The organism is Yoonia sediminilitoris, from assembly GCF_003058085.1.
GTDB lineage: Bacteria > Pseudomonadota > Alphaproteobacteria > Rhodobacterales > Rhodobacteraceae > Yoonia > Yoonia sediminilitoris.
Map to the genome: position 1 here is coordinate 1 of NZ_QBUD01000015.1, position 99,459 is coordinate 99,459.

Consider the following 99,459-nt stretch of genomic DNA (forward strand, 5'->3'; position numbering starts at 1 on the left):
GCCTCTCCAGCGCCCCGCCAGTGCATCTCTGCGCCGCCGGTGAGGGGGGTTCTACGGCTACTAAAGCACACCCGCAACCCCCTTTTTCAAGAAAAACGTATTTTTTGTGACATTCCTGATTTTTCCCTTAATTGCAGTGCGTTAGGAAAGAAATATTGCGCGGACCTCGGGTAGCGGTGCAATTTTATTAGGCGGAATGAAAACGGAACATACCAGATTTGGGGTTACGCACAGACTTACCCACAAGTGCGCGCGAGACTCAGTGCCAAAAACTACATGAGCGCAGGCCCAAATCGCCCTCTCAATAGATTCTTAACCATCTTGGAGCCGACTCGGGGGAGTGAAACGTCCCAATTCACAAGACAATATCCCAAAATCCGGCGTCATCCCATGCCGGGTTCTGGATTCGCGCCTTGGCGCGTAATCAAACCGTTTGAAGATTCAGAAACCAGCCCGGCACGCAAGCGCCCCCCGGACAGGCTGCTTAGTGCATGAACGGGCGCCTATGTTGTGACATGTCTTCGCTGCCACTTCACCCGTGCCACAATCAGCCCGACAATGACACCCATGTAGATGATCGGCTCCAATTGGAAGCCTTTGACCAGCCACAAATAGTGGACCCCGGCCAAAACCGCGGCAGGATACGTCAGCCGGTGAAGCTGCCGCCAGCCCGCCGCACCCAATTTGCGGATCGACAGGTTGTTCGACGTCAGCGCCAAGGGCAGCAGCATCAGGAATGAGGCCATTCCCACTGTGACATAGGGGCGCTTCACGATCTCGGTCCAGACACGTTCAAGCGACTGCACATCCAGAACCACCCAGACCAGTAAATGCGCTACCACAAGAAAGAAGGTATTGACACCAATGGCCCGCCGGAATTTCAGCAGGGTCACACCGGTCCAGTTGCGAAGCGGCGTCACCATCAAACCAGCCACCAACAGCGTCAGCGCAGTCTCTCCGTATTCACGCTCGAGTGCGTTGATCGGTTCAACCAGGTAGCGGCCCGTCTGGGTTGCTGCCAGATAGAATTGCCAGACCACATAGACCGCTACGGCAACATAGATCGGCCAGGCCGGGACCCTGCGGAGCGCACCATTGATCGATTGGGTGAGGGTCATGACGCTTTCCGACAGACAGTAGTATATTGTGTCATCTGTTCAGTAGTTTTCCCGCAGGTCCATGCCTGCGTACAGGCTGGCCACTTCGGGGTAGCCGTTGAACATCGCTGTATCCTGACGGGCTGCGAACAGGCCGCCGCCAATCCGGCGTTCGGTCGCTTGTGACCAGCGCGGGTGGTCCACTTGCGGGTTCACATTGCTGTAGAATCCGTATTCGCGGGCATTCGCCTTGTTCCAGCTCGTTGGCGGTTGCTTGTCGGTCAATGTAATCCGAACGATGGACTTGATTGACTTGAACCCGTACTTCCACGGCACCACCAACCGGATTGGCGCGCCATTCTGGTTTGCGATCGGCTGGCCATAAATGCCCGTCGCCATGATTGTCAGCGGATGCATCGCCTCATCCAGACGCAGCCCCTCGACATAGGGGAAATCCAGCACACGGCGCCGCACACCGACCATATTCTCCGGCTGCACAACCGTTTCAAAGGCGACATATCTGGCGCCCGACTGCACGCCTACCTTGGCCAGAATATCGGCCAGTTCGATACCGTTCCAAGGAATGACCATCGACCATGCTTCGACGCAGCGAAAGCGATAGATGCGATCCTCGACCGTGAGCCCGCCGAGCAAATCAGCCAAGGCATAATCGCCGGGATTATCCACCATGCCGTCAACCTTGATGGACCAGGGCGATGTCACCAGCGCCCCTGCGTTGCGGGCCGGGTCCTCTTTGCCGGTGCCGAACTCGTAATAGTTGTTGTAGCTGGTGATTTCTTCCAGCGTATTCGGTTCCATATTTGCAGCAGCGGCAGGGCCGGCCAGACCAATTGCACCCAACCCGACAGTGCCGGCCAATATCTGGCGTCTGTTCAGATAGGCCGCCTTGGGTGTCACGTCTGCGGCGGTCAGGGTATTTTTCCAGCGATGTGCCATCAGGGCCTCCAGTCAAAGCGTTCTTCATTCGTCATATAGTGCAGATTGACTGAAAAATGTCTCACGTTCCCGCCAGCACACTGAAATGTTGCAAATCAGAGCGGATTTCACAGCTGCGATGACAGGCAATAACAGTTCTGTGACTGGAAAAACAAAAACACGCTGGCTTAGTTTTTCCAGGTTTTCCGTCAAGCCGGACTAGCGATTTTCCCCGGTGATCCGGCCCCGGATTCCACCGTAAAAGACACGATGCCGAACGAAAGGGCATTCGTTAAATCGGAGAAAAACATGCTACGCAGAACATTTTTCGCACTGACCGCATCCGCAGCTATGGCAACGACCGCCTTTGCGGCCGGTCACAGCAAGGACATCGTGGACACCGCCGCAGAAGCAGGCTCTTTCAGCACATTGCTGGCAGCCGCAACAGCCGCTGGTCTGGTTGACACGCTCAAGAGCGACGGGCCGTTCACAGTCTTTGCCCCCACCGACGACGCTTTCGCAGCTCTGCCCGAAGGCACAGTCGAGGGCCTGCTGGAAGACCCCGAAGCACTGGCCGCGATCCTGACCTACCACGTTGTGTCAGGCAAGGTGATGTCCACAGACCTGACCAATGACATGACCGCAGCAACCGTCAACGGTGCTGACATCAAGATCATGACCGAAGGCGGCGTGATGGTGAATGATGCATCCGTGGTCACAGCCGACGTGGAAGCGTCAAACGGCGTGATCCATGTGATCGACAAGGTGATCCTGCCACCAAGCTAAGGCGAGAAACAAAAAGGGGGCGGCGCGCACAGCGCCGCCCTTTCCTCACCTGAACAATCGGCTCTCTCGCATTGACGCCATCCGGCGGATCGACCAGCAAAACCGTATGCCGCGCAAGGCGTAGAACGCCTGGAACGGCGGGCAGTTTCGGTGATTATTGGCACACAATAGACACTGGCAACAGGCTTTCAAACAATCTGAACGGGGCAAATGGCCTGTCGTTGGTCAGCAATAGGGGCATTTTATGCGGCCCAATACGGTATGATCGGGACTGGACCGTAAACGCGCCGCCAATGTCATCATCAAACAGCGCTGTTTATTATCGTCGGCGGTAAGCACTATTCAGATTAGGAACGCCAACGGCAACACCGAGCCCAGTTTAAACATTCACCCCGTATGGGAAAATGCCTCGGGCTCTGACAAAAAGTACTCCAGTTTAGAGGGCACTGACATAGAAAAGCAGTGGCACAGGCAGTACCGCGATCAAGATCGTCAGAAGAAACGAAACAGGGGTGAACATCCGGCTCAGGCCCGCCATCAATGCTATGCCGCCACCGCCGCCAATCACAATGTTGCCAGGCATATTCACCGCCAAAGCCAATGCAATGTAACGATAGCGCAAGAGTGATTTGAGAAACGGCGACGCCGTCATTGTTGCCAGCCTTTGCTGCAAGTCTGCGTCCGTCAAGGTTGCAGCTTCACCAACGAGTGCTGCCATGCGTGCCAATCCGACGGCGGACAGACCACGCTGCAAGACAGAAGCTGGCATCAAGCGACCAACCAAGTAGGCGGTCATCAGACTGACCGCCGTCGCAAGATACACGAGCGGCGCCAACGCGCCACCCAAAGCCGTGAGTAACGTCAGCCCAATCTCTGCACCGGGCACGAAAGGGATCGCCATCAGCACAACATAAACTATGGTGCCCGCGACAATTGAGCGATGCAGCATGTCCTCAGTGTGAGGCATCAGTTTGATTTCCAACCAAGAACTGACGACCGCAATCACTTCATGGCCAAAGAAGATCAAAGCAAGCAACGCCGCGACACGGAGAAGTCCGCGGATTATGGTCGCCAAGCTGCCACTTCCTCTTCCGTCGCCAAGTCGCCTGAAAATTCCAGGACTGTGCCGACAGTCCAATAGAACCGGCGCACGGACCATGTGACGGTCCCTGATACCTTGTCGTCTATGATCTGGCCCCGCCAAACCATTGTCGCATCTTTTGTCGGACACCACGCCTCAACTACAAATTCATGGCCGTCTACGACTTCGCGCGAAAAGTAAGCTGAGGCTGGATAATTACAGCGGTCTTCACACTCCAACGACAAGAACTGACCATTCCGGAAAAACATCGCATCCCGTATCGCACCGGGTTTGCCTTGTGGTGCAAGGTTCGTCGTAAAGGTCAGTCCGTCCAGCGCACCTTGCCCTATCGTAAGTGCGCTATCGCTTGGCGCATTCGCCCCGAAAGAACGGCCAGAGTTGAGCGCAAGAACAGCCCCGCCTATCAAAACAAGGATGGCCAGAATTTGAAGAGATGACTTGAGAATTCGCATAATTGGATATTAGCAGTGGAGAGGCTGACTGTCGCGCAACTTCTGGGGAAATCTTCTTCGCGTGGTTTTCTACCTAATGAACTCTGTGTGAATGCAAGTGGTGGAGCGTCGGGGTTTGGCGCCAGATTTGAGGCAGTGTCGGATGGTGACTTTGGGCAGTTTGCAGATGTTGGCTTATGACTAATGAGCGGCAACTTCGTCCCGGTAGCCGCCCTTGGTAACGCTGAACAAAAACCATCGGGCTTGAGTCTTTGCTCAGAATCGAAAAGGCCCCGCGCATGTGGCGGGGCCTTTCTTTGCAGTATGCTTCGGGCTTAGTGAACGACCGCATCATCCGGGCGTGGCCGGTTTGATGCTGAAACCCGATCACCCACAATCAGACCGTCCGCGCCTGCGCTGACGCTGATCTGATCGCCGTCCATGACATCGCCCGCCAAAATCATCTCGGCAAGCTGGTCTTGCAAGGAACGCTGGATCACCCGCTTGAGTGGCCGCGCACCAAAGACAGGATCATAGCCTTCCTCTGCCAGCCATTTCAGCGCGGCATCGTCCAGATCAACGGTGATGTTGCGCCCGGCAAGCCGTTTCATCAAACGCTGCAACTGGATCTGCACGATCCCTGCCATATCTTCACGGGCAAGCCTGTCAAAGATCACGGTTTCGTCCAGACGGTTCAGGAATTCCGGGCGGAAGTGCGCCCGCACGGCTTCCATCACATCGCGTTTGGCATCAGAGGCGTCGACCCCGTCAGGCAATTGGCTCAGCGCCTGCGCGCCAAGGTTCGACGTCAGAACAATCAGCGTTTGCTTGAAGTCCACCGTCCGGCCCTGCCCGTCAGTCAGAATACCGTCGTCCAGAACCTGCAACAGAACATTGAACACATCCGGGTGCGCCTTTTCGACTTCGTCAAACAGGACAACCTGATAGGGTCTGCGCCGCACGGCCTCGGTCAGCACGCCGCCTTCGTCATAGCCGACATAGCCCGGAGGGGCACCAATCAGCCGCGACACGGCGTGTTTTTCCATGAACTCGGACATGTCGATCCGGACCATCGCGCTGTCATCGTCAAACAGATACTCGGCAACGGCCTTGGTCAGTTCGGTCTTACCCACACCCGTTGGCCCGAGGAACAGGAACGACCCAAGCGGGCGGTTCTCGTCGTTCAGGCCAGCGCGGGCGCGGCGGACCGCATTGGCAACAGCCTTGACGGCGGTCTTTTGACCGATGACCCGCTTGCCCAGTTCTTCTTCCATGCGCAGCAGCTTGTCACGCTCGCCTTCCAGCATCTTGGAGGTCGGAATACCGGTCCAGCGTTCGATCACTTCGGCAATCTGCTCAGGGCGCACGGCTTCCTCGACCATCAGGTCTTCGTTGCCTTCCGCATCAGCCAGCTTGCGTTCGAGATCGGGAATAACGCCGTAAGACAGCTCACCAGCCTTGGCCAGATCGCCTTCGCGCTTGGCGATATCCAGATCGGCGCGGGCACGGTCCAACTGTTCCTTGACGTGGCGTGTGCCTTCCAGCTTGTCACGCTCTGCCTGCCATTTCGCGGTCATTTCCGACCCGCGCTCCTGCAAGTCGGCCAGCTCCTTTTCCAGACGCTCCAGCCTGTCGACAGAGGCGGCGTCATCCTCTTTCTTCAACGCTTCGGCCTCGATCTGCAATTGCAGGATCTGACGGTCGATGGCGTCCAGTTCTTCGGGCTTGCTGTCCACTTCCATGCGCAGTCGGCTGGCGGCCTCGTCCATCAGGTCGATGGCCTTGTCCGGCAGGAAACGGTCGGTGATATAGCGGTGCGACAGGGTCGCAGCAGCCACAAGGGCGCTGTCACTGATCCGCACACCGTGGTGCAGTTCGTATTTTTCCTTGATCCCACGCAGGATACTGACAGTGTCCGTGACTGTCGGCTCTTCGATCATCAATGGCTGGAAACGGCGGGCAAGGGCCGCGTCTTTTTCAACATACTTGCGATATTCGGCCAGCGTCGTGGCACCGATGCAGTGCAATTCGCCACGCGCAAGGGCCGGTTTGATCAGGTTCGCCGCATCCATCGCGCCCTCGGACGCACCAGCACCCACAAGCGTATGCATTTCATCAATGAACATGATGATTTCGCCAGCGGCAGATTCGATCTCTTTCAGGACAGCCTTCAGGCGTTCTTCAAACTCACCGCGATATTTCGCGCCCGCAATCATGGCCCCCATGTCCAGCGACATCAGCTTTTTGTTACGCAGACTTTCGGGCACGTCGCCGTCAATGATGCGCAGGGCAAGACCCTCGGCAATCGCCGTTTTACCAACGCCGGGTTCACCGATCAGAACCGGATTGTTCTTGGTCCGGCGTGACAAGACCTGCATCGCGCGGCGGATTTCTTCGTCGCGGCCAATGATCGGGTCAATCTTGCCCTGACTTGCCGCTTCGGTCAGATCGCGGGCATATTTGGCAAGTGCTTCAAAACTGTCTTCGGCAGTCGCACTGTCAGCGGTGCGGCCCTTGCGGATATCGTTGATGGCGCTGTTCAGTCCCTGCGCGGTCACGCTGCCTGCATCCAATGCGTCCTTGGCCTTGGATTTCACGACAGCCAGAGCCGTCAGCATCCGCTCAACCGGCACAAAACTGTCGCCCGCCTTTTTGGCAAGCTTTTCGGCCTCATCCACGACCTTTGCGGTCTGGTTATCCAGATACACCTGTGCAGCATCACCAGTGACTTGCGGCAGTTTGGCAAGGGACGCGTCAACCGCGACACGCACGGCATCCGGATCACCGCCCGCGCGGGTAATCAGATTGGCGGCAAGCCCTTCTTCATCGTCCATCAATGCCTTGAGAAGGTGCTCGGGCGTGAAACGCTGGTGGTTTTCACGCATAGCGATGGTCTGGGCGGCCTGAATGAATCCGCGCGACCTCTCGGTGAACTTGTCTAAGTTCATGGGTCTCTCCTTTGTTAAGCGCCCGACTGGGTGGATGCCCGACTTGGCGGCACATCCTTTGTTTGGGCCTCATTTTGTAAATGGGGGCCGAGACGTGGTGTCGCAAGGGCCGGCGTTATGGAATCCCATAGGCGGAGTGAACTTTTGCTTTTCTCCGGTTTGATCGAAGCGCTTTGATGTCATGTCTGGGTACAGAAGAAATTGCCACTGTCATTGAGACAGATCAAAACCGGCTGCGCCTTTATCATTTCCACATTGGCTGCTAGGGGACAGTTGTAATCCAAGGGGAGCCGCAAAATGTCCGATGACCGCCTGATTGTTGCAATGGATGTACCCAATGTTCTGGCGGGGCTTGATCTGGCCGAAACGCTCGGAGACAGCGTCAGTTTCTACAAAATCGGTTTGGGGATGCTGACGGGAGGCGGGCTGGCGCTGGCCAATGAGCTCAAACAAGAGCATGGCAAGCGTATTTTTCTGGACATGAAATTCTTTGACATCGGCGCAACGGTCGAAGCCGCCGTGCGGGGCGTAGCACAGTTTGATCTGGATTTCCTGACGGTCCACGGCGACCCGCATGTAGTGCGCGCGGCGCGCGAGGGGGCTGGCGGATCCGACATGAAGATCCTTGCGGTGACGATCCTGACGTCACTTGACCGCGGCGACCTGGACGCGTCTTGCATCAAGGCCGGAGATGTCAGCGATCTGGTGCAGGAACGGGCGGGTATCGCGCTGTCCAGCGGAGCGGACGGTGTGATTGCGTCACCACAGGAAGCCGCATTGATCCGGGCGTTGCCGGAAGCGGAAGGAAAACTGATCGTCACACCGGGCGTCCGTCCGGTGGGCGCTGATCCGGGGGATCAAAAACGTGTCATGACGCCAGCACAGGCAATCGCCAACGGGGCCGATCATGTGGTCGTCGGGCGACCGATCTGGCAGGCTGCAAACCCGCGGCAGGCGGCCCTCGATATTCTGGCAGAACTTACCTCACCGCAGGCGCGTACGCCAAATTGAGGGGGGGGATGGATCAAGATCCATCTTACTCGTTGATATCAGTGTCCCAGATCTTGACCTGCCCTTTGCGCAGCCCAAAGAACTTGCGCATCGCCAGATAGGACAGCAACGACAGGCCCGCAAAAATCACCAGCGTCAGCGGCAGCCCGCTCGCGGAGATGCCGACCAATATCAACAATCCCATGACAGCCGCACCGATTGCGAAACCCAGAAAGATATATCCGGGTATCAGCACCTCCAGCGTGGCCAGTATCAGCGCACCCGACATCCAGACCCACCATTCAGCCCAAAGCAGCATCAGCCACGTCCTTTCAACATCTGAAATGCATCAGCAAAAGCATCCAGCGCGTTTGCGGGCAGAACAACAGTCTGGTTGCCCGCCCCTGCGCCAAGTTTTTGCAGTGCCTCAACCTGTTTCAATGCCACCTGATATTGCGCCGCCTCCAAACCGTTCTCTGCAATGGCGACGGCAACGACCTGCGTCGCGTAAGCCTCTGCATCGGCCAGCACGCGGCGCGCCTCTGCCTCTTGCTTGGCAGCATAAAGATCGGCGTCCGCCTGCAACTCCACCGCCCGCTTTGAACCTTCGGCTTCGGTCACTTGTGCCCGCCGCGCGCGCTCTGCATTCAACTGCTGCAACATCGCCGAACGGGTCGCCGCATCAAGGTTCACATCCAGAATTTCCGCACGCGTCACCTCGATCCCCCAATCATCGACCTGCTGGGCGACCTGATTTCGCACCGCATCAATCAGGTTGGCACGGTTTGCCTGCACTTGATCCAGTTCCATCCGCCCGATCTCTGACCGGACAATGCCCGCCACAGTGGTCGAGATCGCCGCATCCACGTCACGGATACGGTAGACTGTCTTTTCAGGTTCAATGATCCGGTAGAACACGGATGTTTCGACCTGCACCAGGACGTTATCCGACGTGATGGCATCCTGTGTCATGGCAGGCAATTGGCGTTCAAGCACGGACACCTTGTGCCGGACCCGATCCAGAAACGGGACGATGAAATTGATCCCCGGCCCCAACACGGACCGCAGCCGCCCCAGACGTTCGACAACGTATTTTTCAGACTGGGGCACAATCCGGACGCCCGCCATGATGCAGACAATAATGAAAATGGCCAGAACGAGGTAAAACACATTCTGGCCTAAAAATTCAGAGAGCAATTCTTCAGCTGACATTTATCTGTCCCTCATATGATTGAGAAACAGATAGGGGCAACTTACGCCTCTTGCAATCTATGCAAGGGGACGCTGTTACTCTTGAACCGCGCCGCTATTGTTGCACCAATGGCGTCAGCAGTAGCCGGGCTGAGCGTCCAGCCAAGGTGTCCATGGCCTGTGTTGTAAAACACACGCGCGTTCCTGCCCGGTCCGACCCGTGGCATCATGTTGGGCATCATCGGGCGCAAACCCGCCCATGGCACACAGTTTTCCGTGGATACATCGGGAAAATGCTCTTCACACCAGCGGACAAGCGGGCGGACGCGGCGTTCCAGAATGTCGCGATTTTCACCGTTGAATTCAGCAGTGCCCGCAATCCGCAGCCGGTTTTTGCCCAACCGGGAGGACACGATCTTGGCCTTGTCATCCAGCAATGACGTTGTGGGTGCTGCGGCCTGACTGGCCGCGTCATCAAGGTTGACGGTGATCGAATAGCCTTTGACCGGATAGATATTGACCCGGTCACCCAGCATATGCGCAAATTTGCGGCTGGCGACACCCGCCGACACGACAATCCCGTCGAACCGTTCTTCATGGCCGCATTCGACATAAACGCCATCCTCTTTGACGTGCAGATCGGTGACAGGCGCGCCAAGCTTGAACTGGACCCCCTGCTTTTTCAGCCAATCCGCCAAGCCCATGGTGAACTTGTGAATATCACCGGTACTGTCGCTTTCGGTCCAGAACCCGCCAATGATATCGCCGCGCAATGTGGGTTCACGGGCCAGCACCTCATCCACCGACAATTCGTGCCGCTCCAGCCCGCCCTCGGCCAACAGGCCGTTGACCATGCGCGCATGTTTCAGGTCTTTTTCCGTTTTGTAGAAATGCAGGATACCCGCCGGGCTGAAGTCGAAATCAACGCCTGATTTTTCGGCCATCTCGGCCAGACCGGCACGCGCGGCAACGGCCATGCCCGCAGTCTTGATCGTATTGGTCTTGTAGCGGGGAATATTGGCCAGAAACTCGGTCATCCAGCTGACCTTGTGCCAGCCGGGGCGCGGGTTCACAAACAAGGGGGCTTCACCCTCGAACATCCATTTGATGCCCTTCAGGACAGTGGACCACTGATTCCAGACTTCCGCGTTGGACGCGCTGAGCTGGCCACCATTGGCAAAGCTGGTTTCCATCCCCGCATAGCGCTGGCGGTCATAGACGGTCACGTCAAAACCGCGCACAAAAAGGGAATAAGCAGTGGTGACACCGGTGATACCGGCCCCAAGGACAGCAATAGAGGGCATGGCATTTCTCCTACCATTTGCGCTTGCGCGCTGCCCCCGCCGTCATTGGGCCTGAGAGATTCGCCGCATGTCTGCGGTTTGCTCCTTCGGCGGGCCATCGAAGGCCACTCTTCGGCGTGTTGCACCCCAACCGGTCCATTTGCCTGAGAGTGACCGGGGCGGTTGCTCCTTCGGCGACAGACCTAACCGTCTCTCCCGGCTGGTGTGTGTTCTATGGCGCATCTACGCCACAGAAATTGTTCTGGCAAACGAAATTTTGGGGTGAAGCGCATATTGTTTTCGGCCCCCGCAAATGCACCACACAAGGCCGTGTTGTTTCGCGCATACGCAAGGCTTATCATAAGACAATGCAAGCCCTGTGCCGCGATTGCCTGACCACATTTGACAGCGAAACTCGTTGTCCAAACTGCCGCAGTCCACGGGTGACGCGGCACCCGGAACTGTTTGACCTGACCATCGCCCATATGGATTGTGATGCGTTCTATGCATCCGTCGAAAAGCGCGACAATCCCGCACTTTCCGACAAGCCCGTCATCATCGGGGGCGGGCGGCGCGGGGTGGTATCCACCGCCTGTTATGTGGCGCGGATCAAGGGCGTCAAATCCGCGATGCCGATGTTCAAGGCGCTGAAACTTTGCCCCGAAGCGGTCGTGGTGCGGCCCCGGTTCGATGCCTACGTCGCAGCCTCCCGCGCGATCCGCGAAATGATGGACGAACTGACCCCCATCGTCGAACCACTGTCACTGGACGAGGCATTCATGGACCTGACAGGCACCGCCCGTCTGCACGGGGCACCCCCGGCCGTGATGCTGGCCCGGTTGATCAAGCGGATGAAATCCGAAGTGGGTCTGACCGGCTCAATCGGGCTGTCACACAACAAATTTCTGGCCAAGGTGGCCTCTGACCTCGACAAGCCGCGCGGATTTTCGATTATCGGCAAGGCTGAAACGACCGCCTTTCTGCGACCCAAACCGGTGCGGCTGATCTGGGGGATCGGCCCGGCTGCACAGGCCAGCCTGAACGCCGCCGGCATCCGCACCTTTGATGATTTGCTGCGTTGGGACAGACGCGATTTGCATGATCGTTTCGGCGGCATGGGCGAGCGGCTCTATTCCCTGGCCCGGGGTGAGGACGGGCGGCGCATTTCGGCGCACAGTCCTGTCAAAACCCTGTCGAATGAAACGACATTCAACGAGGACACCAACGACCCTGATATCCTTGACGGGCACATCTGGCGCATGGCGGAAAAAGTCAGCGCGCGGGCCAAGGCCAAAGACAAGGCAGGGCGCGTGGTGACGCTGAAACTCAAAACCTCCGATTTCAAGGGTATCACCAGACGGCAAAGCCTGCGGCACCCAACGCAAATTGCCGACACAATCTATCGCACGGCGCGCGCACTATTCGACCAGACAGGCGACAAAGGGCCCTACAGATTGCTGGGGGTCGGCCTGTCTGACATCACATCGGCCGACGGTGCCGACCGTGAAGGCGACCTGCTGGACCCCGACGCAGGCAAACGGGCCAAAGCGGAAAAAGCCGCCGACCTGATCCGCGCGAAATTCGGCGCTGACGCGATCATCAAAGGGCGGGCCTTGCGCTAGCGTCAATCGCTGTCTTGATCAAAATCAATCGCTCTTGCCGCTCCAACTGTAACCTCATCGGAGTTTCGTCAGAAAAGGAGCACCGGATGAGAACCCCCAAATTATTGATTTACACTGCTGCCTGCCTTGCTGCCCTGTCAGGGTCTGCCGGATACGCACAAGACGACCTGGGCGAAAACGTCTACAGTCAGTATTGCGCAACCTGTCATGGGGCCTCCGGCACAGGGGACGGCCCACTGACGGAACTGATGACGACAAAGGTGTCGGATTTGACAGTATTGAAAGAAAACAACGACGGCGTTTTCCCGATGCTCGAGGTGATCCACATCATCGACGGGCGCACAGGCTTGCGCGGACACGGCGGGCCAATGCCGGTCTATGGTGCGGTCTTCAATGCCGAAGCAGGCGATATCGAATACGGGTCGGTCGTCTATACCCGCGCCAAAATCCTGTCGCTGGCCTACTATCTTGAAAGCATCCAAAAATAGTATGCAGCGCGCTTGACCCAAAACCTGCGCGCCCCTACCGTTTGTGCATTGGTCACACATGAACAACAGGAGGGCACAAGCTGAACATGCGTATCATCCGCCGACTTCAGCATGGTCCCCGTTCCGCCCTGTAAATGCGTTTGCAGGGCTGACCCTCTTACGGTCTGCCCATCCTGCCGCTTGCGGCATAAGTTCTATGTGCAGAGACTTTCATGACCATTCTCAACATCCAGTCCCTTGGTGTCACCTTGGGCGACCCGCTTTTCACCGACCTCACATTCACTATTTCCAAAGGCTGTCGCATTGGGCTTGTCGCGGCGAACGGCCGGGGGAAATCAACGCTGATGGGCTGTCTTGCGGGAACGTTCGAACAGACCAGCGGCGACATAACCCGCGCCCGAGGTCTGCGCGTGGGCCATGTCACCCAGAATGTGCCGTCCGGTGATCTGGAAAAAACGATTTACCAGATGGTGCTGGATGCCCTGCCGCAAGAACAAGCAGACTATGAAAGCTGGCGCGTCGATGTGGTTCTGGACGACCTGAAAGTGCCCTATCCATTGCAGCAAAAGCCGCTGCAAGAACTCAGCGGGGGCTGGCAGCGCACAACGAACGCGGGGCCGGCGATATCAAACTGACCAACAGCGGCACCCATGCAAAGGCGTTGATCACGCTGGACGATGCCACCGTCGCAACGCCGGACGGGCGCACGCTTTATCGCACCGACAAGAAATGGATTGCCCAAGGCGACAGGGTCGTCCTGTTGGGCACCAACGGCACCGGCAAAACGCAACTGGTCAAGATGATCCACCGCGCGCTGTCGGGCGAAGAGATGGCCGTCAAATGCGCGCCGACAATCGCCTGTGGATATTCCGACCAACAGTTGAGCCAGCTTGACGACACCGACACACCGATGACCGCTGTCGCAGGCACATTTGATGTGGGCGACCAACGGGCACGCGGACTATTGGCCGGGGCCGGGGTGAATATCCAGATGCAGGACACCAAAATCGGGGCCTTGTCCGGCGGCCAGAAAGCACGGCTGGCCATGCTGATCCTGCGGTTGCAACAGCCCAATTTCTATCTGCTGGACGAACCAACCAACCATCTGGACATCGCGGGACAAGAAGCGCTGGAAGAAGAGTTGATCCATCACGGGGCCTCTTGCCTGCTGGTCAGCCACGACCGCAGCTTTCTGCGCAACGTCGGGAACCGGTTCTGGCAGATCGACCGCAAAAGGTTGGTTGAAGTCGATGATCCGGAAGCGTTTTTGCAAAGCGAAATGGTCCGGCACTAGCGGTTCCTGTGAGAGGCGGCAGACTTGGCCTACCCCCGACCTGCAATCATCTGCCTTCTTTTCGCCATATTCCTGTCATTTCCGCGATATTTGCCCTAAAAAAGCCCAATTTGGCGCCGGATATAGGCAAATCTACCTAGGCAATCACGACAATATCAAAGGCTGCGAATTTAGACGACATTAACTGCACTGTTGGGTGAGTGAGTGATTTGACCAGACAGTGATAGCGGTGGTTAAATAAAAGACAACCCGATTTGTTGATGATGATGCCATGACATTGATGTGGCAGGTAGTAAGTTTTTAAAAGTCCATTTTCAGCTGCTGGGGTGTTTTTTGAGTGGAAACATCCCGGCAGTCCACCGCACGTGACAAATGCCGAATGCTAACGGGTAACCGAATTTGAAGAGATCGTCAGGTCAATCAGTTCAACAATGGATTTGATCTGCAATTTTTCAAGGATACGTGCCCGATGGTGATCCACAGTCCGTGGGCTGATATCAAGGACCCGCGCAATTTCCTTGCTTGTCGTATTGGACGGGTCAGACACGATCAGCGCAACAATTTCCATTTCCCGCGATGTCAGCATGTCCAGCTTGGCCTTGGCTTCCAGCGCTTTTTCACGTTGCGCCGATTTTGATGCGTTGGTCTTGATCGCCTCTTTGATGCGTTCCACCAGCGCTTCTGTCCGGAAAGGTTTTTCAAGAAAGTCGATGGCACCCGCTTTCATGGCCTGTACGGATTCAGGCACGCCGCCGTGCCCTGTGATAAAGATGATCGGCACCGTAAACCCGTCGGCCACCAGCTTGGCCTGCAATTCCAGCCCCGTCATGTCCGGCATACCGTGATCCAGCACAATGCATCCTGTCTGGCTGGCATCAAAGACTTCCAGAAATGCCGTAGCCGATGCAAATGTTTCGACGACAAACCCGCGCTTGCCCAGCGCCCGGGCGAGCGAAAACCTGATTCCTTCATCATCGTCGATCACAAAAACAGTCGAATCGCATTCGGCCATCAGAATATACCTTTACAAATAGAGCCTTATGAATAGCGCAACCAGCCGCAGATAAGAACAGGTAAACTCTTGCTGCCGGCCGCAGTGAGCCCAAAATCGCTTGCATGGCACCGAATGACAGCCGTCAAATGCACAAAAAAGCGCCGGAACGGGCCATTGCAACGCTTCGGCCCTCACCCGAGGCATCAGCCAAAGGCGAAACGCCCATGACATAGGACCGGCGCACCGGGTTGCCCGAAACGCTGTGACTCAGGTTTTTCGCGAGACGCCATGATCGGTCGTCGGAATGGTGAAACAGAAGCGTGCGCCAGCCTCATATGTCGTATCCAGCCAGATGCGACCGCCGCCCTGCTCAACGATGGACTTGCAGATAGACAGCCCCAGGCCCATGCCATCACTTTTTGTCGTTTCAAACTGGGTGAACAGATTAAGCGAAGGATCAACGCCAGGGCCACTGTCTGCGACACAGACTTCAACAAAATTCCCTGCGACCTCGGCAGAGACCATGATTTTCTTCGTCTCGCTCTCACTGTTCGCGATCGCCTCGACAGCATTGCGCAGCAAATTGACAATGACCTGCGCGATCTGAACCCTGATTCCATAAACCTCGGGAAGCGCATCAAACGGGGCAACCTTGATCCTAACCCCGTTTTCTGTCGCTTCGGGGCGCACAAGGCTCAGCGATTGCTCGATCAGATCCCCAAGGTCCAGAGGTGACTTCCACTCTTCGCCCTTTCGCGCAAATCCGCGCAATGCCTTGATGATGTCTGCCGCGCGATGGGCCTGCTGATCCAGATCCTTAAGGATTTGCACAAGCTCGTCGTCAGGTTCTTCCCGTTCCGAAATCGTATGCAGCGCGGCGTCGGCGTCCTGCGTAATCGCGGTCAGCGGCTGGTTAAGCTCATGGGCCAGACCCGCCGCGATCTGCCCCAACAATTCGCCTCTCGCAATATGCGACAGGTCTCTGTTCAGCTTTCTGATCTGGGATTCGGCGGTAACGGTCTTGGTAATGTCATCAATCGTGGCAACCGCATGCAGCAGGTTGCCTGCACTGTCGCGGATCAGGATAGCATTGACCTTGATCCAGATATCCTGCCCGTCCTTGCGGGTACGACGCGCCTGAAACTCGGCCGCGTTGGTATAGCTGCCATCACCCGGCGCCAGTGGAAACCGGAGCCCTTCGTCACCCACGCCAAAGTCAGTCGCTTTCATCTGCATGATCTCATCCACGCTATAGCCGAACATGTCTGCAAATTCTTCATTCACCCGCAAAAAACGCCCATTTTCAGGATCAACCTGCACCATCCCACGCGATGACAATTCAAATGTCTGGCCGTATTCCAGCTCTGAGTTTTTTCGCTGTAATATCTCGGCGTTCAGCGCCTCGTTGGCGCGCTCAAGCTCTTTGTAGGTTTTCGGAGTCGGCGCGGAGGGGTCGATTTCGCCCTGTGAAATCAGGGCAGCGCGCACAGCAAAGGCCTGAACGGGCTTGTTGATGTAGTTCGCCAGAAACAGGCCCACAACACCGGTCACAAGTGCGATGGCCGCGGCCACCCATACATCCTGCCTGCGGCTTTCCAGAATAGCGCCGATAAAATCACTCTTCGGCGCATAGACCGCAATGGTCCAAGGCAGTTCGGCGCTGATAATCGGCATCAGGGTCGATACATAATCCGCACCATCATAGCTTAACTCGGCGTAGGTTTCGGCTGCGACAGAAACAAACTCAAGCTCGGACAGATGCCCAAAAGCCGCGCGCGCAATCGGGTCGCCGAATTCCTCGATCCCTGCGAACCGAAAGGTCCCGTCTGCATTGGCCGCCTTGAGCATCTCTGAGTCCGGGTGCGCAATAACATCGCCATTGCCATTCATGATCAGCGCGGTGCCGTTCTCCCCGATCTGGAGATTGGCAAGAAAGTCCGAAATGGCGCTGATTTCGATATCGACGCCAATGACGCCCTGCACTTCGCCATTTGGTTCAATGACAGGGGCTGCAATCGTGATGCCCGGCGTTTGTGCGCTGAAAAAGATGTAAGGATCGGTCCAGATCGTACCGCGTTCCGCCTGCGCTTTGATGTACCATGGGCGCGCTCTGGGGTCGTATGTGTCCTGCGGGTCCGGACGGCGCTCTACAATTCCAAAGTTTTCATTGCGCCATGTCAGTTCTGTTTCGCGCACGCCCCCATCGTGGGAAATGATCTTGCTGCGGAATGGCCCCGGCCCGTCGGTGCGCATCACATAGACAAAATTGCCATCCTGATCGCCATAAAAAACGCCGGCGAACTGCGGCGCAATTTGCAGCTGCTGGAACAAAAGCTGTTCAAGCAGCCGGGTGTTTTCGCTGGCCACAACACGGTTGCGGGCCAGACGGGCGGCCAGTTCGGCAGCCCCCCGTGCGGGGTCCAGAAACCCTTGGGAATGGGCGATTGTGTTGGTGCCGACGTCACTCAGCAAATTGCGCGCATGGTCCAGCAAGACACGCTCTGAGGTCAGATAAGACGATGACACAACGACGATAATCGCAACGAACTGAAGGCCAGCCAGACAAATCGCCAGAACAAGCCCCAAAGATGTCTTCATGCCGCTTTGCTCCCTCGAACCTGCACAGTGGCGCGGACAAGGCAGGCTCTGCTCTGGTCTGCCCTGCGGTTTTGCATCATTGATGTATCTTTGAGCGTCCAGATCAGGTCTATAGGCAAAACGACCTATGCCCCTGCATGAGTAAACCGGTCATTCGGCAGCTACCTGTACCACATCGGGGCGGCCAATCTCGGCCAGATCAGCGATGACACCGTCCAGAAGATGCACAAACGCATCAAAACCTGCGTGCGGCTCCAGCGTCTTTTCATTCATATAAAGTGCGCGGTCGATTTCCACCTGAATGGCGTGTTGGCCACGGGGGGGACGGCCGTAATGCTGGGTGATAAAGGCACCGGCAAAAGGCATATTGCGCGCAACGCGCAACCCGGCCTTGTCAAATGCCATCTCGACACGCTCAACCACACGGGCAGCGGCGGTGGCACCGAAACGGTCGCCCAAAACGATATCCGGGCGGGGTGATCCGGGCGGGGCCACGTTTTCAAGCGCTTCATGGGGCATGGAATGGCAATCGATCAATATCGCCTCGCCGAACTGGTTGTTGCTTTCATCCAGAAGCGTTTGCAGCTGGTCATGATACGGGCGCCAGTACCGGGCGATGCGCGTATGGGCTTCGACGAGGGACAGTTTGCCCCGATAAATATGACGGCCATTGGCGACCACACGGGGAATCACCCCAAGGCCGCTGGCAATACGGGGGTTATGCGCATGGCGGCGGACCCCTTCGATCAGGGCCGAATCAAGTTCGTCCGGGGCGCGGTTCAAATCCAGATAGGCGCGCGGCGCGCGGGCCGACAGCAGCGGCGCACCATGGTCCGGCGCACCAGCAAAAAGCTGATCGACATAGGCATCCTCTGACGACCGTATTTCATGCGCATTCAGGACCGCACTGTTCAGAAACGTCGCCGGATAGTCGCGCCCGCTATGCGGAGACGCGAAAACAACGCTTGTCGTGCGTTGCGCAGGCCGGACAAGATGATAGGCAGATTCGAACAAGCGGTGCTCCTTTCACCCATAGATAGCCCAATTCGGGAAAATACCAAAAGGCCTTGATCCCTCCCCCGACTCCTTTTATAGACCGCACGACTGACGTGGGCATGGCTCGCGTCCTATTTCGTTATAGGGCGGGCGGCACATCGGCAGACATGGATGATTAGCTCAGCGGTAGAGCACTTCGTTGACATCGAAGGGGTCACTGGTTCGATCCCAGTATCGTCCACCATGAATTCACCGGGCCAAGGCCCGCAATGCAACCTAAGGCGCAATCCGCGCGCCGCGACATGAAGGAACGGACCCATGAAGGTACGTAACTCCCTCCGCTCGCTCAAGCAGCGCCATCGCGATTGCCGCGTCGTGCGCCGTAAGGGCCGCGTCTATGTGATCAACAAGACGCAGCGTCGGTTCAAAGCCCGCCAAGGCTGAACCAAAGCAGCAAATTTGAAAAGGGTCGCGCCAGATGCTGGCGCGGCCCTTTTTCGTTTTGGAACAGATACGCTTGCGTAAGATGCGTTTTAACGCATCCACACTGTGCAAAATGCGATGTAGTTTTATGCCACACAGGCTAGCCAAAGCTGCACGAGAGGCCATAACATGCGGCGACGTCAGCCTCGCATATAAGGACCCACCGCATGACCCTGCGCCAATTTTCATCCAGTGCCATCACCTTGACGCTTCTTGGGCTGGCCTCCCCCGGTTTTGCGCAAGGTAATCTGTGTGGCGGGGCCGGCACGGGCGGCGTGTGGATTGGCGGGGATGCCGCATCGTCAGATATCAGCAATGCAGACAGCTATCTGGAACAGATGGCGCTTGTGCTGGGGGGCAACGAATATGTGGCGCTCTTCTCCGTTGGCACCGGCACCGAAGTCCGGGTCGAGGCGGCAGGGCGTGGCGCAGGCGATCCGGTCATTGACCTGCTGGACGAAAGCGGCGGCATCGTCCTGTCGGATGATGATTCCGGGGGCAATGGCGCCGCCAGAGCGGAAACCTTTCTCAACCCTGGTACCTACTGCATGAATCTGCGCAGCTACGAAGGGGGCCCGATGACCGCCTTTGTCCGGGTCAGCCGCACCGATCAGGAACCGCTGACAGAAGGCATCGGCGAAATTGAAAATGTCGACGCCAGCACGGGTTGCGCGGCAGCAGTCCCCTTGGGCGGTATCGACACCAGCGCCACAGCATCAATCGCAGACACGCCTTTCTGGAGCTTCTCACTGGATGCACCCACCCCCGTCAGCATCACAGCCACAAACGAAGCCGCCGACCCGGTCATGACACTCTACGATAGCAACAACAGCAGCCTCGCCGAAAACGACGACACCGACGGGTTGAACCCCCGCCTTGACATGACAGAGCCGCTGGCTGCGGGCACCTACTGCATCGGCTTGCAGGCGCTTGATGATGCAACCGCGCCGGTGACAGTGACTGTCACAACCTTTGATCCGGCGGCGGCCTTGCAACGGCTCTACGATTCGGGCGAGGCCTCTCCGCCGCTTGACGGCAGCCACCCTGTTACTGCCTTGGGGCTACTCGACACACGCGTCCGGCAGGATGTGCAGGCCAGCGGCACCGTCAGTTGGTTCACCATCGACGTTGACGACAACAGCCTGCTTCTGATCGAGGCGATTGGCGTCGGCGACGGTGATCCCTGGTTGACTGTTTATGATGATCTGGGCCGCCAGATCGCGCAAAATGATGACTACGGCGACAAACGCGACAGTCTTGTCGTGGTCAAGGCCGATCCGGGCACCTATGTCGTTGGCGTCAAACACTATGACGAAGCGACCGGCCTGATCCGTCTGGTGGCCGAGCGTTACGTGCGTGCAAAATAAGCAGCAGAGGACGGACCATTTCAGCAATGGTCCGTCCTCCTCACCAAGGGTCGGGTGTGCCACCCCTTCGCAACCTGTCCCCGGTCAGCACCTCGCTTCCGGCGGGCATTGAATGACACGCGCCCGGCTTTATTCAGCGGTTGCAACGATGGACCCGGCTTCGCGGTATTCCGCTGCGCCAAGCCGATGCCGGATCTGAATAGCCGCGATGACCTCTTCACCCGCGCTTCCGGTCACTAGTCCGATGTGATCCCCCCCGTTTAGTGCTTCACCACCCACGAACTGCCCGCCTTCGGTGCGGCCTCTCCAAAGTCCGTTCTCGAAATCTCCGGGTAGCAGCGTGATTGGCTCCGCCATCGTTCTACCCGTATTTGCGCGGCCTGTAATCTCGCCTTCGACCATGCCTGCTGCAAAATCCACGCGGATGGTGGCATCGCCCAACATATGACCAAAATCGACCGTCACACCGTCGTCGCGCGCATACTGGCCAACATAATCCCCGGTATATTGCACCCTACCAAGGCGCGCGTCGGGCAAAGTGGACTCTTCCAGACTTTCAAGCTGATGCGGAATAGTCTCCGCGCCCGATATCACCCAACCGGCACCAGACGGCGTTTTGCCGACGATAGCATATTGATCACCACCGCCGCTAACGAAAGACGAAAAGTTTGACGGGATCCCGGGGACGTTTGGAACCTCAGCAAAAAGCTCCAGCGTGTCGCCCGTGCTGACCTCTGTCAGGCGCAGGAAACGGGCATCGGTTTGTTCAAACAGGGCGACGCTGTTGAACCTGATCTGCTGCGCCGGATACTGGATCAGTGGCACCGGATTCTGGTCCAGTTGGGCGGGTGCCGTGGCCTCCTGCTGCCCGCCACCACATCCGCTGGCCGCCAAAATCATCAGGACTACAGCCGCATTGCGGCAAACTCTGATAAATTTCATACCTTTGCACCTGACCGGTCGAAGCACAGAAAACACCCCTGACCGGCGTCACCATAGACACATTCCGGCGTTCTGTCGAATGCGCTGGCAGTGATCGGACCAAACCTGCCCCGGCCAGATCCAGCCGGGTCAAAAGGGGCACAATTGCGATCACCGCAAGCTGTCGGCCAGCAAACGGGCCAAGGTTGGTTGATTCAGATATCCAGTCGCCGGAAGGTTGCGGTTGGTCTGATAGCGGGCAATCGCGCCGCGTGTGTCGCGGTCGATGCGGCCATCAACAGTGCCGGGCTCAAACCCCAGTTGTGCTAACCGCGTTTCGATCAGACGACCAAGGATGGGATTGATATTCAACTGCCGTTCAGCCTCGCGCGCCGCCGCATTGTCCTGCGCCGACGGTCTTTGCACCTGTTCTGTGGGGCGCTCTGGCGGGGCCAGCTTGTCCAGTTCCGATTTGGCCTCTTCCGCAAAGGTCCCGTTCGGATAGCGGTCAAGATAGGCGCGATACCCCGCCACATCGCCACGTGCGCCGGTTTCTTCCCAATAGGCGCGGTCCAGACGCAAAGCCTCCTGACGCGCGCGCTCGGCCTCTGCATCAATTTCAGCCTGACGGCGCGCGGCCTGTGCATCAATCCGGCTAATCTGTTCACGGGTCAGGAAGGATGTCTGCTCAAACCCGTTGCGTTGCTGCCAGTTGCGGACAGCCCCACGCGTGCCGGGGCCGAAAATCCCGTCAACGCCGCGTGTGTTATAGTCAAGCAGCGTCAGATTGCGCTGGATCGCACGGCGGTCACTGCGGTTCAGGTTCAGACTGTCCTCGATCAGTTCCGCCTGCCTGATCGGGTCACTCTCGATCGCATCAAGCCTGCGCCGTGCCTCTGCGGCATAGGGGCTTTGCGGGTAGTTCAGCACAAAATCACGATAGCTGTCAGCGCTGTTTGCCTCTTGCGCGTCATTCCAGAACCGCAATGTCGCATCCACTTCAGGGGCCGGCGCGGTCCCTTCTTGCGGCTGCAAGACAAGCGTGCGCGGCTGATAGCCCAACGCACTGACACGGCGGGTGTCACGCACATAAGCCATCACATCGCCACCAGGCCGGGCTGCACGTTCCAGCACATCGTCAACAGCATTTGGGGAGGTCACCACGACCGTGACGCCTTGGGGCACATCCAGATCGCCCAATCCTTCGCGCAGGACCGCGCCGATCTGATCATCATCCCCACTCTCGACACCAACCACAAGCAGCGCCTGACCGGGTGCCTGCCCCATGACGGCCATCAGCATATCCAGCGACACGACCGCATCGCCCATGCCAAAGACCGACGGACGGCGGGCATCAGCAGCCAGCAGCCAGGTCTGGTCCCCATTGGTGTAAAACCGCCCCGCGACACCAGCAATCAACCGATCGCCCGTCGCTGCATCAGCCGCAAAACGGTTCAACATCGGCAACATATCCGCACCATCACTGTTGATTGCGCTTTCAACTGCGTAACCTGCGCTGCGCAATGCATCTTCTGCATTCGCCAGATTGTCAGCCCCCGGCACGCGGCCAAGGTCACTGTAGCGTTCAATCCCCAACAACAGGGCCGTATCCTCGGCCAACGCAGGCGCGGCCATCATGGCCAAAACCGTTGCAAAAATTGTCTGGCGCATCGGGTTGCTCCTTGGTCGATTAGGTCTCGTAGGTGCGCAGGTCTTCGATCACCAGCCCGTCGCGGGGCAAAGACCCTGTTGCCACAACTTCGACCTGCCCTTTGAGTTTCAGCAGGTCCTGCACGGCAGCATTGGCGGCGTCCGGATCGATCGCGGCACCTTCCAGTCGTACGATCATCTTGTCGGCGTCGCCTTCGCGGTCCGCAATCACGCGGGCACGGTCCGCACCGGTTTTCGCAACCAATGCCGCGACCTGTTCAGGGCGCACGAACATGCCCTTGATCTTGGTGGTCTGGTCGGCGCGGCCCATCCACCCCTTGATGCGCATATTGGTGCGCCCGCAGGGGCTTTCGCCATGCATAACCGCGCTCATGTCACCGGTGGCAAAGCGGATCAGCGGATAGTCCGGGTTCAGCGAGGTAATCACCATTTCGCCCACTTCGCCGGGTTCAACAGGATCACCAGTGCCGGGGGTCACGATTTCGATGATGACACCCTCATCAACAATCATGCCTTCGCCCGGGATCGTTTCATAAGCCAGATGGCCAAGATCAGCCGTGGCGTAACATTGCATGCAGCTAATCCCCCGATCCGCATAATATTGGCGCAACTGCGGGAAAAGCGCGCCACCGGAAACGGCGGCCTTGGTGATGTTCAGGGTCACGCCCATTTCATCAGCCTTTTCCAGAATGACCTTCAGATAATCTGGGGTTCCGGCATAGGCGGTGGTGCCAATATCGGCAGCGGCCTGCACCTGTAGTTCGGTCTGTCCGGTACCAGCCGGCAGGATTTTCGCACCCACCGCGCGGGCCCCATTTTCAAACATCGTGCCCGCCGGGGTCAGATGATAGCCAAAGCAGTTCTGCACAATATCATCTGTACCAATCCCGCAGGCATGCAGGAAACGGCCAAACCGCCACCAGTCATGGCCTGACCCGCCCGGTTCGTAAATCGGGCCGGGGGACTGGAACACATGGGTCACGTTCGACACATACATGCCGCCAAAGGGGGGCTTTTCCTTTTGCCACTGGCCAAGGTCCGATTTGCGCAGGACCGGAAATTTTGTCAGATCGGCCATCGACGTAATGACAACGTCAGGCACCACGGTCCCTGCGGCCTCTCGCAAGGTGGCGAGGATGGCGCGCAAATGGTCCAGTTGATCCGCTTCGCGGATCGCCTGCGCACGTGTTTCCAAATCATCGTAATAAACGGTCATAACTGCCCCCAATGTGCAAGAAGGCTAACGCCCCGTGTTCATGTTATTCAATAGCGGGCTATGCCAGCCAGCGTTTGCGGCGGCGATAGCTGCGTACATCGCGAAATGATTTGCGCCCCTCGTCGGACATGCCCAGATAGAATTCCTTTACATCCGGATTTTCGCGCAACTCGGCAGCGGGACCCTCCATCACGACACGGCCGCTTTCCAGAATATAGCCCTGATGCGCAAAGCGCAGAGCGACGTTGGTGTTCTGTTCAGCCAGCAAAAAGGACACGCCTTCCTTTTCGTTCAGGTTCTTGACGATCGTAAAAATCTCTTCGACCAGTTGCGGAGCAAGGCCCATGGATGGCTCATCCAGCAGAATCGTTTCAGGCTTCGACATCAGGGCGCGACCAATGGCGCACATCTGCTGTTCACCGCCCGATGTATACCCCGCCTGACTTTTGCGGCGTTCCTTGAGACGGGGAAAATAGGCATAGACCTTTTCAAGGTCCGCACTGACCGCGCCACCACCATCACGGCGGGTGTAGGCGCCTGTCAGCAGATTTTCCTCAACGGTCAGATGTTCAAAGCAATGGCGACCTTCCATCACCTGAATGACACCCTTCTTGACCAATGCCTCTGGCGATTGATCCTGCACCCGCTCGCCACGGTAGCTGATCGACCCTTTGGTCACTTCGCCACGCTCCGAATGCAGCAGGTTCGAAATCGCCTTGAGCGTCGTTGTCTTTCCCGCGCCGTTGCCGCCCAGCAGGGCTGTAATACCGCCCTTGGGCACGGTCAGCGACACGCCTTTCAGCACAAGGATCACGTGATTGTAGATCACCTCGATATTGTTGACCTCAAGCAGAGTCTCGGTCTTGGCACTGTCCAGCATCGTGGTCCCTCTTGGCGTTGGCATCTTTTGGGTGTGCGGGCGGCCGCAAAGCCGCCCGCATATGTCAGATTACAGGCAACCCGGTGTGATGCCGCTTTCCGCTGCAAAAGCAGCCGAATCTTCGGCGATCAGCGGCGCGATAACAGAAGCATCAGGTGCGATGAAATCGGTCAACGGCTCCCAAACGCCATCGGCTGCATTCCACTGCTGGACAAGTCCCTGACCTGCGCCGCCGTGGTTCTGGCAGGAAACAGAGAACTCAGGCCCGATGCCTTCCATGCCCAATTCCGTCATGCGTGCGTTGGTGATTTCCAGAGCTTCCATACCGTCACGGACCATGGCTGGCGTGACAGCAGCGGTGCCGTGGATGTCCTGCGCCTTGGCGATGGCTTCGGCAGCAAGCATGGCGGCATACATGCCACGGACATAAAGCACCTTGCCGATGTTCGATCCGTCGCCAGCCGCGTTTCCGGCATCATGCACCAGTGTCTTGATCTCCTCCAGAACCGGATAGTCCTGCACACGGTTCATGTTGAGTGACTTATAGCCGTTGGCAGCCGCACCCGCAGGGGTCACGTCATGCTCTGCACCGGCCCACCAGTTGCCGATGAAATTTTCCATCGGAAAGTTGATGTTGGCGGCTTCTTGCACGGCGACCTGGTTCATCACGCCCCAGCCCCACATCAGGACATAGTCAGGACGCTCGCGGCGGATTTGCAGCCACTGCGATTTCTGCTCCTGACCGGGGTGGTCAACAGCCAGTTGCGACAGTTCAAACCCGTGCATGGATGACAGTTCTTCCAGCGTGCGGATCGGCTCCTTACCGTAGGCGGAATTGTGATAGACCAGCGCGATTTTCTTGCCGTTCAGATCACCGCCGTTTTCATCCAGCAGATAGTTGATCGCCACCGATGCGGCATCCCAGTAGTTCGCAGGATAGTTGAACACCCAGTTGAACACCTCGCCATTCGCAGCAGAGGTCCGGCCATATCCCATCGTGTGGATCGGAATCCCGTCAGCCGTCGCCTTGGGGATCAACTGATAGGTGATCCCGGTGGACAGCGGTTGATAGATCAATGCGCCCTCGCCCTTGGTGGATTCATAACATTCCACACCTTTTTCGGTGTTATAACCCGTCTCGCACTCGACGATTCGGATGGATTCGCCGCCGATGCCGCCATCACGGGCATTCAGCAGGTTCAGATAGTCCTGATAGCCATCCGAAAAGGGCGTACCCCCCGCGGCATAAGGGCCAGTGCGATAGCTCAGGTCCGGCATGACCAGTTCAGCCATCGCCGGGCCGGTCGCCAGTGCGCCGGCCAGCGCCATCGCAGCCAGTGTTTTCATCTTCATCAATTTTTCCTCCCAATTGATTGGTTTGATGGTCGGGGTTCGCCCCCGACGCGCTTGTTAATAAGGAAACGGCCAAAGCCGCAGTTTCTCTTTTGTGACACGCCAAAGCTGGGCCAACCCATGCGGTTCCTTGATCAAAAAGAACATGATCAGCGCGCCCACGATGACCAATTGCAGATGGGCAACCAGATCGGTCGGCCAATCCAGCCAGTCCACGCCAATCACTTTCAGCGCGACAGGCAAGACAACCAGAAAGGCCGCTCCGGCAAAACTGCCAAAGATACTGCCAAGACCTCCGATGATGATCATGAACAGCACCAGAAACGACTTCTGAATGCCAAAGGCCTCGCCCACTTCCACCGCACCAAGGTAGACGGCAAAGAACAAGGCGCCCGAAATCCCGATAAAGAATGACGAAACGGCAAAAGCCGTCAACTTCGCCTTCAGCGGGTTCACCCCGATGATTTCAGCCGCAATATCCATGTCACGGATCGCCATCCACGACCGGCCTATTGTACCCCGCGTCAGGTTACGGGCCAACAGGGCACAGACGGTCAGGAACACCAGACAGATCATATATTGCGCCCAGGGTGCCGTGTTCGGGCCCGTTACCGCCACACCCGCGACGAAACGCTCGGGCGCGTTGATCTGGCCTGAGGCCGAATAGTTGTAGAACCACGATACCTTGTTGAAGAGCCACACAAGGAAAAACTGCGCCGCCAGCGTAGCCACCGCCAGATAAAACCCCTTGATACGCAGGCTGGGCAACCCAAAGGCCGCGCCGACAGCCGCCGTAATCCCGCCTGCCAGAATGATATGAATCACGATGGACACATCAGGAAAGCCGGTCATCAGCTTGTAACAGGCATAGGCGCCCACGGCCATGAAACCACCCGTACCAAGGCTCACCTGCCCGCAATAACCCGTCAGGATATTCAACCCGATGGCGGCAATGGCATAAATCAGGAACGGGACAAAGATCGCATTGACCCAATAGTCATTGATCACAAACGGAATGACCAGAAAGGCAATCGCCAGCACCGCCCAATAGCGATAGCGGTCAAAGGCAATCGGAAAAGTCTGGCTGTCGGCCTCGTAAGAGGTCTTGAAATCGCCTGCTTCACGGTAAAACATCAGCGCATGCCCCCGGATTCTTGTGGCCAAAAATATCCCCGCCGGAGGCAACCCCCCCCGGCAAAACCGCCGCTCATATCAAACCCTCTCAATGATCCGCTCCCCGAATAGCCCCTGCGGACGAAACACCAGAAAGATCAGGGCCAGCATGTAGGCAAACCAGTTCTCGGTGGCGCCACCAAGGAAAGGCGCGCCGATCGTATACTCAAACAGCTTTTCACCCACGCCGATAATCAACCCACCAACGATGGCACCGGGGATCGACGTAAAGCCGCCCAGCATCAGCACCGGCAGGGCCTTCAACGCAATCAGCGACAGCGAAAACTGCACGCCCGATTTGGCGCCCCACATGACACCGGCCACAAGGGCAACCAGTCCGGCCAGCGACCAGACCAGCACCCAGATGAAATTGAGCGAAATGCCCACGCTCAACGCGGCCTGGTGGTCATCCGCCACAGCGCGCATCGCCCTGCCCTGCTTGGTATATTGGGCAAAACCGACAAGGCCGGCCACCAGCAGCAGCGCGACAACCGTCGCCACCATGTCAAGCTTGTCGATAAAGAAGCCATAGAAATCATCACCGCCAAGGCCGGCCGTCCATTCCTCAACCGCCATTGATCCGCCCTGCGGCAGGCCAAGTGCCAGGGTCTTGATGTCAGACCCCCACATCAGATCACCCACGCCTTCAAGGAAATAGGCAAGGCCAATGGTCGCCATAAACAGAATGATCGGCTCCTGACCAACCAGATGGCGAAACACGAAATACTGCACAGCCCATGCAAAGGCGATCATGATACATAAGGTCAGAAGGATCGCCAAAAGCGCCGGCACCTCCCAGCCGAAATGATGAATCTCGGTCCCAAAGACGGCGTTGATCAGATGCGAAAACGGCACCTGCCCTTCCATCACGCCCACAAGGGTCAATGCGGCAAACAGGGCCATGACGCCCTGGGCATAGTTGAAGATACCGGATGCCTTGAAAATCAGGACAAAGCCAAGCGCAACAAGGGCATAAAGGACACCCGCCATCAGGCCATTGATAATGACCTCGATGCCATAAAGAAAATCAGCGGACATAGATGCCTCCCCCATTCAAGATCAGGTTCTGCCTAGTCATGCGCCACCCCCAGATATGCATCGATTACCTCCTGATTGCCGCGCACCTCATCGGGGGTGCCATCGCCAATCTTGCGGCCATAATCCATGACAACCACACGGTCAGAGATATCCATCACAACGCCCATATCATGCTCGATCAGGGCAATGGTGGTGCCAAACTCATCATTCACATCCAGAATAAAGCGGCTCATGTCCTCTTTTTCCTCAACGTTCATGCCTGCCATCGGCTCATCCAGCAGCAACAGCTTGGGTTCGGCGGCCAAGGCACGGGCCAATTCGACACGCTTCTTCAAACCGTAGGGCAAGCGGCCAACGGGGGTTTTGCGGATCGCCTGAATCTCGAGGAAATCAATGATCCGTTCAACCACTTCGCGATTTTCGGTTTCTTCACGTTCCGCGCGACCCTTCCACAAGGCCTGCGCAAACATGCCGGTCTTCATGTGGGTCAGACGGCCGGTCATGACATTGTCCAGCACGGTCATACCTTCAAACAGGGCAATATTCTGGAAGGTCCGTGCAATACCCTGACGGGCAACCTGAAAAGGCTTCATCGGCGGACGCTTGGCACCACGAAACCACACCTCGCCGTCCTGGGGGTTATAAAATCCCGAAATGACATTCAGCATAGATGATTTGCCCGCGCCGTTCGGGCCGATAATGGCGCGGATTTCACCCTCGCGAATATCAAAAGAGATATTCTTGATCGCCTCGACACCGCCGAACCGCAAGGTAATCCCACGCATGTCCATCAAGACGTCACCGATGGTGCGGCCGTCCGGCGTTGTGTATGGCACAACTGTATCTTTCATCTCTGTCCCCTGAAAAAAGTCCGGGATGGTGGGCGGGGCGAGGCCGCAGGCGAGCGTCGTACCATCATTCCGCCGCAACCTGTTGATCTATGACAGGCGCATCGCGGATATCCAAAGTGGCTTTGATCTTGCCCTTGCGGCCGTCCTCGTAAGTGACTTCGGTCTCTGTATAAATCTCGGACAACCCGCCATAAAGCGCATCAACAAGATCCGAAAATTTCTCGGCAATCACAGCGCGGCGCACCTTGCGGGTCCGGGTCATTTCACCGTCATCGGCGTCCAGTTCCTTATGCAGGACCAGGAACCGGTGCACCTGACAGCCCGCCAGCATCGGGTCTGCGGCAACAGATGCATTCACTTCGGCAACATGCTGTTCAATGGTATTGAGAACCTGCGGATGCTGCGACAGTTCCTGATAGCTGGAATAGGCAATATTGTTGCGCTCGGCCCAGTTGCCCACAGCCGTCAGATCAATGTTGATAAAGGCCGTGCAATAATCACGACCAGCACCAAACACGACAGCCTCCAGAATGTTGGGATAGAATTTCAACTTGTTTTCAACGTACTTGGGCGCAAACAAGGCCCCAGTCGCCATTTTACCCACATCCTTGGCCCGGTCGATAATCCGCAGATGGCCGGTCTCTTCCTCGATAAATCCGGCATCGCCGGTGGCGACCCAGCCTTCGGTATCTTTGGTCGATGCGGTGCTTTCCGCATTCTTGTAATATTCGACAAAGACACCGGGCGAGCGGTAGAACACCTCGCCATTCTCGGCGATTTTCAACTCTACCCCGGGTGAGGGCACGCCAACAGTGTCCGAACGAACCTCACCATCAGGTTGCTGGGTGATAAACACAGTGGCCTCGGTCTGGCCATAAAGCTGTTTGAGGTTGATCCCCAGAGCACGATAGAAATCGAAAATCTCGGGGCCAATCGCTTCACCTGCGGTATAGCCCACGCGCACACGGCTCAGGCCAAGCGTGTTTTTCAGCGGGCCGATGACCAACAGATTGGCCAGAGCGTAATTGATGCGATCCCACGTGCTGACCGGCTTTCCATCAAGCAACGCAGGCCCAACGCGGCGGCCCACCGCCATGAAGTGATCAAACAGCCATTTCTTGAATCGGCCTGCGTCCTCCATCCGGATCATGACGTTGGTCAGTTGCATTTCAAAAACACGCGGCGGTGCGAAATAGTAGGTCGGGCCAATCTCGCGCAGATCGGTCTGCATCGTGTCGGCACTTTCGGGGCAATTCACGCAGAATCCCGTCCACATCGCCTGCCCGATGGAAAAGATGAAATCACCCACCCATGCCATCGGCAGATAGGCCAGCACCTCGTCGCCTGCACGCAGATCGTCAAACTCCGCCGAGTTGCGCGACGTCTCGATCACATTGCGATTGGACAGCACCACGCCCTTCGGGCGGCCCGTCGTGCCGCTTGTATACAGCATGACGCAGGTATCATCATAGCCGCGCGCGTCCGAACGGGCATTTACTTCGGCAATGTTGCCCGCAGCACGACCAGCCTTTTGCACATCGGCATAGCTGGTCATATGGGTATGGTCATATTTGCGCAGGCCACGCCCATCAAGATAGATGATATGCTCAAGCTGCGTCAGCCCCTCGCGGACATCTGTAATCTTGTCGACCTGCTCCTGGTCACCCGCGACCACGAATCGCGCGCCGCAATGATCCAGCGCATAGGCAATTTCTTCGGCAGCCGCATCGGCATATAGCGGCACAGGCACACACCCAATCCGCTGGGCCGCCACCATCGCCCAATAAAGTGCGGGTCGGTTACGCCCCGTAATTGCGATGTGGTCCCCGACATCTGCACCAAGCGTCAGCAGGCCACAGGCAAGCGCGTCAATCTGCTCGGCGGCTTCGGCCCATGTCCAGCTTTGCCAGATGCCGAATTCCTTCTCGCGATAGGCAGGCTTGCTGCCGTGCTGCGCCACGTTCCGGGCAAGCAACGCCGGAATAGAGCATGGCCCGCTCTGTGCGGATGGAGCCATAGGTTGATCCTCCCTGACTGGGTTGTTCCAGCGATGTGGCAGCCGCCTCCCCGCGACCGTCACTTAAGCTCATAGTGATCGGACACCCACACATCGTCAAATCATTTTTTGAACAAGCGTTCAGTTAACCCTAATTTAACCATAATCAGGGACACCGGAACCTGCTCTTCGCAAGGGTGAATTTTTTGGCCAAGCTTAATTGTGGTAGATTTATGCGTGTTTCGTCATCACCCGCGTGTGTTTTTCTGTTTGGCAGGGTGACAGTTCTTTGTGCGTGTTTCGCCTTGATCGGTGCCTGTGGTGGCGGCGCGGGCGGTTCAACCCTCGTCAACGCCCCGGCGTTGCAGGCAAAAGTCGAGAAATTACAGATAACCACACTCGGCCAAACCGGTTTTCTGACCCCCGATCTGGATGGCTACTTTGCTGACAGCCAGATCACCAGCGCCACTCAATTCAGCTTTGGCCCCAGCGTGCAAAGCGGGATTTCATACGCCTATGTCATGGGCCACGATAATGTTTCATTCCGCGCGTTTTCCGGAATTATCCCTGGCAGCAGCGTCGTAGACCAACCGAACCACGGCACAATCAACTACACCACCAGATATCTGCTCGACGCGATTGTGGGAATCGAAGTCGTTGGTAATGTGCTTCGATCTTACGGAAGTATCGGCAGCGACAATGATATTGTGCTGACCGCCGATTTTGACGCGGGCACTCTGACCGGGCAAAGCCTGAATGACCAGTTCGCGGTCAATGGCCAGCTTGCCCCATCGGGCAATGGGCTGACAGGCACAGTCAGCTGGCTTGGGATCGAAGGGGACCTGACCGGGCTTGTCGGCAGCGATCAGGTTATCGGTGCATTCCACGGATCATCCCCAGACACTGTCTATGTCGGCGGATTTCAGGGCAACGCGGATTAACTGCCAGCCAACCCGCAGCTATTCGGCGGCCACTGTCACGATCTTTTCGACCTTCACGGCGGCAAACTTGAACTCCGGAATTTTCCCGAAAGGGTCAATTGCCGGGTTGGTCAAGACGTTTGCAGCCGCTTCCACATAGGCAAAAGGCACAAAAACCATATCCGGCGCCACCGCGCGGTCTGCGCGCGCCATAATCTCGATACTGCCGCGGCGCGTCGTCAGGCGCACCATGTCCCCCGGTGCCACGTCAAGCGCACGCAAGGTTGACGGGTGCAGCGAACAGTTTGCTTCCGGCTCGACCGCATCAAGCACCTTGGACCGACGGGTCATCGACCCGGTGTGCCAATGTTCCAACTGACGGCCAGTAGTCATGATCATCGGGTAATCATCATTGGGCGCTTCATCCGGTGGGATAACGCTGGCAGGGGTAAAGCGCGCCCGGCCATTTTGGCGCGGGAAGCCGTCGCCAAAGACAATTGGCTGGCCGGGGTCCTCTGGCGACAATGACGGATAGGTCACCGCATTCTGCGCCTCCAGACGGTCCCAAGTGATATTGCTGAGCGATTTCATCAGCTTGGTCATTTCGCCGAACACATCGGAAGGATGGGTGTAAGTCCACGGCAGTCCAAGCCGCTTTGCCAGTTCGACGGTGATCCACCAGTCTTCTTTTGCATCGCCGGGTGGCGGGACGGCGGGGCGGCCCATCTGCACCTGTCGGTTGGTGTTGGTCACTGTGCCGGTCTTTTCGGCAAATGCGCTCGCTGGCAGAATCACATCGGCATAGTTCGCCGTCTCAGTGATAAAGATATCCTGCACGACCAGATGGCGCAGCTTTGCCAAGGCGTCGCGGGCGTGTTCAACATCGGGGTCGGACATGGCCGGGTTTTCGCCAAGGATATACATGCCCTGAATATCGCCCGCATGCACCGCATCCAGAATTTCAGTCACGGTCAGGCCCTTTTCAGGGTTCAACTCCCCCTGATCCCAGATCTCGTGAAAGGCGTTGCGCACACCCTCGTCACCGACAGGCTGATAGTCGGGCAAAAACATCGGGACGAGCCCCGCATCCGACGCGCCCTGCACATTATTTTGCCCGCGCAGTGGGTGCAGGCCCGTGCCGGGGCGACCAACCTGGCCCGTCATCAGCGCCAGACTAATCAGACAGCGCGAATTATCCGTGCCGTGAATATGCTGGGACACACCCATGCCCCAAAAGATCATCGCGGATTTGGCGCCAGCAAATGTGCGGGCGACTTCGCGCAATTCGGCAGCGGGAATGCCGCAAATGCCTTCCATCTTTTCGGGGGTGAAATCCGCAAGATGCGCCTTCTCCGCCTCCCAGTTTTCGGTATAGGCCGCGATATACTGCCGGTCGTACAGCTCTTCCTCGACAATCGTATGCATGATCGCATTCAGCATCGACACATCCGCGCCGGGTCGGAATTGCAGCATATGGGCCGCAAACCGTTTGAGCGCCTGACCGCGCGGGTCCATGACAATCAGTTTGCCACCGCGTTTCGTGAACTGCTTGAAATAGGTCGCGGCAACCGGATGGTTTTCAATCGGATTCGCCCCGATCACGATGGCGACATCGGCATTCTCGATCTCGTTGAATGTCGCCGTAACCGCACCGGACCCCACATTTTCGATCAGCGCCGAAACAGATGACGCATGACACAACCGCGTGCAGTGATCGACGTTGTTATGACCAAAGCCCTGACGGATCAGCTTTTGAAACAGGTACGCCTCTTCGTTGGTGCATTTGGCAGAGCCAAAGCCAGCCACACCTGCCCCGCCAATATCCTTCAGGCCAGAGGCCGCAGCATCAAGCGCCTCTTCCCAAGTCGCTTCGCGGAAATGGGTCTGCCAGTTGGCGGGATCGACATTCAACCCTTTGGCGGGCGCATCGTCACGGCGGATCAGCGGTTTTGTCAGCCGATGCTCATGATGGATATAGTCAAAGCCAAAACGCCCTTTGACGCACAAACGCCCCTGATTTGCCGGGCCGTTGATACCTTCGACAAACTTGACCTTGTTATCCTTGATCTTGAGAGACACCTGACAGCCGACGCCGCAAAACGGACAGACGCTTTCGACTTCGCTGTCGTAATCCTTTGTATCGCCCTGCTGGTTTTCGTCGGTGACAGTCGCGGGCAGTAGCGCGCCGGTCGGGCAAGCCTGCACACATTCGCCGCAAGCCACGCAAGAAGACATGCCCATCGGGTCATCCATATCGAACACCGGATAGGCCTGATGGCCCCGCCCGGCCATGCCGATCACATCGTTGACCTGCACTTCACGGCAGGCACGTACGCACAAACCACATTGGATGCAGGCATCAAGGTTCACCGACATCGCGACGTGGCTGTCATCAAGCAACGGAATATGGTCACTATCCATGGTTGGGAACCGGCTTTCGCTCACTTCCTGACTGGCGGCCATGTCCCACAGATGTGACGACCGGTCATGCGCCGCGGCCTGTTCGGGTTGATCGGCAACCAGAAGCTCCATCACCATCTTTCGCGCCTGTTTCTCGCGCGGCTGGTTGGTGGTGACGACCATGCCTTCGCTGGGTTCGCGGATGCACGAGGCGGCAAGCGTGCGTTCGCCTTCGATTGCAACCATACAGGCCCGGCAATTGCCGTCAGACCGGTAACCCGGTTGCGGCTTGTGGCACAAATGCGGGATCACAAGACCCCGCCCATTGGCCACGTCCCAGATCGACTCACCGGGCTGGGCGGTAACAGATTGACCATCAAGAGTGAACCGAACCAAGTCTGACATGGGGAAACCTCCGCAAATTTAGCGCCAACATAGCGTCGCTTCATTCTTGCGGAAGGGCTACCACGACTTAAGTCCCTTCATTTGCGCCACGCGGGATTTCCGATGGGCAACTCTTGCGTCCGATAAAAGAAAAACCCCGCGACCAGAGGCGACGGGGTTTTTTCATTTCAAAAGTCTGTCCGAGATCAGTCAGCCGTCAACAATGGCGGCTTGTCACCCTTGTCGGTGATTTTGCCTTGCTCCGGGGCCTCATAGCGCAGGTCCAACTCACCTTTCTTGACACCAACCTTGACGATCCCGCCCTTGACAAGCTTGCCGAACAGCAACTCTTCGGCGAGCGGCTTTTTGATGTTTTCCTGAATGACGCGGCCCAGTGGACGCGCACCCATTTTCTCATCATAGCCTTTTTCAGCCAGCCATTCGGCGGCAGCATTCGTCAGTTCGATATGCACATTGCGGTCGATCAACTGCGCCTCAAGCTGAAGCACAAACTTCTCGACGACCTGCATGATGACCGGTTTCGGCAATGCGCCAAAGCTGATGATCGCATCCAGACGGTTCCGGAATTCAGGCGTGAAGGTCCGCTCGATCGCGGCAGTGTCTTCACCTGTCCGGCTTTCGCGGCCAAAGCCCATCGCGTTCTTGGACATTTCAGCAGCACCCGCGTTGGAAGTCATGATGATGATGACATTGCGGAAGTCCGTCGTCCGACCGTTATGATCGGTCAATTTGCCATGGTCCATGACCTGCAACAGGATGTTGTAGACGTCAGGATGCGCCTTTTCCATTTCGTCCAACAGCAGCACACAATGCGGGTTCTGATCGACGCCGTCAGTCAGCATACCACCCTGATCGAATCCGACATAACCGGGAGGAGCACCAATCAGGCGGCTGACTGCGTGCTTCTCCATGTATTCGGACATGTCAAAGCGCAACAATTCAACGCCCAGTGTATCCGCCAATTGCTTGGCCACTTCGGTTTTACCCACACCGGTCGGCCCTGCGAACAGGTAATTGCCAATCGGCTTTTCAGGCTCACGCAATCCGGCACGCGCCAGTTTGATCGCGGATGACAATGCTTCTATCGCCGTGTCCTGACCGAAGACAACGCGCTTGAGAGACTTCTCAAGATCCTTGAGCACCTCTGCATCGTCTTTCGACACGTTCTTGGGCGGTATCCGCGCAATCTTGGCGACGACATTTTCAATGTCCTTGGCGCCAATCGTCTTGCGACGTTTCGATTCGGCAACCAGATGTTGTGCGGCACCCGCCTCATCAATCACGTCGATAGCCTTGTCCGGCAGTTTCCGGTCGTTGATGTAACGCGCAGACAATTCCACCGCGGACTTGATCGCGTCCGCTGTATATTTGATGTGGTGATGCTCTTCGAAATAGGGCTTTAGGCCCTGCAAAATCTTGATGCTGTCAGGAACTGACGGTTCGGTCACATCAATTTTCTGGAAACGGCGCGACAAGGCGCGGTCCTTTTCAAAGTGCTGGCGGAACTCTTTATAAGTCGTAGAGCCCATGCAGCGCAGCTTGCCGCCCTGCAACGCAGGTTTCAGCAGGTTGGACGCATCCATCGCACCCCCAGAGGTCGCACCAGCACCAATCACCGTGTGAATCTCATCGATGAACAGCACCGCATCGGGGTGATCTTCCATCTCTGACATCACGGCTTTCAGACGTTCCTCAAAATCACCGCGATAGCGGGTGCCTGCCAGCAACGCGCCCATGTCCAGCGAATAAATCGTGGCTTTAGACAAGACCTCAGGTGTCTCACCATTCACGATCTTAAAGGCCAGACCTTCGGCAATGGCGGTCTTACCAACACCGGGGTCACCCACCAAAAGCGGGTTGTTCTTGCGGCGGCGGCACAGCACCTGAATGCAGCGTTCAACCTCGTGGGCACGACCAATCAGCGGATCAACATCACCCTTCGAGGCTTTTGCATTCAGATCCACACAATATTTCGACAGTGCGCTTTCCTTTTCTTCGCCATCACCGGCCGAGATTGTCTCGCTCTCGTCGGATGACCCGGTCACGGGGCGCTGTTCGCCGAATGCAGGGTCCTTGGCGACACCATGCGCGATGAAATTCACTGCGTCATAACGGGTCATGTCCTGTTCTTGCAGGAAATAAGCCGCATTGCTTTCGCGTTCGGCAAAGATCGCGACAAGCACGTTCGCGCCGGTCACTTCCGACCTGCCGGATGACTGCACATGAATCGCAGCACGCTGGATAACGCGCTGGAAAGCCGCCGTCGGGACAGCTTCAGAGCCTTCCACATCAGTGATCAGCGTTGACAGATCATCCTCGATGAAATCTTCCAAATCCTTGCGCAAATCGTCCAGATTCACCGCACACGCGCGCATCACGCGGGCGGCATCCGGTTCGTCGATCAGGGCCAAAAGCAAATGCTCCAACGTGGCAAGTTCATGCTTGCGCGCATTTGCTAGGGCAAGTGCCCCATGAATGGACTGCTCTAGTGTAGTCGAAAATGATGGCACGATGTGTGCTCCTTCATATCGGGGGCAGGATTGGTTTCCGGCCAATCCTACCGTGGCCTCTTAATCTTAAGGTTTGGTTTTATCCCTAAACCTTCAAGGGGTTTTTTCTATTTTACCCTCACAAAAGTGTGGTGCGCCTGTGTTAGGCCTGATTTTTATCCACTGTTGGCAAGGCTTCCACAGTATCTTGGTCAAAATTTGTCCTTCCTTGCCCGAATCTCTGCAAACATTTGCACGTCTGATAAATCGGACAATCCCAGTGCCGCCTTGAAAGCGGGATCGTCAGCCCGCAGAAACGGATTTGTGCGGATTTCATCGGCAAGTATCGAAGGCACAGTTGCCAGCCCGGCAGACCTTGCCTTGTCGATTGCCGCTGATCTTAAGATAAGTTCCGCATTGCCCGGGTCAATAGACAAGGCAAACCGCGCGTTCGATTGGGTGTATTCATGCCCCGAGCAGACCATCGTTTCGGGGGGCAGGGCGCGCAGCTTCTGCATACTTTGCCACATCTGCTCCGGCGTGCCTTCAAACAGGCGGCCACAGCCCAGCGCCATCAGGCTATCGGCGGTAAAGACAAATTTGGGGCCCGGCATGTAATACGCAATATGCCCCACGGTATGGCCGGACACATCAAGCACATGGGTATCAACGCCGCAGACCTGAATGATATCACCTTCGTTGACCGACATATCAAGCGGTGGCAATCTATGTGCATCTGCGGCGGCGCCAATCACTCGCGCCCCGTCCCTCAGTTCTGCCACCCCGTCGATGTGATCGTAATGGTGGTGGGTGATCAGGATATCGGTCAGCGCCCACCCCTTTGCGTCCAGCACAGCCTTGATCGGGGCTGCCTCCGGCGCATCGATCAGGGCGGTATCACCTGTCACACTATTGTGCACCAGAAACGCATAGTTATCTGACAGGCACGGTACAGTGACCAACTCAAGCGGTACATTTTCGTTTGTCATGGCAATCCGGTGTTCTGTTGCTATTCTTAAAACATAGCTTTGCTGAACGGAGATCAAATCACAATGCACCTTGATGTGCTTGATCTGCAAAAATTCTACTACCGGAGCGCCTTGGGGCGCGCCGCGCAAAAGGTGATCAGGGATGAACTGGTTTCGGTCTGGCCCGAAGCGAAAGGGCAGATGGTGGTCGGATTCGGCTTTGCGGTGCCCCTGCTGCGCCCCTTCCTGAAGGATGCGCGGCGGGTGATCGGCCTCATGCCCGGCCCGCAAGGGGTGATGCCATGGCCACCCGAAGGGCAAAATCACAGCGTTCTTTGCGAAGACACGCTCTGGCCGATCGAGACCGGTCACGTGGACAAGCTGGTGTTGCTGCACGGGCTTGAAACCACCGAACAGCCCTCTGCGCTGCTGGAAGAGGTATGGCGCGTGCTGGGCCCCGGCGGCAGGGCGGTCTTTATCGTGCCAAACCGCGCCGGTATCTGGTCACGGTCGGACGCAACGCCTTTCGGCTACGGGCGGCCCTATTCGCTTGGCCAGCTCGAAGCACAATTGCGCAAGCATCGCTTTGTAACCCAACGCACGCTATCCGCACTTTATCAGCCGCCATCGTCACGCAGGCTCTGGCGCAAATCCGCGAGCCTGCTGGAAAAGGTCGGGCACAACCTGCCATTTTTTGCCGCAGGAGGCGTGCTGATGGTTGAGGTCAGCAAACAAGTCGCGGCGCCAACGCGGCCCGGTCTGGGCGAAGCTGTCAAGCGCCCGCTCAAGGCGCTTGAAGGGATCGCGGGCGCGAAAAAACCAAAGCCCGAGACTGCCTAGCCGCCTGCTGCCAGCACCGAAATCATTGGCAGGGTCGGTTTCCAATCCAACTTCTGACCCGACATTTCGCTCGCGCACAGGCCCTGCATCGCCTATTGCAAACACATGACACAGCCGTTTGAAATCTATCTGACCGCCACGCCCGGTCTGGAAAAAGCACTACTTGCCGAGGCGTTGGAGAATGGTTTCAACGATGCCGCCCTCACCCAGGGCGGCGTGACCATCACCGGCGGATGGGAGGACGTGTGGCGCGCCAACCTGACCATGCGCGGGGCGACACGGGTGCTGGCACGGGTCGGCAGTTTTATGGCCTTCCATCTGGCGCAACTGGACAAGCGGGCGCGCAAATTCCCGTGGGGCGACACCCTGCGCACCGATGTTCCGGTTCGGGTCGAAGTCAGCACCTCCAGAAAGTCCAAGATCTACCACGCAGGCGCCGCCACCCAGCGGATTGAAACCGCATTACAGGCGCAAGGTTATCAGATTAGCGCCGACGCCGCGTTGGTCATCAAAGCGCGCATCGACGACAACCGCGTGACGATCAGCCTCGATACCTCCGGCGAAAGCCTGCACAAACGCGGCCACAAGGAAGCGGTGGGCAAAGCCCCGATGCGCGAAACGCTTGCCAGCCTGTTTCTGCGTGAATGTGGCTATGACGGGACCACGCCGGTTCTGGATCCGATGTGCGGCTCCGGCACCTTCCTGATCGAAGCCGCGGAAATGGCGGCGGGCCTGCACCCCGGGCGCACCCGCAGCTTTACGTTCGAACAACTGTCCAGCTTTGATGCGGACACGTGGGGCAAGATGCGGCAAACGACAACGCCGCGCAGCACCTCAGCGCACTTCTACGGCAGCGACCGCGACGCAGGGGCAGTACGGATGAGCCGGACTAACGCCGAACGCGCAGGCGTCGCAGACCTGATCACATTCGAAAACCTCAGCGCGTCCGACATCCAGCGCCCCGCAGGGCCACCCGGCCTGATCATCTGCAACCCGCCCTACGGTGGGCGGATCGGCAATCCGAAACTGCTCTATGGTCTCTACGCAAGTCTTGGCGAAACCCTGCGCGCCCGTTTCAGCGGCTGGCGGGTCGGGATCATCACCAGCGACGCAGGACTGGCCAAAGCCACCGGCCTGCCCTTCAAGCCCAAGGGCGCACCGATCCCGCACGGGGGATTGAAAGTGTGGTTATTCCAGACAGAACCGCTCTGACACATTCTTCGGCGCGGGAGAGAGTGCAGAAACTGCGATGCAGACCGTGGGAAGTGTCCTGCCCCGTCAAAACCGATGCACGCCCTATTGACTTTGACCCTATCGGCCCACGGCAAAAACACCAATTTCGTTAAAGTCATCGCCAATGCCGCCGACATCTTGAACGTAGTCGTGATCGATATCGACAATGCCCACCGCTTCGGGCGCGCCGTCGCCGCCAAACAGGATATCCCATCCGCCTTGCAACCTGTCACCACCTTCCGGGACAGCGCTTGACTGCGCCAGTTTTCCGCCTTCGGTGATGCCGCCTGCAACAGAGGCGCCATTGGCAAAATTCAAGGCACCAAGGCGCACATCATCAAGTTCACCCGCGCGGCTGCCATTCGCTGTAAGAAAACGTGTCCGGTTGGTGATATCGCCTGCGGCAGTCCCGTCAGCGAAATCAACATCAATCTTCACCGTCCCTGCAATATAGGACTCGGTCAGTCGGTCATTGGTGGTTCTACGCAAGAACCCGGCATAATCACCGTTGTAGGTCGCTGTCCCGGTCAACGGCATCGTGCCCCCGTCCGAGAAACGCTGCGCATCATAGGCGTCCAGATGATCGGGTGGGGTATCGGCATGATGCAGAATGCGCGCGGCGGTCGCATCGCCCTCAGCTTCGAACAACACAATCCGCCCGTCATCCAGAAACAAAGGCGGTAAGAACTCATAGATTCCAACATAGGCCTCAAAGCCGGGAACATCGCGGGATTCGACCCGATTAAGCCTTTGCACCGCCCGGATTTGGCCCCCAAGGGTCAGGTCATAGACAGGATCGACAATGCGGATGTCCAAGCCACCCACTGTATCCGTCTCGACCGTCTTAGGCGTGTCTGACTGGCGCGAAATGGCGGCAAAAGATGCAGTACCCACCCGGTCTTCCGAATTGCCGCCGCTGACATCAGAGTCACCCCCACCGCAGGCTGCAAGAAGTGGAAAAATGAGCCCGACAGCAAAAAGTTATTCTCATCACAATCTACCTTCAATAAAAAACTTATGAAATTAGGGCCAACGCTAGAGGAATACGCCGTCCGTGTCATTAAAGAGCAAGAACGGGCGGGCAACTGACCGGCGCGGCATCAGCCTCCATCGTCTCGGGTGGTGCAAGGCGCACGGCGTATATTGCACAACACCATGGCATGATCGGTAACAGAAAAATTGTCCTATCATGTCAATCATCCACGACGATCAACCCGAACGCAAAAAGTAGCACGCAGGCAAATTGGCGTTGGCAGATGGCACCCTTGTTCGTACATCACACCGTATGTACGCAATATTTGCGCTGTCTGTACGCCGAATTGACGTCAAACCCGCGCGCGGGTCCGCTTCATCTCGACCCCTGCTGCCTGCAACGCTGTCGCGGCAATATCAACAGCCGTCAGCCCGGCATCGGCATACATCGCGTCAGGGCTGGCCTGATCGATGTAGCGGTCCGGCAATGTCATCGTGCGGATTTGGCAGCGTCCGTCAAGCAGGCCATCGTTGGCCAGATCGTGCAGCACCATAGCACCAAATCCACCACGTGATCCCTGTTCAACGGTGATCAGCGCGCGGTGATTGCGCAGCAACTGCCGGATCATGTCGCGGTCCAGCGGTTTGGCAAAACGCGCGTCAGCAATGGTCACAGATACGCCTTGGGCCTGCATCGCCTCTGCCGCTTTGCAACATTCCGACAGGTGCGCCCCAAAGGACAGGATCGCCACGTCGGACCCTTCCTGCACGATGCGCCCTTTACCGATTTCGATCAGCTCACCGCGTTCGGGCAGCTCGATTCCCACACCCTCGCCCCGCGGATAGCGGAAGGCAATCGGGCCCGCGTCATGCTCCGCAGCGGTGCGGACCATATGCATCAATTCCAACTCATCGCCTGCGGCCATCACGACCATATTCGGCAGTGCGGCCATATAGCCAATGTCAAATGCACCCGCATGGGTTGGCCCGTCGGCACCGACAAGACCCGCACGATCAATCGCAAAGCGCACCGGCAGATTTTGCAGGGCCACGTCATGCACAACCTGGTCATAGCCCCGTTGCAGAAAGGTGGAATAGATCGCGCAGAAGGGTTTCAGACCACTGGCGGCCATGCCTGCGGCAAAGGTCACGCCATGCTGTTCAGCGATACCCACATCGAAGACGCGTCCGGGAAACCGCTCGCCCATGATATTCACGCCGGTGCCGGATGGCATCGCTGCGGTCACTGCGACGATTGAGGGATCATGCCCCGCCTCGACCGTCAGGGCGGTGCCAAAGACTTTGGTATAAGCAGGGGCATTGGGCTTGGATTTCGCCTGCGCACCGGTGGACAGATCGAATTTCGAAACCCCATGCCCGCAATCAGCGCTGTTTTCAGCGGGGGCATAGCCCTTGCCCTTGGTGGTGCAGACGTGGATCAGCACCGGACCGGTCGCGCGGGTTTTGGCCGCACGCAGCACGGGCAGAAGTTGCGACATGTCGTGACCGTCAATCGGGCCGATGTAGCTGAAGCCAAGCTCTTCGAACAGGGTTCCCTGATTGCCGGGCTGCATCCCCGTCACCATCTGGCGGGCGCGGCGGGCATGTTCGCGGAACGGACCGGGCAAGGCGGCTTCGAAACCTTCGGCCATTTTGTGCAGGTCACCCACGGGCGAGGCATAGAGGCTGGAAAGATACTTAGACATGGCCCCCACGGGCGGCGCAATCGACATCTCATTGTCATTGAGAATGACAAACAGTCGGCGTCCTTCATGGCCCGCGTTGTTCATCGCCTCATAAGCCATGCCGGCGCTGATCGACCCGTCGCCAATGACGGCAATCGCATCACCGGTCGCCATGCCCATGTCGCGACCCACCGTAAAACCAAGCGCGGCGGAAATCGAGGTGCTGGAGTGCGCGGCACCGAACGGATCATAGTCGCTTTCGGCGCGTTTGGTGAAACCGGACAAGCCACCTTCCTGACGCAGCGTGCGGATCCGGTCGCGGCGTCCGGTCAGAACTTTATGCGGATAGCACTGGTGGCTGACATCCCAGATCAGCTTGTCCCTGGGCGTGTCAAAAACCGCATGCAAGGCGACGGTCAACTCAACCACACCAAGTGAGGACCCCAAATGACCTCCGGTTTGAGAGACCGCAGAAATCACTTCGGCTCGCACATCATCGGCCAGATTGGCCAAGGCTGTATCATTCATACGACGCAAATCAGACGGCCCTGCAACGGCATCCAGAAATGGCGTTTTCGGAAGATTGGTCATGGCAGCACCCTTTGAGTTATGAAAAAGGCGCCGCAAGGGGAGAATCTCCACTTGCGACGCCAGTCTCCTGTAGCCAACAGGAAGGGAACGGGGCTTTAGCCCCTCGCGAAGGACCAGCCAGGGAGGGAGGTCCGACACTTCGGCAGGTTGGGCAGCAGCGTCGCGCGCTGCCCAGCCCTATCTGGTCTAGGCATAGTCGTCTTGCTGGACCATCAGTTCGAGCGACGACCGGTTGATCGGGTCAGGTGTATCCCTGCTTTCCTCGGGCAGTGCGCGACCAATGAGTGCGATCACCGCAATCACGGCCCAGACCGCCAGACAAAAGACCAGTGCATATCCACCACCCTTGAGCATCAACAAGGTGATGTCGGCGGTTAACCTGTTCTTTTCGCTCAGATCGAGGATGTTTTCTTTTTCACTCATCAACTCTCTCCTTAGTTCATTGGGGCAAAGCCATGGACCTGCGCCCAGACGTACCAGTTATCGACAACGGTGCCCGACAAAAGGATACCGATACCACCTGTCAGTGTGGTCAAGACCGCAAACCACCAGGCCCAACGGTGAATGCCTTCCATCGTGGCGTTGAAACCCATGGTCCAGCGCCAGAACAAAGCAGCACGCTCGGTGGCTGTTCCGCGGTCAACGATCTGTTCAATCTCGCGCTCGCCGCCAAAGCGGCTGACCGCCAGAATGGTCGCGCCATGCATCGCAAACAGCAGCGCAGATCCGTAAAGGAACACAATGCTCAGCGCATGGAACGGGTTGTAGAACAGGTTGCCGTGCGTGATCGAGAACAGGTTTGTCCAGTCAAGGTGCGAGAACACGCCGTAAGGCACCATCTCGGACCAGTCACCAATCAGGATCGGACGGAAAAGGCCCAGAACAAGGAACAGCCAGATCGCAGAGGCGAATGCCCATGCCACATGCTTGCCCATGCCCAACGCTTCGGCGCGCAGATAGGTGCGGACCCACCATGTCAGAACCGAGATCAGCAGGAAGAAAGAGGCAATCATGAAATAGCCCCCGTCGTTCATCGGCGGCATGGACAGACCATAGCCCGGCGATGGCGGATCAAGCGACAGCCAGAACAAATCGCGCAGCAGAATTGCGGGATTGTAATCGGCCTGCGCCCAGAACGACATGCCCACCATAACAAACCAGATCAGGCCGGTCGCCAGCGAGATCACCCCGAAAGAGCCAAGGTAAAGCGGCCCAAGCTGCGCGTTACCGAACCAACCGGCAAGGGTCGAAAACCTGCCATTGCCGATCCGCTCGGACGCGGGGTTGGTGTCTGGGGGGTTGATCCCCATTTCAGGCGGTCCCTGGACCTGAACCTGGGTGAAGATGTTTTGATATTCAGCCATTGTTCATATCCTCCTACAGATCCCGCCACCAAGGCAGTTCATAATACCAGTCCCACCAGACGATCCATTCCTCGAACCAGACGGTGCCGGAAATGACGATACAGACCGCGCTCCAGAAACCGGCGCTCAGGGCAAGGAAAAGACCCAGACGGTGAATGCCCAATGGCCCGATCGAATAGCCAATCAGATCGCGGAAGTAGGTGTCTTCGTGATCAGGGGACGCAATGGTGTTGCCTTTGCCCGTATTCACAGCCGACAAGACCAACGATCCGTGTAGCGCCAATGCCAGACAGTTCGTAAAGAAGAACGTCACAGCGATCATATGCGCGGGGTTGTAGTGGAAGTTGCCGTAGGCGTAGCCCACGTTATTCACCCAGTCGAGGTGACTGAAGATGCCGTACGGGAACGCATGCCCCCAAGCGCCCAGCAACACGGGGCGGATCACGACCAATGTGACATAAGCCAGAATGGCGACGCCAAAGGCAAAGGGCACATGGTATCCGATGCCCAGTTTGCGGCAGATTTCCACCTCGCGCATCATCCAGCTGACAAAGGCACCGATAGCGCAAATGGTGATGATTTGCCAAAGGCCCCCATCAAGCAAAGGCGCGGCACCAAGGCCGTATTCCAACGGTGGCGGATTGATCGAAATCAGCCACGGATTCCATGTGGGGCCTTGGCTGGCCCCGTAAAAAATCAAAATCGTCCCTAGGACGGCGAAAAAGAACGTCGTGACTCCGAAGAAGCCCACATAAAATGGCCCCACCCAGAAGTCGAACAGATCACCGCCAACCAACGTCCCGCCACGGACCCGGTATTTTCTCTCGAAGCTGAGCTGTGCCATCTTCCTACTCCAATCATGGACAGGCCCTGCAACCCCGGTCGGGCGCGCCCTGTCATCGTCAATAGATGCGGTTTGCTACGGGCGAAAAGGAACTCGCCCGTAGCTATGTCTTTGCGGCAAGCCGGTTATTGCGCGCCAAAGGCGAGCTGGAACCAGTTTGTGCTTTCGTTGCTCAGCAGGACGAGGTGAATCATCGCTGCGAGAAGGAACAGGAAAACGCCCTGTGCCACGAAAACGCGGCGTGGGTCGAAAACCAGCCAGATCTTGTAGAACTGTGCCATGTGTTTTTCCTCTCCTTACCAGCTGAACCAAGGAAGCTTGATGTACGTCAAGAAGTGAGCAACGATTGCAACGATCGTGAAGATCGTGAACCCGCTCATGTACACCGAATGCAGTTCCTGGGCCTGCTCGTCAGTGAGACCTGTGAAAGACAGGTCAGATTTGTCAGCCATGTTTTGTCTCCAAAATTGGGTACTGACGCCGCGCACCCCCCGCGGCCGGGTTACGACAGAAGCTCTTCCTCTGCCCCAATCCGTCATCCCGGGGGGGAATGACGAATGTCCGATGCCCTTGCGGGCAAATTTCAAATGGCCGGATCACGCGCTGAAAATATGCGGTGTGATGATCCGGGCCTGTGTCCATGCTTTGGCGAATGGCCCCTTTTCCGGCAGTTCCATCCGGCGGGCTGCGGTCAGCATCCACGTCAGAAAGGCCAGCGGCAGGGTCGCTAGAAAGATCAGCGCAAAATAGGCATAATATTCCCGCTTTGGCGGCGCGTGCCGCTCGCGCATGACTGGTGCATCTGTTGTAAAGTCGGTCATGTCCGTCCTCCTGAGGATGGTTGCAATGTCTCGACGGTCTCAAGGACCACCCGGTCGTTGCCGGCATCGAGGGCCGCCCGTTCGGCTGCGTCGCGCAGCGTCTTGGCAGCAGAAATACGTGTCAGAATGGGATGGGTCGCCACGATCTCATCCAATTTCGCCTGCGCGTCGGCATCCCACGGGAAATCGCGGCGCAGCGGTGTCAGGGTCGCTTCGGTGGCGTCCATATCAGTACCCAGCGGCAGGATGTGGAACAGCGCATCAAACAGGCCATTGCAGACCTCTTGCAGCACATAGGTCGCACCGGCGTAACCCATGAATGGCGTGCCGGTCGCCCTTCGGATCGCGGCACCGGGGAAGCTGGCGGGGATGAATACCGGGCTGGGGCCATGCCCTGCCTTCATCTCGGCCATATACATTTTTTCGTTGATCGACCCCAACACAATCAGGGGGCGTTTGCTGTACAGCAACTGCCGCACTTCTTCGTTGTTGGTCTTTTTGCCGCGACAGCGGGCAACAGCAAAGGCACAAGGGAAACCCAGATCACCTTCGAGGAAGTGACGCACGCCGCGGGCATAGGTTTCATTGGCGACAATCGCAAATTCTGCCGTGGCAAAGAAATCCTGCGTGACCGACCGCCACAAATCCCATACCGGCTTGATGGTCGAATGTTTTTCACGCTCAATGAACGGCTCAGGGTCCAGACCCGTCAACTCGCCCAGTTTGCGCAGGAATTTCGTGGTAGAGTCGATCCCGAAAGGGGCCTGCAGGTAGGGCTTGCCCAACACCTCGCACAGCCCGCGCCCAAATTCGCGGTACATGGTGACGTTGACGTCCGCATTCACGAGATTGCGCATTTCGGCGACATGGGCACCCAGTGGCATCACCATATTGACTTCTGCGCCGATCCCTTCGACCAGCCGCCGGATTTCGGCCAGATCAGATGGCATGTTGAACGCGCCATACATCGGGCCAAGAATATTGACGCGCGGTGCTGCACCCTCTTCACGCTTCTTTTCTGGGGGCATCCGGCCTTTGGTCATGCCGAATTCGGTGAAAATCCAGGTCATCGCGCGGTCCGCACATTCCCATTGGTCTTCATCAATTGTGCGCGGCAGAAAACGCTGGATATTAGTCCCTTGCGGTGTGACGCCACCACCGATCATCTCAGCAATTGACCCGGTGACGACGACAGCGGGCAGAGCAGGATCAAGCACTTCCCAGGCGCGTTTCATGGCCTCTTCTGTGCCCTCACCCATCTCGGTTTCACCAAGGCCGGTCACGACAATCGGGAGTTCATGCGGTGGTAGTCCGTCGGTGTAGTGAAGGACAGAAGTTACAGGGAGATTTTCGCAGCCAACGGGGCCGTCAATCACAACCTGCAGGCCTTTGACTGCACAGAAGGCGTAAACCGCGCCCCAATATCCACCTGCACGATCATGATCGGTGACTAGCATGGGACACCCCCATGCTGCGGGGCGAAAAATCTTCCGGAAGATTTTTGGACACATGAATTTTCTAGAAAATTCATCATATCATCTGCTCCGCTTTGGCGGCGCGGGCCAGTTTATCGAGTTTCTTTTGGTGCTGCGCCCGAAAATCGGGCCGCAGGTTAGGCGATCGTTCCCAGACGCCCGCCGTGTCTTCAGACCCCACACCTTCAAAAAACGCACGCATCTTGTCCATCTTTTCCCTGCCAGCAATCGCTGCATTCACTACCTCGGCGAGGGACCCAGCCCCCGCCGGTCCCATGAGTGGCCGTGCCGAAATGAGGTTTGTAAAATAGAGTGCGGGAATGCCCGCTTCCTTGGCGTGTTGAACAACCGGGGTCGTCCCAATCGCCAGATCCGGCTTGATCGCATCTACCGCAGCAAGGTCGTCCTCAAGCGATGCGCGATATTTGACCTTCACGCCTTTTGCTGCCAGCCATTCCGCATCCGCCGCAGACCACGGCGTTTTGGGACAGGCGGTGCCAACGTAGGGCACATCCGCGCCACTTTCGATCAGTAGGCGGGCGACCAGAAGTTCCGACCCCTCATAGCCCGACAGCGTGATCGTGCCGTTGATCTGCGCGCCCGCAAGTGCGCCTTTGATCGCGGGCAAGAAGCCATTTTGTGCTGCGGCTACCTGATCCTTGGGGATATTGAATGCATCGCCGATCCCCGCAAGCCAGTCCGCCGTTCCGTCATGACCCACCGGCGCTGACCCGACAACAGGACGACCAGCGCCCTGAAATTCGCGGATAGAAGCCGTATAGAAAGGATGAATCGCCGCCACAGCACCACAATCAAGGGCGGCATATAGTTCCCGCCATTCGCGTGTCGGCACAACGGGACCGGCGGCCAGCCCAAGAGGGGCCAGCATTGCGCCGATCATCATCGGGTCAGCCGGGAACATTTCACCCAAAAGCGCCACGGTCGGACGATCCGACTTGCCACCGTCCGGGCGGGCAACCGGCCCTGCCTTGATTTCCTCGCGCGCATAACTCAGCATCGCACCGGCCAGGACATCCTTGGCCTCTGCGTGGGTGGGGATGCCGAAACCGGGGACATCAATACCCACGATGCGCACCCCGTTGATTTCCTTTGGTAGCAGGCGCAAAGGCACGCCCGACGCCGTAGGCACGCAAAGATTTGTGACCACGATCGCGTCATACCGATCAGGGTCCGCCAAATCGTGGACCGACTCGCGGATATCCTCGAACAGTTTGCCAGTCACCAGCGTTTCTGAATTGAACGGGACATAGCCGACCGAGCGGCGCGCGCCATAGAAATGCGATACGAAAGTCAGCCCATAAACGCAGCAGGCGGAACCCGACAGGACCGTTGCGACCCGCTTCATGCGAAGGCCCACGCGCAAAGACCCAAACGCGGGGCACATGCTTTGCGGTTGGTCATGGGGGCCTTGCGGATAGTCCTTGGCATATTGATCAAGAATATCGGACTTGCCCGCGGCACGGGCAGCTGCCTTCATCGTTCCAGCGCCCGCTGTGCATCCGCCATCCAGAGCAGTTTGACCGACATCGGGCGTCACATCAAAATCAGGGCGCGCGTCACCTTCGATGATCTGGACGTTGCCAGCCTCATCATAGCCAACTTCATATCCCTGAGTTTCATGCGTCATAGCGTTGCATCTCGCTCTTGGGCAGTTGCGCAATATGATCGCGCAGCCGTTTGATTTGCCCGGGTGTGGCACGCGCCAACATCCGCAAGACCTCCTCGAGGGTGGCCGTCTGTTGCTCAGGCATCATCATAAATGACCTCCAAGCTTTCCTTGGGGGCAGCATTCTTGCCGCGCATGTCCACGTCAGTTGCCGGGACCAGTTGATAATCCCCGCCTGTATCCTTGGCATCGAAAAGGCCCAGCAGACCGTCCTGATCAAGCGGCTTTGGACGCACCGGAGGGGCGATACCGACGGCTTCGGCCAATCCTTCAAACATCGGACCCCACTGGCTTTGGCGCGTACCGACAATCTGATAATTCGCTGATTTCTTTCTCAGGTCGTCATCTTGGGGAATGGCGGCAAGAACGGGGATTTCCGTTGCTTGCGCAAATGCCTGAGCCTCGCCCGTATCATCGTCTTTATTAATGACAAGTCCGGCGACCCCAACGTTACCACCAAGCTTGCGGAAGTATTCGACTGCGGAGCAGACATTATTAGCAACATACAACGACTGGAGGTCATTTGAGGCCACCAAAATCACTTTCTGCGCCATGTCGCGCGCGATCGGCAGGCCAAACCCGCCGCACACCACATCCCCGAGGAAATCAAGGAGGACATAGTCAAAATCCCAATCATGGAAGCCGAGCTTCTCAAGCAGTTCAAACCCGTGGATAATGCCGCGGCCACCGCAGCCCCGCCCGACTTCGGGACCGCCAAGCTCCATCGCAAAGACACCCCCACGCTTGAAACAGACGTCGCCGATCTTGACCTCTTCGCCGGCGATCTTCTTTTTCGCCGAGGTTTCAATAATTGTCGGGCAGGCCTTACCGCCAAACAAAAGGCTGGTCGTGTCTGACTTGGGGTCGCAGCCGATCAGCAGGACGCGCTTGCCCATTTCGGCCATCATGTGGCTCAGGTTGGCCAGCGTGAACGACTTGCCAATGCCGCCTTTGCCGTAAATCGCAATGATCTGGGTCTTGGACGTCGGCGCACCCTGCGGCACCTCAAGCGAAGGTTCCTGAGCAGCCTCATCCCGCAGGCGCTGGTCAAAGTCTTTCAGGTTTGGCACTTCGTCTTTCATAGACTTCCCCAGTTCAATATCATTTTCAGGCAGGCCGGATCAGTAAAGGCTGTCTGGTATGCCTCTGCCGCATCACGCGCGGCACTTGTGTGTGTGATCAGGTCCGCCAGTTCCAACGCGCCAGCCTCGACCAGAGCTTTGGTTGCAACCATGTCGTCAGCCGCCCATTCCGCCGAAATGCGAAAGCGCGCTTCCTTCATAAAGGCGGGCGGAAAGGCGAATTGCAGTGGTGCGGTATAGAAACCGGCAAGGACAATCTCCCCGCCCTTTGCGATACGGCCAACCAGATCATTCAGCAGATCGCCGCGCCCGGATGCGTCATAAATGGACCTGTAATCGCGGCGTTCGTCCGCGTCAGGGCTGATGACCTGATAGCCTTTTGCACCGGCCATCCGGGTTGGGTCAATTTCCCAAACGGTCGGCGCAGGCGCACCTGCGGCAACCGTTAGCCGGGCCAGCAAACGACCCAAAACGCCATGCCCGACAATCAGATCAGGGACCGCCTTGTTCGGTCCGGCCATCGCATGACGGGCCGTCGCGGCAAGTGCGAGCAATGCACCGGCAGGTCCGAAGCCACGGTCAATTCTTGTAACCCGCGATGCTTTCGTCACCAGCCGCTGTGCGGCCGCACCAAACAACCCATGCGCGCCGTCGTAACAACTGGCACCGGGCACAAACACATGCTCGCCGACGCGAAAACCGCTGTCCGGTCCGGCCTCGACAACCTCGCCTGCGGCCTCATAGCCGGGGATCAAAGGATATCCCATGCCAGGAAATGGGGGCATTTCGCCCGTCCAAAACAGCTTTTCCGTCCCGGTTGAGATGCCAGAGTGATGGATATCGACGACAAGATCATCCGCCGTCGGGGATGCAATCCCGATCGTATCAATCGCTAGTTCCCTAGGTGCTGATAATATGACGGCTGCTGTGTCCAAGACCCTCTCCCGCTGGTCGCGCTTGTCCCAAAAGGAACTCAAACTGCGACGCCTTATCTTACTGTCAGTCTAAACAGACATCGCTCAGTGTCAATTACTTTAGACATTTAAAGTGTCAACTTTGCTTTACACCCTGCACGACTGAAGTGACGAAGGGACGGGCGGGGACCGGGCGTTTAATCGCCTGAAATCCGGCCTGCTTCAGCAACCCGGAAACCTGTTCCGGTGACCTGGCGCATCCGGTGCGCATCGCCATACAGTAAAGGGCGAAATAGGCGTCGCCCGCCCGTTCAGGGACCTTGCCGCCGGTCATGGGTTCAGAGATCAGAATGCGACCGCCGGGCGGCAAGGCCGCGAAGGTTGCGCGCAGCAGCGCCAGAACCGTGTCATCCGCATGATCATAAAGCACGCGGACGAGGCTGATCATGTCGGCGCCCTGGGGCAGCGGGTCGTCCCGGAATGACCCCGGCGCCACTGTGACATGGGCCATCCCGTCGAATCGGGCACGCGCCGCGGGCACGACCGCCGGCAAATCAAACAGGGTCAGCGGCAAGGACGGATAGGCATCTGCAACCGCAGCCAGAAAGGCGCCCGTGCCGCCGCCCACGTCCATGAGATGTGTGACACCAGACAAATCCACAGCTGCAAGCGTATCAGCGGCGACAAGACCCTGACTGTCAGACATCAGTTGCGAATAGGTGGCTGTCACGTTCGGGTCTGTCGCACCGCCCGCCCCAAAAACATAGGGCCAGAAGTCCGCCAGTTCGGTCTGCACCTCACCCCGGAAAAACGCCACCGGATCGGCAAGATCTCGATAAAGCACATCATGATGCGCGATCATGCCGGCAAGGCCCGGTACACCAGCCAACGCGGCACCGCGCACCGTCAATGCATAGTCGCCCGCCTTGCGCTGTTTGAGCAACCCAAGCGACACAGCACCCGACAGCAGCACTTTCATCCGGTCGGGCGGCACATCCAATTTTCCGGCAAGGGCCGCCGCCGACATTTCCTGCGCGAGCAACAGGTCAGGGATGCCCAGCTTGACCAAGGCCTGTAATATTTGCGAGTGGCAAAAACCCGCGACCAGATCAAACATCGCCTCGCCTTCGCGGCGCACGATGCGGCGGGTCAAGGGAAAGCGGGCCGCCCATTTCTGAAAACCGGGCGAGGCGACAAGCCGGGTCAGGCGCGATGCGGTCCTGCCGGACTTTGGGCCGCGCATATAGCTTGACCCCGGCAGATCAACATCGGCCATTATTCACCGGGCACGGTCGACCGGCGACGCGCGCCAGCAGGCACTAGCCTATCGGCATAAGCGCGGACCATTTGGGCCAGTGCCGCTTCGCCGGGGCAGGCGGGAATGGATGCAATCGCCCCGCCCAGAATATCGTCAAACCGCTGCACAGCCCCCTGCACGCCAAAGGACGCCACGGCGTTCGGCCGACCATGCAAATCATCCTGTCCGGCCGGTTTGCCCAGCACGTCCTCGTCACATAGGGCATCGCGAAGATCGTCGGCGACCTGAAAGGCCTCGCCAATGCGCGCACCCAATTCGGCCCATGGCTCTGCCTCTTGGCCCGCTGCGACGGCCCCCATCTGGGTGGCCGCAATAAACAGCGCACCGGTTTTGGCCTGATGATAGGCAGACAGGTCAATCTGGCTTTCGCTTTCCCAACCCTGACCCGCGCATATGCCAAAAGGCATACCCGTGCGGGTGCCCAGAATATCGATCAGCTGAATGGCCCTGTGCGGGGTGTGGCCCGCAGCCGCCGCCAGAACCTGAAACCCCATCACAATCAGACTGTCACCGGTCAGCACCGCCAAAGGCTCCGAAAACGCGCGATGCACGGCAGGCTTGCCGCGCCGCATGTCGGCATCGTCAAAGCAGGGCAAATCATCATGTACAAGCGATGCGCAATGGATCACCTCAAGTGCGACAGCAGCCGCATCTGCAAGCGGCGGGCGATCATCGCCACAGGCCATCGCAACAGACATCAGAATCGTCGGCCTGATCCGGGCACCGCCCGGAGTCACCGCATAATCAAGCGCCGCAGCCAGCTTTGCAGGCGCAATACCGCCCTGCCCTTGCCTGATGGCCGTGGTCATGGCTGCTTCGATCCGGTCAGAGATTTTCATAAGCGTCTCCCAGGTTACTGTTCATAGTGTCCATTTTAGTTTACATGTGTCAATGTAAATCCAAAGAGACACCTGCATCACGGAGCGTTATGGGCGACCAATCTCCAAATGTTATCATCGTCGGCGCCGGGATCGGGGGACTGGCATCTGCATTGCGGCTGGCCCATGCGGGCTGTGCCGTGACTGTGCTTGACATGCATGACACGCCCGGCGGCAAGATGCGCACGGTGCCATCAGAGGCAGGGCCAGTAGACGCAGGACCGACAGTTCTGACCATGCGGCCCGTGTTCGAGGCGCTGTTTGCCGACGTCGGTGAAGAGCTGGGCGACCATATCACGCTCACGCCCCTTGAAACACTGGCCCGTCACTATTGGGACGATGGGACGCGACTTGACCTGTCAGCCAACCTAGAAACAAGCCGAGACAATGTCGCCCGCGCCTTTGGGGCAAAGGCCGCACGGGAATTTACCAACTTTTCCAACCGGGCAAAACGGCTGTTTGATGCCTTCGATAGCCCAATGATGCAAACGCAAGCGCCTGACCAGAGTGCGGTGACAAGACAAGTCATGCGCAACCCAAAACTGATCTGGGATATGGCACCGCATAAATCGCTGGCGGGGCTGTTGAAGTCCAGCTTTGGTGAGCCCCGCCTTGCCCAACTTTTCGGGCGCTACGCCACTTATGTGGGCGGATCGCCCTATGCGTCGCCTGCGATTCTGGCGCTGATCTGGCAGGCAGAGGCGCAAGGCGTCTGGACCGTGGAGGGCGGCATGCACCGGCTGGCCGCAACCATCGCATCGCGCGCCAAAGCCCACGGTGCCGAGATTCGCAGCAATATCCATGTGACCCGGATCACCCGGCAAAACGGCAAGATCACCGGTGTGCAAACGATCGACCGCCACTACCCGGCCGATGTCGTGCTGTTCAACGGCGACCCCCGCGCGCTGGCAAAGGGGTTATTGGGGCCAGTACCACAGGAAGCTGTCGGACCGGCCAGCACCGAACCGCGCAGCCTGTCGGCGTTCGTGCATGCGTTTGCGGCCATCCCACAGGGCGCTGAGCTGGCCCATCACACGGTCTTTTTCGCCCGTGATCCGCAGGCCGAATTCGGAGCACTTGCGCGCGATGAAATGCCCACCGATGCCACGCTTTATCTGTGTGCGCAGGATCATGGGCAAGTAGCCCCTGACGCCATGCAGCGATTTGAAATCATCATGAACGGCCCGCCCGTGCCGCGCGACCCGCAAAAGGAAAAACCGCCATGTCAGACACAGATATTCAACCGGTTTCAGGACTTCGGCCTCAGCTTCAGCCCAACACCGGGGCCAGAGGCGCTGACCACGCCGGACGGGTTCAACGCGCTGTTTCCAGCGAGCCTCGGTTCCCTGTACGGGCGGAGCCCGCACGGGCTGACGGCGGCCTTCAAGCGCCCGACAGCGCGGACGGCAGTACCGGGGCTGTACCTTTGCGGGGGCGGCACACATCCGGGGGCGGGCGTGCCGATGGCGACACTCTCCGCACGGCACGCGGCCGCGGCGATCATGAGCGACCATGCTTCCACCTTGACGTCCCGCCAAACGGCTACGCGTGGTGGTACATCGACGGGATCAGCGATTGCGGGACCAAAGCGGTCTCTTTCATCGGGTTTATAGGGTCGGTCTTTTCGCCGTGGTATGCGTGGTCGGGGCGCAAAGACCCAACCAATCATTGTTGCATCAATGTGGCCACCTATGGACCCGGCGGGCGGTTCACCATGACCGACCGGGGGCGCGATGCGCTGAAAACGACAGCAGACCGGTTCGACGTCGGCCCCTCGTCCATGTCGTGGACCGGCAATGAACTTGTCATTGATATCGATGAAGTCAGCAGCTTTCCCCTGATCAGCCGTGTGCGCGGGCAGATCACGATTACACCGCACGCGCTGTCTTCGGTCGAATTGCCGCTGACGCCAGACGGCGCGCATATCTGGCGCCCCTTCGCGCCCTCGTCCGATATCAAGGTCGATCTGGAGGCCAAGGGTTGGCAATGGTCAGGTCACGGCTATTTCGATGCGAATTTTGGCACGCGGTCACTTGAAGAAGATTTCAGTTTCTGGACATGGGGGCGCTACCCCACCGCGACGGGTGCCACCTGCATTTATGATGCGGTGCGGCGGGATGGCAGCACGCTGGACACGGCCATTGCATTTGACGCAGATGGCAACGCGCAGATCGTCGATGCACCACCGCGCACCACATTCAAAAGGTCACTCTGGCAGGTCAGACGCGAAACCCGCGCCGACGCCGGCATCTTGCCGCGACAGGTCCTGAATATGCTGGATGCGCCGTTTTATTCCCGCTCTGCCGTGCGGACGCAATTGAATGGGGAGGTGGTGACAGGTGTTCACGAAGCTCTGGATCTGAACCGCTTTCGATCCCCGATCATCAAATCTATGCTGGCCACGCGCGTTCCGCGACGAGCCGTTTGGCCGTGACGCTGATGACATAAATGTCTGCCGGCAAAGTCAGGATTTGACTCTTTAACCATTCGTAGCATAAAATAAAGAGAGGTGTAGCGGGTTTTTGTCGCCCGTTTTGATTGTTGATATGGTGATTTGGGGAATTTTATGAATATTTATCGGACGTTTTCGGCTGCGGCTTTCGCAGTCATGTGTTTTGCGGGCAGTGCCCACGCAATTACCTTGAGTTTTGCAGAGTTCAGTAGCTCTTCGAATGATCCGGCGACCGGCGCATCGGGTGAGGTCCAGCTTGATTTCAGCGCTGTCGATGGTATCGCTCGTGTGGATGTGACCGTTACAAATACAACGGAATTGACTGACTTTGGCAGTGGCGCAACCGAGTCCCAATTGACAGGGTTTGGTTTTGACCTGCTCGACGGCGTGGCGTTCGCTGGAATGTATGTGATCGGCAGTTTCCTTGATACGACATTGTTGAATGCATCCTTCTCGCCTTTCGGGACTCTTGACCTTGCCTTTTCTGACAATGGGGATTTCAACGGCGGCAATGCGAACAGCGCCTTGCCAGAGGGGCAATCGGACATGTTTTCATTCGCGCTGACTCTGGGATCTTTCGGAACGGTGGCCGCGCTGGAAGCCGCATTTGAAGCTGCATTTATCGAAGAAAGCCTTGACGCCGGAATGCGGTTTCAGCAAGTCAATGCAGGTGAAGGCAGTGACAAGCTCTTGTTCAATCCGGAAGTCTCGACGGTTCCGCTGCCCGCTGGTTTGCCGCTTCTTCTGACTTGTCTGGCGGTCACGGGCATTCTTGCCCGCCGCAAAGGTCCATCCCCGGCAAGTGCTATCGCGCAACCTGTCTGAACCAGACGAATGCTGCGCGGGCGTCAACCCATGGCCGCGCTGCGCAGCACTTCATCAACACTGACCCGAGGGTAGCCAGACAAGACAACGTGGCGAAACCGTCTTTGACAAGGTAGGTTGCATTTTCAGCCAACCTGAAAGCGTCGGCGAGCAACCTATGCCTGCTTACCCAAGGGGTTACGACCGACACTGTGATTTGATGGGCAATCCCGATATCGCAAGCAACACATCCCATGACGAATCAAGCAAGTGTAATGATCTGACCGCCAGCGGCTTGCGCGTCCTCCGCATCATGGGTGACCATCAGCACCGGCAACAATCGCGCGCGGGCCCTTTCAAAGACCATGTCGCGCACTTGCGCCCGCAATGCCGCATCCAGCCGGGAAAACGGCTCGTCCAGCAAAAGACCACAGGGTTCTGACAGCAGCATCCGCATCAGCGCAACGCGCGCTTTCTGCCCCCCAGACAATGTCGCCGGGTCACGGTCCGCAAAACCGGACAGCCCGATTTCATCCAACGCGTTGTTGATTTTTTCCAGCCGGGTTGATTGCGCCCCACCCGGCCGCAGCCCAAACGCCAGATTGGCCCCCACTGACAGATGCGGAAACAGCAAATCATCCTGAAACAAGATCCCCACACGGCGCCGGTGCGGCGGCGCGTGCGTGATGTCCTGCCCGTCGATGCATACAGTGCCTTGCGCGTCAAATGCAGGGGCCAATGTGCCCGTGATAAAGGCCAGCAGGGTCGATTTGCCAACACCTGACGGGCCCATGATTGTCAGCACGTCCCCCGGTGCGATGTCATGATGGACCGACACAAGTGACGCACCATCCTTGGAAATCACCACATTGCGCAACGACAGACCCTTATCCACGCCACAAACCCCTTCTGTTACGCCACACCAAGGCGGGGATAAGCAAAGCAAGCGTGAATGGCACCAGCGCCGCTCCGGTTTGCATCAGCCCATACACACCAATTGCCCGCCGATCACCCCCCGAAGAGAGTGCCACCGCTTCGGTCGTCAGCGTCTCGACCCTGCCGCCGCCGATCAGCAAAGTCGCCAGATACTGCCCGACAGAGACAGCCATACCAACCGCCAGTGCCGTCAGAATGGGCCCCAGCAGCATGGGCAGGCGCACCCGCCACAAGACCCCGTTGGGACTGGCGCGCAAGGCAGCCGCGACCGTGCCCATCCGCACGTCCCATGCGCGAAACGGGTCCGCCAGAGACAGGAAAACATACGGCAGGACAAACACCAGATGCGCCAGCATCACGGGCAATCGTCCTTCGTTTGCGCCGACCTGCAACATCAAGGTCTGCAATCCCGGCAGAAACGCCGTCTGTGGCACCAGCAATGGCAGATAAAGCAGCCAGATCCCGCGTTGGGTCACCGGCAGGCCATAGCGGTATTCGGCCTCTAGACAGCCGATTGTCAGGATCAGAGCCACCAGCGACACAGTGACCGCAATCAGGGCGGTTTCGCCCAACGCCTCAAGCGTGCCGGGTCCATGGCGCAGCCAGTTCCTGAAGGTCAGCTGATCAGGGAAAGCATCGGGAAAACCCCAGTATCCAGCAAAAGACCAGATTGCCAGAACCGCGATCCCGAGAAAGATGGTCAGGGCAGAGATCATGCCAAGCCCAAGTGCTGTTTGCCGTATGACAGGGTCCAGCCTGCCCCGATGACCCGCCGCAATCCAGCGGCGGCCAAGTGCACCGATGGCAACCTCGCCCAACCGCCACACAACCAAGGCACCGATAACAAGAGATAATTGCAGCAGGGCACCCGCTGCTCCTTCTAACCGCATGGCCAGATCAGGATCAGACATCAGTTTGACGATCTGGACCGACAGCGTTGGCGGCGTATTCGGCCCAAGGATCACGGCCACATCAACAACCGACATTGAATAAGCCAACACCACATAAATGGGCGGCCTGATCTGCGCGTACACGCGTGGGAACACAGTCTTGAGCCAGCCTGTCAGCCGCCCATAGCCCAGCGCCTGTGCGATAGCCAGACTGCGGCTGGCATCGGTCTGGCCGAGCGCGGCAAGGGTAATCAGCAGCAGAAATGGCACTTCCTTGGCGATCAGCCCGGCGGTCATGGTCAGCCCCCATGTGTCCTGCACAATCAGCAGGTCCAGCGGGCGCTCCCATCCGGTCAGATCGGGTGACACCAGACGCGCAAGCCAACCGGACGGCGCAATCAGAAATGCAAGGCCAAAGGCCGCCGCCGCGTGGGGTACTGACAAAAGCGGCGACAACATTCGCTCAAGCAACCGAAATGCCCGCGTGCCGGACCAGCCTGCGGTAATCAAGGTCACAATCAGCAGCGATACAGCCGTCGCGCCAAGCCCTGTCGTGACCGATAACATTGCTGCACGCGGCAAACCGGCCCAGTCAAACAGTTCAACAAAAGGGTCCAGCGACGGGCCGGTCAGGCCAGCAGCGGGCAGATGTCCGAACGCTGGCAGCAACGTCCCCCAGAGACCCGCAACAACAGGGCCAAGCATGGCCAGCAATGTCAGAACGGGCAAGGCCGGGGGAAGTCGTCGGCTGTTCATCTGGGCAGCAAGCCTTATTGGGCAACCCCGTAGCGCGTGACCCAATCATCGGCGATCCGCGTCATCCAGCTTGGGTGCGGCTCAGGCTGGACCGTGCCCAGTTCAGCGGGCGACAAGGTCGCAACACCAAGATCCAGCGCATCAAACACTGCGCGATCTTCGGGCGCGAGGGCATCCATGTTCAGAACTGTGCCATACCCAAGGATTTCCGGATCTTGCGCGCGTGCCTGCGCTTCCGGCGAAAGCAAGAAATTTGCGACAACCATCGCGCCTTCCTTCGAGCCGGAGTTATAGGGAATTGCCACAAACGACGCGTTCCCGATGGTGCCTTTGTCCAGCACAAAGGTCCGCACGCTTGGGGGAAGTTCGTTATTGGCAATGGCGGTAGAGGCCGCACCAGGGCTGAAGGAAATCGACAGGTCCAGCTCGCCGTCCGCGATCAACGGGAACATCGCGGTGCCGGTCGCGGGGTATGCCTTGCCCTGCCGCCACAGATTTGGTGTCAACTCATCAAGATAGGCCCAAAGGACCTGCGCCACCTCGTCATAGGTTTCGTCAGTCGCGGGCGCAGACAAGACCGATGCGTCAGGCAGAACATCGACAAGGACCTGTTTGAGGAACGTCGTCCCCAGAAAATCAGGTGGCTGCGGATAGGTAAAGCGACCGGGGTTTGCAGCGGTCCATTCCAGCAGTTCCGCCATGGATCCAAGGGGTTCCTTCATCCGGTCGGTATCATAGTCAAAGACGACCTGCGCCATTGCCCAAGGGCTTTCGTAGCCTTCGACAGGGACGGTAAAGTCGGTTTGCACAGTCTTGCTCTCTACATCGACCAACGCCCAGTTGGGCAATTGTTCGGCATAGGGGCCAAACAGCAGGTCTGCCTCTTTCATGGCAGCAAAGTTGGCACCGTTGATCCAGATCATGTCGATGGCGCCATCGTCATTTTCGCCCGCCTGTTTTTCTGACAAGACGCGGGTGACGGCATCGGCGGTGTCGGTCAGCTTTACATGTTCAAGCGTGACGCCAAATTCGGCGGCAACCCTTTCGCCGACCCATGCGATGAAATCATTCGTGGTCGTGGACCCGCCCCAAGCATTCCAATAAACCGTCTGGCCCTGCGCTGCGGCTTGCACGGCGTCCCAATCGGCAGGGTCTACGTCGGCCAATGCCGGCAAAGGGGCCATCAAAGCGGCCGTAAGCGCGAGGTGTTTCATCAAGGTCATCCTTTAGTCAGTGTAAAGTTGTTTGGCCGCCATGATCCGCAGTGTCGCGGTCAGAAAGCACAGGCTGCCAAAAATCCAAGCAAGCGGCGCGAAGGAGGAAGAGAAGAGGCAAAGGGCCACGAAAAACACAATGGTTTCCGTGCCTTCCAAGATGCCATTCGAATAGTAAAGCGACTTCTGGCCCTGTGCATCCGTCTTGTGACCGTATTTTTCGGCCAAAATGGCATAGCCCAAAAAGCTGGTCCCATTAAAGTAGAACGCCGTCAGAAGAAACGCACCAGCAGCGCCATTTGCCCCCGGATCGGCAAGCACAAAGGCCATTGGGATCGCCCCGTAAAACAGGAAATCAGCCGCGATATCCAGATAGCCGCCAAAGTCCGTCTTTTGGGTGGCGCGGGCAACGGCCCCGTCCAGCCCGTCGGCCAAACGGCTGAGAAGCAGCGGCACCAGCGCCAGAACCGGCGCGCCCAGCGCGATGGTCAGTGCTGCCAGCAACCCCAGCCCCAGCCCGATCAGGGTCACGCTGTTGGCGGAAAAACCACGCCCTGCCAAACCGTGACCAAGCTGGTTCAACGGCGGGTCAATCAGGCGACGGGCGTAACGGTCAAGCATCTGTTCGGGTCCAAAGGATGCGACCTTTTGCCTGATCCCTCTTCACGACGCAACTTAGCTGACAGGAAAGTGAGTTTATCCATCAGTTGTTACAGCGATCCGCGGCCGCCCACTTGCAGTCACCTTGATCTCGGCACTGACAAACATCGCCTGCCCTTCGACCTGCGCTTCGGCAATGTCGATCTGCGCGCGCAGCTGCGGCGCCTCGACACCGGATGCCTGCGCCTGCTGGTTGGTCTGGCTGCGCAAGGCGCTTTCCATCGCATCCAGCGCAGCTTGCGCTGTTTCAAAACCTTGCGGGCCGCTGTGCAAATGCGCGACAAAGCGACCGGGGCCGGGGCTTGTGACCGATCCGGTGGCCTGCATCGACACTTGCCCCACAACCGCACCAACGGCATTGGCTACCCCTGCATGGTCGGGGACGATCACACGGGTCTTCAGCCTGTCGCCCACCGCACCATAGTAGCTGTGCGCCGATGCACCCAACCCCACAACAGGCAGGCCCAGCGCAAGATCAACCTTGATAAGGCCCGACGTCCCGTCCAGCCCGGCCATCGCCAATGGATGACTGGCGAGTGTTTCGGGGTCGCCCCATCCATCCTCTGCAAAGGCCGCCTGCAAGAGATAATCCACGGTCTGACGGGTGAGTTGGTCAACGATCATCCGCGCAAGAGCCGGAGCATCTGCCGCAATCCTGTCCCCCGCACCTGTGCGCCGCCGTGCGGCCAAAGTCAGCGCCTTTTCTGCTGCCGCCCCGTCCCAGTCATCAAGGCGCCCCAGCACATGTGCTGCATCCGATGGCGTCACCCCTGCCAGCATGACAAAACCGCGACTGACCAGACGATGCAGGGCTGAAATCTCCAGCCGCGTCGGCGCTGCGTCACCGATGCGCAAGGGCCCATCGGCCAGTCGCGCAACGATCACGGCTTCACGCGGGGCCAGCCCTTCGGGCGCTTCATCCCAGACCGGCACAACAAATTGACCGCCATCCATCGGTGGCACATCCTTGGCCAACGCCAGATCAAGCGCCCTGTGCGCCTGTTGCGGAAACTGCCGCGCGAACAAAGCAATGGGCATCAGGCGGCGGGGCCCCAGCGCAAGGGCGCCGTCAAAATGCAGTTCGCTGTCGCCGCCAAGACCGTGGGTGCGCATCGCCACGGCCTCGACCATTGTCCGGTACGGCCCGACCCGTGCCCCTTGCGGATCAATCAGTGGCTTGCCGTCACGCAAGAGGCAAATGTCCGTTGTTGTGCCGCCGATATCGCTGACAAACGCGTCCTTGGCACCGGTCAGCCAACCGGCTCCGGCAACCGACGCGGCAGGCCCGCTCAGGATCGTTTCAATCGGTTTGGTGCGGGCCACGTCAGCCGATACCAGCGCCCCGTCACCACGCACCACCATCAAAGGGGCGTCAATGCCACATCGGGCAATATGGCCTTCGACGGCTGAAATCAGACGATCAATCAGGCCAATCAACCGGGCATTGAGAACGGCGGTCAGGGCGCGCTTGGGGCCACCGAGCGCCTGCGACAACTCATGCCCGCAGGTCACGGGTTTAACCGTTGCCGCCCGGATCAGATCACGCGCTGCGATTTCGTGCGCCGGATTGCGGGCGGCAAAGCTGCCTGCAACGGCAAATCCGGTGATCCCGGTCGGTAATTCCTGCAATTCCTGCTCCAATCTGGCCAGATCAAGGGGCATCTTTTGGGTACCCGCATGGTCATGACCCCCTGCCAGATGCAGCACAGGGTCATCGCCCAGCGCATCCGTTACGCCGGCACGACGCAGATCGGGCGCATCGAATCCAATCGCGACCAAGCAGACCCTGCCGCCTTGTCCTTCGACAAGCGCGTTGGTGGCCAGAGTAGTGGACAAGGACACCATCGCAATCTGTTCAGGCGGCACGGCAGCCTGTGCAAGTGCGGCATCTATGGCTGCACCCACGCCCAAAGCGAGGTCAGGGCGCGATGTCAGCGCCTTGGCACTGGCCACGATCCTGTCGGTCACATCATCAAGGATCACGGCATCGGTATAGGTGCCGCCGGTATCGACGCCCAAAAGGAATGCCATTCAACTCTCCATTGCGGCCACCCCGCATTTGCCCAATAGTCACCCCATGGGACAAGACTTAACTGCACTGATTGCGACAATTCATGACAGACGGGACGACCTGATCGGGCTGACCCAAGACCTGATCCGCATTCCGACCCTCAATCCGCCGGGGGCGTTTTACCGCGACATCTGCGATTATCTGGACAAGCGCCTATCAAAACACGGGTTCAGCACCGAACTGATCCGCGCACATGGCACGCCGGGGGACAGTGAAAAATACCCACGCTGGAACATCGTTGCCCGGCGCGAAGGCGGCCATCGGGGCGATTGCGTGCATTTCAACAGCCATATCGACGTGGTCGAGGTCGGCAGCGGCTGGACCAAAGACCCGTTTGGCGGCGAACTGATCGACGGCAAGATCTACGGGCGCGGGGCTTGCGATATGAAGGGCGGGCTGGCCGCATCGATCATCGCTGCCGAAGCCTTTATCGACAGATTTCCGGATTTCCACGGTGCGATTGAAATCTCCGGCACTGCGGATGAAGAATCCGGCGGCTATGGCGGCGTTGCCTATCTCGCCGAGCAGGGCTATTTCGACCCCACCCGCGTGCAGCATGTGATCATCCCCGAACCGCTGAACAAGGACCGGGTGTGCCTTGGCCATCGCGGCGGCTGGTGGGCCGAAATTGAAACCTTCGGCGAGATCGCCCATGGCTCCATGCCCTTTCTGGGTGACTGCGCCGTGCGTCATATGGGCGCGGTGCTGACCGAGTTCGAAGACAAGCTTTTCCCGGCCATGGCCCAGCGTACCACGGATATGCCCGTGGTGCCCGAAGGCGCGCGGTCATCCACCATGAACATCAACTCGATTCACGGGGGCCAGCCCGAACAGGCCGACGATTACACCGGCCTGCCCGCCCATTGCGTGCCCGATAGCTGCCGGATTGTCATTGACCGCCGGTTTCTGGCCGAGGAATCCATCGATCAGGTGCGCGATGAAGTGACCGCATTGCTGGAAGGGGTGAAAGCAAAGCGCGATAAGTTCGACTATGATCTGCGCGAAATCAACATGGTCCTGCCCTCAATGACAGATCGCGAGGCACCCGTGGTGCAGGTCGTCGCCGACCAGATCGAAAAGGTGCTGGGCGCACCCGCGCAATTCGTGGCATCCCCCGGCACCTATGACCAGAAACACATCGACCGGATTGGCAAGCTGAAGAACTGTATCGCCTACGGGCCAGGGATTCTGGAACTGGCCCACAAGCCCGATGAATATATCGGGGTGGACGATATGCTTGATAGCGCCACCGTCATGGCAAGGTCACTCGCGCAGATTTTCCAGACTTAAATCGTTAGGGTCAGGCGCCAAAAGTGATAGGATGCGCATGCGGCGGGTAGCGCAGACACCCTCTTGCCGAGTTCGCTGAACGTTCGTGCAGACCCCCGGACTTGTGCGTCGGACACACATCATTCGGGTGCCTGTTGCCCGCCGAATGCAAGGCGACCCCAAGATTTGTTTTACATTCGCTCGACACAACAGCCACAGTCCGGCAGGCTGTAGAGACATGAAAACTGCTGCACATATCGGAGGAGACTCATGAGTTTCGTTTGTGCAATTCCAATTGTCTCTGCATTTTTCGCGAGCTGCATTCAGGAGCTGCCACTCGCGACGGGCTACGTTGAAGGCGAGTACTTGCTGATTGCTCCCGTTGCCACGGCACAGGTCGCGCAAATGACGCTACGCCGGGGTGACGAAGTTGCGAAAGGCGACATACTGGTGCAACTTGAACATCGTGACGCCGCTATCGCGCTTGCCGAAGCCAAGGCCGCGTTAAGCGCGGCGCAGGCGCGGCTGGCTAATATGAGCGAAGGCCGACGCGCCGAGGAAATCCGGGTCATTGAGGCCAATCTGGTGTCCGCCCGGGCCCAGGCCGAGGAAATCGCGCGCGAAGAGGTGCGTATTTCCAGTCTGGTCGACCGCGGCGTGGTGCCGCTGGCGCAGCTCGAAGAGGTGCAAAGCCGTCTGGAGGTAGCGAACTCGCACGTTTCGGAAGTACGTGCCAGCCTTGCCGTTGCGCGCCTTCCGGCCCGCGCCCACGAGATCGACGCCGCCGAGGCTGAAGTCGCACAGGCCAAGGCCCGGGTTGAAGCCGCCAGCTGGCAGCTTGGCCAACGGACACTCTATGCGCCGGCGGATGGCCGGGTCACTGAAATCCTGCGTAACGTCGGTGAAATTGCCGGACCTCAGGCTCCGGTCCTGTCGCTTCTGCCAGATGGCGCCGTTCTTGTGCGGCTTTTCATTCCCGAAGCTGCGGTTGCCGGTATCGAGGTTGGCACCAAAATGCGGATCAATTGCGATGGCTGCGGCGACGGCGCCAGCGCCACGGTCAACTACATCGCCGACGAACCTGAATTCACGCCGCCGGTGATTTACTCTCTCGAGAACCGGCAGAAGCTGGTTTTCATGGTCGAAGCACGGCCTGATCGGGGGCCAAATTGGGGGCCGGACGGCGGGCGCAGCATTTTGAAGCCCGGGCAGATCGTCGATGCCGTTCTGCATGAGCCGGAACCATGACGGGTGCTGCCGTTGACGTTTCCGGCCTCGTCAAAAAATTCGATGGCAAAACAGTGGTCGACCACGTTTCGATGCGGGTCGAACATGGCGAAATTGCCGGTTTTCTCGGGCCCAACGGGTCGGGCAAGACGACCACGATCCGGGTGATGTGCGGTCTGTTGATCCCTGACGGGGGCGGCGGCACGGTTCTGGGCTATGACCTGCGTCAGCGTCACAAGATCAAGCGCGAAATCGGCTACATGACGCAGCGATTTTCGCTCTATGAAGATCTGACGATTGCGGAAAACCTGGACTTTGTTGCAGGCCTGTACGGGTTACGCCCGGCGCGCCGATACGTGCGCGACGCGCTGGCCGACCTCGGGCTGACCGCGCGACGGGATCAACTGGCCGGCACGTTATCGGGCGGGTGGAAACAGCGGGTCGCTTTGGCCTCCTGTGTGATGCACAACCCGAAACTTCTTTTGCTGGACGAACCGACCGCAGGGGTTGACCCCAAGGCGCGGCGCGAGTTCTGGGATGAAATCCACCTGCGCACCGAAAACGGCTTAACCGTGCTGGTTTCGACACATTACATGGACGAGGCAGAGCGCTGCCACAGGGTCAACTATATTTCCCAAGGCAAGCTTGTGGCTTCGGGCTCGGTGGCCGAAGTCATTGCTGAGTCCCGGCTGACCACGTGGATTGTCGATGGGCCGCATCTATCGGATGCCGCACATTTGCTATCTGGCAAGCCCGGTGTCGACGAGATCACGCATTTCGGGAAAACGTTGCATGTCGTCGGGCGCGATGCGTCAGCCCTTGAACGCAGCGTTCGTGCGGTTGCCCGCACAACCGGTGTACATGCGCAGATCGGGGACACAACGCTGGAAGACGCCTTTATCAGTTTTATGACCAATGGTGAGGGCGGTGCGCGATGAGACGCTTTTTTTCCTTGCGCCGCCTCGCGGCACTTTGGAAGAAAGAAGTGATTCAGATGCGTCGCGACAAGGTCACGTTCGCTATGATGCTGGGCGTGCCACTGATGCAATTGATCCTGTTCGGCTTTGCCATCAACAACGACCCCACGGAGCTTCCGGCAGCGCTGGTCGCGCCGACACAGGATCACTATTCCCGCGCCATTGTCAGCGCGCTGGAACTGACGGGCTATTACCGTTTTGTCTATCCGGGCGTCAGCGCGAGCGAGGCAGAGCGGCTGATCGCAAGCGGTGACGTCTCGTTTGTCGTGACAATCCCTTCGGATTTCGGCCGTCGCGTTGATCGGGGAGACCGGCCAACACTGTTAATCGAGGCCGACGCGACCGATCCGGCCGTGGCTTCGGGCGCGATTTCTACGCTGGGCACCGTCGCATCAGAGGCCCTGCTGCATGAAATGAGAATTGCGTCCCGGGATGATGCAAACCCTCGCACCCACCTGAACGTCATTGTGCATCGCCGCTACAACCCGGATGGCATCTCGCAATACAACATCGTTCCCGGCCTTCTTGGCGTCATCCTGCAGATGACCATGGTGATGATGACGTCCATGGCCCTGACCCGCGAAACCGAACGCGGAACCATGGAAAACCTGCTCGCGATGCCGGCAACAGCAATGGAAATCATGCTGGGAAAAGTGCTGCCCTATCTCGGTGTCGGGGCGGTGCAAGTGATCGTGGTGCTGGGCGCTGCAAAGCTTTTGTTCCAGATCCCCTTCGTCGGGGGTCTGGGCCTGATCCTGATGGGTGTCCTTGTATTCGTGCTGGCTCTGGTACTGCTTGGCTATTCGATTTCGACGTTCGCCCGCACCCAAATGCAGGCGATGCAGCTTACCTTCTTTTACTTTCTTCCCTCGCTGCTGCTGTCGGGGTTCATGTTTCCGTTTCGCGGCATGCCCGTCTGGGCCCAATGGATTGGTGAATTGCTGCCGCTCACCCATTTTCTGCGCGTTATCCGCGCCGTAATGCTGAAAGGTTCGGGATACGCCGACGTTCAGGCCTCCATGTTGGCACTTGGGCTTTTCGTTGTCTTCTTTGCACTTCTCGCCCTTGCCCGTTTCCGCCGAACACTGGATTAGCCGTTGCGTGCGCTTTGATCACGGACGGACAGAGACATCTGCGCCTGTCCCGCTGATTTGAGCCGACCGAATTTCTTTTCCCTCCTGCGGGTGTGCCGATGTGACGCCGCGCTGCGATTGTGCATTGCCTAGTGCGATCGGTCATCGACACCAGTGCAAATCGCGCGTGGCCAGTAGCTCCCGTACGCCCCCTGGACGCGGTCACATGTTTCGCATCTAGCGGCCGCTACCTGATGTCGAGGAACGGCCTGTCCACCGGGCTAACCTGTTGCCCTCATTCCATGACAAAAATGCCCCTCGCTTCGTCGAGCGTTAACTCCGTGATTTGATCTGCCGTATCAAGAGTAATCAGGGGCACGTTTTATGCCTCAACCCGGCAACGGTCAGTTCCGCGCTATTCAAGAACTAGGAATAGGTGCCGACCGAGCGGACCAGCTGTTCGGTCCCGGCGTCCGGTGGATCGATCTGGCTCTCATGTCCAGATTTTGCAGATGTAGTCGTAAGGCGTGAGACCGCTGAGTGTCTTCAAGCGACATGCAAAGTTGTAGGCATCCAAGTAGCCCGCAATGTGCCTTCGAAGCTGCTCGTGGCTGTCGTGGCGTTCCCGTTGACCGTGGTATCCTTGATCGTGCGGTTCATCCTCTTGACCTGACCGCTGGTCCATGGGTGACCCGGTTTGGGCCTGAGGTTGCGCGGCACTTTCTGATGAGGTTGACCTGCCGACCAGAACCTCCGGAAACTGGCCAAACGCGAGCCGATGGTGCCCGCCGCCCACGATATCACAGACGTGGGCGACAGATCGCGCACGCGACCCTTATCGTCCGGACAGCCGGATTTTCTTCGCCCCTAGGGCCACAGCGCGACAATTTCAGAGGTGCCCCCAGAATAACAAAGGGAAATGTCGCGGCCCAAGAGGGCGTGAGCCGCGACACAATTCAGATTAATCGTAAAGTACGGCCTGAATTTCGGCATCATCGATGTTGGACTGATCGTAGTAGTAGAAGCCGGTGTCGATGATCGCAGGCAGTTCTTCACCGTTCATGGCTGCAACCGCTGCTTTCACGGTCTCATAGCCAATACCAACCGGGTTCTGCGTGATCGCACCCGCCATAAGGCCCTCGCGGATCGCGTCAGTCTGCGCCTTGCCGGAATCGTAGCCGATGATGGTTACACCCTCACTGCCCATTTCACGCACAGCGTTCACGACCCCGATGGCAGAGCCTTCGTTGGTACCGAACATGCCCCCCAGATCAGGGTTGGCTGTCAGGATTGCTTTCGCAACTTCGGTGGATTGCAGCTGGTCGCCTGCGCCATACTGGACGCTGACAATTTCGATTTTTGGATAAGCGGATGCCATCTGGTTCAAGAACCCATCGCGACGGTCGATACCTGTCCGGCTGGTTTGGTCGTGAGCAACAACAGCGACCTTACCTTCCCCGCCCAGGAATTCGGCCATTTTGTCTGCGGCAAGTGCTGCCGCCGCAACATTATCGGTTGTAGCTGTTGCGACAGGGATGTCACTATCGACACCGCTGTCAAATGCGACGACTGGAATTCCGGCATCGGCAGCCTGGCGCAGCAGCGGGATGGCTGCCTGACTGTCAAGCGCTGCAAATCCGATTGCAGCCGGCTTGTTGGCCAGAGCAGCGGCGAGCATGTCGATCTGGCGATCAACCATTGTTTCGTTGTCGGGTCCTTCAAACGTGATACGAACACCGTATTCGTCTGCTGCCTGATCCGCACCGGCTTTTACGGCCTGCCAGAACTGGTGCTGAAAGCCTTTGGAGATAAGCGGAATATAGATTTCATCCTGTGCAAATGCGGCAGGCGCAGATGCCAATACGATTGACGCGCTCATTGCGCCTACAAGGGTACGACGTGACAACATGATGGTTCCTCCTGAGTTGTCGTTGAGGCTCAAATCTCATCCCGAGCCATTTGGTCTTGGTTGGTTAACTCGATTTTTTGCGGCGCATCATGTCGGCATAGACCGCCAGAATGATGATCGCGCCTGTGACGACGGTTTGCCATTCTTGCGCGACAGACATCACGCGCAGTCCGTTGGTAAGAACGGCCATGATCAACGCCCCGATCAGAGAGCCAAGGATCGTGCCGCGTCCGCCTGACAGCGAGGTGCCGCCAATGACCACCGCTGCAATCGCCTCCAGTTCGTAACCAAGGCCGAGAGCCGGTTGCGCAGAGTTCAGTCGCGAAGCGATCAACAGGCCTGCGATGCCAACGATTGCGCCTGCGAGTGCGTAGATCGCAATCTTCCAGCGGTCCGTGTTTACACCCGACAGTCGCACGGATTCTTCGTTCGACCCGAGCGCAAAGCAGTAGCGCCCAAGCACTGTGCGGTTCAGGATATAGGCTGCTACGGCAGCGACGATGAACAGGATCAGCACGCCATTCGGAATTGGCAGGGCCGGCATGACTTCTCCAATAAGCGAGCCGCGAGAAATCTCGCTGAACCCCGGGGTGTCATTGAAATAGATCGGGCGCGTGCCCGAAATCACAAGGCTCAACCCTTTCAGGATCAGCATCATGCCAAGTGTCGCAATGAAAGGCGGAATGGCCATTTTTGCCACGAATGTGCCCGAACACGCGCCACAGATCGCACCCGTTAGCACAGCGGCGATAATGCCGAAAATCATTGGCATGCCGGCATAGGTCAAAACGACCCCGGTTATGACTGCGCAGAACGTCATCATAGTGCCAACCGAAAGATCGATGCCACCAGTGATGATGACCAGCGTGACTGCGATCGCCAGTACGCCGTTCACCGAGGTTGCCTGCAAAATGGCAAGCATATTGGACGTTTGCATAAAGTTGGGGGATGCAATGGAGAAACCGATCAAGAGAATGATCAGGCTGGCGAATGCCAAGACCCTTTGGTGTGTGCCCGCCGCAATGATCCGAGAAAGGGTAGACTTTGGCACATCTACTGTTGTCGTGGTCATAATACTTCCTCCGAGAAACGCGACGCGGTGTCGCGCTGCGTGGCATACTCCATGATCTGTTCTTGTGTTACGTCTGCGCCACCCGGCAAAATAGCGGTCAGACGGCCTTCGCACATGACTGCAATGCGGTGGCCAAGACGCATGACTTCGGGCAATTCGGACGAGATCACGATGATTGCACGCCCTTGCGCTGCGAGGTCTTCTAGCAATGCGTAAATTTCGGATTTCGCACCGACGTCGATGCCGCGCGTCGGCTCGTCGAAGATCAGCACGTCGCAATCGCGCAGAAGCCATTTGGCAATCACGACTTTTTGCTGGTTGCCACCCGATAGCAATCGCACCTGCTGCACGTCGGATGGTGTGCGGATGCCCAGTTGGCCGATATATTTGTCTGCAATGTCCTTCATCGCTGTCTCGTTCAAGACGCCTGCGCGACTGGTAAATTGCGCCATACAGGCCATCGCAATATTGGCGCGCACGGTCATATCGACGGCAAGGCCAAAGTGTTTGCGGTCCTCTGAAAGATATCCGATCCCTGCCTCGACAGCAGCGTGCGGTGTGCGGATATTGACGGGCTTCCCATCCACCAGAATCTCTCCGCTATCGCGCGGGTCAGCGCCAAAGATAATGCGCGCGACCTCGGTACGGCCTGCGCCCATGAGCCCAGCAAAGCCTAGGATCTCTCCCTTACGCAAATCAAAGCTGACGTCGCGCACCTCTTTTCCGCGCGACAGATGGCGGACTTCCAACGCGACCGGATTTTGAGAGGTGTCTGGAATGACCGGAGCGCTTTGCGTTACTTCGCGGCCGACCATCAATTGGATGATTGTCGCAAGAGGGGTCTCTGCGGCCCCGACCGTGTCGATATAGGCTCCGTCGCGCAGGATCGTGACGCGGTCGGCGATGCGTTTGATCTCGTCCATCCGGTGGCTGATATAGACAATGCCGACGCCGTCCGCGCGAAGCTTGGCGATAACCTTGAACAGCTCAGAGATTTCGGTGTCGTTCAGGGCGGCTGTCGGCTCATCCATGATCAATACGCGCGGATTGTACGATAGCGCCTTGGCGATTTCGATCAGCTGTTGGCGGGCGATGGTTTGCGTGCTGACCTGCGTGCGCGGGTCCATCGACAGATTGAGCGACGCAAAAATTTCAGCGGTTTTTGCATTCAATGCGGCTTCGTCCAGCCGACCGAAACTGCGACGCGGTTCGCGTCCGATAAGAACGTTTTGCGCAGCCGTCAGGTCATTCATCAAGCTGAGCTCCTGATGAATGATACCGATACCAAGATCCTGTGCTGCACGAGGGCTATCGGGGGAGACAGGGTTGCCATCCACAAACATCTCTCCGCCATCGCGGGCATAGATGCCGGACATGATTTTCATGAGTGTCGATTTGCCTGCGCCATTCTCGCCCATGAGGGCGTGAACTTCTCCGGGTTTTAGATCGAATTGCACCGCTTTAAGCGCGTGCACGCCTGGAAAGCGTTTCTCGATCCCTTTCATCTCAACCAGATGCGTCAAGTGATTTGCCCTCCCAAGCCGTCTCGCGTTGCTATATCGTGCAGCCGCCATCAACCAAGACAGCTTGTCCGGTGACGAAGCGGCTTCCGCCAGACCAGAGATGCACGTCGGTTGGCGTCATATCGTCAACAGTCGCCAGCCGCCCTGTCGGCTGCCGCGCGATAAAGTCTTTTTCGGCGTGAACCGGATCAGGTGCATACGTGATGCGGCTTTGCAGGGTGGGAGTGTTGATCGTGCCGGGGCACAAGGCGTTGCACAGCAAGTTCTGTGCCACAAAGTCCGCTGCAATCGCTTTGGTCAAACCGATCACCGCCGCCTTTGTTGCGCCATAGGCAGTGCGGTTGAACAACCCGTCAAGGTCATGCAGCCCGGCCAGACGATCGCCATTGACATCGGTGGCGCCAACGTGAGCGTCCGCAGCCGCACAAGCAAGCGCACTCGCGGCACCGATGCCTTGACCAGCTGCGGTAGTCGGGATTGTTTTGTTCTTGAGTGTCATATTGCCACCCCCATGATCACATCACCGCGCCAATTTGCCATGGCACGAATTCAACCCCGCCAAAGCCGAGATCTTCACTCTTGGTCTGTTCGCCAGAGGCCACACGAAGGAACATCTCGAAAATTTCCTGTCCCTTGTCAGCCAAACTGACCCCTTCGCTGATGATGTCGCCGCAGTTGATGTCCATGTCGTCGGACATGCGGGCGTACATTTCAGAATTGGTGGCGATCTTGATGCAAGGCGTCGGCATATATCCGGAAACCGAGCCGCGCCCGGTCGTAAAGACGATCAAGTTCGCACCTGATGCAATTTGACCCGTAACCGAACATGGATCAAATCCGGGGCTGTCCATAAAGACAAAGCCCTTTCTGTCAATTTTCTCGCCAAACAAATAGACTTCGGTCAAAGGTGCACTGCCACTTTTCGCCACTGCGCCGAGGGACTTTTCAAGGATCGTGGTCAACCCGCCACGCTTGTTGCCTGGACTCGGGTTATTGTCCATCTCACCTTTGTTTCGCGCGGTGTAATCTTCCCACCAACGCACACGGTCGATCAGCTTTTCGCCAATTTCAACAGATACCGCGCGTCGGGTCAGCAGGTGTTCTGCACCATAAATTTCAGAGGTCTCCGACAGGATAGTCGTCCCTCCGTGACGCACGACCAGATCAGAGGCAGCGCCCAGCGCGGGGTTGGCCGTGATGCCGGAATAGCCATCCGAGCCGCCGCATTGCATACCGACCATCAACTCTGACGCAGGGGCCGGTTTACGTGTGGCGGCATTGGCCAGTTCAGCAATTGCGCGCAATTCCGAGAGACCTTTTTCAATGGTCTTGCGGGTGCCACCTTCATTCTGGATCGTCATATATCGCAGCGCACCATCGGCGCGTATCGGGCGACCGCCGACAAGGGCAGAAACCTGCATGACCTCGCAACCGAGCCCTATCAACAAAATGCCGCCAAAGTTGGGATGTTGGGCGTATCCGGACAGCGTACGGAACAAAGTGTCATAACCTTCGTTCTCGCCTGACATGCCGCAACCCGTGCCGTGTGTGATGGGAACGATGCCGTCGATATTCGGGAAGTCGTTCAGCAGGCCGGTTTTTTCGGCCGCTTCCGCAATGAATTTCGCGACCGAGCCGGAACAATTCACGGATGTCAGGATGCCAAGGTAATTGCGCGTGCCAACACGGCCATCGGCGCGGTGATAGCCGTCAAATGTTCTGCGCTCGACAGCCGTGCCCAGCGAAACTGTCTCGCTCGCGTGCGCGTAATTCTGAGCATGTTCACCCATGCCAAGGTTTTGCACATGCACATGTTCGCCAATAGCGATGTCGGTTGTTGCCTGCCCGATAATCTGACCATAGCGCACAACGTTCTGGCCCGCTTTGATCGGCGCGATGGCAAACTTGTGACCGCGCTTGATGGACTGCAACAGCCTGATGCCACCCTCTGCACCAAATTCACCCGGGCCGATGTCCGCCAGTGCAATAGCGACATTGTCCTGCGCATTAAGGGTTATCACACGGGGCAGATGACTCATTTTACGCATTCCTCTGGATGACAGTGGATCTGTCCATTAACATGATGACTAGCTTGACTTGCACCATGTGTCAATTAACATGTCAGTTGAAGGATGACAGAATGCCCCATGTAGACCATACGTTTGATATTAACGGTTTGGACGGCCCGCTTGGGCAGCGTGTCTATTCGGTATTACGTACCAACATTCTCGAAATGGTGCTGAAGCCAGGAGCCATTCTGCGCAAAGGTGCGCTTTGTGAACAATTGGGTGTCTCTCGCTCGCCCATCGCCGAAGCTTTGGGCAGGCTATCATCGGACGGGCTGGTTGATATCATTCCGCAGTCCGCGACCCGCGTTTCGCAGTTCTCCATGGCCGAGTTGCTAGAGGAAAACTTCTTGCGGGAAGCAGTCGAGGTCGCCGCTGTGGCCCGCGTTGCAACAGATCGCACCGGTAATCAACTCACGCGGCTGTCACGGAACCTGCGTTTTCAGGCCTTGCTTGTCGAGGATGAAGATTTCCAAGGCTTCTTCGAAGCAGACCTGGAATTTCACGAGCTTATCCTGAGCTTTACCGGGTTTCCCAAGGTAAACCTTGTGGCGGAAGAAATGACATTGCAGCTGCGCCGCGCGCGCAAGTTGATGCTACCTCAGCCGGGCCGTCCGGCCCAAGCAGTATCCGAACACCAAGAAATTCTCAAAGCAATTGAGGCCAAAGATGCGGCGGCTGCGCGTCGTGCGATGGCACAGCATCTTCGCCAGCTGATACAGCGCATTGTGCCTTTGGAACGCGAACATCCAGAGTATTTCCGTACAACTTGATACGAGGGACCATGAAACTTGCCAAGACAAACCATTTGAACCGGCGCACCAAGGTCCCTGTTGCGTTGACGCAGCTTGGCTTTGGCGGCGCGCCACTGGGAAATCTGTATCGCAAGATTGAAGACAGCGATGCGCAAGCCACGCTTGACGCCGCGTGGGACGCGGGCATCCGCTACTTTGATACCGCTCCGCAATACGGTCTGGGCAGGTCCGAGATGCGGTTCTCTGAGGCCCTGACCAGATTTGACGGCGACGCCATGATACTGTCCACGAAAGTTGGCCGCGTTCTGGTAGACTGCGCACCCGAAGACGTTACGCCGGAAGCCTTTGTTGATGTGCCGCAAAAACGGATCGTCTTTGATTTCACCTATGAGGGGATCATGCGCAGCTATGAGGATAGCATCGCACGGCTGAAGTCCGAACAGATCGACATGCTGCTTCTCCATGACATTGATGCAGGCTCCAACGGTCAGGCGTTCGAAGACAAGAACCTGCGGGAACTTTTTTCTCAAGGCGGCTATCGCGCTCTGACTGAACTGCGGGAGGCAGGCAGGATTTCAGCGATCGGCGCAGGCGTCAACACATGGCAGATTTGCGAACGGCTGCTGGGCGAAGCGGATTTTGACGGCTTTCTGCTCGCGGGGCGCTATACGTTGCTTGAGCAGGATCCTCTGGATAGTTTTCTGCCGCTATGCATCAAACGCGATGTCGGGATCATTCTGGGCGGCCCCTATAACTCAGGTATTCTGGCGACCGGTGCCGTTGAAGGCGCGCACTTTGACTATACGCCTGCGCCGGAAAAAATCATGCAAAGGGTCCGCAAGCTGAGTGAAGTCTGCGCGACCCATGACACCCCGCTCATTGCGGCTGCGCTGCAATTCCCACTTGGCCATGAGGCCGTGAAAACTGTCATCCCGGGGGCATCCAACGCGGATGAAGTTCGGCAAAACGTCGCTATTTTTGAAACCCCTATTCCAGAGGCGTTATGGTCGGACCTCAAGACCGAAGGCCTGATCCGCACAGATGCACCCACCCCGAAGGAGCCCAATCATGCTGCGTAATATCCCGCCAATCCTGTCACCCGATCTGCTTCAAAGTCTTCGTGCGATGGGTCACGGGGATGACATCGTCATCGCGGACGCCAACTTTCCTGCAACAGCACTCGGCAGCCGCTGTCACCGCTTGGATGGTGTCAGCGCTACCGAAGTTTTGGACGCGGTGCTGCGAGTCATGCCGCTGGACAATTTTGTACAAGACCCCGCGTTGGTTATGGAAGTCGTAGATAATCCTGACATGACGCCGTCAATCGTGGCAGAGTTCCAAATGATCACAACTGCGATTGCGGATAATCCGGCCACTTTGGCCAAGTTGGAACGTTTCGCATTTTATGAACGCGCCAAGAATGCATTTGCCATCATTCAGACAGGCGAGCAGCGGCTTTACGGCAATATCATTCTGAAGAAAGGGGTGATCGGCATATGATTGTCGATGGGCATCAGCATTTCTGGCAAATTGAACGTGGTGATTATGGCTGGCTGACACCTGATCTTGAACCGCTCTACCGCGATTTCATGCCAGACGATTTGGCACCGCATTTGCAGCAAAATGGCATTGAGGGGACGATCTTGGTGCAAGCGGCACCCACGCTTGCCGAAACCAAGTTCCTTTTGGATATTGCCGACAATACTCCTTTCGTTTTGGGCGTTGTCGGCTGGATCGATTTTTCCGCCGCATCAGCCGCAGAAGACATCGCGCGGCTTGCGCGACACCCCAAGCTGGTTGGCCTGCGGCCGATGATCCAAGATATCGCCAATGATGATTGGATGCTTGGTCCTGACCTGACCCCTGCTTTCGAGGCGATGATCCAAGCTGACCTGGCATTTGACGCGCTTGTGCTACCGCGCCACCTGCCTAGACTTAGACGCCTTTTGTCCCGCCATCCGAATTTACGGACCGTGATAGACCACGCAGCCAAGCCCGAGATTTCAGGGGGGCAATTTGATGATTGGGCCAACGATATTGCCATCATCGCAAAAGAAAGTCGGGCGTACTGCAAAATGTCGGGTCTTCTGACCGAGGCGGGTAGCGCGTGGACGATGTCCGATCTGTCCCCCTACATCGCACATGTGCTTGACCAATTTGGTTCGCACAGGCTGGTCTGGGGTAGCGACTGGCCAGTCCTATTGACTGCGGCGAATTATCCGACCTGGTTGGACATTGCCCGGTCTATGATCCCGAATGAGAATGCCAGAGCCAGAGTCTTTGGAGCAAACGCCGTTGATTTGTACCGGCTTCCCGCGGTCAGGCCCCATTAATCCTGCGCCTAAACAAGGTCATCGCAACCATAAGGCCGACGCCAAGTGTTTCTGTCCCCTCCGCAGCGAACGGACACAGTATCAGCAAGAGTGCGAGCGGTGCGAGAAAAGAACCCGAGCGGATACCGGCACTGTCGAGACCCCAACTGCCGGCTCAACATATCCATCAGATGCTTTTCTCGATTGCGGATCAGGATGGCCGCGAGCGACGGCCCCCAGACCATAGGCAGCCAAAATACACTTTTTCCAAAGATGGTCGGTCGGTTCCACTCGGTCACCGTTAGATATCAGGATATTCAGACGCCCAAGTAGCGTTCGCTGACACCCTCGGACAAGTCAGTGAAGTTCCCGTGCCAAACGGTTTTGCCGCGTTCCAGAATGACGACGCGGTCAGCGACGCTGGCCAGCTCTTTCAACGATTTGTCGATCAGCAATATCGCAACCCCGGTTTCGGATTTGAGCCGTTGAATGGCCGCCCAAATCTCTTGTCGAATGATCGGGGCAAGGCCTTCTGTTGCTTCATCAAGGATCAATAGCCGTGGATTGGTCATCAAGGCCCGCGCTATAGCAAGCATCTGTTGCTCTCCTCCGGACAGGGATGCAGCGCGTTGATTTTCACGTTCGCCCAAGCGTGGGAACAATTGGGTGACCGTTTCAAATGTCCAATCGCCGGCGCGGCGAACAGCAAGCAGGTTCTCGCGGACCGTCAGATCTGCAAAGCAACGGCGCCCTTCCGGCACCAGGCCAACCCCCAGACGAGCGACTTTGTGGCTGGGCAATTGCTGCAAATCATGCCCGTCAAAAACCATCCGGCCATGCGACTTGATCATCCGGCAAATGGCCTTCACCGTTGTGCTCTTGCCCATTCCGTTGCGCCCCATGAGTGCAACGACTTCACCTTCCGCGATTGTCAAATCGACGCCAAACAGCGCCTGACTGACACCGTAGGATGCCGTGAGCTGATCAAGTGTCAGAAAGCTCATGCCTCTTGGCCCAGATAGGCTTCGCGCACGACGTCGCTGTTTTTGATGTCATCGATCGACCCCGACGCAATGATCTTGCCATAGACGAGGACGCTTATCCGGTCTGCCAGTGCAAAAACCGCATCCATATCATGCTCGACCAACAAGATCGGGGCTTGCGCACGCATTCCATCCAGCAATTCGGTCAATTTCTTTGAACCGCCAGCCCCAAGGCCCGCCATGGGTTCGTCCATGATGAAAGCACGCGGCGAAAGGGTCAGGGCGATACCAACTTCCAACTGGCGCCGTTCTCCGTGGCTGAGATTACCACAACGGGTTTGATGATGTTCAGAAAGCCCCACGCGTTCAAGGGCTGCCTTGGCGCGATCTGTCAATTCCCGGGTCTTTAAAGCAGAGGCCCAGAACCGCCAGACGGCCCGGTTCGCCCCGATCGCCCCAAGGACAGCGTTTTCCAAAACCGTGTCTTCCATGCAAAGCGCAGAGACTTGAAAGGTGCGCCCCAGACCCGCCTGCGCCCGCGCCCGTGTGTCATGGTGCGATACATCCTGCCCGTTCAGAAAAACCCTGCCTGCATCGGGTTTCAGGCCACCGCAAATTTGTTGGATCAACGTTGATTTGCCGGCCCCGTTGGGCCCGATCACAGCGTGAATTTCGCCCGGACGCAGATCAATTGACACGTCGTCTGTCGCTTTCAACGCGCCAAAGGTTTTCACAAGGTTTTGCGTGGCCAGAACAGCGTCAGACATGCGCACTTTCCTTGCCGGTCAACAGGCCAATCAGACCACCGCGCGCAAACAGCACAATGCACAGCAGGATCACGCCCAGATAGATGTGCCAGAAATCTGTCAGCCCGCCCAAAGCATGTTCAAGTGCGACGAAAACACAGGCGCCAATCACCGGCCCCATCAACCGCCCGACGCCGCCGATAATGATCAGAACGATCAGTTCACCCGATAGCTGCCAGCTGAACATGGACGGTGACACGAACCGGTTAAGATCAGCAAACAGCGCACCGGCAAGACCGGTAATTGCCCCGGAAAGAATGAATGCCACAAGCTTGATCCGCATTGGATCAAGCCCCATCGTTTCAACCCGAACACCTGATTGACGTGCAGCGTTCAGCGCAAGCCCAAAGGGCGATGCCCGTAGTCTGGCGACAAGGAAAAGCACCACGCATAGAATAGCAAAGCAAACCCCGAAAAACTGGATCGGCACCAGTGTGTTGAGGCCCGGGAAGTCATTTCTGACATAGATCGACAGGCCGTCTTCGCCGCCATAGGCGGCCCATGAGATTGCGAAGTAAAAAAACATCTGGCCAAAGGCCAAAGTAATCATAATGAAATAAACCCCGCTTGTGCGTAGGGACAACAACCCGACGAGCAATGCAATCATCGCGGAAACAACCATCGCGACGAGCCAAATGACAGGCATCGATTTCGTGCCTTCAAAGGTGAACAGGCCCAAGTCCAACGGCATATAGGTCTGGGCATGGTACGCAAGGATACCCATCGCATAACCACCAATGCCAAAGAACATCGCATGGCCAAAGCTGACCATCCCGCCAAACCCAAGGACAATATTCAACCCGACAGCCGCCAAAGCAAGAATGACGGCGCGCGTCACCAGGGTGATCGTGAACGGCTCGTCCTGGGCAAGCGCCCACAGGGGAAGGGCCAGCATCCCAAACAACACAAGGGCATTGCAGACGCGTTCATCCACCTTCATGACCGCGCACCGAACAGACCCGTGGGCCGCCAGATCAATACGATACCCATCAGGACATAGACGCTCATCGACGAAATGGCCGACCCTGTTTTCTGGGCAGCGCCCGTTTCCATGAAAAGCTTGAAAAATTCGGGCAGAAAGACCCCGCCAAGCGTATCTGTCAGCCCGACAAGCAGCGCACCGACAAAGGCCCCGCGCACTGAACCAATGCCGCCAATCACGATGACCACGAAGGCCAGAATCAAGACAGGCTCACCCATGCCGATCTGTACAGATTGGATTGCCCCGACAAGCCCACCGGCAAGACCGGCAAGTGCGGCCCCAAGGGCAAATACCAACGTATAAAGTTTGGAGATATCGACGCCAAGCGCCGCGATCATCTCGCGGTCATTCTCGCCTGCGCGAATTTGGATGCCGATGCGTGTGCGCTCGATCAACAGCCAAAGTCCGATAGCGACGGCTAGGCCAACCGCGATCAAGGTCAGGCGATAAATCGGATAAGCGATACCGCCGGGCAAGGTCACGGGGCCAGAGATGACGTCCGGTATATCCAAAAACAAAGGAAAAGACCCGAAGAGCCAGCGTGTTCCTTCTGAGAAGATCAGGATCAGCGCAAAGGTTGCCAACACCTGATCCAGATGCGGTGCCTTATAAAGCCGTCGGATCACCACCATCTCGATGATCGCCCCGGCAAGGGCCGCGGCCACCATGGCGGCAATGAGACCCAGAAGGAAAGACCCTGTTGCCCCCGCGACGGCCGCCGTTGCAAAGGCACCAACCATGTAGAGCGAGCCATGCGCCAGATTGATTAACCCCATGACGCCAAAGATCAGCGTCAGCCCGGCCGCCATCAAAAACAGCATCACGCCGAACTGCAAACCGTTCAGGATTTGCTCGATTATCAGAATGGAAGACATTGAGGCTCCGAAAAGATGCTTGCCCCGCATCGGGGGCAAGCAAGGGCAAGATTACATCTTGCAGTCAGCCGCATATGCATCTGAGTGCGCTTCAAGCGCTGTACCGATGATCTTGTTTGTAAAAATGTCGCCTTCTTTGATGACTTCACGGGCATAGATCGTTTGTACAGGATGGTGGTTTGGCCCAAAGGCGAAATCGCCCCGTGTGCTGTCGAACTCTGCCGCGCGCAGGGCATCACGGAACGCATCGGCGTCTGACGGTTCGGCTTTGTCGAGCGCAGACAACAGCAGGTTTGCGGTGTCGAAACCCTGGCTCGCATAAAGCGACGGCAGGCGACCATATTCGGCCTCGAACGTCTCGACAAAAGCTGCGTTAGTTGGGTTATCAATGTCCTTGTTCCACTGCGACGTGTTCACAACGCCAAGTGCGGCGTCTCCGACGGCCTGCAAAATGCCCTGATCAAAGCTGAAGGCCGGGCCAACCACCGGCAGATCGATCCCGCTGTCCGCATATTGCTTGAGGAAGGAAATTCCCATGCCGCCGGGCAGGAAGAAGAACACACTATCCGCGTCGCTCGCACGGATTTGCGCAATTTCGGCAGCATAATCGGTTTGGCCAAGCTGCGTATAAATCTCACCGGCCAATTCGCCCTCAAAGAAGCGCTTATAGCCGGTCAGCGCATCGGTCCCCGCAGGGTAGTTTGGCGCAAGGATAAAGCTGTTTGTGTAACCGGCGCTGTTTGCGTGAGCGCCCGCCGCTTCATGCAGGTTGTCGTTCTGCCAAGCCACATTGAAATAGTTCTGATGGCACCCTTTCCCAGCCAAGGGAGATGGACCGGCGTTCGGCGATAGATAGAACACATTCTGGTTTACAGCAGCAGGCACGACGGCCATCGCTAGGTTTGACCAAATGATGCCGGTCATGACATCGACACGCTCTGACTGGATCATTTTGTCGGACAGCTGAACGGCGATATCCGGTTTGCGCTGGTCATCCTCGATCACAACTTCGATATCGTCACGACCGGATTGCGCGATTGCAAGCATAAAGCCATCCCGCACATCGATCCCAAGGCCTGCCCCGCCTCCCGAAAGCGTCGTGATCATGCCGACCTTGACGTCTGCGGCAACGGTTGTTGCTGCAAGTGTGGCCGCTGTGACGGCTACCATAAATCTGTTCATACTATTTCTCCCCTGTCGATCTGACCTGTTTTCCGGAATAGAACGGAGTTTCAGCCAATGCGCAACGTCATGATCCATGCGAGCGCATTTTTGAAGGGTTCTGTCGCAATCTTTCCGACCACCAAAGGCAGCCACAATCGCCAATCATTATGCTGCGCGGCTCGCGAAGATCGCGCACGAGCAACCACGGCCAAGCGGCCCTTTTTCAATCATGTTTGCCACGGTCTGCTGACTTGGACAGCGCATACCAAACAGAAAACTTGTCAGCTTCGGCATCGCACTCTGGGTTGTTGGCGCCCTGTTCGATTATGTCGAGAACCTTGGTATAGTAGCGATGATTTGATCCTGGCCAGAGCTTTCGGTTCCATTGGTCTGAGCCGCCGGTTCAGCCACGCTTCTTAAATCCGCTTCCATAACCTTGTCTTTGTTGTCGGTCCTTCTGACCGAGTTCGACCGGACACGGCTATCCAAAGAGAACCGTCACCCATAGCCATGCAACGGCAGCGTCTCACTGATGCTGAAGAGTGCCGGACCTGCTCGCTCCCATTGAGAAAAATCAATGAGCGCCCACAGCGCATCCCGTGTAATGGCAGCCAGCCATTGAAGGTTTCGGTTCATCAAAAGTATTGATTGGTCTGGTCAAGGAGGCGGTCATGTTCTTTCAGGAGAAACATAACTTGATGATCGCCCTAGACTCAGATGGCGAGTTCATCAGTATTGATCCGCCGGGACATCGCGACTCTTCGGCGAAGTTGCGTATTGCCTGCCACAAAATCACCATAGGCCAGAGGCAGGTTGACGAGAAGATCAACACGATGCTGAGGGCATGCCGGAAGTCGAACGGTGATAATCAGTCACTGCTGCCGCCGCCCGTGATCGCGAAAACAAAAGACGGAAGATCGATGCTTGTGGAAGCGATGCACCTGCCGCGCGATTTGGGTGCGCTGATCGGAGGGGCACGATTCATGATTTCCGTTCGCGAAGTGTCCAGCCCACGTAATTCGCGCAAGTCGCGGATGCGCCGGGTCTATGGGCTGACAACGACCGAAGCGGATTTTGCCGACCTTTTGGCGTGTGGAAAGAGTGTTAGGGAGGCTTCTGAACTGCTGGCCATATCCGTCTGGACGGGTCGCAGCCATTTGCGCTCGATCTTTCAAAAAACCGACACGCATCGTCAAGGTGAACTCATCGCCCTATTGAACCAGGAGGAGATTTAAGCGTCGCGAACGCTTGGCAGTAGCGACATATATTGAAATCCCGGTTTTTTACGGAATGCCCAAAAGGCAAGGCGCAGAAAGTCATATGAGCAAGGGTGATGCACCCTGAAACCAAACCGAAAACAAGTGGGGACAATCTACGAAAGTTGGAAAGGCTGTAGTGAACGTGTTGAAAACCATCCTCCGAATTCTGATAGCCGTTTTCTTCATTGCGATTGTGGCAGTAGGCTATCGTGAGTATTCAAGTCAGCCAAAAGCAAAGACGACATATATGACGAGTCCGGTGGTTGAGGGAACACTCAACGAAACAATCACTGCGACCGGTTCCTTAAATGCCGTTGTGACCGTCGAAGTGGGGTCTCAGCTGTCGGGGCGGATCGCCGAACTGCTCGTTGATTTCAATGACCCGGTTACAAGTGGTCAACCTGTGGCGCACCTTGATCCGGGTGCGTACCTCGCGCGTCACGCCGAAGCCGATGCTGCCCTGCAAATGGCGCGCGCAAATGCTGCGGTGAAGGAGGCGGAGCTCAATCGTGCGCAGGCACAGCTTGAAGACGCCCACGCTGATCTTGAAGTTCTCACAGCACGTCTGGCCGGTGCGCAGGCCCGGTTTGACGCAGCCACCGCCGCGCTGGAGCGCATGCGTACTCTCGAAACTCGAAACCTGATCACCTCTGAAGAATTCGAACAGGCTGAACTTGAATTGAAAGTAGAGGCAGCTGGACTGGAAGAAGCACTGGCAATTGTAGAAGCCCATGCGATTGCGGTTAAAGTCAGCAAGGCCGACGTCCGCCGGCAGAAAGCCGATCTCATGCGTGCTCTGGCTAACATACCCCAAAAGGAGGCACTGCTGAATCTGGCCGAGATCGAGCTTGATAGAACGGTTATCCGGTCACCCATCAACGGTATTGTAATTGGAAGAGATGTTTCGCAAGGCCAAACCGTTGCAGCAAGCCTGGAGGCACCAACACTCTTTACCATCGCACAAGACCTCACCGAAATGGAAATCCACGCGCGCATCGACGAAACGGACATTGGCAAGGTCAAGCCTGGGCAGTCTGCCAGTTTCACGGTCGACGCCTTCCCGGATCGCACGTTTGAAGGCACGGTCAAACTGGTTCGGAAGGCACCCGAGGCAGTGCAGAATGTCGTCACCTATACAGTCATTATCGGAACACAGAACACCGGGCAGCTCCTGCTTCCCGGTATGACTGCAAATATCCGTCTGCTCGTTATGGAGAGCGAGCCACTCGTGAAAATTCCGCGCGCAGCGCTTGATTTCATGCCCGACAACATCGCCAGCCAATCCGGAAATTACCCCCAAGAGGGCACCGTATGGGTCCTCAACGATAACGGAGACCCCCGCCCCGTGGAGGTCGAAATCGGCGCAAATGACCGTACATATGCTGCAATTCTGGATGCTTCTCTGACGCCCGGAGAACAGGTGATCACCAACGCGTTTCAACAGGAGGCCGAGAGATGGTTTCTCGGGATCAGGATTGGCTTCTAGGGAACTCTTTGCGCCTCTCATTGAGGCCAATGGTCTTCAAAAAGACTATTTTTCTGAAGCAGGTAGGTTACCCGTGCTCAAAGGTGTCTCACTGAAGATTCGTGCCGGAGAGTTTGTCGCTATCATGGGGCCGTCCGGCTCGGGCAAGACAACACTTATGAATCTTCTTGGACTATTGGACACGCCGTCCGGTGGGCGACTTTGCTTCGAGGGCCAGAACGTCACCCGGCTCAAGCCCGACGAACAGGCGGCCATACGCAACAGCCGTATGGGATTTGTCTTCCAATCCTATAATCTCCTTCCGCGCCTGACGGCGATAGAAAATGTCGAGCTTCCTTTGATCTATGCCCGTGTAGGGCGCGGCGAAAGGGTTGAAAGGGCACGACGCATGTTGGCCGCTGTGGGTCTGGCCGACCGCTCTGAACATTGGCCGAACCAGCTGTCCGGTGGCGAGCAGCAGCGCGTTTCGATTGCGCGTGCCATGGTATCAAGACCAGCGCTTGTACTCGCCGATGAGCCGACCGGCGCGCTCGACACGCGGACAGGTGCGAACGTGATGTCTTTATTAAAAGAGATGATCAGACAAGGCACAACTGTCGTCCTCGTCACGCACGACGAGTCAGTGGCCCAGCATGCCGAACGCACCATTCGGCTCTTCGATGGGAAATTATGCGCGCCTTCACATCATAAGGTCGCGGTCGACGCCGAACCTTTCTTGCTGACTGATCAAGTGAGGAAAGCAGCGGAATGAACATCTCTGATATCTTGCGCATCGCCATCCGCTCCATCGCGTCAAATCGTATGCGATCCGCGCTGACAATGCTCGGCATCATTGTCGGAGTGGCATCCGTTGTCATCATGGTGGCCCTCGGATCGGGAGCGCGCGCAATGGTTGTGGAACAGATCCGCTCACTTGGGGCCTATGTGCTGATGGTACTGCCTGGCGAAGCAAGTGACCAAGGCGTTCGCCAAGAGGCAGGAACGGGACAATCACTGACACAGGGCGACGCAGAGGCCATTGCTTCCGCACTTCCCACTGTCGCCGCCGCAGCACCATCTGTCAGGGGCGTTTTCCAGATAGTGTCCGGCAACCAAAACTGGCGCACCACGGTAAATGGAACGACGGGTGATTATTTTTTCATACGGGAATGGGCGCTCGCAGAAGGGCGATATTTTACAGACGAAGAAACGTTGGCCGGTGCAAAAGTGATCCTGATCGGGAAGACGATCGCCACGCAATTGTTTAACAAAGACGAAAACCCGGTCGGCCAATCGGTACGAATTGCGAATGCGCCAATGACAGTGATTGGTGTTCTATCGGAAAAAGGCCCAACTGGCACAGGGCGGGATCAGGACGACATCGTGTTCCTGCCGATTTCGACAGCGCGGCAGCGGCTCATGGGGGGCGCAAATCAGATTGATCGCGAGGCGGTCGACTACATTCTTGTGAAGGCGTCTTCGCATGAGATGATGCCTATCGCCGAACAGCAGATCGCTTGGCTGCTGCGTCAGCGGCACGGGCTCAGGCCTGCGCAGTCGGACGATTTTCGTGTTACGGACCCGGCCGCGACAATGGCTGCCCAAACGGCCTCGACCCGGGTACTGTCGTGGCTCCTGGCCTCCGTGGCATCGGTCTCGCTCGTGGTGGGAGGGATCAGCATCATGAACATCATGCTGGTCTCAGTGGCTGAGCGACGGCGCGAGATTGGTTTGCGGCTGGCAGTTGGGGCCCGGCGCAGGCATATCCGTATGCAGTTTTTGGTTGAAGCACTGGTGGTCTGTCTGTTGGGTGGTGCTGTGGGCCTGATCGTCGGTATTTTCGGCACTGCCCTGCTCGCTGGGTTGGCTGGCTGGCCGGCATTTCTCTCCCCCGCCGCGATGGTGATGGCGATACTGTTTGCTGGGATAACGGGGGTATTTTTCGGCTACTACCCTGCCCGCATTGCGGCACGGTCCAACCCGATCGATTGCCTGAGGAGCAATTAGGGTCAAAGCCCTAAGGCGGCCCTTATTCAACGTCCAAAAGCCAATGGGCGCAGAACTGCCCCGCCAACAACAAACGCTCGGGCCTGCTGTGACCGGCAAGGAATTGAGCTTGAACGCACGCGCAGCAGCATTGTTGATGCCAATACTGTCAGCGCGCAAGATATTACGGTTAATCAGGTTGAATGGTGGTTGCTGTCAGACCAAATCGAACACGTCCCGCGGCAGACAGAAGCGTTGTCCATTACAGCGTTTCGCTACCACAATCATACAGGTGACCCACAACTTTCCTCGGTGACATCAGATTGAGAACACATCACGATCGCGCTGATCGCTAAAGCGTTTCGCGAAACGCTGTAAGCAGACAAAGAGCCCCCCAAAGGGGGCTCTTGCTCAAGCCTTGGCCGTGCCAAGTCGATTACATCGAATGCCAATCGCCTCAGCTCGGAGTGTTGTCGCACACCAACTTGATGATGTCGGAAACTTTGCCCGATGGAATGTCAATGGCAAGCTCCGCTATTTCCTTTGGATTGAGTCCTTCAAAGGCGGCGGGGCCTTCCCCGTTTTTGAATGCTTGAAACAGTTTGCCGGGATTATCCTGATCTCCGGCTGTGGTGTTGAAGCAGCCCTGTCCGGATGCTTGACCTTGCGGTTCTCCGGCGAGCGCCATACCCGACAGACCGATAACAGTGGCGAAAGTTGTGACGAGAATCTTTTTCATTTTTTCCTCCATTTCTTTGAAAGTATGTGTAGTGAACCAGAGGCACAAAGCCTTTGCATCACTCGGACGAGGGGCGGCAAATCCGTATTTTGTACCTCGGTTGAATGATCCTCGCCCCTCACTGAAGTGGTCCGCAGCGCATTTTGTACTGTCATATGGCAAAGATCGCATCCCGTATGAGGTGACCTATGCCGATGGTCGGAAATCTCGCGTGGCCATCCATGTCAATCCAGACGGATCGGTTGCTGTCGATGCACCAAACGGTTTCTCTGAGGATACGATCATCTTACCCAGATCGGCACATGGAAGCGTGCACCGATATTGGACCTGTCGCGGTTTGATGCCGCTCCTTTGATAGCATTTACTGCAACAAAGGAGACTTACTATGGGACTGAAACGGACGGACGAATTTCGTAAGGACGCATCGCACTGACCAGCGGGCTGAAGCGTAAGCAGGTTGCTGATGATTTGCGGGCTTGCTGATGCGCATGATGGCGGGATCACAGATCAAAAGCTGGGTCATGCGGTTGATCCGCGCCAAAGGCCCTCGCCGTGCTGTGGTCGCAGTGGCACGAAAGCTTGCCGCTCTGCTGCACTGCATGTGGATTGATGGCACAGAATTCCGTCAGGGACCGGTGGAGGGCATGGCATGACCTGAAACGCGGGCCACCCAATTCTGACGGGGTCGTCCCTCACCGGACGGAGTTCATGAATGAAGCCGAAAATGTCTGCTGCGCAATTTGAAGCGCGTCTCAAAGCGAGGCTCTTCATGACCAATCCGACATATGCGTGTAGCGATGCCCGATGGCATCAACAAGACTGCGAAGAGACCGGACCATCGCTACGCAAGCGTTGGATGTCTCACATGCGGAAAACAGTGAATTCGCTGCAACTGCGCCAATGACCGCTTTCAAGGATCGGTTAGAAACCGTCGATTTCAATGCGAGATACCGCTGCTAGGTGCCGAAGGTCTTCAAACCAGACATTTGTTCGACTAAACTCTGGATACTCATTGGCCGAGAGAAGGCGTAGCCCTGCAGCTTGTCCGCTCCTAGTTGGGCCAGGACCTCCGCCTCTTCAAGTGTTTCCACGCCTTCGACGACCGTTTCTGCGCCAAACTGCTCTGCAACACTGATTAAAGATCGCATCAATTCGGCACGTTCAGGTTGTGTATCTATACCTGGAACGAACATACCGTCGATCTTTAGTGCATGAGGCTCAAGCGCCAATATGCTTGCCAGTGAAGCATGGCCTGTACCAAAATCGTCAATCTCGATCCGAATGCCGAGGTCCTTGATGTCAGACACGGTCTGGGCAACGTCGACATCCAACGTATCCAGATGAGCGGTTTCCAGTATCTCAAACACCAGGCCGTCTGGTAAATCCTGCCGGGCCTGGAGTTCTGTCAACAAAGTGGGGCTTGCCAGCCTGCTGGCGGACACATTAACCGATATGGAACCAAGCGGCTTGCCAACGGCTAAGAGCTTCGCATCAAGGTCAATGGCCTGACCAAGGATTATTTGGTCCAACTCTGCAACCAGGTTCAATTCTTCGGCCAATGGGATGAACTGATCTGGAGAGATGATGCCACGATGTGGATGTCTCCACCGCGCAAGAATTTCGCAACCTGTTATCTGTTTAGTCTTGGCGTCGACCTGGGTTTGTGCAAACGCAATAATTTCGTTTTTTGACAGCGCGTTGCGGAACAGTTCGAGCTCATTCACGTGGCTTGAATAGCTCTCGCCAAGTTGATCTGTATAAGCGACGACGCGTCCCCGACCAGCGGTTTTTGCTTGATAAAGCGCCATATCGGCTTGCTTTAGCATTCTTGTCAGTGAAGTGTCTTGCTCGTGACACACTGCAATCCCGATGCTCGCACCCGGTTCCAACTGCAGGTGCCTGTAAGTCACACGCGCTGTCAGTTGCATACACAAATCCTGACAGAATTCGGATGGGCTTCCTGAACAATCCGAATAGTCGATCAGCAGAATGAATTCGTCTCCACCGATACGGAAGGCAAAATCCCGACCAGGCCGCAGGACGTCTCGTATTCTTTTTGCGGTCGCAACAAGCACAGCGTCTCCCGCATCATGGCCGTGTCTGTCGTTGATCCCCTTGAAGCGATCAAGATCGATTGCAACAACAACGAGATGTCCCGCCGGGCGTTTTTCGTCGGCCTGAACAAACTCATCCAGTAGCAGCCGGTTCCCCAACTTGGTCAATCGGTCTTCACGAGCTGATCGCGCACTTTCCTTCTGGGCGGCCAACATGGCCGTGTACGATTCTTCGGCTAACTTCCGCATTCCCTTTTCGCGTTGCATTGCGTCTATCCGCGCGGAAATTTCCTTTTCGACACGGTCCAAGACCTTGTTATAGCGGTGCGCCAGCATGCCGACTTCGGTTGATCTTTCGACGAAAACCCTTGAGTTGAAGCTGCCCGTTTTCTGATGGCGTTTCATCTCCTCAATCAGATCCAGAAAAGCGTTTCCGATACTGTGTTCCGACGCATCTAAACCAATAACTTCCTGACGGGGACTGACGCGAATTGGTGTAATCCGGTTCACCAGATAGATTGTGAGCAAAGCCATGGATATGGTCCACAGCGCTACTGCGGCCACACCGATCGACTGGACCTGCAACTGGGCAGAAACCGTCCCGGCGGGTAAGTCGGATGAGCTGACAAAGAACGGGACAGTGAGTGAGCCAAGTATCCCTGGTGCCAAGTGAACGGGAACCGCATCAACAACATCGTCGATTTTCGCCGCTCTCATCAGGAAACTCGCGATCACCATAGCGATGGAACCGAGTGCCCCCACAAGGATCGCATCCAAGCCGGTGAAATGATTAAGTCCAGCGGTGCCCGCCACAAGGCCGGCAATCACGCCGTTTAACGTCAGATTGGCCGATGCAAACCCAAATATTGCATACGACAACACAAGCGCGGTCCCGCCACCTGCGGCAGCTCCAAGCATTGTACGCACTATAATTGGTCCGATGGCAGCATCAATCGCGAGTGCTGAGCCTGCATTGAAACCAGCCCAGCCAATCCATAGAAAGATTACTCCAAGAGAGGCTACAGCAATCGAACTAGATTCAAAGCGGCGGTATTTCTTGCCGAACCTGCCACGCCTCGGGCCTAAAGAAACGCAGTAAACAAGGGCCACCCAGCCACCAACCGAGTGCACTACACTGGCTCCTGCAAAATCGATAAATCCCATGGCCTGAAGCCAGCCTTCTTGTCCACCAGACCAGATCCCACCCCAAATCGCATGGCCAGTAATCGGATAGATAAGACCAGCGGTCGCAGCGCTTACCAAAAGATATGACAGGAATGTTGCCCGCTCGGCCACGGCACCAGACACAATTGTGACGACTGTCGTTGCGAAGGCCATCTGGAAGAAAAGAAAAGGTGCCGCGTCAAAGATCGTGGAGTGTCCGCCTGGCACAAAGAGAGATGTTCCGAACAGCCCGTGATAGCTGTTTCCAAACATCAGGCCGAAGCCAACACCCCAGAAGGCCAAGGTGGTAACGCAAATATCGCTGACGTTTTTGAGTGCGACATTGGATGCGCTCTTGGCACGTGACAAGCCTGTTTCCAGACACAAGAAACCAGCCTGCATGTCCAGCACCATGAAGCCGCACAACAAAACCCAAATCACGTCCAAAATTTCCATTGCGACCCTGATTCAAAAAACCGAACGGTGTTTGAAATAGCGGGTAGTTATTAATATGCGGTTTGAGTGAAGCAGAGGTGCTCCTGTGGCGTTGTGCCAAGGAAGCAGGTGTCCGGTCGGCTCTGTCCATTCGGCTTTGTCAAGTTGACGAGCCGTCTTTGGCTCGGCGCGCAATCGACACGCTTGGTCTCTCTGATATCAACCTGCTTTGCCGCACAAATCTTATGGGGTACTGACTTCCCCTATTTCCAGACGGACTTACGCGAGGGTCGCCGTTTTGGCAAAGCGCAGCATTGTTTGAAATGGGCTCGCCTCGGTCATCTGACTGTTTTGCTCAGATGACTGGTGAGTGGCGTAGCGCCGACGCTCAGGACAAAATCTTCGAAACCCTGAACATGAATGGCTGTTTCTCAAAGGAGCGGACGGTAGCGAAAAATGCTTCTATGTCCGAGTCGCGGGACAAAATGAGCTTTTACTGCGTCTGCGCGAATGTCAGCTAGGGGCAGTTGAGCACAGAGCGTTCCAAGCTGATTTGCACCGGCAGGACGCCTTGCTGTGACATGTGCGCTCAATAGGGGGTGTCTAGACATGAAATGCCTTTTGATGGTTCTCTCTTGCAACACCATACCAGCCGCACGATAACGCACGTCATGGTGATCCCTAAAAACATGCAGGGCCTTGTCCTACTTCATGATGGCTTCGATGCGACCGGTCGCGCCACCGGACTCGAAGACTTCTCCGACTGTGTCGAGCTTCGTCAGCTTTCAGTGCCCCAACATGGACCAGGTCAAGCGCTAATTCGCGTATCACGTGCCGCAGTTAACCATGCCGATGTCGCGTTCATAAGGGGTTACTATGGAATGCCGCGCGTCAAAGGGGTCGCGGCGGGGTTTGAAGGAACCGGAACTGTGGTTGCAGGAGACACTCCGCTCGTGGGCCAACGTGTCAGCTTTGCCAGCCCGACAAGCGGCACCTGGGCGGAGTACGCCCTTGCCAATATTGCCCAACTGATCCCGCTTCGCGACGAATTGCGGGATGAAGATGCGGCTGGCCTTATCATCAATCCGATTTCTGCCGCAGTGATGTGTGAAATAGCTCGCGAAAGCGGCGCAAAGAGCTTTGTTGCGACCGGTGCCGGGTCACAATTGGTTAAATTCCTTATTCCGCTCGCGCGGGAAAAAGGCTGCCCCTGTATCGCCATCGTGCGCCGACCGGCACTTGCTCAACAATTGAAGGACCTTGGGGCGCTAGAGGTCCTTGTCAGTGAAGACGCAGAGTTTGCAGAGCGTTTTCGGTCTGTGTCACTGCGGTACAAACCCCGGGTGTTACTTGACGCAATCGCAGATCAAGTGTCATCAGACATTTTCTTTGCCATGCCCAACCACTCAATTTGGGTAATATATGGCCGATTGGCCATCTCGCTCCCTGTCTTGAATGACCCCGAGCAATTCATTGTAGCCAACAAACAAATCAAAGGTTTCTGGCTCACGAGTTGGTTTTTGAACACCGCTCCTGAAGAAGTCGCCAAAGTCATTGCAGACGTTCAGGCTCGCTTCATAGATGGACGCTGGCAAACCAATGTCAGCGAGACGGTCGCACTTCAGGACGCAATGTCGCTTCTGCCATCCGCGTTCTCACAAAAGGATGGTAAGGTACTTCTTGCACTCTGAAGGTGCATTGAGCCGGCATGCGAGCATACAAAGGCCGGCAGATGCGCACCTTCGCGATATGGCGGCGATTGAGCAGATATGGGCTCAAAGCTGCCGTTCGGCGCGGCACTGCCTTGCACATGACCGAGGATTTCCATCGAAAGGTTCGCAGGGCATCAAGGTTACGCAGCTTGTCCTTCATTGGCGAGCGTTGTGCTTGCGCGGTAATGGAAAGGGAGCATCATCAGTGTCTATCGTAAAAGGCGTTCATATCCAAGGCTTCGGAACTGTTCAGCGATCGCCTGCATTCCCTCTTCACTGGAGTGTTTGCCATCAAAGTCGAGGTAGCCTTTTTCAGCAGGATCATCGTCACCAAGTGGACCATTGAACGCCTCATGAACTTGAGCCACAGGGACCCGGTGGCGCCGCCCGGCAGCCATGATACACTCGTTGAACCGCGCCCAGTCCTGCTTTGTGCTTTCGTATATTCCTCTGTCTTTGTGGCTGCGAACGTACGGGAAGTAGACATCCATGGCCTCTATGATCACAGTCGGACCCGCCAGCGAAACAACCTCAGCCAACAGGCTATCATAAGTAAGGCAAAACTCTCGTATTGCCTCATTCATTCCTTCGCTATCAGGATTTCTCCTTTCTGATCCCCACATAGTTATTGCCCATCTCATGTCCGCAAAACCAATTCCAATAGTTATTATATCCGCATCTGCAATTTCGTTTCGGAGGTCTGGTTCGCCGGTCACATTTGCCAGAAGTGCTGAAACCTTCTGAAGCGGAACGTAATGATTGTGATAGATGACTTTGACGGATTGATCGGACTCGATCATGGCGCCGTAGTGCTCAAACCATAGCGTCCCGATGGAGTTGCCCAGAACGACGTAGTCCCATGTCTGGGGGTCTGCTGACGACCGCGTTGTTTGTGCTGCGCCCGGAACGACACCCAACAGAAAGAAGAATGCCGCAAGACTGCCAGCGAACCTATGGAACAATTGTCTCCTCATAGCTCGCGCTCCTCTAATGCCGGCCAAGAGTAAGTCCGGTTGCTGTATTGAAGTTACCGTGGGGCAAACACTGTGTTCCATTTAATGCGTTGCCACAGCGAATCCAAACACTGTGTTCAACACAGTAAATCAGCCCACCAACACACGAAAAACTCTGCGATGAGTGCGCAACGCAGGAAGTAAAAACTGTGCGACGGCTAAGCTATTGTATATGTTTGAAAAAGTGGTGTCAAAGGGCGGAATCGAAGCACCGACACGAGGATTTTCAATTTTCTGATCGGCCTTGGCGAGGCGTACTGGATTGATTGGGAATATTTGATTTTGTTGGTTTTCCTGCAGTTTCTAGATTTTTTCTGTTCTGTTCTAATCTGAACAAAGCTGGTACATCTGGCGCAGAATTACACGGGAATTACACCTCATCGTCCTCCCTATTGTCGGTTTGTTCCGAAACTGCACCCGGCTATGCTTCACCTGCCTGCCGCTCCTGCCGCTCCTGCCGCTGTGATCTACTGGCAGCGAAATGAAACAACAAACCCCGATCAGCAGGTCCAAAGAGTAGCTTAATCTACGCGGAAAACTGTCCAAACATTGGGGAGTGGCTCAGATTTCCCTTTGAGGCGGGACGCTTCGTTAAAGTCTTGGGGAGAGGCCTCCGACGCAAAGCAACGTGAAATGCTGCGGGTAGGTATTGTTCCAGGAGACTATCCTGAACCAGTTGCCGCAGATTGGCCGGACCTTCTCGAAATTGTTCGGGAGTTGGTCAAGCCTGAGCGCGATGTCCAGAAGCGAGAAGCAAATCGCGAAAGGTGGTGGATTTATTGTGAAAACTGGCCCGGTCTTTATTCTGCTCTTCGATTGACAGATAACGCTGTAGTGAGATCGCTAACAAGCTCTCATTTCTCTTGTTTCACCCGCGCCACCACAGAGAAAGTGTTTGATCAAACTCTGGTAGTTTGGGCATCAGAGAAAAGTGATCTGGCACCATTGCTTATATCCAGAGTTCATGAAATCTGGACCCTAGTGTTTGGTGCGACACTTGAGGATCGGTCTCGTTACAGCATAAATGATTGCTTTCAAACGTTTCCTTTTCCACCTGACTTGACGAGCTTGAGATCCATCGGCGAGACTTATGAAGCTTCGCGCCGCAAGTTGGCTACGGAACAAAAAGTTGGCCTCACTAAAATATATAATCGCCTCCACAACCCTCTAGACCGCAAACCGGACATAGTCGAACTCCGCCGCCTTCATGCCGAATTGGACGAAGCTGTCCTCCGTGCCTATGGGTGGGACGACCTTGCGGACATGGCGCAGGACACCTCCGAAGATGGCGCAGCTCCGCGCTTCCTGCACCGCACAGATGAACCAGAGTTTGCCTATGAAGAGCGCTACCACTGGCCCGCGTGGTTCCGCGACAAAGTGTTGGCCCGTCTGTTGGAGCTTAACCGCGCACGCGCGGCTGAAGAGGTCAAAGCCCCACAGAACGACAAAATGAAACCATCGGCTTTGCAGCTTGATCAACAAGGAACGCTTATATGAGCGACGCAGCCAGCACCAAAACCTCTGCCCAAGTGCGCGATGACATCCTCGACGCGTTCCGCATGGATGTCGTTGGCCCCGACACGCGCCCGGCTTACCAAGATGATCACATGTCAAACTTAAAGGTCATCACCTCAACCCGCCCATCCAGCTTTTACCTGATCGGTTATTTGACCCCCGCCGAGGGCTCGACAGCGGCCCTGCCCAAGAACGACGCGCCGGAAATCCAAGAAACACTTCCAAGCATGGATGATGACGACGAGCACGGCGCGGCAGGAGGCGAGGATAGCGACGGCGGCAATGACGCACGGCAGCGCAAACGTCTCGATCCCACCAGCCTCGGTTTGACGGCTTTCGTCTCACCGGACTGTCCATACATTGATGTTGCCCTGCGATCCGCTGATTACCACGCCCAACCGCCGATCCCCGAAGCGGTGCTTGAAGGTCTCGCTTTCCTGGGGCGCAGGTACAATGAGTGCTCTGCTCACCGTCGCACGCAGCACGGCGACGAGGGCCGGAATCCACTCACCAAAGGCAACAAATTGGAATAGCCGGTGCTTCTCAAGCCGCGCCAGAACTTTCTAACCTAGCTGATCAGCCAAACTTTGTGCATCCGCGATGCCCTTTGCAAGACCCTGAGCGGCGGCCTCAGGGCCAAAAGCCAAACCTTCCGCACGCAGGATGGTAGTGTCGGTCAGACCGATAACCGTAAAGATATCGCGCAGGTAATTCCCGCAATGCTCGAACGCGCTCGCCGGACCCTCCGAATATATCCCGCCGCTTCCTACGACTATGACCACCTTCTTGCCAGATAAAAGACCGACCGGTCCGGTCTCCGAATACTGAAACGTCTTCCCAACGCGTAAGATGTTGTCAATCCAAGATTTCATGGTCGATGCAACGCTGTAATTGTGCATTGGAGTTCCCAGCACGACGATATCTGCCCCGATTAATTGCGACACATAGGTATCCGAGGCCGCCAGAGTAGCCTGGTTCTCTGGTTCAGCTTCGTCACCAGTGGCGAAGAACGCGCGCAAGTGAGACGGGCCAAAATGCGTGGGTGGCGTCGCCACGAGATCCAGATTGTCGACAGTCGTGTTGGGCATCGCCGCCTGATACCTGTCGATAAATGCCTTGGAGACCGCCCGCGAAGCTGAGTTGGCTAAGTCCGGGCTGGATTGAACGTTCAGTATTTTAGACATGATTTCTTCCTTACGTGAATGAATTTCTGGGTTTGTACACTGGGACCAAGCTTCGTCGCTTTCTGACAATAGCGCATGCCGCAGTTGTGTTTTCCAGAACTTTTTGAATGCCGAGTCTCTGTCGTGGACCCGAGGCCGGCCCTCGCTTTGGTAGACAGAAGCAGCCGTTTCGGGCCGAAGTGCTCCTTCTATCACCCGTGGTCGGAACAGTCACATTGTCAGACTAGGTTGCTGCAAGTCCCGTAACTCTTGGTATTTCCTGCTTCAGTTTCGCAGGGCCCTGAAGACCCTACTCCATCGAAATACGAACATCAGCACAAACATGCACACGATAAGACCGATCAAGTCCCCGGCCGCATAGACGGCCGATACCCTGATGATCACTTCCCAATCAATCAGATCGGAGAAGACGAGGGTTTGGCCGAGTGAGTTGATAAGAGACGCAAGAGCACCCACTGCAATCACACCCTTCCACCGGAGTTTCACTGAGCCGCCGAAATACAAATTGTAACCGGCAAAACGCGCGAACTCGAAGGCAATAAATGCGGAGGCTGCCCCGACAAGAAGGCTCTCTATCAGAGCTGGTTCAAGGAAATTCAAATCTTCGGACGGGCTGAACAGCCAAGCAGATAGGCTTGAACCTACCATAAGCGCGGGTATCGCCTTCCAGCCATATGCCCAAGTCGCAAGGACCCTGACACCATGGGGCAGATACATGAGACTAGCAAATACAGTCACTTCTGGCAAAAAAACGCTCTGGATCGGAGTAACAACCAGTGCCGTCAATCCATGACACACGACATACACGAATACGATAATCAAGAAATTCATGGACGGGGCCTATTCGCTGATGGTGTCGAGATTTCTGCACTTTCACACCAGACCGGCGTTCAAATTACACGATCAAGAATGCTCTCTAACTCCCAGCAAGGTCATCGCGGACCAAATAGTGCTTCGATTTATAACCTTCTGCTTTTTCGAGCAAGCCAAGGGTTAATAAGGAACGCAACGCCCTGTGGTAGGATGCCTGCGCGATCCCTGCGGTTAAGTCATGTTTCCGGATCTCGTCAGACGAAACGACCTCTCCAGCCGATCCCGATAAAGCATGTGCCGCTAGAAACACGTCCATTTCCATGGAAGTTAACGTATCAAGCCCGACTTCATGCTCCATTTCACGCAGCATGCTGCGCAGTTCGAAAAGTACCGAAAGCTTCCCCAGTGATTTGTTCATCAAAATTGTCGCCATCCAGAAAACTAAGAGGAGCGCCAAGCTGCCAAAATTATCATATTGACAATTAAGGCAACTTGGAAGAACCTTTTTCTGCTCCTTGAGTGTCCGTGAGTGGTTCTCCCAAGAGCTTTTCAAACGGTTCTGCCCCGGTCGGTGATCACGTCATCGACTGGGGTAATTTAACAGCCTAGAGATATTTTAGCAAAGCTAAAGAAAGCGCGCCTGATGTCCACTTTTTAAGGGCGGTTTCAATGGGTCGACGCAACACTTTAATCTTTTTGGAAAGATGGAGTGTTTACGATGAAGTACCGGACGCGGACGTTTTACACGGCCAA

At 57.1% G+C, this 99,459-nt stretch carries 88 protein-coding genes, 1 tRNA gene, 2 pseudogenes and 1 riboswitch; of the genes and pseudogenes, 31 read left to right on the plus strand and 60 right to left on the minus strand.

All coding sequences use genetic code 11. The features are described from left to right. Positions 1 to 503 precede the first annotated feature (503 nt). On the minus strand, positions 504 to 1,118 hold the full coding sequence (gene msrQ, locus C8N45_RS19490) for a protein-methionine-sulfoxide reductase heme-binding subunit MsrQ (protein ID WP_108388105.1): 615 nt from the start codon (positions 1,116 to 1,118) through the stop codon (positions 504 to 506). A 39-nt stretch (positions 1,119 to 1,157) separates the two neighbouring features. After that, positions 1,158 to 2,054, minus strand: coding sequence for a protein-methionine-sulfoxide reductase catalytic subunit MsrP (gene msrP / locus C8N45_RS19495; RefSeq protein WP_108388107.1), 897 nt, complete (start codon positions 2,052 to 2,054; stop codon positions 1,158 to 1,160). 288 nt (positions 2,055 to 2,342) lie between these two features. On the opposite strand from msrP, the gene C8N45_RS19500 reads away from it, so the two are divergent. Beyond that, positions 2,343 to 2,819 (plus strand): fasciclin domain-containing protein, encoded by a 477-nt coding sequence (locus tag C8N45_RS19500; RefSeq protein ID WP_108388268.1) that lies wholly within the window; start codon positions 2,343 to 2,345, stop codon positions 2,817 to 2,819. A gap of 436 nt (positions 2,820 to 3,255) precedes the next feature. Here the strand turns inward: C8N45_RS19500 and C8N45_RS19505 are convergent, their stop codons facing one another. The 3 genes from C8N45_RS19505 to clpB all read right to left on the minus strand — a co-directional run bounded on the left by C8N45_RS19505 (position 3,256) and on the right by clpB (position 7,300). Continuing rightward, a complete protein-coding gene (locus tag C8N45_RS19505; RefSeq protein WP_108388109.1) occupies positions 3,256 to 3,894 on the minus strand; it encodes a hypothetical protein in 639 nt (212 codons plus the stop codon). Then, a complete protein-coding gene (locus C8N45_RS19510) occupies positions 3,882 to 4,373 on the minus strand; it encodes a hypothetical protein (protein ID WP_108388111.1) in 492 nt (163 codons plus the stop codon). Before C8N45_RS19510 ends, C8N45_RS19505 begins: the two co-directional genes overlap by 13 nt. Before the next feature lie 314 nt (positions 4,374 to 4,687). Further along, the gene (gene clpB / locus C8N45_RS19515; RefSeq protein ID WP_108388113.1) at positions 4,688 to 7,300 is read right to left on the minus strand and encodes an ATP-dependent chaperone ClpB; all 2,613 of its coding nucleotides are present in this window, start codon (positions 7,298 to 7,300) and stop codon (positions 4,688 to 4,690) included. Positions 7,301 to 7,597: 297 nt separating this feature from the next. Between clpB and pyrF the strand changes: the two genes are divergently transcribed. Continuing rightward, positions 7,598 to 8,311: an orotidine-5'-phosphate decarboxylase gene (pyrF, locus tag C8N45_RS19520; RefSeq protein ID WP_108388115.1), complete on the plus strand. Its 714-nt coding sequence runs from the start codon at positions 7,598 to 7,600 to the stop codon at positions 8,309 to 8,311. A 25-nt stretch (positions 8,312 to 8,336) separates the two neighbouring features. Here the strand turns inward: pyrF and C8N45_RS19525 are convergent, their stop codons facing one another. From C8N45_RS19525 to C8N45_RS19535, 3 genes are read right to left on the minus strand one after another with little or no spacing between them, the layout of a single operon-like run. Further along, entirely contained in the window at positions 8,337 to 8,609 is a 273-nt protein-coding gene (locus tag C8N45_RS19525; protein WP_108388117.1) for an NfeD family protein, read from the minus strand. Then, on the minus strand, positions 8,609 to 9,502 hold the full coding sequence (locus tag C8N45_RS19530) for an SPFH domain-containing protein (RefSeq protein WP_108388119.1): 894 nt from the start codon (positions 9,500 to 9,502) through the stop codon (positions 8,609 to 8,611). The genes C8N45_RS19525 and C8N45_RS19530 overlap by 1 nt, the downstream gene beginning before the upstream one ends. A 41-nt stretch (positions 9,503 to 9,543) precedes the next feature. Continuing rightward, on the minus strand, positions 9,544 to 10,785 hold the full coding sequence (locus tag C8N45_RS19535; protein WP_108388121.1) for a D-amino acid dehydrogenase: 1,242 nt from the start codon (positions 10,783 to 10,785) through the stop codon (positions 9,544 to 9,546). Positions 10,786 to 10,814: 29 nt separating this feature from the next. After that, positions 10,815 to 10,910, minus strand: a riboswitch (glycine riboswitch). A gap of 222 nt (positions 10,911 to 11,132) precedes the next feature. Between C8N45_RS19535 and C8N45_RS19540 the strand changes: the two genes are divergently transcribed. The 4 genes from C8N45_RS19540 (at position 11,133) to C8N45_RS23805 (ending at position 14,168) form a co-directional block, all read left to right on the plus strand. After that, a complete protein-coding gene (locus C8N45_RS19540; protein WP_108388270.1) occupies positions 11,133 to 12,386 on the plus strand; it encodes a DNA polymerase IV in 1,254 nt (417 codons plus the stop codon). Between the two features lie 86 nt (positions 12,387 to 12,472). After that, entirely contained in the window at positions 12,473 to 12,874 is a 402-nt protein-coding gene (locus tag C8N45_RS19545) for a c-type cytochrome (RefSeq protein WP_108388123.1), read from the plus strand. 212 nt (positions 12,875 to 13,086) lie between these two features. Next, positions 13,087 to 13,509 carry an ATP-binding cassette domain-containing protein gene (locus C8N45_RS23800; protein ID WP_245882768.1) on the plus strand — a complete coding sequence of 141 codons (423 nt, stop codon included), beginning with the start codon at positions 13,087 to 13,089 and terminating at the stop codon, positions 13,507 to 13,509. Between the two features lie 26 nt (positions 13,510 to 13,535). Further along, entirely contained in the window at positions 13,536 to 14,168 is a 633-nt protein-coding gene (locus C8N45_RS23805; RefSeq protein WP_245882770.1) for an ATP-binding cassette domain-containing protein, read from the plus strand. 382 nt (positions 14,169 to 14,550) lie between these two features. On the opposite strand, the gene C8N45_RS19555 is transcribed toward C8N45_RS23805, so the two are convergent. The 3 genes from C8N45_RS19555 to C8N45_RS19565 all read right to left on the minus strand — a co-directional run bounded on the left by C8N45_RS19555 (position 14,551) and on the right by C8N45_RS19565 (position 18,774). Beyond that, on the minus strand, positions 14,551 to 15,180 hold the full coding sequence (locus tag C8N45_RS19555; protein WP_108388125.1) for a response regulator transcription factor: 630 nt from the start codon (positions 15,178 to 15,180) through the stop codon (positions 14,551 to 14,553). Between the two features lie 249 nt (positions 15,181 to 15,429). Then, positions 15,430 to 17,760, minus strand: a complete 2,331-nt coding sequence (locus C8N45_RS19560; RefSeq protein WP_108388127.1) for a sensor histidine kinase — start codon at positions 17,758 to 17,760, stop codon at positions 15,430 to 15,432. Positions 17,761 to 17,910: 150 nt separating this feature from the next. Further along, the gene (locus C8N45_RS19565) at positions 17,911 to 18,774 is read right to left on the minus strand and encodes an N-formylglutamate amidohydrolase (RefSeq protein WP_108388129.1); all 864 of its coding nucleotides are present in this window, start codon (positions 18,772 to 18,774) and stop codon (positions 17,911 to 17,913) included. A 151-nt stretch (positions 18,775 to 18,925) separates the two neighbouring features. Here C8N45_RS19565 and C8N45_RS19570 point away from each other — a divergent pair. The 3 genes from C8N45_RS19570 (at position 18,926) to C8N45_RS19580 (ending at position 20,606) form a co-directional block, all read left to right on the plus strand. Beyond that, positions 18,926 to 19,000: transfer RNA gene (locus C8N45_RS19570), tRNA-Val, on the plus strand. A 74-nt stretch (positions 19,001 to 19,074) separates the two neighbouring features. Continuing rightward, positions 19,075 to 19,200, plus strand: a complete 126-nt coding sequence (gene ykgO / locus C8N45_RS19575; RefSeq protein WP_010141322.1) for a type B 50S ribosomal protein L36 — start codon at positions 19,075 to 19,077, stop codon at positions 19,198 to 19,200. 206 nt (positions 19,201 to 19,406) lie between these two features. After that, positions 19,407 to 20,606 (plus strand): PPC domain-containing protein, encoded by a 1,200-nt coding sequence (locus C8N45_RS19580; RefSeq protein ID WP_108388131.1) that lies wholly within the window; start codon positions 19,407 to 19,409, stop codon positions 20,604 to 20,606. Between the two features lie 129 nt (positions 20,607 to 20,735). Here C8N45_RS19580 and C8N45_RS19585 read toward each other — a convergent pair whose 3' ends face one another. From C8N45_RS19585 to C8N45_RS19625, 9 genes are all read right to left on the minus strand, one after another. Continuing rightward, positions 20,736 to 21,548 carry a hypothetical protein gene (locus C8N45_RS19585; RefSeq protein WP_108388133.1) on the minus strand — a complete coding sequence of 271 codons (813 nt, stop codon included), beginning with the start codon at positions 21,546 to 21,548 and terminating at the stop codon, positions 20,736 to 20,738. A gap of 150 nt (positions 21,549 to 21,698) precedes the next feature. Next, on the minus strand, positions 21,699 to 23,198 hold the full coding sequence (locus tag C8N45_RS19590; RefSeq protein WP_108388135.1) for a peptidoglycan-binding domain-containing protein: 1,500 nt from the start codon (positions 23,196 to 23,198) through the stop codon (positions 21,699 to 21,701). A gap of 19 nt (positions 23,199 to 23,217) precedes the next feature. Next, positions 23,218 to 24,414 (minus strand): phenylacetate--CoA ligase family protein, encoded by a 1,197-nt coding sequence (locus C8N45_RS19595; RefSeq protein WP_108388137.1) that lies wholly within the window; start codon positions 24,412 to 24,414, stop codon positions 23,218 to 23,220. Positions 24,415 to 24,472: 58 nt separating this feature from the next. After that, positions 24,473 to 25,294, minus strand: coding sequence for an ABC transporter ATP-binding protein (locus C8N45_RS19600; RefSeq protein WP_108388139.1), 822 nt, complete (start codon positions 25,292 to 25,294; stop codon positions 24,473 to 24,475). A gap of 69 nt (positions 25,295 to 25,363) precedes the next feature. Beyond that, on the minus strand, positions 25,364 to 26,647 hold the full coding sequence (locus C8N45_RS19605; RefSeq protein ID WP_108388141.1) for an ABC transporter substrate-binding protein: 1,284 nt from the start codon (positions 26,645 to 26,647) through the stop codon (positions 25,364 to 25,366). Positions 26,648 to 26,704: 57 nt separating this feature from the next. Continuing rightward, the gene (locus tag C8N45_RS19610) at positions 26,705 to 27,781 is read right to left on the minus strand and encodes a branched-chain amino acid ABC transporter permease (RefSeq protein WP_108388143.1); all 1,077 of its coding nucleotides are present in this window, start codon (positions 27,779 to 27,781) and stop codon (positions 26,705 to 26,707) included. Between the two features lie 78 nt (positions 27,782 to 27,859). Then, positions 27,860 to 28,858, minus strand: a complete 999-nt coding sequence (locus C8N45_RS19615; protein WP_108388146.1) for a branched-chain amino acid ABC transporter permease — start codon at positions 28,856 to 28,858, stop codon at positions 27,860 to 27,862. A gap of 32 nt (positions 28,859 to 28,890) precedes the next feature. Then, positions 28,891 to 29,709: an ABC transporter ATP-binding protein gene (locus C8N45_RS19620; protein ID WP_108388148.1), complete on the minus strand. Its 819-nt coding sequence runs from the start codon at positions 29,707 to 29,709 to the stop codon at positions 28,891 to 28,893. A gap of 64 nt (positions 29,710 to 29,773) precedes the next feature. Next, a complete protein-coding gene (locus C8N45_RS19625) occupies positions 29,774 to 31,726 on the minus strand; it encodes an AMP-binding protein (RefSeq protein ID WP_108388150.1) in 1,953 nt (650 codons plus the stop codon). 257 nt (positions 31,727 to 31,983) lie between these two features. Here C8N45_RS19625 and C8N45_RS19630 point away from each other — a divergent pair, with 257 nt between their 5' ends. Beyond that, a complete protein-coding gene (locus C8N45_RS19630; RefSeq protein WP_133176019.1) occupies positions 31,984 to 32,646 on the plus strand; it encodes a hypothetical protein in 663 nt (220 codons plus the stop codon). A gap of 18 nt (positions 32,647 to 32,664) precedes the next feature. On the opposite strand, the gene fdhF is transcribed toward C8N45_RS19630, so the two are convergent. The 3 genes from fdhF to gloB all read right to left on the minus strand — a co-directional run bounded on the left by fdhF (position 32,665) and on the right by gloB (position 38,908). Beyond that, positions 32,665 to 35,430, minus strand: coding sequence for a formate dehydrogenase subunit alpha (fdhF, locus tag C8N45_RS19635; RefSeq protein WP_108388154.1), 2,766 nt, complete (start codon positions 35,428 to 35,430; stop codon positions 32,665 to 32,667). Positions 35,431 to 35,615: 185 nt separating this feature from the next. After that, positions 35,616 to 37,940, minus strand: coding sequence for an ATP-dependent Clp protease ATP-binding subunit ClpA (gene clpA / locus C8N45_RS19640; RefSeq protein WP_108388157.1), 2,325 nt, complete (start codon positions 37,938 to 37,940; stop codon positions 35,616 to 35,618). A gap of 191 nt (positions 37,941 to 38,131) precedes the next feature. Beyond that, positions 38,132 to 38,908, minus strand: a complete 777-nt coding sequence (gene gloB / locus C8N45_RS19645; RefSeq protein ID WP_108388159.1) for a hydroxyacylglutathione hydrolase — start codon at positions 38,906 to 38,908, stop codon at positions 38,132 to 38,134. A 63-nt stretch (positions 38,909 to 38,971) separates the two neighbouring features. Between gloB and C8N45_RS19650 the strand changes: the two genes are divergently transcribed. Next, positions 38,972 to 39,727, plus strand: coding sequence for a class I SAM-dependent methyltransferase (locus C8N45_RS19650; RefSeq protein WP_108388161.1), 756 nt, complete (start codon positions 38,972 to 38,974; stop codon positions 39,725 to 39,727). Between the two features lie 105 nt (positions 39,728 to 39,832). Beyond that, positions 39,833 to 40,939, plus strand: coding sequence for a THUMP domain-containing class I SAM-dependent RNA methyltransferase (locus tag C8N45_RS19655; RefSeq protein ID WP_108388163.1), 1,107 nt, complete (start codon positions 39,833 to 39,835; stop codon positions 40,937 to 40,939). A 99-nt stretch (positions 40,940 to 41,038) separates the two neighbouring features. On the opposite strand, the gene C8N45_RS19660 is transcribed toward C8N45_RS19655, so the two are convergent. The 15 genes from C8N45_RS19660 to C8N45_RS19725 form a co-directional block, all read right to left on the minus strand. Then, positions 41,039 to 41,854: a HupA family protein gene (locus tag C8N45_RS19660; protein WP_108388165.1), complete on the minus strand. Its 816-nt coding sequence runs from the start codon at positions 41,852 to 41,854 to the stop codon at positions 41,039 to 41,041. A gap of 431 nt (positions 41,855 to 42,285) precedes the next feature. Then, positions 42,286 to 44,208, minus strand: a complete 1,923-nt coding sequence (gene dxs / locus C8N45_RS19665; protein WP_108388167.1) for a 1-deoxy-D-xylulose-5-phosphate synthase — start codon at positions 44,206 to 44,208, stop codon at positions 42,286 to 42,288. A 186-nt stretch (positions 44,209 to 44,394) separates the two neighbouring features. After that, positions 44,395 to 44,631, minus strand: a complete 237-nt coding sequence (gene pufX / locus C8N45_RS19670) for an RC-LH1 core complex protein PufX (RefSeq protein WP_108388169.1) — start codon at positions 44,629 to 44,631, stop codon at positions 44,395 to 44,397. 11 nt (positions 44,632 to 44,642) lie between these two features. After that, positions 44,643 to 45,572: a photosynthetic reaction center subunit M gene (gene pufM, locus C8N45_RS19675; RefSeq protein WP_108388171.1), complete on the minus strand. Its 930-nt coding sequence runs from the start codon at positions 45,570 to 45,572 to the stop codon at positions 44,643 to 44,645. A gap of 13 nt (positions 45,573 to 45,585) precedes the next feature. Next, positions 45,586 to 46,416, minus strand: a complete 831-nt coding sequence (gene pufL / locus C8N45_RS19680) for a photosynthetic reaction center subunit L (protein ID WP_108388173.1) — start codon at positions 46,414 to 46,416, stop codon at positions 45,586 to 45,588. A gap of 125 nt (positions 46,417 to 46,541) precedes the next feature. After that, positions 46,542 to 46,697, minus strand: a complete 156-nt coding sequence (gene pufA / locus C8N45_RS19685; RefSeq protein ID WP_108388175.1) for a light-harvesting antenna LH1, alpha subunit — start codon at positions 46,695 to 46,697, stop codon at positions 46,542 to 46,544. 15 nt (positions 46,698 to 46,712) lie between these two features. Next, positions 46,713 to 46,868 carry a light-harvesting antenna LH1, beta subunit gene (gene pufB, locus C8N45_RS19690; protein WP_108388177.1) on the minus strand — a complete coding sequence of 52 codons (156 nt, stop codon included), beginning with the start codon at positions 46,866 to 46,868 and terminating at the stop codon, positions 46,713 to 46,715. A gap of 144 nt (positions 46,869 to 47,012) precedes the next feature. Further along, entirely contained in the window at positions 47,013 to 47,237 is a 225-nt protein-coding gene (gene pufQ / locus C8N45_RS19695) for a cytochrome PufQ (RefSeq protein WP_108388179.1), read from the minus strand. Continuing rightward, complete coding sequence (gene bchZ / locus C8N45_RS19700) at positions 47,234 to 48,694, minus strand: chlorophyllide a reductase subunit Z (RefSeq protein WP_108388181.1); 1,461 nt, start codon at positions 48,692 to 48,694, stop codon at positions 47,234 to 47,236. Before bchZ ends, pufQ begins: the two co-directional genes overlap by 4 nt. A 73-nt stretch (positions 48,695 to 48,767) precedes the next feature. Further along, a complete protein-coding gene (gene bchY / locus C8N45_RS19705) occupies positions 48,768 to 50,360 on the minus strand; it encodes a chlorophyllide a reductase subunit Y (RefSeq protein ID WP_108388183.1) in 1,593 nt (530 codons plus the stop codon). After that, positions 50,350 to 50,490 (minus strand): hypothetical protein, encoded by a 141-nt coding sequence (locus C8N45_RS23325; RefSeq protein WP_168769531.1) that lies wholly within the window; start codon positions 50,488 to 50,490, stop codon positions 50,350 to 50,352. The genes bchY and C8N45_RS23325 overlap by 11 nt, the downstream gene beginning before the upstream one ends. Then, positions 50,477 to 51,481: a chlorophyllide a reductase iron protein subunit X gene (locus C8N45_RS19710; RefSeq protein WP_108388185.1), complete on the minus strand. Its 1,005-nt coding sequence runs from the start codon at positions 51,479 to 51,481 to the stop codon at positions 50,477 to 50,479. Before C8N45_RS19710 ends, C8N45_RS23325 begins: the two co-directional genes overlap by 14 nt. Next, the gene (gene bchC / locus C8N45_RS19715) at positions 51,478 to 52,416 is read right to left on the minus strand and encodes a chlorophyll synthesis pathway protein BchC (RefSeq protein WP_108388188.1); all 939 of its coding nucleotides are present in this window, start codon (positions 52,414 to 52,416) and stop codon (positions 51,478 to 51,480) included. The genes C8N45_RS19710 and bchC overlap by 4 nt, the downstream gene beginning before the upstream one ends. Positions 52,417 to 52,531: 115 nt before the next feature. Continuing rightward, positions 52,532 to 53,671 (minus strand): methyltransferase, encoded by a 1,140-nt coding sequence (locus C8N45_RS19720; RefSeq protein ID WP_108388190.1) that lies wholly within the window; start codon positions 53,669 to 53,671, stop codon positions 52,532 to 52,534. Next, positions 53,671 to 54,552: a polyprenyl synthetase family protein gene (locus C8N45_RS19725; protein ID WP_108388192.1), complete on the minus strand. Its 882-nt coding sequence runs from the start codon at positions 54,550 to 54,552 to the stop codon at positions 53,671 to 53,673. The genes C8N45_RS19720 and C8N45_RS19725 overlap by 1 nt, the downstream gene beginning before the upstream one ends. Positions 54,553 to 54,641: 89 nt before the next feature. On the opposite strand from C8N45_RS19725, the gene crtD reads away from it, so the two are divergent. From crtD to C8N45_RS19740, 3 genes are all read left to right on the plus strand, one after another. Further along, positions 54,642 to 56,204 (plus strand): 1-hydroxycarotenoid 3,4-desaturase CrtD, encoded by a 1,563-nt coding sequence (gene crtD, locus C8N45_RS19730; RefSeq protein ID WP_108388194.1) that lies wholly within the window; start codon positions 54,642 to 54,644, stop codon positions 56,202 to 56,204. Next, on the plus strand, positions 56,201 to 57,025 hold the full coding sequence (gene crtC, locus C8N45_RS19735; protein WP_511260349.1) for a carotenoid 1,2-hydratase: 825 nt from the start codon (positions 56,201 to 56,203) through the stop codon (positions 57,023 to 57,025). Before crtD ends, crtC begins: the two co-directional genes overlap by 4 nt. 132 nt (positions 57,026 to 57,157) lie before the next feature. Next, entirely contained in the window at positions 57,158 to 57,868 is a 711-nt protein-coding gene (locus C8N45_RS19740; protein ID WP_108388196.1) for a hypothetical protein, read from the plus strand. Between the two features lie 241 nt (positions 57,869 to 58,109). On the opposite strand, the gene C8N45_RS19745 is transcribed toward C8N45_RS19740, so the two are convergent. From C8N45_RS19745 to C8N45_RS19765, 5 genes are all read right to left on the minus strand, one after another. Then, positions 58,110 to 58,742 carry an ATP-binding cassette domain-containing protein gene (locus tag C8N45_RS19745; protein ID WP_108388198.1) on the minus strand — a complete coding sequence of 211 codons (633 nt, stop codon included), beginning with the start codon at positions 58,740 to 58,742 and terminating at the stop codon, positions 58,110 to 58,112. After that, the gene (locus C8N45_RS19750; protein ID WP_108388200.1) at positions 58,735 to 60,429 is read right to left on the minus strand and encodes an ABC transporter permease; all 1,695 of its coding nucleotides are present in this window, start codon (positions 60,427 to 60,429) and stop codon (positions 58,735 to 58,737) included. The genes C8N45_RS19745 and C8N45_RS19750 overlap by 8 nt, the downstream gene beginning before the upstream one ends. Positions 60,430 to 60,443: 14 nt before the next feature. Continuing rightward, on the minus strand, positions 60,444 to 61,643 hold the full coding sequence (locus C8N45_RS19755) for an ABC transporter substrate-binding protein (protein ID WP_108388275.1): 1,200 nt from the start codon (positions 61,641 to 61,643) through the stop codon (positions 60,444 to 60,446). Between the two features lie 12 nt (positions 61,644 to 61,655). After that, the gene (locus tag C8N45_RS19760; RefSeq protein ID WP_108388202.1) at positions 61,656 to 62,264 is read right to left on the minus strand and encodes a CDP-alcohol phosphatidyltransferase family protein; all 609 of its coding nucleotides are present in this window, start codon (positions 62,262 to 62,264) and stop codon (positions 61,656 to 61,658) included. A 75-nt stretch (positions 62,265 to 62,339) separates the two neighbouring features. Beyond that, the gene (locus C8N45_RS19765) at positions 62,340 to 64,334 is read right to left on the minus strand and encodes a hydantoinase/oxoprolinase N-terminal domain-containing protein (RefSeq protein ID WP_108388204.1); all 1,995 of its coding nucleotides are present in this window, start codon (positions 64,332 to 64,334) and stop codon (positions 62,340 to 62,342) included. Between the two features lie 46 nt (positions 64,335 to 64,380). Here C8N45_RS19765 and C8N45_RS19770 point away from each other — a divergent pair, with 46 nt between their 5' ends. The 4 genes from C8N45_RS19770 to C8N45_RS19785 all read left to right on the plus strand — a co-directional run bounded on the left by C8N45_RS19770 (position 64,381) and on the right by C8N45_RS19785 (position 68,941). Further along, positions 64,381 to 65,664, plus strand: coding sequence for an acetylornithine deacetylase/succinyl-diaminopimelate desuccinylase family protein (locus tag C8N45_RS19770; protein WP_108388206.1), 1,284 nt, complete (start codon positions 64,381 to 64,383; stop codon positions 65,662 to 65,664). Between the two features lie 249 nt (positions 65,665 to 65,913). Beyond that, complete coding sequence (locus C8N45_RS19775; RefSeq protein ID WP_108388208.1) at positions 65,914 to 66,891, plus strand: HlyD family secretion protein; 978 nt, start codon at positions 65,914 to 65,916, stop codon at positions 66,889 to 66,891. Beyond that, a complete protein-coding gene (locus C8N45_RS19780; RefSeq protein WP_108388210.1) occupies positions 66,888 to 67,808 on the plus strand; it encodes an ABC transporter ATP-binding protein in 921 nt (306 codons plus the stop codon). Before C8N45_RS19775 ends, C8N45_RS19780 begins: the two co-directional genes overlap by 4 nt. Continuing rightward, positions 67,805 to 68,941, plus strand: a complete 1,137-nt coding sequence (locus C8N45_RS19785) for an ABC transporter permease (protein WP_108388212.1) — start codon at positions 67,805 to 67,807, stop codon at positions 68,939 to 68,941. The genes C8N45_RS19780 and C8N45_RS19785 overlap by 4 nt, the downstream gene beginning before the upstream one ends. A 472-nt stretch (positions 68,942 to 69,413) precedes the next feature. Here the strand turns inward: C8N45_RS19785 and C8N45_RS23810 are convergent. From C8N45_RS23810 to C8N45_RS19815, 6 genes and pseudogenes are all read right to left on the minus strand, one after another. Further along, positions 69,414 to 69,619: pseudogene (locus tag C8N45_RS23810) on the minus strand (integrase core domain-containing protein); the annotation flags it as partial. 262 nt (positions 69,620 to 69,881) lie between these two features. Next, positions 69,882 to 70,829, minus strand: a complete 948-nt coding sequence (locus C8N45_RS19795) for an ABC transporter substrate-binding protein (protein ID WP_108388215.1) — start codon at positions 70,827 to 70,829, stop codon at positions 69,882 to 69,884. Positions 70,830 to 70,893: 64 nt separating this feature from the next. After that, complete coding sequence (locus tag C8N45_RS19800) at positions 70,894 to 71,901, minus strand: ABC transporter permease (protein WP_108388217.1); 1,008 nt, start codon at positions 71,899 to 71,901, stop codon at positions 70,894 to 70,896. Beyond that, positions 71,898 to 73,424 carry a sugar ABC transporter ATP-binding protein gene (locus C8N45_RS19805; RefSeq protein ID WP_211095484.1) on the minus strand — a complete coding sequence of 509 codons (1,527 nt, stop codon included), beginning with the start codon at positions 73,422 to 73,424 and terminating at the stop codon, positions 71,898 to 71,900. The genes C8N45_RS19800 and C8N45_RS19805 overlap by 4 nt, the downstream gene beginning before the upstream one ends. A 31-nt stretch (positions 73,425 to 73,455) precedes the next feature. Beyond that, positions 73,456 to 73,923, minus strand: coding sequence for an SDR family oxidoreductase (locus C8N45_RS19810; protein ID WP_108388221.1), 468 nt, complete (start codon positions 73,921 to 73,923; stop codon positions 73,456 to 73,458). Positions 73,924 to 73,939: 16 nt separating this feature from the next. After that, positions 73,940 to 75,463, minus strand: coding sequence for a D-arabinonate dehydratase (locus tag C8N45_RS19815; RefSeq protein WP_108388223.1), 1,524 nt, complete (start codon positions 75,461 to 75,463; stop codon positions 73,940 to 73,942). Between the two features lie 17 nt (positions 75,464 to 75,480). Here C8N45_RS19815 and C8N45_RS19820 point away from each other — a divergent pair, with 17 nt between their 5' ends. Genes C8N45_RS19820 through C8N45_RS19835 form a run of 4 tightly spaced genes read left to right on the plus strand, consistent with a single transcriptional unit; the run spans position 75,481 to position 78,578 of the window. Continuing rightward, positions 75,481 to 76,263, plus strand: coding sequence for a GntR family transcriptional regulator (locus C8N45_RS19820; RefSeq protein ID WP_245882771.1), 783 nt, complete (start codon positions 75,481 to 75,483; stop codon positions 76,261 to 76,263). Positions 76,264 to 76,274: 11 nt separating this feature from the next. Further along, entirely contained in the window at positions 76,275 to 77,324 is a 1,050-nt protein-coding gene (locus C8N45_RS19825; protein WP_108388227.1) for an aldo/keto reductase, read from the plus strand. Further along, positions 77,314 to 77,745 carry an RbsD/FucU family protein gene (locus tag C8N45_RS19830; RefSeq protein WP_108388229.1) on the plus strand — a complete coding sequence of 144 codons (432 nt, stop codon included), beginning with the start codon at positions 77,314 to 77,316 and terminating at the stop codon, positions 77,743 to 77,745. Before C8N45_RS19825 ends, C8N45_RS19830 begins: the two co-directional genes overlap by 11 nt. Further along, positions 77,742 to 78,578, plus strand: coding sequence for an amidohydrolase family protein (locus C8N45_RS19835; protein WP_108388232.1), 837 nt, complete (start codon positions 77,742 to 77,744; stop codon positions 78,576 to 78,578). Before C8N45_RS19830 ends, C8N45_RS19835 begins: the two co-directional genes overlap by 4 nt. Before the next feature lie 296 nt (positions 78,579 to 78,874). Here C8N45_RS19835 and C8N45_RS19840 read toward each other — a convergent pair whose 3' ends face one another. Genes C8N45_RS19840 through C8N45_RS19860 form a run of 5 tightly spaced genes read right to left on the minus strand, consistent with a single transcriptional unit; the run spans position 78,875 to position 83,385 of the window. Then, on the minus strand, positions 78,875 to 79,561 hold the full coding sequence (locus C8N45_RS19840; protein ID WP_108388234.1) for an ABC transporter ATP-binding protein: 687 nt from the start codon (positions 79,559 to 79,561) through the stop codon (positions 78,875 to 78,877). Further along, positions 79,558 to 80,307, minus strand: a complete 750-nt coding sequence (locus C8N45_RS19845; RefSeq protein ID WP_108388236.1) for an ABC transporter ATP-binding protein — start codon at positions 80,305 to 80,307, stop codon at positions 79,558 to 79,560. Before C8N45_RS19845 ends, C8N45_RS19840 begins: the two co-directional genes overlap by 4 nt. After that, complete coding sequence (locus tag C8N45_RS19850) at positions 80,300 to 81,286, minus strand: branched-chain amino acid ABC transporter permease (RefSeq protein ID WP_108388238.1); 987 nt, start codon at positions 81,284 to 81,286, stop codon at positions 80,300 to 80,302. Before C8N45_RS19850 ends, C8N45_RS19845 begins: the two co-directional genes overlap by 8 nt. Continuing rightward, positions 81,283 to 82,203, minus strand: a complete 921-nt coding sequence (locus tag C8N45_RS19855) for a branched-chain amino acid ABC transporter permease (RefSeq protein ID WP_108388240.1) — start codon at positions 82,201 to 82,203, stop codon at positions 81,283 to 81,285. Before C8N45_RS19855 ends, C8N45_RS19850 begins: the two co-directional genes overlap by 4 nt. 51 nt (positions 82,204 to 82,254) lie before the next feature. Beyond that, a complete protein-coding gene (locus C8N45_RS19860) occupies positions 82,255 to 83,385 on the minus strand; it encodes an ABC transporter substrate-binding protein (RefSeq protein ID WP_108388241.1) in 1,131 nt (376 codons plus the stop codon). Between the two features lie 653 nt (positions 83,386 to 84,038). Between C8N45_RS19860 and C8N45_RS19865 the strand changes: the two genes are divergently transcribed. The 4 genes from C8N45_RS19865 to C8N45_RS19880 all read left to right on the plus strand — a co-directional run bounded on the left by C8N45_RS19865 (position 84,039) and on the right by C8N45_RS19880 (position 88,098). After that, positions 84,039 to 84,602, plus strand: a complete 564-nt coding sequence (locus tag C8N45_RS19865; RefSeq protein WP_133176020.1) for a helix-turn-helix transcriptional regulator — start codon at positions 84,039 to 84,041, stop codon at positions 84,600 to 84,602. 160 nt (positions 84,603 to 84,762) lie between these two features. Continuing rightward, positions 84,763 to 86,112 (plus strand): efflux RND transporter periplasmic adaptor subunit, encoded by a 1,350-nt coding sequence (locus C8N45_RS19870; RefSeq protein ID WP_114427865.1) that lies wholly within the window; start codon positions 84,763 to 84,765, stop codon positions 86,110 to 86,112. After that, positions 86,102 to 86,863 (plus strand): ABC transporter ATP-binding protein, encoded by a 762-nt coding sequence (locus C8N45_RS19875; protein ID WP_108388247.1) that lies wholly within the window; start codon positions 86,102 to 86,104, stop codon positions 86,861 to 86,863. Before C8N45_RS19870 ends, C8N45_RS19875 begins: the two co-directional genes overlap by 11 nt. Next, positions 86,860 to 88,098: an ABC transporter permease gene (locus C8N45_RS19880; RefSeq protein ID WP_108388249.1), complete on the plus strand. Its 1,239-nt coding sequence runs from the start codon at positions 86,860 to 86,862 to the stop codon at positions 88,096 to 88,098. The genes C8N45_RS19875 and C8N45_RS19880 overlap by 4 nt, the downstream gene beginning before the upstream one ends. Positions 88,099 to 88,534: 436 nt before the next feature. Here C8N45_RS19880 and C8N45_RS19885 read toward each other — a convergent pair whose 3' ends face one another. Continuing rightward, positions 88,535 to 88,816: a hypothetical protein gene (locus C8N45_RS19885; RefSeq protein ID WP_133176021.1), complete on the minus strand. Its 282-nt coding sequence runs from the start codon at positions 88,814 to 88,816 to the stop codon at positions 88,535 to 88,537. A 476-nt stretch (positions 88,817 to 89,292) separates the two neighbouring features. Here C8N45_RS19885 and C8N45_RS19890 point away from each other — a divergent pair. After that, a pseudogene (locus C8N45_RS19890) lies at positions 89,293 to 89,469 on the plus strand (IS110 family RNA-guided transposase); the annotation flags it as partial. 303 nt (positions 89,470 to 89,772) lie between these two features. On the opposite strand, the gene C8N45_RS19895 reads toward C8N45_RS19890, so the two are convergent. Beyond that, entirely contained in the window at positions 89,773 to 92,490 is a 2,718-nt protein-coding gene (locus C8N45_RS19895) for an EAL domain-containing protein (protein ID WP_108388254.1), read from the minus strand. Positions 92,491 to 93,083: 593 nt separating this feature from the next. Between C8N45_RS19895 and C8N45_RS19900 the strand changes: the two genes are divergently transcribed. Further along, entirely contained in the window at positions 93,084 to 94,160 is a 1,077-nt protein-coding gene (locus C8N45_RS19900; RefSeq protein ID WP_245882773.1) for an alcohol dehydrogenase catalytic domain-containing protein, read from the plus strand. Between the two features lie 230 nt (positions 94,161 to 94,390). Here the strand turns inward: C8N45_RS19900 and C8N45_RS19905 are convergent, their stop codons facing one another. Beyond that, positions 94,391 to 95,155, minus strand: coding sequence for an SGNH/GDSL hydrolase family protein (locus tag C8N45_RS19905; RefSeq protein WP_108388258.1), 765 nt, complete (start codon positions 95,153 to 95,155; stop codon positions 94,391 to 94,393). A gap of 672 nt (positions 95,156 to 95,827) precedes the next feature. Here C8N45_RS19905 and C8N45_RS23040 point away from each other — a divergent pair. Together C8N45_RS23040 and C8N45_RS19915 are read left to right on the plus strand one after the other, a co-directional pair. Continuing rightward, the gene (locus tag C8N45_RS23040; RefSeq protein WP_133176022.1) at positions 95,828 to 96,691 is read left to right on the plus strand and encodes a DNA methyltransferase family protein; all 864 of its coding nucleotides are present in this window, start codon (positions 95,828 to 95,830) and stop codon (positions 96,689 to 96,691) included. Then, a complete protein-coding gene (locus C8N45_RS19915; RefSeq protein ID WP_108388262.1) occupies positions 96,688 to 97,242 on the plus strand; it encodes a hypothetical protein in 555 nt (184 codons plus the stop codon). The genes C8N45_RS23040 and C8N45_RS19915 overlap by 4 nt, the downstream gene beginning before the upstream one ends. A gap of 30 nt (positions 97,243 to 97,272) precedes the next feature. Here the strand turns inward: C8N45_RS19915 and C8N45_RS19920 are convergent, their stop codons facing one another. From C8N45_RS19920 to C8N45_RS19930, 3 genes are all read right to left on the minus strand, one after another. Then, positions 97,273 to 97,893 carry an FMN-dependent NADH-azoreductase gene (locus C8N45_RS19920; RefSeq protein WP_108388264.1) on the minus strand — a complete coding sequence of 207 codons (621 nt, stop codon included), beginning with the start codon at positions 97,891 to 97,893 and terminating at the stop codon, positions 97,273 to 97,275. Between the two features lie 264 nt (positions 97,894 to 98,157). Beyond that, complete coding sequence (locus tag C8N45_RS19925; protein ID WP_108388266.1) at positions 98,158 to 98,724, minus strand: hypothetical protein; 567 nt, start codon at positions 98,722 to 98,724, stop codon at positions 98,158 to 98,160. Between the two features lie 85 nt (positions 98,725 to 98,809). Continuing rightward, positions 98,810 to 99,124 carry a hypothetical protein gene (locus tag C8N45_RS19930; RefSeq protein ID WP_245882774.1) on the minus strand — a complete coding sequence of 105 codons (315 nt, stop codon included), beginning with the start codon at positions 99,122 to 99,124 and terminating at the stop codon, positions 98,810 to 98,812. Between the last annotated feature and the right edge of the window lie 335 nt (positions 99,125 to 99,459).

Excerpts from the sequence above, each read along its gene's own strand:
- msrQ (WP_108388105.1), bottom strand. The coding sequence starts at position 1,118 with ATGACCCTCACCCAATCGATCAATGGTGCGCTCCGCAGGGTCCCGGCC.
- msrP (WP_108388107.1), bottom strand. The coding sequence starts at position 2,054 with ATGGCACATCGCTGGAAAAATACCCTGACCGCCGCAGACGTGACACCC.
- C8N45_RS19500 (WP_108388268.1), top strand. The coding sequence starts at position 2,343 with ATGCTACGCAGAACATTTTTCGCACTGACCGCATCCGCAGCTATGGCA.
- C8N45_RS19510 (WP_108388111.1), bottom strand. The coding sequence starts at position 4,373 with ATGCGAATTCTCAAGTCATCTCTTCAAATTCTGGCCATCCTTGTTTTG.
- clpB (WP_108388113.1), bottom strand. The coding sequence starts at position 7,300 with ATGAACTTAGACAAGTTCACCGAGAGGTCGCGCGGATTCATTCAGGCC.
- pyrF (WP_108388115.1), top strand. The coding sequence starts at position 7,598 with ATGTCCGATGACCGCCTGATTGTTGCAATGGATGTACCCAATGTTCTG.
- C8N45_RS19525 (WP_108388117.1), bottom strand. The coding sequence starts at position 8,609 with ATGCTGCTTTGGGCTGAATGGTGGGTCTGGATGTCGGGTGCGCTGATA.
- C8N45_RS19530 (WP_108388119.1), bottom strand. The coding sequence starts at position 9,502 with ATGTCAGCTGAAGAATTGCTCTCTGAATTTTTAGGCCAGAATGTGTTT.
- C8N45_RS19535 (WP_108388121.1), bottom strand. The coding sequence starts at position 10,785 with ATGCCCTCTATTGCTGTCCTTGGGGCCGGTATCACCGGTGTCACCACT.
- C8N45_RS19540 (WP_108388270.1), top strand. The coding sequence starts at position 11,133 with ATGCAAGCCCTGTGCCGCGATTGCCTGACCACATTTGACAGCGAAACT.
- C8N45_RS19545 (WP_108388123.1), top strand. The coding sequence starts at position 12,473 with ATGAGAACCCCCAAATTATTGATTTACACTGCTGCCTGCCTTGCTGCC.
- C8N45_RS23800 (WP_245882768.1), top strand. The coding sequence starts at position 13,087 with ATGACCATTCTCAACATCCAGTCCCTTGGTGTCACCTTGGGCGACCCG.
- C8N45_RS19555 (WP_108388125.1), bottom strand. The coding sequence starts at position 15,180 with ATGGCCGAATGCGATTCGACTGTTTTTGTGATCGACGATGATGAAGGA.
- C8N45_RS19560 (WP_108388127.1), bottom strand. The coding sequence starts at position 17,760 with ATGAAGACATCTTTGGGGCTTGTTCTGGCGATTTGTCTGGCTGGCCTT.
- ykgO (WP_010141322.1), top strand. The coding sequence starts at position 19,075 with ATGAAGGTACGTAACTCCCTCCGCTCGCTCAAGCAGCGCCATCGCGAT.
- C8N45_RS19580 (WP_108388131.1), top strand. The coding sequence starts at position 19,407 with ATGACCCTGCGCCAATTTTCATCCAGTGCCATCACCTTGACGCTTCTT.
- C8N45_RS19585 (WP_108388133.1), bottom strand. The coding sequence starts at position 21,548 with ATGAAATTTATCAGAGTTTGCCGCAATGCGGCTGTAGTCCTGATGATT.
- C8N45_RS19590 (WP_108388135.1), bottom strand. The coding sequence starts at position 23,198 with ATGCGCCAGACAATTTTTGCAACGGTTTTGGCCATGATGGCCGCGCCT.
- C8N45_RS19595 (WP_108388137.1), bottom strand. The coding sequence starts at position 24,414 with ATGACCGTTTATTACGATGATTTGGAAACACGTGCGCAGGCGATCCGC.
- C8N45_RS19600 (WP_108388139.1), bottom strand. The coding sequence starts at position 25,294 with ATGCTGGACAGTGCCAAGACCGAGACTCTGCTTGAGGTCAACAATATC.
- C8N45_RS19605 (WP_108388141.1), bottom strand. The coding sequence starts at position 26,647 with ATGAAGATGAAAACACTGGCTGCGATGGCGCTGGCCGGCGCACTGGCG.
- C8N45_RS19610 (WP_108388143.1), bottom strand. The coding sequence starts at position 27,781 with ATGTTTTACCGTGAAGCAGGCGATTTCAAGACCTCTTACGAGGCCGAC.
- C8N45_RS19615 (WP_108388146.1), bottom strand. The coding sequence starts at position 28,858 with ATGTCCGCTGATTTTCTTTATGGCATCGAGGTCATTATCAATGGCCTG.
- C8N45_RS19620 (WP_108388148.1), bottom strand. The coding sequence starts at position 29,709 with ATGAAAGATACAGTTGTGCCATACACAACGCCGGACGGCCGCACCATC.
- C8N45_RS19625 (WP_108388150.1), bottom strand. The coding sequence starts at position 31,726 with ATGGCTCCATCCGCACAGAGCGGGCCATGCTCTATTCCGGCGTTGCTT.
- fdhF (WP_108388154.1), bottom strand. The coding sequence starts at position 35,430 with ATGTCAGACTTGGTTCGGTTCACTCTTGATGGTCAATCTGTTACCGCC.
- gloB (WP_108388159.1), bottom strand. The coding sequence starts at position 38,908 with ATGACAAACGAAAATGTACCGCTTGAGTTGGTCACTGTACCGTGCCTG.
- C8N45_RS19650 (WP_108388161.1), top strand. The coding sequence starts at position 38,972 with ATGCACCTTGATGTGCTTGATCTGCAAAAATTCTACTACCGGAGCGCC.
- C8N45_RS19655 (WP_108388163.1), top strand. The coding sequence starts at position 39,833 with ATGACACAGCCGTTTGAAATCTATCTGACCGCCACGCCCGGTCTGGAA.
- dxs (WP_108388167.1), bottom strand. The coding sequence starts at position 44,208 with ATGACCAATCTTCCGAAAACGCCATTTCTGGATGCCGTTGCAGGGCCG.
- pufX (WP_108388169.1), bottom strand. The coding sequence starts at position 44,631 with ATGAGTGAAAAAGAAAACATCCTCGATCTGAGCGAAAAGAACAGGTTA.
- pufM (WP_108388171.1), bottom strand. The coding sequence starts at position 45,572 with ATGGCTGAATATCAAAACATCTTCACCCAGGTTCAGGTCCAGGGACCG.
- pufL (WP_108388173.1), bottom strand. The coding sequence starts at position 46,416 with ATGGCACAGCTCAGCTTCGAGAGAAAATACCGGGTCCGTGGCGGGACG.
- pufA (WP_108388175.1), bottom strand. The coding sequence starts at position 46,697 with ATGGCACAGTTCTACAAGATCTGGCTGGTTTTCGACCCACGCCGCGTT.
- pufB (WP_108388177.1), bottom strand. The coding sequence starts at position 46,868 with ATGGCTGACAAATCTGACCTGTCTTTCACAGGTCTCACTGACGAGCAG.
- pufQ (WP_108388179.1), bottom strand. The coding sequence starts at position 47,237 with ATGACCGACTTTACAACAGATGCACCAGTCATGCGCGAGCGGCACGCG.
- bchZ (WP_108388181.1), bottom strand. The coding sequence starts at position 48,694 with ATGCTAGTCACCGATCATGATCGTGCAGGTGGATATTGGGGCGCGGTT.
- bchY (WP_108388183.1), bottom strand. The coding sequence starts at position 50,360 with ATGACGCATGAAACTCAGGGATATGAAGTTGGCTATGATGAGGCTGGC.
- C8N45_RS23325 (WP_168769531.1), bottom strand. The coding sequence starts at position 50,490 with ATGATGATGCCTGAGCAACAGACGGCCACCCTCGAGGAGGTCTTGCGG.
- C8N45_RS19710 (WP_108388185.1), bottom strand. The coding sequence starts at position 51,481 with ATGAAAGACGAAGTGCCAAACCTGAAAGACTTTGACCAGCGCCTGCGG.
- C8N45_RS19720 (WP_108388190.1), bottom strand. The coding sequence starts at position 53,671 with ATGGCCGATGTTGATCTGCCGGGGTCAAGCTATATGCGCGGCCCAAAG.
- C8N45_RS19725 (WP_108388192.1), bottom strand. The coding sequence starts at position 54,552 with ATGAAAATCTCTGACCGGATCGAAGCAGCCATGACCACGGCCATCAGG.
- crtD (WP_108388194.1), top strand. The coding sequence starts at position 54,642 with ATGGGCGACCAATCTCCAAATGTTATCATCGTCGGCGCCGGGATCGGG.
- C8N45_RS19740 (WP_108388196.1), top strand. The coding sequence starts at position 57,158 with ATGAATATTTATCGGACGTTTTCGGCTGCGGCTTTCGCAGTCATGTGT.
- C8N45_RS19750 (WP_108388200.1), bottom strand. The coding sequence starts at position 60,429 with ATGAACAGCCGACGACTTCCCCCGGCCTTGCCCGTTCTGACATTGCTG.
- C8N45_RS19755 (WP_108388275.1), bottom strand. The coding sequence starts at position 61,643 with ATGAAACACCTCGCGCTTACGGCCGCTTTGATGGCCCCTTTGCCGGCA.
- C8N45_RS19760 (WP_108388202.1), bottom strand. The coding sequence starts at position 62,264 with ATGCTTGACCGTTACGCCCGTCGCCTGATTGACCCGCCGTTGAACCAG.
- C8N45_RS19765 (WP_108388204.1), bottom strand. The coding sequence starts at position 64,334 with ATGGCATTCCTTTTGGGCGTCGATACCGGCGGCACCTATACCGATGCC.
- C8N45_RS19770 (WP_108388206.1), top strand. The coding sequence starts at position 64,381 with ATGGGACAAGACTTAACTGCACTGATTGCGACAATTCATGACAGACGG.
- C8N45_RS19775 (WP_108388208.1), top strand. The coding sequence starts at position 65,914 with ATGAGTTTCGTTTGTGCAATTCCAATTGTCTCTGCATTTTTCGCGAGC.
- C8N45_RS19780 (WP_108388210.1), top strand. The coding sequence starts at position 66,888 with ATGACGGGTGCTGCCGTTGACGTTTCCGGCCTCGTCAAAAAATTCGAT.
- C8N45_RS19785 (WP_108388212.1), top strand. The coding sequence starts at position 67,805 with ATGAGACGCTTTTTTTCCTTGCGCCGCCTCGCGGCACTTTGGAAGAAA.
- C8N45_RS19795 (WP_108388215.1), bottom strand. The coding sequence starts at position 70,829 with ATGTTGTCACGTCGTACCCTTGTAGGCGCAATGAGCGCGTCAATCGTA.
- C8N45_RS19800 (WP_108388217.1), bottom strand. The coding sequence starts at position 71,901 with ATGACCACGACAACAGTAGATGTGCCAAAGTCTACCCTTTCTCGGATC.
- C8N45_RS19810 (WP_108388221.1), bottom strand. The coding sequence starts at position 73,923 with ATGACACTCAAGAACAAAACAATCCCGACTACCGCAGCTGGTCAAGGC.
- C8N45_RS19815 (WP_108388223.1), bottom strand. The coding sequence starts at position 75,463 with ATGAGTCATCTGCCCCGTGTGATAACCCTTAATGCGCAGGACAATGTC.
- C8N45_RS19820 (WP_245882771.1), top strand. The coding sequence starts at position 75,481 with ATGACAGTGGATCTGTCCATTAACATGATGACTAGCTTGACTTGCACC.
- C8N45_RS19825 (WP_108388227.1), top strand. The coding sequence starts at position 76,275 with ATGAAACTTGCCAAGACAAACCATTTGAACCGGCGCACCAAGGTCCCT.
- C8N45_RS19830 (WP_108388229.1), top strand. The coding sequence starts at position 77,314 with ATGCTGCGTAATATCCCGCCAATCCTGTCACCCGATCTGCTTCAAAGT.
- C8N45_RS19835 (WP_108388232.1), top strand. The coding sequence starts at position 77,742 with ATGATTGTCGATGGGCATCAGCATTTCTGGCAAATTGAACGTGGTGAT.
- C8N45_RS19840 (WP_108388234.1), bottom strand. The coding sequence starts at position 79,561 with ATGAGCTTTCTGACACTTGATCAGCTCACGGCATCCTACGGTGTCAGT.
- C8N45_RS19845 (WP_108388236.1), bottom strand. The coding sequence starts at position 80,307 with ATGTCTGACGCTGTTCTGGCCACGCAAAACCTTGTGAAAACCTTTGGC.
- C8N45_RS19850 (WP_108388238.1), bottom strand. The coding sequence starts at position 81,286 with ATGAAGGTGGATGAACGCGTCTGCAATGCCCTTGTGTTGTTTGGGATG.
- C8N45_RS19855 (WP_108388240.1), bottom strand. The coding sequence starts at position 82,203 with ATGTCTTCCATTCTGATAATCGAGCAAATCCTGAACGGTTTGCAGTTC.
- C8N45_RS19860 (WP_108388241.1), bottom strand. The coding sequence starts at position 83,385 with ATGAACAGATTTATGGTAGCCGTCACAGCGGCCACACTTGCAGCAACA.
- C8N45_RS19865 (WP_133176020.1), top strand. The coding sequence starts at position 84,039 with ATGTTCTTTCAGGAGAAACATAACTTGATGATCGCCCTAGACTCAGAT.
- C8N45_RS19880 (WP_108388249.1), top strand. The coding sequence starts at position 86,860 with ATGAACATCTCTGATATCTTGCGCATCGCCATCCGCTCCATCGCGTCA.
- C8N45_RS19885 (WP_133176021.1), bottom strand. The coding sequence starts at position 88,816 with ATGAAAAAGATTCTCGTCACAACTTTCGCCACTGTTATCGGTCTGTCG.
- C8N45_RS19895 (WP_108388254.1), bottom strand. The coding sequence starts at position 92,490 with ATGGAAATTTTGGACGTGATTTGGGTTTTGTTGTGCGGCTTCATGGTG.
- C8N45_RS19900 (WP_245882773.1), top strand. The coding sequence starts at position 93,084 with ATGCCTTTTGATGGTTCTCTCTTGCAACACCATACCAGCCGCACGATA.
- C8N45_RS19905 (WP_108388258.1), bottom strand. The coding sequence starts at position 95,155 with ATGAGGAGACAATTGTTCCATAGGTTCGCTGGCAGTCTTGCGGCATTC.
- C8N45_RS23040 (WP_133176022.1), top strand. The coding sequence starts at position 95,828 with ATGCTGCGGGTAGGTATTGTTCCAGGAGACTATCCTGAACCAGTTGCC.
- C8N45_RS19915 (WP_108388262.1), top strand. The coding sequence starts at position 96,688 with ATGAGCGACGCAGCCAGCACCAAAACCTCTGCCCAAGTGCGCGATGAC.
- C8N45_RS19920 (WP_108388264.1), bottom strand. The coding sequence starts at position 97,893 with ATGTCTAAAATACTGAACGTTCAATCCAGCCCGGACTTAGCCAACTCA.
- C8N45_RS19925 (WP_108388266.1), bottom strand. The coding sequence starts at position 98,724 with ATGAATTTCTTGATTATCGTATTCGTGTATGTCGTGTGTCATGGATTG.
- C8N45_RS19930 (WP_245882774.1), bottom strand. The coding sequence starts at position 99,124 with ATGAACAAATCACTGGGGAAGCTTTCGGTACTTTTCGAACTGCGCAGC.